Source organism: Agromyces protaetiae, from assembly GCF_030866785.1.
GTDB lineage: Bacteria > Actinomycetota > Actinomycetes > Actinomycetales > Microbacteriaceae > Agromyces > Agromyces silvae.
The window spans coordinates 2,051,406-2,162,510 of sequence record NZ_CP133018.1; the positions used below are offsets into that span (position 1 = coordinate 2,051,406).

Here is a 111,105-nt window from a genome sequence, read left to right on the forward strand (position 1 = left end):
CCGATGAGGGCGTCACCTGGACGCACGACGAACCCGTCGACGTCGACTTCGCCTGGCCGGCCGTGTACGGCCGCATCGTGGAGCATCGAGGAGACCTGCTGTGGCCGGTCTGGGGCAAGCTTCGGGAGGGTGAGCGCTGGCGCTCGGCGCTGCTCGCCTCGACCGACGGCGGCGACACCTGGGCGGTGCGCGGCACGATCGGGTACGACCCGGCTGCACGGCTCGTGGGGGAGTACGTCGACAGTGGCAACTCGGCACGCGGCGACGACGTCGAGGAGATCTTCGATCCGGAGTTCCGGCCGCACGACCCGACCGACGGGTTCACCGAGACGGCGGTCGTCGAGCTCGCGGACGGGCGGTTGCTGGCCGTCCTCCGCCAGCAGGGAGTCGGCGGCGACGCCACCCTCGCCTTCTTCCGCGCGGTCTCGGCCGACGGCGGTGCCACCTGGTCGGCGGTCGAGCGCATCGGCTTCAGCGGGATGTCACCCGATCTGCTCCGGTTCGCCGACGGCACGCTGCTGCTCGTGTCGCGCCGATGGGCGCCCGAGGGGTCGGACGTGCAACCCGGCGTCGAGGCCCGCATCGGCTCACCCGACGGGCTGACCTGGGGCGACCCGTGCCTGCTCGAGGACCCTCACGGAACGCGCCTCACCAGCGAGTACCAGTGCGGTTATCCCGCGATCGTGGCCGAGGGCGACGACGCTGCGCGCGTGTTCTTCTACAGCTTCCTGCCGGAGGGCGGCGGACGGTACGTGGCCTGGAACCTGCTCCGTCACGACGGTGAGGGCCCGGACGCAACCGCGGATCATAGCGACGTTTCAGCAGGTGGAACGCAAAGTTTACACAAATGAGACATGAACCCCTATCCATCGCCTGGGCGGCGAGCGAGTATTGGCTAATGGAACCCGTCATCCCATCTGGTGAGACACCCTCGGCGGGCTTCCGGACGGAGCAGCACCCGACCAGATCAAGAAAGGCATCGCAGTGAAAAGAACTCCAGCCTTCGCCCTCCTCGCCGGAGCGGCCGTGCTGTCGCTCGCGGCCTGCACGGCGCCCGACCCCGCAGCGACCGAAGACAGCTCACGTGACGTGAGCGTCCAGCTGTACAACGCCCCCTCCACGTTCAGCCCCCTCATTGCACAGGTCGCCGGCAACCAGCTGGTCCAATCGCTGCACTGGGACAGCCTCATCGCGGTGGACGACCAGGGCCAGTTCCAGCCCCGCCTCGCGGACGCCTGGGAGGTCAGCGCAGACGGCCTGACCTGGACCTTCGACCTGAAGGACGGCGTCACCTGGAGCGACGGCGAGCCGTTCACCTCCGAGGACGTGCTCTTCACCTTCAACCTGTACGCGAACCCCGGATCCGGATCGCAGAACGCGGGCGCGTTCGCCGACGTCGCCGGAGCCGCGGACGTCGCGTCCGGCGCCGCCGAGACCGTCTCGGGATTCAGCGCTCCCGACGACGACACCTTCGTGATGCAGCTCGTGCGACCGAACACCGCCAAGCTCATCGACATCGCCGAGCCGCTGTACTTCGTCCTGCCCGAGCACGTCTACAGCGAACTCCCGCTCGCCGAGCTCGCGACCAACCCGGCGTTCCGCGAGCCCGAGGTCGGCATCGGGCCGTACCTGTTCTCGTCGTGGCGGACCGATGAGGAAGTCGAGTTCGTCCCGAACCCGGAGTACCCGGGCGAGCTCGGCCTCGATCACGTCTACGCCAAGTTCATGGCCACCGACGCGGCGCAGGCACAGCTGCAGACCGGCGAGATCGACTTCTCGCAGGTCGCCGCGGCCGATGCGAGCCGGATCTCCGAGCTGCCCGGCGTCGTGTTCCACGACGTGGGCGGCCCCGGCATCATGGCCCTGCACAATGCGTGGGACTCGGCGAAGTTCTCCGACGTGCGCGTGCGTCAGGCGATCATGTACGGCATCGACCGTCAGGCGCTCGTCGACCAGGTGCTCGCCGGGTACGGCGAGGTGGTCGACACCATCATGCACGGCCCCGAGTGGGCCGTTCCGGACGGGCTCACCCACTACGAGCGCGACGTCGACAAGGCCAAGGCGCTGCTCGCCGAGGCCGGCTGGGATGCCTCGACCCCGGTCCGGCTCGAGATCGTGCCCGGGCCGAAGGACCGCGAGCAGGCGCTCACGATCATCGCCGGGCAGCTGCAGGAGATCGGCATGAACGCGCAGGTCACGCAGTACGACAACGGCACACTCGCCGACGCGATCGCGAACCGCGACTTCGACCTGCTGATCTCGGGCTACGGCCTGTTCAACGTCGACCCGGCCGCGGTCAACGTGCGGTTGACCTGCGAGAGCAACGCGCTGTCGCGCTACTGCAACCCCGCCTTGGACGAGCTGCTGATCGCCGGCATCTCGACGACCGACCAGGACGAGCGTGCCGCGGTCTACGCGGACGCGCAGACGATCATTAACGAGGAGCTGCCGATCTTCCCGCTCTACGTGCCGAACACCCTCGCGGGGACCAGCGAGCGGGTCCAGGGGTTCAAGCTGAACCCGCTGCCGACCCAGGCGTTCTGGAACATCGCCGAGTGGACCATCGGATGACGCCCGCCTGATCCGGCGGCCGGCGTCGCAGGCGTGCCTGCCCCGCGACGCCGGCCGTCCATCCCACCTCCCACGAATCGCTCCCACACGAAAGGGCTCATATGGCGGTGTTCCTCGCCAGGCGGCTGCTCATCTCCGTCGTCGTGCTCTTCGGCATCAGCGTCCTGCTGTTCTTCCTCGTGCGCACCATGCCCGGAGACCCGGCCGAGATGATGCTGAACCCCTTCGGCTTCGTCGGCGACCGCGAGGCCGCGCTGGCCGCGCTTCGCACGCAGCTCGGACTGGATCAGCCACTGCCCGTGCAATACCTGCGGTGGGTCGGCGAGCTGCTCCAGGGCAACCTCGGCTACTCCTACGTCGACGGCCGGCCGGTGGCCGAGATCCTCGTCGAACGGCTGGGCGGCACGCTCCGGCTCGTCGGGGTCGCACTGGCCATCGCACTCGTGGTCGGCATCACGCTCGGCGTCCTGGCCGCGCTGCGGCGGAACACCGGCACCGACTACGCGATCAGCTTCCTGAGCCTGATCATGATCTCGGTGCCCCCGTTCTTCGTCGCACTGGTCGGCATCTTCGTCTTCGGGCTCACCCTGCGCTGGCTGCCCACGGCCGGCATGAACTCGCCAGGCGGGGACGGCGGGTTCCTCGACTCGCTCTACTACCTCGCACTGCCCGCCTCGATCCTCGGGCTCATGCTCGCGGGGCCGTACGTGCGCTACGCCCGATCGAGCATGATCGAGACCCTCGGCCAGGACTACATCACGACCGCACGCTCGAAGGGCCTGAGCGGCCCGCGCGTCGTGGTCCGGCACGGGCTGCACAACGCGCTCATCCCGCTCATCACGGTCGTCGCACTGCAGATCCCGGTCCTCTTCGCGGGCGCCGTGATCATCGAGCAGCTGTTCTCCTGGCCCGGCGTCGGCCGAATGGCCCTCGATGCGATCCTCGCCAGGAACTATCCGATCCTGCTCGGGTTCGTCATGATGATCGCGGTCATCGTGCTCGTGTGCAATCTCATCGCAGACATCTCGTACGCCCTCGTCGACCCTCGGATCCGGCTGTGAGGTGCCAGCAATGATCGTCGAACTCGTCTCCACCCCGATCGTCCCCGAGGACACCCGCGTCGAAGTGAGCCCGCGCCGGCTCGCGTGGCGGCGCTTCCGCCGCCACCGGCTCGCCATGGCCGGCACGGTCGTGCTCGCCATCGTCGTGCTCGCGGCCGTCTTCGGGCCACTGCTGCTGCCGATCGACCCGAACGCGGTCGATCCGACCGCGATCCGTCAGCCACCGAGCGCCGAACACCTGCTCGGCACCGACTCGGCGGGACGCGACGTGCTCGCACGGCTCCTCGCGGGTGGACGCGTCTCGCTGCTCGTCGGCCTGACCGTGGCGCTCACGGCGACCGTGATCGGTCTCGTGCTCGGCGCGATCGCCGGCTTCTTCGGCGGTTGGATCGATGCCGTGCTCTCACGGATCACCGACGTCGTCCTGTCGTTCCCGACCCTGATCGTCGTCATCATCATCGTCGCCTTCACGGGCCCGAGCATCACGACCCTGATCCTGGCCGTCGGGCTCTTCGAGTGGCCGACCGCGTTCCGTATCGTGCGCGGCCTCGTGCTGAGCCTGCGCGACCAGGACTCGATCCGAGCCGTGCGCGGCCTGGGCGCGAGCACGGTGCGCATCCTCGTCAAGCACGTCGTGCCCGCCGTGGTCGCGCCGCTTACCGTCGTGGCCACGATCCTCGTCGCCCAGGCGATCCTGCTCGAGGCCGGACTCTCGTTCCTCGGCCTCGGTGTGCCGCCGCCCACGGCGAGCTGGGGCAACATGCTGAACGAGGCGCAGTCGTTCACGGTGCTGCAGACCATGCCGTGGCTGTGGATCCCGGCCGGCTGTGCGATCGCCATCACGGTGCTCGCCGTCAACTTCATCGGCGACGGACTCCGCGACGCCTCCGACCCGAGGAGCTCCCGATGAACCGCGCAGCCGAGTCTCCCGCGGTTGACCTGCTCCGCCCGGACGAGAGCACCGCCCTGCTCAGCGTGCAGGATCTGGTCACCGAGTTCCGCACCGAGGGCGGCAAGGTCCGCGGCGTCGACGGCGTCTCGTTCGACGTCCGGCCCGGCGAGTGCCTCGGCGTCGTCGGGGAGTCCGGCTCCGGCAAGAGCGTGACGATGATGTCGGCCCTCGGCCTGCTGCCCCGCTCGGCGACCGTGCGCGGGCGCGCCGTGTTCGACGGCGTCGACCTCGTCACCCGCACCGACCGTCAGCTCGCGGCGCTTCGCGGGAAGGACATCGGGGTGATCTTCCAGGATCCGATGACCGCGCTGAACCCCGTCATGACGGTCGGCGCGCAGATCGCCGAGACGATCCGCCGTCATCAGCCCGGGCTCGCCCGGTCGCAGGTCACCGCCCGCGTGCACGAGCTGCTCGCCGACGTCGGCATCGCCGACCCCGAATCACGTGCGCGCCAGTACCCGCACCAGTTCTCCGGCGGCATGCGGCAGCGCGTCATGATCGCGATCGCGATCGCGAACCGGCCGAAGCTCATCATCGCGGACGAGCCGACGACCGCGCTCGACGTCACGATCCAGGCGCAGATCCTCGACCTCCTCGTCCGCGTCCAGGGTGAGGTCGGCGCCTCCCTCGTGCTCATCACGCATGACCTCGGCGTGATCGCGGAGATGGCCGACCGGGTGGTCGTGATGTACGGCGGTCGTGTGGTCGAGACGGCGCCGGTCGACGCGATCTTCCACGACACGAGGCATCCGTACACGAAGGCGCTGCTGGCCAGCCTGCCGCGCATGGACGAGGATCAGGAGCGTCTCGCGGGGGTCTCGGCCGCCCGCCGCGCGGCGGCGGGCGCCGGCCCGCTCGTGCGGGTCGGGCCGGACCACTACGTGGCCGCCGAGCACGCCGGTGCACCGACGCCGCCCGACGGCGACGCGGCGACCGAGCCCGGCACCGATACCGAGGAGGTGGCCTGATGGCAGAGCGCGACCGGATCCTCGTGGTCGAGGACCTCGTGAAGGAGTACCCGGGGCGGCAACGCCTGGTCGGGCGCGAGCGCGGTGCGGTGAAAGCCGTCAAGGGCGTCTCGTTCGAGGTGGCGCGCGGCGAGACGCTCGCGATCGTCGGCGAGTCGGGGTCGGGCAAGACGACCGTCGCGAAGACCGTGATGGGCTTCGAGAAGCCGACCTCGGGGCGGATCGTGTTCGACGGCCGAGAGCTGCACGCGCTCGGCGCGCGCGAATGGCGGCCGCTGCGCCGAGAACTGCAGTTCGTCTTCCAGGACCCGTACGCCTCGCTGCCGGGGCGCATGCCGGTCGGCGAGATCGTCGCGGAGCCGCTCGTGGTCCACGGCATCGGCACGCGCGCCACGCGGACCGCCCGCGTACGCGAGCTGCTCGACCTCGTCGGGCTCGAACCGGCGTGGGCGTCGCGCTACCCGCACGAGTTCTCCGGTGGCCAGCGCCAGCGGGTCGGCATCGCCAGGGCGCTCGCGCTGCAACCGCGGCTGCTCATCCTCGACGAGCCGGTGTCGGCGCTCGACGTGTCGATCCAGGCCCAGGTCGTGAACCTGCTGTCCGACCTGCAGCGCGAGCTCGGCCTCAGCTATCTCTTCATCGCGCACGATCTCGCCGTCGTCAGGCACCTCGCGCAGCAGGTCGCGGTGATGCACCTGGGCGAGATCGTCGAGTACGGCCCGACGGCGCAGGTGTTCGCGGACCCGCGCCACGAGTACACGCGCACGCTGCTGCGCGCCGTGCCGGTCCCGGATCCGCGCCTGCGCCGACGCGGCGCGCCGCTGGCGGTGAGCGCCCCGTGAGCGCGGTCGAGCTCGGCGCACCCGGCATCTGGCGATACGCGGACCGGCTGCCCGCCGTCGACGCGGCCGACCGGGTCTCGCTCGGCGAGGGCGGCACGCCGCTCCTCGACGTGAGCGCGACGCTCGGTCGCGAGCTGGGCCTCGGCTCGCTCCGCCTGAAGGCCGAGGATCGCAACCCGACCGGCTCGTTCAAGGCGCGCATCGCTGCGGTCGCGGCGTCGCTCGTGCGCACCCATGGGCTGCACGGGCTCGTGGGCACCTCGTCCGGCAACGGCGGGGCGGCCGCGGCGGCGTACGCGGCCGCAGCCGGTCGCCGCGCGGTGCTCTTCACGCTCTCCGACACGCTGCCCGTGAAGATGCTCGAGATCACCGCGACGGGCGGCGTCGCATATCGGGTGCACGGGGTCGGCCACGATGCCGCCTCGACCCGCGCGGTCGCCGACGCGGTCGCGGCCGCCGCCGAGCGCGCGGCCTACTATCCGATGCTCACGGGCTACCACTATGCGCCCGAGGCGATGCGCGGTGTGGAGACGATCGCCTGGGAGGTGATCGACGACGGGGTGCGACCGACGGCGGTGTACGCGCCAGTCGGCGGCGGCGGGCTGCTGACCGGGCTGCACCGCGGGTTCGCCCGGGTCGGCGCCGGAGTCCGGCTCGTCGGGGTGCACCCCGCCGGCGCGACCGCGCTGCCGCTCGCACTCGAGGGGCGGCTCTCGGGAATGCCGGGTGCGGTCGAGACCGGCGTGTCCGGGCTGCAGATGGCGGTGCTCTACGACGCCGTCGGTGCGTCCACGGCCGTCGAGCAGAGCGGCGGGCACACGACCGCGGTCAGCGACGAGCGGATCCACGCGGCGCAGGCACGCCTTGCGCACGCGCACGGCCTGCTCGTCGAGCCAGCGGGCGCGACCGCCGTCGCGGGCGTCATCGCCGATGCGGAGTCGGGCCGGCTCGGTCCGGACGACGACGTCGTCGCCGTGCTGTCGGGCGCCGGATACAAGGACACCTCGGCGCTGCAGCGCCTCGCCACGTCAGCGGATGTCCCGATCATCGCGGCCACCGACGTGGGCGGCGTGCTCGCGCGACTGGGGGAGGAGCACGCATGAGCCCGGTCACGGTGCGACGACGGCTCACGGCGGCCAGCACGGCAGAGCCCGGCACGGCAGAGCCCGGCACATCTGGCGCCGGCACGGCAGAGCCCGGCACATCTGGCGCCGGCACCTCCGAGATCGGCGTCGACGTGTACGAACGCGCCGCCGCCGCGGCCGGCCCTCGGATCGTGGTGCTCGGCGGCGTGCACGGTGACGAGGTCGGTGGCATCGTGGCCGCCGGCCGGATCGCCACGGGCGACTGGCCGCTCGTGCGCGGCTCGCTCGTGGTCGTGCCCGTCGCGCACGAGGCCGCACACGCCGCCGACCGCCGGGAGTCGCCGCTCGACGACGGCAACCTGGCCCGGTCGTTCCCGGGCGACCCGGCTGGCACGCCGACCGAGCGACTCGCGAGGCTGCTGCTCGACGAGGTCATCGCCGGGGCCGACGTGCTCATCGACCTGCACACCTCGAACCCCGCGACGGACATGCCGCTCTTCGTCGGCTGCCTCGACGACGGGTCGGCGCACGGCGACGCCGCGGTGCGGCTTGCGGCGGGCTTCGGAATCGACCTCGTGTGGACGCATCCGTCGCTCGGGCCCGGCCGCACGCTCACGGTCGCGGCCGAACGCGGGATCCCCGCGCTCTACGTCGAGTCGCCGGTCGGCGGCGTGCTCGACGAGCGGTATCTGACCGCATACGTCGACGGGGTGCGCTCGGTGCTCGAGGCGCACGGCATGCTCAGCGCTGAGCGGGTCCGTCCGCAGCCCACGACCTGGCTGCACGGCGACGGCGACGTCGACGGATTCACCGCGGCGGGCGTCGACGGCCTGTTCGAGCGGGCCGTGGCGCTCCTCGACGAGGTGCGGACCGGGCAGCCGATCGGACGTATCCTCGGTGGCCCGGGGGAGATCCTCGAGGAGGTCCGCGCGCCGGCCACCGGGCTCGTCACGACCTTGCAACGCGCGGCTGCCGTCGCGCGCGGCCGGCCGCTCGTCGGCGTGACCCCTCGGAGGCCGACCCGGCTCGGCGTCCCCACTGACGAACACCTGCAGCACTCGAACACAAGGAGCACCCCATGACCGACGCCAACTATTCGATCCGGTCGGTGCAGCGCGTCTGCGACATCCTCGACCTGGTGCAGGCCCATCAGGACGGGCTGAGTCTCATGGACTTCGCGCAGGCGACCGAGCTGCCGAAGAGCTCGGTGTTCCGCTATCTGGCGACCCTCGAGAGCCGCGGCTACGTCGAGCGCACCGAGGCGGGCGACTACCGCATGGGCCTCGCGCTGAGCGGCGACCGCATCGAGACGCTCACGCGGCGGCTCACGCCGCAGCTCGTGCATCTGCGGGACACCCTCGGCGAGACGATCAACCTCGGCATGCTCGACGGCACCCGGATCGCGTACCTCGAGATCGTGGAGTCGCGCGCGTCGATCAGGAATGCGCCGAGGCCCGCCGAGCGCGAGTACCTGCACGCGACCGCACTGGGCAAGGCGCTCGCGGCCGAGCAGCCGGTCGACCTCGTGGAGTCGATCCTCCGGCAGGAGGGCATGCCGGCGCGCACCGTGAACACGATCACCACGGTCCCCGAGTACCTCGCGGAGCTCGACCGCGTGCGGGCGCAGGGCTACGCACTCGACAACGAGGAGAACGAGATCGGCGGGCGCTGCGTCGCCGTGGTCGTGCCCGGCACGACCATGCCGGTCGCCGTCAGCCTCTCCGCCCCGACCAGCCGTATGACCGTCGAGGCCGCGGGCGAGGTCGCCCGTGTCATCGCCGGCGTCATCGGGCGCGCGGCCGCGTTCGCCGACCGCGACGCCACTCTCACCACCTCCGAAGGAGCCCCCGCATGACCACCGTCCGTTCGTCCGCGCAGTCCGATCAGCTGAGGGAGCGCGCACTGCGGCTCACGCCGGGCGGTGTCCACTCCAACGTCCGGCTCGCGAGCCCCAAGGTGTTCTTCGCGCGCGGCAAAGGCGCCTGGATCTGGGACATCGACGGCAACGACTACGTCGACTACCTGCTCGGGCAGGGCCCGAACTTCCTCGGCCATGCACCGGACGACATCACGTCGGCGGTCACCGATGCGGTCGCGAACGGCATGGTCTTCGGCGCGCAGCACCCGCTCGAGGTCGAGGCCGGCGAGCGCTTCCTCGACGTGCTCGGCTGGGCCGATCAGGTCCGCTTCGGCGTCTCCGGAACCGAGTCGGTGCAGGGTGCGTTGCGGCTCGCGCGCGCCGTGACCGGGCGAGACAGGTTCGTGCGCTTCGAGGGGCACTACCACGGCTGGCTCGACAACGTGCTGCTCTCGGTCGAGGACCACCGCGCGGTGCCGGCGAGCGCCGGTCAGCTCGCGTCCCACCTCGACGACTCGATCCTGCTGCCATGGAACGACCCCGACGCGCTCGCGGCGACGCTCGCGGCCCGCTCCGGCGAGATCGCGGCCGTGATCATGGAGCCGATCATGTTCAACACCGGCGCGGTGCTGCCGCGGCCGGGCTACCTCGAGACGGTCCGTGAGCTGTGCGACCGGTACGGCATCGTGCTCATCTTCGACGAGGTCATCGCGGGCTTCCGCATCGGCCCGCAGGGTGCGAGCGGCCTCGTCGGCGTGACGCCTGACCTCGCGACCTACGGCAAGGCCGTCGCGGGCGGCTGGCCGGTCTCGGCGCTCGCGGGCCGGGCCGACCTGATGGCCCGCTTCGGTGACGGCAGCGTCAACCACTCGGGCACGTTCAACTCGTCGGTCATGGCCGCGGCGGCGGTCGCCGCGACGATGCGGCGCCTCACCGACGACCCGCCGTACGACCGGATCCGCGAGCACGGGCTCGCGCTCATGGAGGGCCTCACCGAGGCCGGACGCCGGCACGGCCTGCCGCTGCGAGTGCAGGGGCTGCCGATGGCGTTCCACGTCTCGCTCGGCGAGGACCCTGAGCCGTTCCAGGACTTCGCCGGCCTGCAGCGTCGCGACCTCGTCGGATACGCCGAGCTCGCGCGCCGCTTCGCCGATCACGGCGTGTGGGTGGCCGGGCGCGGCATCTGGTACGTGTCGGCCGCGCACGGTCCGGCCGAGCTCGACGAGACGCTGCGCCGGGTCGACGCGGCGCTCGCTGCCCGATGACCGAGCCACGTGTCGGCGTCGTCAGCGTCTGGCATGAGACGAACGGCTACTCGCGCCGCCTCGCGGCACTGGACGCCTGGCGCGACTATGAGCTGGCCGACGGGGATGCCGTGGCCGAGGCGCACCGGGGTACGCGGTCGGTGGTGGGCGGCTTCCTCGACGGGCTCGGCGAGCGTGCGGTCCCCGTCTTCGCCGCGGGCGCGTGGCCGAGCGGTCCGGCGCCCGCGGAGGTCTTCGACGCACTGCTCGACGGCCTCACGGCCGCGCTCTCCTCCGCCGGACGGCTCGACGCGATCGCCCTCAACCTGCATGGCGCCATGGTCGTGGACGGCACGGATGACGCGGAGTCGGCGATCGTCGAACGGATCCGATCGATCGTGGGCGACGTGCCGATCGCCGCGGTGCTCGACCTGCACGGCAACCCCTCGGTCGAGCTCGCGGCCGCCGTCGACGCCATCGTCGGCTACCGCACGTACCCGCACGTCGACATGTGGGAGTGCGGCCGCACGGCGGTCGAGCTCATCGACCGCATGCTCGCGGGCGAACGAGTCGTGACCACGATCGCGAAGCTGCCGCTGCTGACGGCGCCGCTCGCGCAGGCCACCGACGGCCCGCTCGGCGATGCGCTCGCGGCGTTCGAGGCCACGGCGTCCGACGCGGGAATCCTGAGGGCGTCGGTGTTCGCCGGATTCGCCTACCAGGACGTCGCGCGGGCCGGGTTCTCGGTCGTGGCGGTGAGCCGCGCCGACGACGCGGTCGCGGCGCGCGCCGCGACGGACGCTGCGGCGGCGGACCTTGCGCGGCGGCACGCGGCGGGCGCGTTCGAGATCGTGCGCCCGACGCCGGCCGATGCGGTCGCCACCGCGCTGGCGGCCGACGAGGTGCCGGTCGTGCTCGTCGACGTCGCGGACAACATCGGCGCCGGAAGTGCCGGGGACGGCACCGTGCTGCTCGCCGAGCTGCTCGCGGCCGACGCGACGGGTGCCGTCGTCGCGATCGCCGACCGCGAGGTCGCCGCACTCGCGCACGAGGCCGGGCACGGGGCCGAGCTCGACGTCCGGATCGGTGGCAAGGTCGACGACCTCCACGGCCCGGCCCTCGACGTCCGGGGCCGCGTCGCCCGCCTCACCGACGGCCGCTACACGACCACGGGATCCTGGGCGACCGGGCAGTCGTTCGACATGGGGCCGACCGCGGTGCTGGAGGCCGGTGGCGTCACGATCGTCGTCACGACCCACGCGACCCCGCCCTTCCATCGCGAGCATCTGACGTCGGCGGGTGTCGACCCGGCCGCCGCCCGGATCCTGGTCGCCAAGAGCGCCGTGGCCTGGCGCTCGGCGTACGGGGACGACGCGCGGACGGTCATCGAGGTCGACGCGCCCGGCGCATGCCCGATCGATCCGTGGAGCCTGCCGCGACGCACCCGGCCGGCGGGCACGCCGGCCGTGACGCCGCGCCTCGGCCGGCCGACGTCAACGCCACTCACCCCTGCACCTGACCTCGACCTCTTGGAGGGCTCACGATGATCGACCACTTCGGCGCACGGCCCGACCGCGTCCTCACGCCGGCGGTTCGCGCGGGCGACTGGCTGTACGTGTCGGGGCAGGCCTCGACCGATCCGGAGACGGGCGCGTTCGTCGCGGGCACGTTCGACGAGGAGTTCGCGCGGTCGGTCGCGAACCTCGACGCGGTGCTCGCGGAGGCGGGCGCGGGCCGCGAACACCTCGTGCGGCTCGGCGCGTTCGTGCGCGACGAGGCCGACCTGCCGCGCTACAACGAGCTCTATCTCGCCGAGTTCGCGCACCCGCGACCGGCGCGGACCACGACCCAGATGGGCTTCGCGTTCCTCCGGTTCGAGATCGAGGCCGTCGCCTACCTCGGCTGAGGCATCCGCCGACCGGCGCTGGCCTCGACGACGCGGGACGCGCGATCGAGGCCGGCCCAGCGGTCCGTGGTGCGGGTCAGGTCCAGGCGCGACGCTGCCGGTCCGCCCAGTACCGGTCCGGCGGCTCAGCGAACGCGGAACTCGTCGCCGCGTCGATGGGCGTCGGCCGTGCGTCGGCGTTGCGCCGCAGCTGGTCGGCGGTGACGGCGCCGCTCAGGACGATGCTCGCCCATGGCTGGGCCAATGCTGCGCCGATGGCGAGCTCGTCGAGCGCGTGGCCGGCGGCGGCGGCGAGTGCGGTGAGCCGGGGCTCGTCGTCGCCGGCGAGGCGTCCGTTCGCGAGGGCCTCTTTGACGACGACGACCCAGCCGGCGTCGTGCACCTCGGCGAGCGCGGGCGCCGCCGACGGTTCGAGCAGGTTCCAGGTCGTCTGCACGGCCGAGAACGGGCTGTCCGGCAGTCGGGCCGCCTGGCGGATGACGTCGGCCTGGCGCGGGCCGCTGGTGGAGAGGCCCACACGCACGCCGCGCTCCGCCAGCCGACGGAGCGCGTCCAGCAGTGCGGCGTCGCCGAGGGCGGGGCTGTCGGGGGTGACCGAGTGCACGAGGTACAGGTCGGGGCGGGTGCGCAGCGCCTGGATCGTCTCGGGCCACTGGGTCTCGAAGCTGTCGAGTCCGTGGTCCTTCCGCTCGTGCACGGACGCGTCCATGCGCCAGCCGCCGACGTACGCATAGCCCCATTTGGACCCGATGACGAGCTCGTCGCGCCGGCCGGGGTGCCTGGCGAGCCATGACCCGATGAACTCCTCGGCGTGTCCGTAGGAGCGTGCGGCGTCGAGGTACCGGACGCCGAGGTCCCAGGCGACGTCGATGAGCTCGTGTGCGCGGTCCCGGAGCTCGTGCACCGTCCGCGTGTCCGGGGCACCGAGATCGCGGGCACGGCCCGACGTGATGTAGGCCGGGCGGCCGATCGCGGCGAGTCCGAGGCCGAGCCGGGCCGGGCGGAAGGCGCCGTGGTCGCTCATGTGACGAGCGTAGCTGGCGGCGTGCCCGGCGGCACCGCGCGGATCGCCCGCGGATCGCGCGCGGGTCGCGCGCATCGCGCGGCCGGCGATCGGGCGGTCCCGCGTACGGTGGGAGGCCAGACGAGAGGATGCCGATGCCGAGCCGGTCCGTACACGCCGCCGCCGACCCGGCGGACGATCACTTCGCAGATCTTCGGGCGATGGTCGGCGCCGACCCCGAGAACGCGGCCATGGCCGCGCAGGGCTGGCAGCCGCTGTTCACGGGATCGCATCGAGCGCGGATCCTGCTGGTCGGCCAGGCTCCCGGCCGCCGTGCGCAGGAGACGAACACCCCGTGGAGCGATCCGAGCGGCGACCGGCTCGTGCGCTGGCTCGGCGTCACGCGCGAGATCTTCCACGATCCCGAGCAGTTCGCCATCCTGCCGATGGACTTCTACTATCCGGGCCGCGCCGGCTCCGGCGACGCACCGCCTCGGCGCGGGTTCGCGGCGAGGTGGCATCCGCTCGTCCTGGAACGCCTCGCCGAGACGCGCCTGACGATCCTCGTGGGCGGCTACGCGCAGCGGCACTACCTCGGCGACCGTGCGCGCGGCACGCTCACGGAGACCGTGCGCGCGTGGCGCGACTACCTGCCCGGGACCGTGCCGATCGTGCACCCGTCGGGCCTGAACGCGCGGTGGCACGCGGTCAACCCGTGGTTCGAGGCCGAGGTCGTGCCAGCGCTGCCCGCGTTGGTTCGGGGCGCACTCGAAGGGTGAGGGAGCCGGAGGGGGCTCCGGTGCGGTTCTGCAAGGGGCGGCTCGTGCCGCCGGAGCATCCTGAACCGTTTGCTGGCCGGGTCAGGCCGGTGCCTCGCCCTCCGCGTAGGCGGCGGCGAACTCGGCGCTCGGCGCGATCGGTTGGATCACGTCGAGCAGCACGCCGTCGGGCGCCTCGAGGATGACGTGTCGCTGGCCGAAGTCCTCGTCGCGCAGCGGAAGTCGCACGCGGTCCGGGTGCTCGCGCGTGAGCGCGGCGTGCACGGCGTCGACGTCGTCGACCTCGAGGTTGAGCAGCACGCCCTGCGGCGCGCGGCGGAAGCCCTCGGGGATCGTCTCGTGGCGGGCATCGAGGATCGCGAGCTCGAAGCGGTCGAGCCGGAGGCTCACGTACCAGTCGCTTTCATAGGTCGTCTCGAAGCCCAGGGCATCGCGGTAGAAGGCCGCGGCTGCGGCGACGTCGGTGGAGGTGATGACGGGGTAGAACCCGGTGACGTGCATGGCGCGCTCCTTTACGTACAATAAGTATCTATTACGCCACACTATACATACACACTGCACGTAAAGGAACCCGTATGCCCCGCGCCACCGCAGCCGCCGCCGCCGAGACCGCCCGCGTCGTGCTCGCCGCCGCCACCGAGCTGTTCGGCGCGAGGGGCTACGCCGACGTCTCGCTCGAGGACGTCGCCGAGGCCGCGGGCGTGACCCGAGGCGCCGTCTATCACCATTACGCGAACAAGCCGGGCCTGTTCCGCGCGGTCGCGGCCGGCTTGCAAGACGCGGTCGCCGGCTCGGTCGTCGCCGCGGCGGACGCGGCGAGCCACGGGAGGGCGACGGATGCCTCGGGCGACACGAACTCCGCCTTCGAGGAGTTGCGCGCCGGCAGTCACGCGTTCCTCGACGCGATCACCGCCGCACCGGCCGCACGCGTGCTGCTCGTCGATGCCCCCGCCGTCATCGGATGGGCCGAGTGGCGCGAGCTCGACGCGGCGAACTCCGCGCGCCATCTGCGCGAGGCGCTCGCGAGCCTCGGCACCCCCGACGATCTGCTCGACGCCCTCACGGCGCAGCTGTCCGGCGCCATGAACGAGGCCGCGCTCCAGCTCGCGGCGCGCCCGGCGGATGCCTCGGCCCGCGCCGCGGCGCACCGCGCCCTCGACCGGCTCCTCGAGGCCGCCGTCGCGTGACCTGCGCGTCATCGCAGCTCAGGAACTTCGACCTCCCAAGCGGCGTGTCGGCCGGCGACGCGCCGCAGCGGCGCGAGATCTTCCTGAGCAAGGAAATCGGCCCGAGGCATCCCCACCGCGTGATCGCCGTCCATTGCCGGCGCGGCGGCCGGGCGGTCTCGGCGCCGCCGCTCATCGAGTGCCGACTCCTCGAGGCCGCCGTCGCGTGACCTGTCCCGTGATCGCAGCTCAGGAATCCCTGCCGGTGACGCGGCGTGTCGGCCGGCGACGCGCCGCAGCAGCCCGGGATCTTCCTGAGCAAGGAGCGCTGCTGAACAGCGGAGCGGGCTCGGCCTCCGGGCGCGTTCGATCGCGGGAGGGACGGGTCAGCGCTCGGCGTCGCCGCCGAGGCGGCGGAACCGGTGGTTGCGGTAGAGCAGGGGCGGGGCTTCGTCGCCGATCGCGACGTCGAGCACCTCGGCGATCACGAGCGTGGAGCTGCCGACCGGCAGCCGGTGCAGCGCCCGGCAGCGGAGCACCGCCGGGGCATCCGCGAGCACCGGCTCGCCCGTCGCGAGCCGCGACCAGTTCTGTTCGGGCGTGAAGCGCGGCTCGCCCGAGCGCGCGAACGCGTGCGCGAGGCGCGCGTGGTGCTCGCCGAGGAAGTGCACCGCGAACGTCCTCGTCCCGAGAAGCGCGCCCGCGCTGCCGGTCGAGCGGGTGACCGAGAACGACAGCGCGGGCGGATCGACCGCCACCGACGCCACGCTCGAGGCCGTGAGGCCGACGGGCCCGGTCGCGGTCGCCGCCGTGATGAGCGCGACTCCGGCGGGATGCATCCGGAACGCGCGACGCATGCCCTCGCCGACGTGCGCGACGTGCGCGACGTGCTCGGTGTCGCTCACGCGTGCGCCGCCTGCGGCGGGAGCGCCGCGATCAGCGGGTGGTCCTTCGCGATCATGCCGACCTTCGCCGCGCCGCCGGGGGAGCCCAGGTCGTCGAAGAACTCGACGTTGGCGCGGTAGTAGTCGGCCCACTGCTCCGGGACGTCGTCTTCGTAGTAGATCGCCTCGACCGGGCACACCGGCTCGCAGGCCCCGCAGTCGACGCACTCGTCGGGGTGGATGTACAGCGAGCGCTCACCCTCGTAGATGCAGTCGACGGGGCACTCGTCGATGCAGGCACGGTCCTTCACATCGACGCAGGGCAGTGCGATCACATAGGTCACGGCGGGTCGGTTCCTCTCGGCGCGGTCTGGTGCGTGCGCGAGACTCCACCGTAAAACCTCAAGTACCGTTGAAGTCAAAACGAACGGAGGCCTTGTGGTTGATGCACTCGACGGGGTACCGGCGCCCGATGAGCTGTTGTCGATCGGGGAGATGAGTCGCCGCACCGGCGTCGCGGCGTCGGCACTGCGGTTCTACGAGGAACTGGGCCTTATCGCGGCCGTGCGCACCGGCGGAAATCAACGCCGGTACCCCCGGCACATGCTGCGTCGGGTGTCGCTCGTCACGGTCGCGAAGCGTCTGGGCATCCCGCTCGGCGACGTGCAGGAGGCGTTCGCCCACGTGCCGCTCGATCGCACGCCGACTCATGACGACTGGCAGCGGGCGTCGCGACGGTGGAAGCGGCGGCTCGAGGAGCGCCGGCGCGGCCTCGAGAAGCTCGAGCGCGAGCTCACCGGATGCATCGGCTGCGGATGTCTCTCCATGAAGGCCTGCGCGCTGCTCAACCCGGGAGATGCGCTCGGCGACGCGGGTGCCGGGCCACGCCGCCTGGAGACTGCGGGGGAGTAGGGTCGCTTCGTATGGCAGCAGTGGATCCCGACGAGCGTCGCGAGCAGCTCACGACCGCGCCGAAGGCCGCCGAGGCGGATGCGGCACCGCGGATCGAGGTGACGGACCGGGGCGACGGTGTGCAGCGCATCGATGTGGCCGACACAGCCGCGGTCCGACCCGGCGAGGCCGACGCGGAGGACTCGGGCGCGTCGACGACCGAGCCCTGATCGCATCGCCGATGACCACGCGGAGGGCGGTCGGCACGCCATCCGGCCCGTCCGGCCCGTCCGGCTCCGATCGTTCCAGCTGAGCCAAGGGCCAGTCCCAGCGCGAGCGCCGGAGCGTGATCGGCAGCAGATGCTCCGGCGGTGGTCGGCCATACTCGTCGCGCACGGCCTGAGAGGGCCGCCGATGCGCAGCAGCCCGCATCCCGAACGCAGGCTCCGGTGCTCTCGATGCTCAGATGCTGCCCCAGGATCCTGGAACGGGTTCGCGCTCGAAGGAGACGAACATGCCAGAAGTGCCGGAGTCGCCCGCGGCGCGAGTGCTGGAGTGCGGCGATGTTTGGCGTGTCGTCTCATTCGAACGTATGTTCGACTCGTGGTCACGTGGCATCCGATACTGGCGGCGGAGGAGCCGTCCGCCGGCCGCTGGGAGCTGCGCGACCAGTACGGACGCTGCTACGGCGTCGTGCGCATCCTGCGGCACGGTGCGGAGGTGGGCTATCGCGCCGACGACGCCGGCGGCGAGTTGATCGGGTACTTCACCACGCTGCGCGCGGCGTGCGGTCAGGTGCACGCGCGCTTCGTGCGCGCTCATGGCCCGGCGCCGTTTCAGGGGTATCCGGATTTCCGCGCGTAGCGCCGGCGCGCGGGCGTGGGGTCGGGGTCGGGGTCGCGGGGTCGGGGTCGTCCTTCAGGTGCGGTGATGGGTTGGTGCTGGCCCAGCGAGTCGAGGCGCGCGCCGTCCGCGAGGTGTCGAGCCGGATGATCCGCTCGCCGCGATCGTGACGGCCATGATCGAGACGACGCGCCCTGCGTGACCGTCTCCACGGGGACTCGCTCACGGCGGCGGTCACCGCGGCTCTCCTCGACGGCGAGGAGCCTGTGGCTGCAGTGGAGCTGGGCGCGGCGGCCGCCGCACTGAACGTGACGCGGCACAGACCCGGCTCGGGTGATGGCGAGGCGATCGGCTGCCTCCGGCGGGAGGGTCAGGATCGAGCCGGTGCGCGCCAGGCCGGTTGCCCACGGGGTCGCCGGTCGAATGGGTGGCGAGCCTGCGGGGGTGCACCGCCCACTCGGCGATCGCCCGCGAACCGCCGACGTGCCGTGTCGTGTCGTGGGGCCGGAGTCCGCACGCAGGTTCCTGCCCACGTCGAGCACTGACGGCAGGGCGCGGAGATCGCCTTCCGCCGCAAGCGGGCTGCGACGATCTGCCGGCCGCGGGTGCCGGGTGGGGAGATCTTGCGGGACCGGGTGCAGTGCGGCGCGCAGACCTGAGTTGAGTGGGTGACCGACCTCGGGGCCGGTCGCGCGAGCCGCTGGTGAACGGCGCTGATACGTGAGGGGAGGGTGGGCACAGGGCCTCGGCATCGCGATGTCGGTGGGTGCGTGGATACTACTCGACATGAAGAACTCGTCCCTCGATCGGCTCCAGGCCGGGCTCGGCGCGCTCGCGGAGACCTGGGCCGGGGGCCTGCCCGCGCTCGGTGCTGACGCGGTCGGTGCTGATGCCGTGGGTGACGAGTTCGAGGCGTTGAGCGGACCGGGTCTGGTCCGGGTGGTCGAAGAGGTGGCGGGGCTGCGGCGTTCGCTGGACGCGGTGCTCGCGCGCGCCGCAGACGAGGTCGCGAAGCGGTCCGCGCCCGGGTTCGGCGCCGACGGGCTCGCGAAACAGCACGGGTACGCGTCGCCCGCACGGCTGGTCGCCGCGGCGACCGGTGGTGCGCCGGCTGAGGCGTCCCGGTTGCTGGCCGTGGGCGAGGCGACCCGGGCGCGTGCATCGTTCACGGGCGAGCTGCTCCCGGCGAAGTTCGCCGCGGTGCGCCGCGCGCTCGATGACGGCGCGCTGAGCGTGGATGCGGCGGCCGCGATCACGGGCATGCTGCGCCGGGTCGAGGTCCGCGCCGAGGCGAGCCTGCTCGAACCGTACGAGCAGAAACTGGTCGAGTTCGCAGACGGGCAACCGTTCTCGCTCATCCAGCGCGCAGTCAAGGCCGCCGAGGCGCGGCTCGACGAAGACGGTGCCCAGCCGGCCGATGAACGCATGTTCGCCGAGCGTGCGCTGACGCTCCACGAAGACGGCCACGGCATGTTCCAGCTCCGCGGACGGCTCGACCCCGTCACCGCGGCACCGATCAAGGCCGCACTCGACGCGCTCGTCAGCGACGCACTCGCCCGACGCCGCTCTCACGAGCCCGGCACGACCGGGCTCGACGGCGCAGCCGGGCTCGACGGGGCGAGCGGTGCGAGCGGGCTCGACGGCACGACCGGTACGACCGGGCTCGACGGCACGAGCGATGCGACCGGGCTCGACGGGCCGGGTGGTGCGACCGGCGGGCCGGTCGTGCCGGATCAACGATCGATCCCGCAACTCCAGGCCGACGCCCTCGCCGAACTCGCCAAGCACGCGCTCGGCTGCACGGCCGCGCCCGGCACCGCACCCAAGACCACCATCGTCGTGCGGATGAGCCTCGACGCACTCCGCACCGGCACCGGGCTCGCCGAGATCGACGGCATCGACAAACCCATCGCCGCGGCCACCGCCCGCAAACTCGCCGCCGACGCCGAGCTGATTCCCATCGTGCTCGGCGCCGACAGCGCCCCGCTCGACCTCGGTCGCGCGACCCGCCTATTCACGAAACCACAACGCATCGCGCTCATGGAACGCGACGGCGGATGCGCCTGCTGCGGCGCGAACATCACCTACGCCGAAGCCCACCACATCCAATGGTGGGCCAGAGACCACGGCCGCACCGACCTCGCAAACGGCGTCATGCTCTGCACCAGCTGCCACCACCGCATCCACGACCAAGGCTGGCGCATCCACACCGACGGACCCCGAATCTGGTTCATCCCACCACCACACATCGACCCATCCCAACACCCCCGACTCGGCGGCCGAGCCCGATTCGACCCCACCTCGCCGGCCTGGTCAGCGCGCGCAGCACGTCCGCCCGCCACACCAGAGACGGCCGCGGCGTGAACCCTGACGTGTGAGTATGTGGCGCCCGCGACACTCGCGCTCACCACGCCCCGCGGCGAGGACCGTGCACGGCGCGAGGGTGGTGCGCGGCGCGAGGGCGGCGGGCGTCGCGAGGGCGGCGGGCGTTGCGAGGGTCGTGCGCGGCGCGAGGGCGGTGCGCGGCGCGAGGGCGGTGCGCGGCGCGAGGGCGGCGGGCGGCGCGAGGGCGGTGCGCGGCGCGAGGGCGGCGCGCAGCGCGAGGGCGGTGCGCGGCGCGAGGGCGGCGGGCGGCGCGAGGGTGGTGCGCGGCGCGAGGGCGGCGGGCGGCGCGAGGGCGGCGGGCGTTGCGAGGGTGATGCGCGGCGCGAGGGCGGTGCGCGGCGCGAGGGTGGTGCGCGGCGCGAGGGCGGCGGGCGGCGCGAGGGCGGCGGGCGTTGCAAGGGTGATGCGCGGCGCGAGGGTGGTGCGCGGCGCGAGGGCGGCGGGCGGCGCGAGGGCGGCGGGCGTTGCAAGGGTGATGCGCGGCGCGAGGGCGCTACGCATCTCGAGGGGGTTGCGCGGCGCGAGGGTGGTGCGCGGCGCGAGGGCGCTACGCATCTCGAGGGGGTTGCGCGGCGCGAGGGTGGTGCGCGGCGCGAGGGCGGTGCGCGGCGCGAGGGTGGTGCGCGGCGCGAGGGCGGTGAGCGTTGCAAGGGTGATGCGCGGCACGACGGCGGTGAGCGTTGCGAGGGTGATGCGCGGCGCGAGGGCGGTGCGCGGCGCGAGGGCGGGGCGACGGCCGCGTGGTCCGTGGACATGCGATGGCCGTCGCCGGGCACGATGGTGCCGGCGACGGCCGGGGGTGCGCCATCAGCCTGCGCGCGACGGCGCCTGCTGGCTGCGGCGAACGGGCTACTGCGTCACGGCCTGGTCGCGCTTCGGCAGCGTCCAGCCCGGGCGCACGAAGTGGCACGTGTAGCCCCACGGCATGCGCTCGAGGTAGTCCTGGTGCTCGGGCTCGGCCTCCCAGAACGGTCCAGACGGCTCGATCGTCGTGACCACGTCGCCCGGCCAGATACCCGAGGCCTCGACGTCGGCGATCGTGTCGCGCGCGATCGCCTCCTGCTCGGGCGTCGTCGGGAAGATCGCCGAACGGTAGCTGGTGCCGACGTCGTTGCCCTGTCGGTTCAGCGTCGTCGGGTCGTGGATCTGGAAGAAGAACTCGAGCAGCTCGCGATAGCTCGTCTTCGCCGGGTCGAAGACGATCTCGATCGCCTCCGCGTGACCCGGGTGGTTGCGATAGGTCGCGTACTCGTTCTGCCCACCGGTGTAGCCGACACGTGTGTCGACGATCCCGGTCCGCTTGCGGATGAGATCCTCCATGCCCCAGAAACATCCGCCCGCGAGGACGGCGGTCTCGGTGCCCGGAATGCTCGTGACGGTACCTGGCGTGGTCATGATGCGTGCTCCTCGTCGGTGTGCTCGGGTGTCGCGGTCTGGTCGGGTGTCGCGGTCTGGTCGGGTGTCGCGGGCGTGTGACCGAAGCGAGCGAGGTACTCGCCGTACCCCTCCGCCTCGAGTCGGTCGACGGGCACGAACCGCAACGCCGCGGAGTTGATGCAGTAGCGCAGCCCGCCGTCGTCGACGGGCCCGTCGTCGAACACGTGCCCGAGGTGGCTGTCGGCGCCCGCCGATCGCACCTCGACGCGCTTCATGAAGAAGCCGCGGTCGACGCGCTCACGCACGGTCGCCTCGTCGATGGGCCGGGTGAAGCTCGGCCAGCCCGACCGGCTGTCGTACTTGTCGGTCGAGCTGAACAGCGGCTGACCCGAGACGACGTCGACGTAGATGCCCGGTTCCTTGCTGTCCCAGTACTGATTGCGGAACGCGGGCTCGGTCGCGTCATCCTGGGTGACCTTGCGCTGCAGCGGAGTGAGGCGGGCGAGCGCCTCTGGAGTCTTGCGGTACTCGTGTGACACGGTTCCTCCATCTCGACGCCGCCGGCTGCGGCGTCACAGAGAAGAACAGGCGCGGCGGGCGAACTGTTCCGCGGAGGGGACCGGTCCAGCTGTCGGTTTGCTGTGAGCGCGTCGTGTGCGACGTGAACCCGTCGTAGGACAGACTTGACCCGGCCGCGATGCTCGGCCACCTCGACACGACGCACCGAGACAGGGGAGATGCGTGGAGCTGCTCATCGTGGGCGTGCTGGGCTTGCTGGGCATCGCCGCAGCGACGGCGATCGGACCGCGGCTCCGGGTCGCGGCACCGCTGCTGCTCGTGATCGTCGGTGTGCTCGTGAGCTTCCTGCCGTTCGTCCCCGACGTCCAGATCGACCCGGAGTGGATCCTCGCAGGGGTGCTCCCGCCGCTGCTGTACTCCGCGTCGGTGGCGATGCCGTCGATGGAGTTCCGGCGGGAGTTCAGCGCCATCGGCGGGTTCTCGGTCCTCCTCGTGGTGTTGAGCGCCGTCGTCCTCGGCTTCGTGTTCGCCGCGCTCATCCCCGGCCTCGGTCTCGCCGCCGGCATCGCCCTCGGGGCGATCGTGAGCCCGACCGACGCGGTCGCGACCTCGATCGTCAAGCGCCTCGGCGTCTCGCCGCGCATCGTCACGGTGCTCGAGGGCGAGAGCCTCCTGAACGATGCGACCGCGCTCGTGCTGCTCCGGTCGGCGATCGCCGCGACCGCCGCCTCGGTGACGTTCTGGGACGTCGCCGGGGACTTCCTCTTCGCCGTGGCGGTCGCGCTCGTGTTCGGTTACGTCGTCGGGAAGGTGAACCTCTGGATCCGTTCGAGGGTCACCGACGCGACCGTGAACACCGTCATCTCGCTCGCCGTGCCGTTCGTCGCGAGCGTGCCGGCCGATGCGCTCGGCGCGTCCGGGCTCGTCGCGGCCGTCGTCGCGGGGCTCATCACCGGCCGCGGCGCCATCCGGAACCTCACCCCGCAGCATCGACAATCCGATGTGCAGACCTGGCGGACCGTCGAGCTCATCCTCGAGGGAGCCGTGTTCCTGCTCATGGGGCTCGAGATGTCCGCGCTCCTGCACGAGCTCACGAACGAGCAGCTCGGCATCCACCACGGCATCGGGCTCGCACTCGTCGCGGTGACGTTGATCCTGCTCGTCCGAGCGGCCTATGTGTTCCCCACGCTCGCCGTCTTCGCCGCACGGACCCGTCGGGCGGCCGCGCTCAGGCCGAGGCTCACGGCGGCGCAGCAGCGTCTCGACGATCACGACCTCGCCGAGCTCGCCGAGGAGGTCGCCGACCGGGAGGTCGAACGGCGGGCCAGCACGCGCCGCCACATGCCGAGCGATGCGCGCATCGCACGGCTGCGCACCCAGCTGCGGCGGAAGGTCGCCGACCTCGACTACTTCCTCGCGGTGCCGCTCGGCTGGCGCGAGGGCACCGTCATCGTCTGGGCGGGCATGCGCGGCGCCGTCACGCTCGCCGCGGCGCAGACCCTGCCCGAGGACACGCCCGTCCGCTCCCTGCTCGTCATCACGGCGTTCTTCGTCGCGGCCTTCTCCCTGATCGGCCAGGGCGGCACGCTGCCGTGGCTCGTGCGTGTCGTCAAGCCGGCCGGGGTCGACCACGAGGCGATGGCCGGCGAACGCGCCGAGATCCGGCAGCTCATGCGAAGCGTGGCCGAAGACGTCGTGCGGCGCCGACGGGCACCGGCTGAGCCAGTGGCGAACGCCGACGAGGCGGCCGCCCGCGAGGCGCACGCCGAAGGCGCCATCGCAGAGGACGCCGTCGAGCGCGTCGAACGCGAGGCATCCGCGCTCGAGCGCCGGCCGGCGGAGGAGGAGTTCCGTCGCCTTCGGCTCGAGATCATCGCGGCGCAGCGCGCGGCGCTCCTGGAGGCGCGCGACGACGGCATCTTCAGTTCGGAGGTGCTCGGCCGCATGCTCGAGACCCTCGACGCCGACCAGATCAGCATGGAGCTTCGCGCCGACGGCGACCACTCGACCTGACGGCGGCCTCGGTGGGAACACGCCCTGCACAGAATGCATGCGAGCACATCAATTTTGATGAGATTCCCAGGTGACGCGGAGGGGTCGCGGAGCAAACCCGTGCAAACTGGCGGCTTCGTGTCGGTGGTCCCCCGCCGAGCGTGACCCTGAATTCGCGTTCCGCACCCCGGAACCGTCGATCCCTGAAGACGAACGTCGTGACCCCGCCCGCTGCCCGGCGCACCGCCGTGCACGAGCCATGTGAACTATATGCAGAACCAGACTCCTTCCTCTGAGAACTCCACATCCGTCATCACCGTCGAGTCGGCCACGGCCGAGCCCGCCACTCGTTCCGGCCGCCGCGCAGCCCAGCGCGCCCAGCGCGAGGGCGCGTCCAAGCGCCGAGGTCCCTTGCTCGTCGCGGGCGCGATCGTCGCCGTCGGCGCGCTGACCGGCACCGGCTTCGCCGTGCAGTCGGCGGTGGGCGCGCAGAACGAGCGGATCGCCCACACGAGCGCGCTGGTGGCCGCGGCGAATCCCGACCGCCAGCAGGCCGAGAGCCACAGCATGATCCTCGATGCGCGTGCCGCGAAGGTCGCCGAGGACACGCTCTCGGTCGCCACCGACACCATTGCGGCCGCGAGCGGCAAGACCGACGCGGCCGCGCTCTCGTCCTCGGTCGCCTCGCTCGGCGAGTACAAGCGACTCGACGCCGGCCGGGTGTTCTCGCTCGCCAAGGAGACGTCGGCGCACGCCGAGGCCGTCAAGGGTCAGATCGCCGAGTTCGACCGGGTCGCGGCCGAGCAGGCCGCCGCCGAGGCGGCCGCGAAAGCCGCCGCCGAGGCCGAGGCCGCCGCCAAGGCAGCCGCCGAGCGAGCGGCCGCGACGCCCTCGGCTCCGGCCGCGCCGGCGAACCCGAGCGGCGCCCAGGCGATCGCCCGCGACCTGATGGCGGCCCAGTACGGCTGGGGTGAGGACCAGTTCGCGTGCCTCGTGGCGCTGTGGAGCAAGGAGTCCGGCTGGAACGTCAGCGCCGAGAACCGCAGCAGCGGCGCGTACGGCATCCCGCAGGCGCTGCCCGGCAGCAAGATGGCCTCCGCGGGCGCCGACTGGCAGACCAACCCCGCCACCCAGATCACGTGGGGCCTCGGCTACATCGCCGGTCGCTACGGCACGCCGTGCGGCGCCTGGAACACCTCGCAGAGCCAGGGCTGGTACTAGCCCGACGCGGACCTGATGCTTCGCGAAGCGCGCGGTGTGTGTCAAGCACCCGCGCGCTTCGTGTGTGCTCGTTAACCTGGTCCGATGGCAGAGGATGCGCCGAACGCGACCCACTCCCCGTCGAAGGCCGATGACCGGCCCGGTCTGGTCGAGCGGGTCAAGCGACTCGTCGCATGGGTGCTGAGCACGAAGCCGGCGCGCGCCTTCCTGCTCTATCAGGAACGCCACGGCGCGATGCTCGCCGACAGCGTCACCTACCGGACGCTGTTCTCGGTCTTCGCCGGCGTGTTCCTCGGGTTCGCGGTCGCCGGACTCTGGCTCGCCGGCAACCGTGACGCAATGGACGCGCTGGTCCAGACGGTCGACAACGCCATTCCGGGCCTGATCGGCGAGAACGCGCTCATCGACCCCGACGACCTCGTGCAGCCGCTCACGTTCAGCATCGCGGGCGTCATCGCGATCGTCGGGCTCGTCGGCGCCGCGATCGGCGCGGTCGGCTCGCTGAGCACGGCGTACCGTGAGCTCGCCGGGCTGCCGAACGATGAGACGTTCTTCGTGTGGGTGCTGTTGCGCAACCTGGCGATCGCGATCGGCTTCGGCGCACTGCTGGGTGTGGCGGCCGCAGTGACCTTCGCGGGCACCAGCGCCCTCGGCACCGTGTTCGACTGGCTGGGCATCGCCGAGCGCAGCACGCTCGCCGACGTCGGGACGAGGACCGTCACGGTCCTCGTGACGTTCGCCATCGACACGGTTGCGGTCGCGGGCCTCTTCCGGTTGCTCTCCGGGGTGAAGCCGTCGGCGCGTGCCCTCTGGGTCGGGGCGATCATCGGCGGAATCGGGCTCACGGTCCTGCAGGTGCTCTCCGGCCTGTTCATCGGCGGCGCGTCGAACAACCCCTTGCTCGCCTCGGTCGGGTCGATCGTGGCACTGCTGATCTGGTTCAACTTCTCCGCGCAGGTGATCCTCATCTCGGGCGCGTACATCGTCACGAGCGTCGACGAGGAGCGGGATCGCGTCGCCGAGCGATATGGCGCACGGTCGATGGCGCTCCGGCGACTCAAGCGTGCCGAGCACCGGGCGCACGCCGCAGCCGAGGAGGTGCAGGCGGCGAAGGCCGCCGTCGATCGGGAGGCCGGGCGGTGAGCATGGTCCTCGACACCGTGCGGCGCCTCATTGCGCCGCTCACGCGGACGCGGCTGTTCAGGAGGATCGGCCCGGTACTGCTGCCGCCCGTCGAGCGCGTGCTCGCCCGGCTCTCGGGCGGTCGGGTCCAACTCAGCGGCCTCCTGGTGCCGTCGCTGGTGCTGCACACCGTCGGCGCCAGATCCGGCGAGCCGCGCGACACCTTCCTGATGTACACGCCCGACGGCGAGGGCCGGGCCATCGTCGCCGGGACGAGCTTCGCGCAGGAGCGGCATCCGGCCTGGACCTACAACCTGATGGCCCATCCTGACGCGGCGATCACCGTGCGCGGCCGCCGGCTCGCGGTGCGTGCGACGCGCATCCCCGACGACGCGCGCGACGCGGCCTGGGCGCGGATCGAACGGCAGTGGCCCGGGTACCGCGGCTACGAGCGCGACTCGGGGCGAACGGTCCGGCTCTTCCTCCTGCAGCCGGTGCGCGCCGACTGAACCGGCGATGCCGGGGGACACGAGAGACCGGCGGTTCCGCCAGAGCGGAACCGCCGGGTGTGAGAGGTCGCGGGTGAGGGCGCTCAGTTGGGGACGGAGCCGCCGGGCTCCTCCTCACCCAGGTCGACGACCTCGATGACCTCGACGTCATCGCCCTCTTCGAGCGCCTCCTCGACCTCCTCGTACTCTTCGGTCGGCAGTTCGGCATCGAGCGGCAGATCCGAATCCGTGTACTCGCCCTCGGGGCGCAGCGGGTCGCTCATGGTTCTCCCATCGGTCCACGCGGTCGGGCCGGCGGATGCCGGTCCCACGCGCGACGCTACTCGCGCGCGCCCGCCGCTCCAAGGGGTTGACGCTCCTCATCGCGGCGCCCCCTCGGGGCTCATCCGCCGTACGCGGCACCGACCTTCTCGAGCGCGGCGACGATCCGTCGGAGGCTCGTGCTCTCGGCCATCGTGCGCCGGTAGGCCACCCGCACCTCCCGGACCTGGCTGCGGTCCGCGAGCGGCCGTGCGACGGCGCCGTCCGGCAGGGGCGGCCGGCCGAGACGTGGCACGAGCGCGATCGCGGCGCCGGCTGCCGCGAGCTCGACCAGCGAGGCGAAGTCGGGGTCCTCGGCCACGATGCGCGGCAGCGCGCCAAGGTCGGCGAAGATGCGCTGCAACGCCTCGTGGCAGATCGCCCCGCGCGGGGTGCTCGCCCACGCCTCGCCCACCAGATCGGCGCGTTCGATCGTCTCGTGCGCCGCCAGCGGATGCGTCGCGGGCAACACGACATCGGCCTCGTCCCAGCAGAGGTGCCCGGTGACGACGTGCGCCGGCGCCACGAGCGGCACCGAGTTCCAGTTGTGCACGACCGCGAGGTCGACTCGGCCGTCCGCGACGAGATCCATGGCCGCGAACGGGTCGACGCTGGTGATCGTCAACGGCACGTCGAGCCGCTCATCCCCGGCGCCGACGAGCGGGGCGAGCAGGCCCCTGGTGGCGGTCGAGAACGAGGCCACGCGCAGCGGCGCGACCGCGCGCGACGCGGTCGCCATGGTCGTCAGACGTTCGAGCCCATCGAGGAGTCCCGCGCCGTCGGCGACCAGCATGCGTCCCCGCTCGGTGAGGAGCACCCCGCGACCGCGACGTTCGAGCAGCGCGGTCCCCAGCTCGCGCTCGAGCTTCTTCACCTGCTGCGAGACGGCCGAAGGCGTATAGCCGAGTCGGTCGGCGGCCGCGACCACTGATCCGCCGCGCTCGACGGCGACGAGCGCGCGGAGGCCCTGCAGATCAATCATGTAGCAATCGTACGTGGTCGAGCGAAGAAACCGGTGCTAGTGCTGCATGATATGGCGCGCCATGCTGAGCAGATGGCCCTGAAGCATGTCGTCCTCGCGGTGCTGGTCGCCGTGGTCTGGGGCATCAACTTCGTCGCGATCGATCTCGGCCTCAGGGACACCCCGCCCCTCGTGCTCGTCGCGCTCCGGTTCGCGCTCGTGGCCGTTCCGCTGATCTTCTTCGTCCGGAGACCAGCGGTGCCCTGGCGCACCATCGTGGGCGTCGGCCTCTTCGTGAGCGCCGGTCAGTTCGGCCTGCTGTTCACGGCCATGCACCTCGGACTGCCCGCCGGGCTCGCGGCGGTGGTGCTCCAGTGCCAGATGATCTTCACGCTCGTGGTCGCGGCGGTCGCGCTCCGCGAACGGCCGACAGGCCGCCAGATCGCCGGGGCGACGATCGGGTTCGCCGGGCTCGGCATGGTCGCGCTCGGGCGACTCGAGGGCGCCGAAGGTGCCGCCGCGCTGCTTCCGCTGCTGATCTGCGTGGCGGCGGGACTCAGCTGGGGCATCGGCAACGTCGTCGCGCGTTCCGCCGGCCCGTCCAACGGGTTCGGCATGGTCGTCTGGTCGGCGGCCGTGGTGCCCGCGCCGATCCTCGCGCTCAGCCTGCTGCTCGACGGCCCGGCGGCCGTGGGGGAGGCACTCACCACCATCGGCTGGCCGACCGTGCTGAGCCTCGCATACACGGTCGTGCTCGCGTCGCTGTTCGGCTACACCGTCTGGTACTCGCTGCTCGGCCGATACCCGGCGGCCCTCGTCGCACCGTTCGCGCTGCTCGCGCCACCCGTCGGGCTGCTCTCGGCGGCGATCGTGCTCGGCGAGCGACCGAACCCGCTCGAGCTCGGAGGCAGTGCACTGCTCGTCGGCGGGGTCGCGCTCGGACAGCTCACGCGCCGTGCGCGAGGCATCCGTCCGGCGGGCCTGGCCGACGCGCCGGACGAGCGGATATCCTCGCCGCATGTGCCGGAACATCCACGTCCTCCACAACTTCGAGCCGGCGGCCACCGATGACGAGGTGCACGCCGCCGCACTGCAATTCGTCCGCAAGGTGAGCGGCTCGACGAAACCCTCGAAGGCGAACGCCGAGGTGTTCGACCGGGCGGTCGCCGAGATCGCGCACATCACGCGACACCTGCTCGACGACCTCGTCACCACCGCGCCCCCGAAGGACCGCGACGCCGAGGCGACGAAAGCGCGCGCTCGCGCCGCGAAGCGCTACGAGGCGCAGCGCATCGGCGAGGCGGCGCTCGCGGCTCGCGAGCAGGCCGTCAGCGCCTGACCGGGTTCGGAGTGCGAGCCGCGCCACGCGCGGCGGCGCCACGCGGCTGTGTCGTACACGGCCGCTCGACGCCCGGCCGCGCCACACACGGGGCTGCTCCACGCGGCGGCCGCCCTCCCGCAGGTCGGTGGCCTGCGGTAACGTCACGGGCATGCCCGCATCGGCCGTCACCCTCACCGTCCCAGGCCCACACGGCGACCGCAGCGTGCGCATCTCCAGCCCGACGCGCGAGATCTGGCCGGAAGCGGGCATCACGAAGCTCGAGCTCGCGGAGTACCTGATGGCCGTCGGCGAGGCGTTCGTCGCCGCGAACGGCGATCGTCCGATCTCATTGCAACGCTTCCCCGCGGGTGTCGAGGGCGAGCAGTTCTATTCGAAGAACCCGCCGAAGGGCGCACCCGACTGGGTGCGAGCGGTGCCTGTGACCTATCCGAGCGGGCGCTCCCACCCGCAGCTGGTCATCGATGAGCCGGCGGCCGCCGTCTGGGCGGCGCAGATGAACACCGTCGTCTTCCACCCGTGGGCCTCGCGCGCCGGCAGCTCCGACTTCCCCGATCAGTTGCGCATCGACCTCGACCCGCAGCCCGGCACGGGGTTCGCCGAGGCCGTCGAGCCGGCATTCACCCTCCGCGAGATCCTCGACGAGGCCGGCCTCACGGCGTTCGTGAAGACCTCGGGCAACCGCGGCATCCACGTCTTCGCGCCCATCGAGCCGCAGCACGAGTTCCTCGACGTGCGGCACGCCGTCATCGCCGCCGCCCGCGAGCTCGAACGACGCATGCCCGAGCAGGTGACGACCGCGTGGTGGAAAGAGGAGCGCGGCGAGCGGCTCTTCGTCGACTTCAACCAGGCGAACCGCGATCGCACGATGGCGGGCGCCTACAGTCCGCGTGCCCTGCCATGGGCATCGGTGTCGTGCCCGCTCGAGTGGTCCGAACTCGCGTCCGCCGACCCGCGCGAGCTCACGATCCGCACGGTTCCTGACCGTCTGGCGGAGCGGGGCGACCCGTGGGCCGCCATGCACGATCATCCGGGGCGTATCGATGTGCTGCTCGACTGGTGGCAGCGAGACCTGGCCGACGGGCTCGGCGAGCTGCCGTTCCCACCCGATTTCCCGAAGATGCCGGGCGAGCCCACCCGGGTGCAACCGAGCCGGGCCAAGCAGCGCGACTGAGCGCCGGGGCGCACACCCCCACATCGCCGTCTCGTGGACGAGGCGGCCTCGCCGTCAGACGAGCGAGTTCGCCCGATGGGGCTTCGGCATGCCGTGCACCTGTCGGTGCAACGACTCCATACGACCGTCGAGCTCGGACGCGGTGCGCGCCGCGTCGGTGAGCTGGTCGAGGAGCGCCTGCGGCACCTGCCGGTCGTACTTGTAGTAGATCTTGTGCTCGAGGCTCGCCCAGAAGTCCATGGCGATGGTGCGGATCTGCACCTCTACCGGCACGGGGTGGGCGCCGGTCGAGAGGAACACGGGCACCTCGACGATGGCGTGCAGACTCTGGTAGCCGTTGGGCTTCGGCGTCGCGATGTAGTCCTTCACCTGCAGCACCCGGATGTCGGGCTGCGCGGTGAGCAGCTCGAAGATGCGGTACGCGTCGGAGACGAAGCTGCAGGTGACCCGGACCCCTGCGATGTCGGTGATGGTCTCGCCGATGGCGTCGAAGCTCGACGCGACGCCCTTGCGTTCCATCTTCGCGACGACGCTCTCGAGGCTCTTCAGCCGGCTCGAGATGTGCTCGATGGGGTTGTAGTCGTGCGCCTGGTTGAACTCCTCGCGCAGGATGGTGAGCTTCGTGATGACCTCGTCCATGCCGAACTTGTAGCGCATCAGGAACCGCTCGGTCTCGTCGCGGAGCGCGCGCATCTCGCTGAGCGCCTCCTCGTCGAGCGTGTCGAGCGTCTGCTGGGCGCGGGCCGTGAGCATCGTCGACGTCGCGAGGCGGGTCCGTGGGGGTGGGGAGCCGTCGGGGGGAGTCACGTGCTCCAACGTAGGACGCGAACCTCAGGATCAGCTTTGATCGCGCCACGCGCATGGCATCATTCAGCCATGACGGACACATCGACTCCTCCCGTGCTGCAGCTCCGCGTCGTCGTCGAGACCGAGGACTTCGACGCCGCGGTCGCGTTCTACCGGGACGCGCTCGGCATGCCAGAGTTCTTCGCGTTCGCCGACGGCGATGGCGCCGACGACGACCGGGTCGCGATTCTCGACGCGGGCCGCGCGACCCTCGAGCTCGCAAGCCCGGGCCACAAACGCGCCATCGACGCGATCGAGGCCGACGGCCGGGAGAGCCCCCGGATCCGCCTCGCCTTCGAGGTCACGGACGCGACGGGCACGACCCGGCGGCTCGCCGACGTCGGTGCGCGGGTCGTCGCGGAGCCGGTCGAGACCCCGTGGCGCTCCCTGAACTCACGCCTGGACGCGCCGGGCGATCTGCAGATCACGCTGTTCGAGGAGCTCCTCGACAGTCACGAGCGCGCGGCGCTCGAGGGCTTCGACACGGATGCCTCGCGCACGCGGGATCCCGGTGCCTGAACAGTCGGCGTGCACAGGCGGCTGTGCCCGGCGGGTCAGACGGCGGTGAGGTAGGTCCAGCGACCGCCCTCGCGGCGGAACCGGCTGCGTTCGGCGAGCAGCCCGGGCCCGTCGGCGTCGCGGTACCGCGCCACGAACTCGACGATGCCCTCGGCGTCGTCCTCGCCGCCGGCCACGGTGTCGGCGATGTGCAGCGATCGCCACTGCGTCGCGGCGTCGAGCGTCAGCGCGGGGGGTCGTGTCGACGGATGCCACGTGGCGAGCAGGTACCCCGTTTCGCCCAACGCGAACGCGGTGAAGCGTGAGCGCATCAGGCGGGCCGCCGTGGGCGCGGGCTCGCGCCCGCTCAACAGCGGTCCGCAACAGGTGCCGAATGCGTCGCCACTCCGGCAGGGACAGGGTGCGTCGGCGGCCGGCGGTGCGCTGTGAGGGAGCGACGAGGGCGGGCCGACCGGCGCGGATTCCCGAGGAGACGCAGGCATCCCTCGAGTATGACCGAGCCGGTCGTGACCGAGTCGATCCATATATGCGCAGTCATGGATTGCCCAGGGAAAGCCGAGGACTCGTCCAGGACCGTGGGGCAAGCTGTCGGCTTTGTGCGTCCGCGCCCCGGCGGACGCGTCCCTGAACCCGGCACGGCTCGACCGGCCATGCCACGAGACCTCACGAGCCACGAAACCGATGCGCATAGAGAACCACACCACGAACCAGACGAACGCCGCGAACCCCACGCACTCGACCCCGACCGGCACGCCGGCCGGCCACGGCCTCCCCACCCGCCGGAGCCTGCGCCCCCGACGCACCAAGCGGAACAGCCTCATCGCCGCCGGCGCGATCGCCGCGGCGGGCCTGATCGCAGGCACCGGCTTCACGGTGACCTCCGCGGTCGACGCCCAGCAGCGCGTCGACGCGACCGCAGCGGTGACCCAGGCCACCGGGCTCCACAAGGACCAGCTCGGCGCCTACTCGGTCGTCGCGCAGGCGAAGGCGATCAGCACCGCCAAGGACACCATCCAGGCCGCCGAGGCGACGCTCGTCGCGGCCGACGGCAAGGTCGACGCGTCCGGGTTGCAGGCGTCGGTCGCGTCCCTCGGCGACTACGAGCGCCTGCCGATCGACTCACTCGTGACCCTGACGCGGGAGACGCAGGCCAAGACGCAGCAGACGGCGGCGGCCGCCGCCGAGTTCGAGCGCGCCCAGCAGGAGCAGGCGCGCATCGCGGCCGAGACGCTCGCACAGGCGAACACACCCGAGGGCGCCAAGGCGTTCGCGCGGGAGCTCGCCGCATCGCAGTACGGCTGGGGCGGCGACCAGTACACGTGCCTCGTGAACCTGTGGCAGAAGGAATCCGGCTGGAACTACCAGGCCATGAACGCCTCCAGCGGCGCCACCGGCATCCCGCAGTCGCTGCCCGGATCCAAGATGGCGACCGCCGGCGCCGACTGGCAGACGAGCGCCGCGACCCAGATCCGTTGGGGTCTCGAGTACATCGCGCGAGGGTACGGCACGCCCTGCTCGGCGTGGTCGCACTCGCAGTCTGTGAACTGGTACTGAGCGACGGCTCCGCGGCGCGCCGCACGGCGCCTTGACCACCCCCCGAACGCGGCACACAATGGTGTGTCCGATCCAGGGAGGGTGAGCCATGTCAGACCCACAGGTCCGACCGAACGCCGCGAACGACGACACCACCGTGTTGTTCGAGACGCTGCAGGAACCACCGGCGACGGAGACGACCGCGCGACCGGCGCCTCCCGTCGCGCACGCGGCTGCCGAACGCCGCCCAGCGGGGCGCGTCGAATGGAGCCGCGACCTGCGCTTCATGCTCGTCGTGCTCGCCGCGATCGTCGTGCTCTTCCTCGCGTTCGCGCTGCTCATCGCGTTCAGCCCGACCGGCGCGGCGATCAGCGCGCTGGCCGTGATCGCGGCCCCGATCGCGACCATGGTCGCGGCGTACTACGGCATCAGCCTCGCCCTGCGGCAGGTTCGCGACGCCAATCACGCCGCCGAAGCCGCCGAGAACCGGGCCCGTGCGGCCGAGGCGTCCGCGCGTGAGTCGGACGCGTGGGCGGCGCAGATGGAATCCGGTCTGCGCGTGTCGGTGTCGAAGCTCAGGGGCCTCGGTCAGGACACGCGCGACGTGGAGCGCGCCGCGGGCACGCCCGACGAGTTCTTCTGAGTCGCCCCGAGCACTCGCTTCGCCGGTCGGAGACCGAGCGCCGGTGAGCGTATCGAGCCCACCGGCGCGCGGCTTACAGCTCCGCGAGCAGTGAGACCGGACGCTCGACGCACCGCGCCACGAACGTGAGGAACGCCGCCGCCTCGGCGCCGTCGCACACGCGGTGGTCGAACGACAACGTCAGCTCGGTGACCGTCCGCACCGCGAGTGCTCCGTCGACGACCCATGGCCGCTCGATCAACCGCCCGACACCCAGCATCGCGGCTTCGGGATGGTTCAGGATCGCCGCCGAACCGTCGACCCCGAGTGCCCCGTAGTTGTTGAGCGTGAACGTGCCCCGGCGCAGCGCCTCGGGCGGAAAGGTGCCCGTCGACGCCTGCGCCGCGCGTTCGGCGATCGCATCGCGCAGCCCGCGCATGGCCATCGCCTGTGCGCCGTGGACGACCGGCACCATGAGGCCGCGGCCGGTCTGGGTCGCGATGCCGAGATTGACGGCGCCGTGCAGCACCAGCTCGCGCCGTTCGGCGTCGAAGCTCGCGTTCAGCCGCGGATGCCGTGCGAGCCCGGCCACCGCGAACCGCGCGATGAGCGCGGTCACCCCGAACCGCTCACCGGTCGCCTGCTCGAGCTGACGCCGGGCCGCGAGCAGCTCCGTCGCGTCGACGTCGAGCCAGACGGTCGCGTCGGGGATCTCACGTCGCGAGCGCTCGAAGTGGGCGGCGGCGGTCAGCGCGTGGCGGTCGAGCGGCACGCGCTGATCGCCGTCCTCGGCCGGCGGGATCGCCACCGCCGAGCGCTTCGCCTCGGTCGGAGACACCGCTGCGCCGCGCTCGGGCGGAGCGTGCTGCTCGAGCTCGGCGATGGCGTGCTCGACGTCGCGGCGCAGCACGAGATGGTCGGGACCGCTGCCGAGCAACCGGCTCGCGTCGAACCCGTGCTCGCGCGCCAGCCGGCGCACGATGGGCGACAACACGGGGGAGCGGCGGCCGGAGTCGAGCAGCGCGGCAGGGGCGCTCGGCCCGGCGGTCGCGGGGGCGGGTGCATCCGTCATCCCCTCCGCGTCCGTTCGCCGCCCGAAACGTCCCGCGATTCGACGCGGTCGGGCGACCGGCGTGGAGCTGCGGGTGCCGTATCCGATGAGTACGGCGCCCGACTCCTCATCCGAGACATCCGTCCCGCCCGCGGCATCCGCGCCGCCGGACCCGCCCGCACCGTCCGCCGGCTCCGCCAGCGTCAGCAGCACATCGCCCGCGTGCAGCACCTGGCCGACCTCGCCGCCGAGCGCCTGCACGACGCCCGCGAACGGCGACGGCAGCTGCACCACCGACTTCGCGGACTCGAGCTCCACGACCGGCTGATCCACGGCGACGGCGTCGCCCGGGCCGACGAGCCAGCCCACCACCTCGGCCTCGGTGAGGCCCTCGCCGAGGTCGGGCATCGTGAACGAGCGGCTCATGCCGGGTCCCACTCCCAGGTCGCGATCGCGGCCAGCACCCGGTCGGGCGTCGGCAGGAAGTGCTCCTCGAGCATCGGTGGCGGATACGGCAGATCGAACCCCGTGATCCGCAGGATCGGCGCCGCGAGCCAGTGGAAGTTCCGCTCGGTGACCCGGGCCGCGACCTCGGCGCCGTACCCGCCGAACTGCGCGGCCTCGTGGATCACCGCCGCGCGCGAGGTCTTCCGCACCGACGCCGACACGGTCTCGTCGTCGAACGGCGAGAGGCTCCGCAGGTCGATCACCTCGACCGACAGGCCTTCCGCCTCGCCGGCCTCGGCCGCCTCGAGCGCGGTACGCACGGTGGGTCCGTAGGCGATGAGCGTCACATCGGCGCCCTCGCGCACGACCTTCGCGCGGCTCATCGACTCGGTGTGGACGGGCAGCGCGAGGTCGGCCTTCGACCAGTACCGGCTCTTCGGCTCCATGAAGATCACGGGATCGTCGACCTCGATCGCCTCACGCAGCATGGAGTACGCGTCAGCGGGATTCGAGGGCGTCACGACGGTCAGGCCGGGCGTGGCCGCCCAGTAGGCCTCGGACGAGTCGGAATGGTGCTCGACGCCGCCGATCGCACCCGCGCACGGGATGCGGATGACCATCGGCAGGCTCACCCGGCCCTGCGTGCGATTGCGCATCTTGGCCACGTGCGAGACCACCTGCTCGAACGCGGGGTAGGCGAACGCGTCGAACTGCATCTCGATCACGGGTCGCAGGCCGTTCATGGCCATGCCGACGGCGGTGCCGACGATGCCGGCCTCGGCCAGCGGGGCGTCCCAGACGCGGCTCGCGCCGAAGGCGGCCTCGAGCCCGTCGGTCACGCGGAACACACCACCGAGCGCGGCGACGTCCTCGCCGTAGACGACGACACGCTCGTCGTCGGCCATCGCATCGCGGAGCGCCCGGTTCAGGGCGCCGGCCATCGTGGTCGAGACGGCGGATGCCTCGGCGGCGGCGGGTCCGCCGGGGGTCGCGGTGTGCACGGCCGTCACGAGGCGACCGCCTCGTGGTGGGCTTCGGCATCGGCGAGCTCCGCGGCGAGTGCGGCGCGCTGCTCGGCGAGCGCCGCGCGCGGGACGGCGTAGACATGATCGAAGAGCGCGAGCGGGTCGATCGCCGGGGCCTCGCCCAGCGCCTCGCGCGTCGTGGCCGCGAGCGTCTCGGCGGCGGCGGCGATCTCGGCGCTGATCGCGCCGTCGAGCACGCCCTCGGAGACGAGGTACTTCTCGAGCCGCTCGATCGGGTCGCGCCGGGTCCAGTGCTCGACCTCGCGTGATTCGCGGTAGCGCGTGGGGTCGTCGGAGTTCGTGTGCGGCTCGATGCGGTAGGTGAGGCCCTCGATCAGCGTCGGGCCGCCCCCGGCACGGGCGAGCTCGACCGCGGCACGGGTCACCGCGTGCATCGCGGCGACGTCGTTGCCGTCCACGTGGTGGCCCGGCATGCCGTACCCGACGGCTTTGTCGGCGAGCGTGGCGGCGTGGCTCTGCTTCGCGACCGGGGTGCTGATCGCGAACTGGTTGTTCTGCACGACGAAGACGGTCGGCGTCTGCCAGACGGCTGCGAAGTTGAACGCCTCGTGCGCGTCGCCCTCACTCGTCGCGCCGTCGCCGAGGAAGACCAGCGTGACGGTCGGCTCGCCCTTGAGCCGTGCGGCGTGCGCGAAACCGACGGCGTGCAGCGCCTGCGTCGCGAGCGGCGTCGCCTGCACCGACGTGCGGTACCGGTACTGGTCGAACCCGTTGTGCCATTCGCCGCGGAACGAGGTGAGCAGCGCCGCCGGGTCGATGCCGCGGGTGAGCAGCGCGATGCTGTCGCGATAGGTGGGGAACAGCCAGTCGTCGTCGGCGAGTGCGGCGACGGCGCCGATCTCGCAGGCCTCCTGGCCGTAGGCCGAGGGATACGTCGCGAGCCGGCCCTGCTTCGTCAGCGCCGTCACCTGACGGTCGAACCGGCGGGCGACGACCATCTTCCGGTACAGCTCGAGCAGCGTGTCGTGCCCGGGCAGCGCGAAGCCCCCGGTCTCGGGGGCCGGGGCGGCATGACCTGCGTGGTCGAGCAGGCGGATCGGGGTCGCCGTCGGGAGCGTGCGGCGGTCATGATGCTCGACGTTGAGGCTCATGCCTTCATCGTGGATGAGCTCGGCCGTCTGGGGGAGGCGTGCGACGCAAGCGTGAACGAACGGCTCCGGACGGACCGACGGCGAGCCGCTCGTCCGCCGGCAGCAGGCTCGCACGCGCCAGATGTCCGGAGGGTCAGGTCGGTCAGGTCCGCCAGATGTCCAGCGTCTGGGCGGGCGGCTGCCCGGCCAGCTCCGAGAGGATGAGGTGCGAGCGCGTCGACACGACGCCGGGCAGATCATGGATGTCGCGGAGGATCGCCTGGCCCAGTTGTTCGTGGTCGGGCGCGCTGACCGTCAGGATCAGGTCGATGTCGCCCGAGACCGCCTGCACCTTCTCCACGAACGGGAGGGTCGCGAGCCGGTGTGCGATCTCCTCCCATGGCACATCGCCGATCCGTACGACGACGAGGGCCGAGATGCTGAGCCCGATCGCCTTCCGGTCGATCTGGGCGCCGAACCCCGTGATCACCCCGCGCTGCTGGAGATGCAGCAGGCGATTGTGCGCGGCGGTCCGCGAGATGTGGACGCGCTCGGCCAGCGTCCGTACCGAGAGCCGGCCGTCGCGGCTCAGCTCGGCGACGATCCGGCGGTCGATCGGATCGAGCGGTTCCCCCCGATGCGGATGGTCGGTCATCATCGTCCTCGCATTCCGATCACAGCGTAGCGGCTCGCCCCGCCCGGTGCCCCGCTCGACGCAGGACCGGACACCGCCGCCGGAGCTCGTTCAGTACCAATTGACGCGCTCGGAGTGCGCCCACGCGCCACACGGCGCGCCGTAGCGACCCGAGATGTAGGAGAGGCCCCACTCGATCTGGGTCGCCGCGTTGGTGCGCCAGTCGGCGCCGGCCGCCGCCATCTTGCTCCCCGGGAGCGACTGGGGGATGCCGTAGGCGCCGCTCGAGCGGTTGTACGCGTCGGCGCGCCAGTTCGACTCGCGTTCCCACAGCTTGAGCAGGCACTGATACTCGCCGTCGCCCCAGCCGTACCGCGCGACGGCGGATCGGGCGTAGGCCTTCGCGCCGGCCGGGTCCACGATGACCCCCGCAGGCGGCGGCGCGGTGCCCGTGTCGCCGCCCGGCGTGCCGGCGGCCTCGCGTGCGGCACGCTCACGTTCGGCCGCCTCGGCCGCCGCCTGCTCGGCCCCGCGGACCTGACGCTCCAGGTCGACCGAGCGGTCTCGCAGACTCGCGAGCTGGGCGTAGAGCGTGTCGAGCGACGTCTGCTGCGCGGTGAGCTCGCGTTCGGCGGCCTCGTGCGCGGCCCGCGCCTCGCCGGCCCGCGCCTCAGCCTCGCCCGCGAGCCGGTCGCGTTCGGTCGAGGCGAGCTCGGCCTGCTGCCGAAGCGAGTTCGCATCGGCACGGGCCACCTCGGCGCGCTGCGCATCGGCCGTGTACAGGTCGGTGAGCCGGGAGACGCGGCTGAGCCCCACGAGCAGATCGTCCCCGCCGGTCTCGCCCTGCTCGAAGAAGAGTCTGAGCGTGGTGTCCGCTCCGCCGGTGCGGGCCAGGAGCGCCGCCGAGTAGCCGAAGCGCTGCGCCGAGAGCTCCGCCTGTTCGGCCGCGGTGTCGGCGGCGAGACTCAGCGTGCCCGCGCGGACGGCGGCCGCCGTCCGCGCGGCCTCGGCGGTGGCCGCGACGGATGCGGCGGCGACGGCGGCGTCGCCGAGTCGGCCGGTCTCGACCTCGAGGCCGCCGATCAGCGTGTCGATGCGTGCCGCCTCGGCCTCACGAGTCGACACATCGCGCTTGGCGGCGTTGACGTCGTCCCAGGTCGGCAGATCGTCGGCGGCGGCCGGGGCGACGGGGGCGAGCACGACGAGCGGCAGCAGCACCGCAGCCACGGACAGCCGGGCGGCGACTCGCCGCACGGAACACCACGCCATGGAACGTGCGGCGGCGCTCGACGAACCCGTTCGGGCACGGAGCATCCGTCGTCGTCCGACCACCGGCACTCTCCTTCCCGAGCGCCGCGAGTCTACCCAGGGAGCACCCGGCTGGCGGGCGGACACGCAGCGTACACTCGACCCTCGTGCATCTGCGGCGGATTCTCGGGGCCGTGGTGGTGCTCGCGGCGCTCGCGACCTCGACGGGGTGCGCGGCACCCCGCGACGGCGGTGCGGCGAGCCCGCGGCCATCGCAGCCCTCACCGTCTGCGATCCCGACGCCGTCGGTCGATCCCGTCGCCTCGTGGGTCTCCGACCGGATGGCCGGCCTGACGCTCGAGCAGAAGGCCGCGGCGTTGCTCATGCTGCACGCGCCCGGTGTCGACCCCGCCCCGCTCAGGGCGCTCGCGGAACAGGGCGTGTCCGGACTCATCCTGATGGGCGACAACATCCCGGCGGGGCCGGCCGAGCTGCTCGCACTGACCGACGCCGTGCAGGTCGACCCTGAAGCGCGCGTGCTGATCGGCATCGACGAAGAGGGCGGCGACGTCCAGCGCCTGCCGTGGGACGACGCCGCCGGCGCGTTCACGTTGCGGCAGCAGCCGCCGGAGGCGACGCAAGCCGCGTTCGCCCGGCGCGGCGACCTGCTCGCGCAGGTCGGCGTCGACGTGAACTTCGGCATCGTGGCGGACGTCACGGCCGACCCCGGTTCGTTCATCAGCGGGCGCGTGCTCGGCGCCGACCCGGCCGCAGCGGCCGCGCGGGTCGCGGCCGCGGTCGTCGGCGAGGGCGACCAGGTCGGTTCGACCCTCAAGCACTTCCCCGGGCACGGCGCGGCGCCCGGTGACTCGCACACCTCGGTGCCGGAGGCTCCGCTCACGCTCGACGAGTGGCGTGCAGGCGCCGCACCGCCATTCGCGGCCGGCATCGATGCGGGCGCCGACCTCGTGATGACGGGGCACCTGGTCTACCCGGCCGTCGACCCCGCACCGGCCTCGCTCTCGCCCGAGTGGCACCGCATCCTCCGCGACGAGCTGGGGTTCGACGGGGTCACGGTCTCCGACGACCTGCTCATGCTGCAGCACAACGGCATGCCCGAGTTCGCGGACCCGAACGAGAACGCGATCCGCGCGATCGGGGCCGGCACCGATCTGCTGCTGTACGTGCTGCCGGCCGACCCCGCCGAGTTCGGCATCTCGGTGCCGGGCCTCACGACCGCCATCGCGGATGCGGTGCGCACCGGCCGGATCCCCGAGGCCCGGCTCGACGACGCGGTCGCGCGTGTGCTGACGCTCCGACACCTCGCGGCCGGCTGACCTTCGCGTCTGAGAACTTCCGAAACTCGGGAATACCACCGGCTTATTCATGCGTTTGCATCTTCGTGGCCAGCCGGCCGCACGACCTACGTACCACGCAAACAGGAGTGACCTGAGCATGACCACCACCGCCTCGACCATCGAGATCCCCGGCTACCGCGTCGGCACCTGGACCATCGACCCCACGCACAGCGAGGTCGGCTTCCAGATCCGCCACCTCATGATCAGCAAGGTCAAGGGCAAGTTCGAACGCTTCGACGCGACGTTCATCACGACCGAGAACCCGCTCGACTCGAGCGTGACGGCGTCGGCCGAGGTCGCCTCGGTGAACACGAACGAGCCGAACCGCGACGGCCACCTCCGCACGGGCGACTTCTTCGAGGCGGAGACGTACCCGACGATCGACTTCGTCTCGACCGGCGTCCGCGTCGAGGACGGCGACTTCAAGGTCGACGGCGACCTGACCATCCGCGGCATCACCAAGCCCGTGACCTTCGACTTCGAGTTCGGTGGCTTCGGCGGCGACCCCTACGGCAACTACAAGGGCGGCGCGACGGCCAAGACCGTCATCAACCGCGAGGACTTCGGCCTCACCTACAACGCGGCCCTCGAGACCGGCGGCGTGCTCCTCGGCGAGAAGGTCACCATCACGCTCGAGCTTCAGGCGGCGCTCCAGCAGTAAGCGCTGCGAACCAGATTCCGCGGGATCAGGCGGCATCGACCGGATGCCTCGGACGGGGCGGTCGCGCGAGGGCGCGGCCGCCCCGTTCTTGCAACCTGTCGATGCACTCCTGGGGGAGCGATTGCCGCCGCCTCCGCACTCGCCCGGCCTGACCGGCCCTTCGTCGGCCGCGAACGAGCCCCATGAGATCAGGACGGGCGAGGTGCTCGATCGGTACAGATCATCGTGCACTGCACGAAGTGAAAGTGACCCCGCGGAGTATACTAGTCGGCATGATCACCGCGTTGGTTTCCACAGTTCTGGTCGGTGCTGCACTTGTGGGCGGAGCGACACCTGCACCTTCGTCAGCCGGCGAGTTTCGCGACGCGGAGGCGGACGTCCTCGTCTTCTCGAAGCCGGTCGACCTTCCGCACTATTGGGCGTCCGCATCCTTCGAGCGCCTGTCGTGCCCACCCGAGGCGCCGTACCTCAATGAGTCGGTGCGCTACTTCGACCGCCCGACCTTCCCGAACGGCGTCGAACTCCGCGCCGTCGGCGGCGGTGTCGACGCCGCGACGCTCACCACGTACCAGGTAGGGGGCGGCAAGACGCGGGTCACCGGGCTCTTGGCGACCACGGCGACGAGCTGGACGCTGCAGCCGCGGAAGGCGCAGATCGTGCTGCACTGCACGGACATATTCTGATATTCTCCCGGAATGACGTACCTATTCCTCGCCGGAGCCATGACGGCGACCGCACTGTTCTCAAGCTTCGCCCCCGGGGGGCTGTCGTCGGCGGACCCGAGTGAGAGTACGGAGGTCACCGTCGAGGCCGATGTCAAGACCATGCCGCACTTCTGGTCGTCGACCTCGTTCGGGGAGCTGAAATGCCCGGCCTATGCGCCGCGCCTCGTCGATCATCATTACTCCGACGGCGTGCCGCCGGGCGTCGAGGTTCGCACGTTCGGCGGGGACGGGATCCATGTGTTCTCGGCGTCCCTGCCCGACTTCGGGAACTACGGCAGGAACTTCGGCATCGCCTTCGCGACGGTGACGAACTGGGCCGTCCCGAGCGCGGAGCGTTCGGTGCAGCTTGTGGCTCACTGCACCGTCGACTGAGTCGGGTGCCGGCGGCTCTCCCGATGTATTCTGATATCCTCGTATCATGATGAGTTTGCTACTGGCCGGAGCTGTCACCATGACCGTTCTCGGCTCGGGCCTGACCGCCATGGGCGAAGAGGTCGAGCCGATGCAGTCGACGGCCGTGACCGTCACGTCCGATGTGAAGACCATGCCGCACTTCTGGTCGTCGACGTCATTCGGCGAGCTGATGTGCCCCGATTACGCGCCGTTCCTCGAGGATCGCCACTACTCCGACGGGCTGCCGCGGGGCGTTGCGGCCCGCACGTTCGGTGGTGACGGGGTGCACGTGTCATCGGTGACCAAGTTTCACCGCGGCAGGGAGATCGGCATCGCCTACGCCACAGTGACGAACTGGGCCGTCCCGAGCGCGGAACGCACCGTGCAGCTCGTGGCGCACTGCGTCTCGAACTGACGCAGCGCTCGCGCGCGGGCCGGCTCAGCCGGATCGCACCTCGGCGAGCGGCACGCCTCGGAAGCGGCTCCAGTCGGCGAGCGGGCGGCGGAATGCGCGAGCGTCGAGATCGGTCTCGAACCCGTCCAGCGTCACGGTCGCGCCGCGCCGGGCGTCGCGGCGACGCCAGAGGCCGACCACCCGGCCGGCGTCGACGAGAATCGCCTGGAACACGCCGTTCCCGCCGGGCACCACACGCCCCGCGTACCCGGGGTCGCAGACGGGCGACCGGTCTGCGTACCCGAGGAAGTACTCGTCGAACGCCGGAAGCGCGAACCGGCCTGACGCGCGCGGCGCGGTGCTGCTCGCGCCCTCGACGTCGGCGGTGTCGACTGCGCACAGTCGCTCGTCGTCGAAGGCGGTCAGGGCGTCACCGGCCGCCGCGACCGCGGTCCGCACGTCGGTGAGGGTGAGCCCCGACCACCACGCGGCGTCGCGCACCGTGGCCGGCCCGTGGCCGCGGAAGTAGGACGTGATGAGCGTCGCGAGTGCCTCGTCCCGCTCGCGTCGCGGGCTCGCGGGCAGCCAGTCCTCGACCAGCACGAACCGTTGATCTCTGCCCTCGGCGGGACCGAGGCAGATGACGGCGTCGAGTGCGAGCCATGCCAGCAGGTGGTAGCCGCGCTGCCCACCGGTCGCGATGCCCGCGGCCTCCCATGCGGCCTGTAGCTGGTCGCGGGTACGAGGACCCAATGCGAGTTCGCGCTCCGCGATGTGACGGGCGAGACCCGCGACGTCATCGTCGAGCTCGAGCTCACGCCGCCTCCGCGCGTCCTTCTGATGAATCCTCGGCCCGGTGAGCGCGAGCACCTCGCGGAGCCGCTCGGCGGCCATGATGTGCAAGGTGCCGCGGAGCGGCCACGTACGCACGATCCGCCGCGCGGCGAACGCGGCGTCGACGTCGGCCTCGACCGACCCCGGCACGCGCACGCCAAGCGCCCACCGCGCGGCACCGAAGTCTTGCGCCTGCATCGCGCCAATCCGTTCGACCGCCGCGACGATCGAGGGCATGCCGGTGTGCAGCCCGTGCGACCGCAGCCGCTCGGCGCGCACCCGCGCATCGGTGGCTCGTGCGCTCATGTGGCGAGTCTGCCAGCGCCCGCCGACACCGCCCGCCCAAACTCACTGCGCCATGAGCATCGAGCCGGCATCGATGGATGCTGATATCCTGTATGCATGTTCAGTACACTGCTCTCCGGGCTCATGACCACGACAGTACTTCTTGCAGGGGTGACGCCCGCGGATACGCCGGAGAAACCGATCGACATCAGCGCGGCAGCGGTGACCGTCGAGGCTGATGTGAAGACCATGCCGCACTTCTGGGCGTCGACCTCGTTCGGCGAGCTGAAGTGCCCCGGTCACGCGCCGTTCCTCGAGGATCGCAAGTACGCCAACGGCGTTCCTCCTGGCCTCGAGGTCCGTACGTTCGGCGGCGACGGGGTGCGCGTGGCGTCGGTGACCAAATACCACTCGGTCCAGCGCGGCAGGCCGATCGGCATCGCCTACGCCACGGTGACGAACTGGGCCGTCCCGACCACCGAACGCACGGTGCAGCTCGTGGCGCACTGCGTCTCGAGCTGACGCAGCGCTCGCGCGCAATGCGGGCCTCCGAAGGTCGGAGTGGCGCGTAGGGTTGCGGCAGACGCGATAGACTGAGCGGCTGTGCCCATCGGGCGCATGCTCATTCCTGAACCGTCTCCGGAGGATTCACCGTGCTCGCCGTCCACGACCTCGAGATCCGTGTGGGCGCCCGCGTGCTCATGGCGGGGGTGAACTTCCGGGTGTCGCCCGGCGACAAGATCGGACTCGTGGGCCGCAATGGCGCGGGCAAGACCACGCTCACCAAGACGCTCGCCGGAGAGACCCTGCCGACCGACGGCAAGATCGATCGTTCGGGCGAGATCGGCTATCTGCCGCAGGACCCGCGCTCGGGTGACCCTGAGATGCTCGCGCGGACGCGCATCCTCGACGCGCGCGGGCTCGGCTCGCTCGTTCTGGGCATGCACGAGGCCTCGCAGCTCATGGGCTCAGACGATGCATCCGTCGCCGAGAAGGCGATGAAGCGCTACGGCACCCTGACCGACCGCTTCACCGCACTCGGCGGCTACGCCGCCGAAGCCGAAGCGGCATCGATCGCGTCGAACCTGAACCTTCCCGACCGTATCCTCGACCAGCCGCTGAAGACCCTCTCGGGCGGGCAACGCCGGCGTATCGAGCTCGCGCGCATCCTGTTCTCCGACGCCGAGACCATGATCCTCGACGAGCCGACGAACCACCTCGACGCGGACTCGGTCGTGTGGCTTCGCGAGTTCCTGAAGGCGTACAAGGGCGGCGTGATCGTGATCAGCCACGACGTCGTGCTGGTCGGCGAGGTCGTGAACCGCGTGTTCTACCTGGACGCGAACCGGTCGGTCATCGACATCTACAACATGGGCTGGAAGCACTACCAGCGCCAGCGCGCCGCCGACGAGGAGCGCCGCAAGAAGGAGCGCAGCAACGCCGAGAAGAAGGCGGGCGCGCTCCAGCTGCAGGCCGCCCGGTTCGGTGCCAAGGCATCGAAGGCCGCCGCCGCCCACCAGATGGTCGCGCGCGCCGAGAAGCTGCTCGCGGGCCTCGAAGAGGTGCGCGCGGTCGACCGCGTGGCGAAGCTCCGCTTCCCGACGCCCGCGCCCTGCGGGCGCACCCCGATCACCGCGAACGACCTGTCGAAGAGTTACGGGTCGCTCGAGATCTTCACCGCCGTGGACCTCGCGATCGATCGCGGCTCGAAGGTCGTCATCATCGGGCTCAACGGTGCGGGCAAGACCACCCTGCTGCGCATCCTCGCCGGCGTCGACGCACCCGACACGGGAGTGGTCGAGGCCGGCCACGGGCTGCGCGTCGGCTACTACGCGCAGGAGCACGAGACCATCGACGTCGCGCGCAGCGTGCTGCAGAACATGGTGAGCTCGTCGCCGAATCTCACCGAGACCGAGGCGCGCAAGGTGCTCGGCTCGTTCCTGTTCACCGGCGATGACGTGCACAAGCCGGCCGGCGTGCTCTCGGGCGGCGAGAAGACCCGCCTCGCGCTGGCCATGATCGTCGTGTCAGGGGCGAATGTGCTGCTGCTCGACGAGCCGACGAACAACCTCGACCCCGCGAGCCGCGCTGAGATCCTCGATGCGCTCGCGCACTACGAGGGCTCGGTCGTGCTCGTGAGCCACGACCCGGGCGCCGTCGAGGCGCTGAACCCCGAGCGCGTGCTCATCATGCCCGACGGCACGGAAGACCACTGGAGCGCCGACTACCAGGAGCTCATCGAGCTCGCCTGATCCGCCGAGTGATGCCGAAACGGCTCGAATGATGCCGATTCGGGCCGTCAGTCCGCCCGTTTCGGTATCACTCGATGCCGTGACGGGCCGTGCGATCGTCGAGTGAGCGCTGGTCGAGGATGGCGTCCTCGATGTCGGCGTCGGTGCGCTCCTTGGGGGTGCGCTTCGGCTTGGAGGCGCGGTCGCGGTCGGTCGCGGTTCCGGATGCCTCGGCCAGCGCCTTGCGCTCCTGGTTCGCCGCCCAGCCGAGGCCGATGAAGGCGAGCAGCGCGAACACGTACCACTGCAGGGCGTATGAGAGGTGCGGACCCTCGTCGCGCACGGGCCGGGCGGCGGCGAGCGGCGGCTCGGCGGCGTCGGCCGGGTCCTGTACCTGCACCCCGTACGCGCCGGTGTAGCTGGGTTCGCCGACCCGGCCCGCGAGCTCGTCGAGGTCGATGGTCGCGAGTTCGCGGCCCGAAGCCGTACGGCCCGCGATCGTGCCCTCGCCGGCCTTCAGGCGCGCGGTCACGTCGACCTGCCCGGACGGCGGCGCGGCGTACTCGCTGGGCCGGCCGTCGGGAGCCTGCGCGATCCAGCCGCGGTTCACGAAGAACACCGTGCCGTCGTCGAGCCGGAAGGGCGTCACGACCTCGAAGCCCGAGCTGCCCTCGAACGGCCGGTTGCGGATCACCACCTCGTCGTCCTCGAGGTATTCGCCGGTCAGGGCGACGACCCGCCAGCGCGCGTCAGGATCGAACGCGGCCGGGTCGGGCAGCGCCTCGGCCACGGGCACCGGGTCCGCATCATAGTTCGCGTCGATGCGGGCGACCTCGGTGAGCGCCTCGGTTCGGCGGTTGAGTTGCCAGCTGCCGAGCGCACTGCAGGCGATCGCGAACACGATCACGAGCGCGAGATAGCCCGCCCACCTGGGGGAGCGGAGGAACGACCATCGGCTCATGCACCGACCTCGCCTTCGACGGGGAATGGGTGAACCGTGAGTGGGAAGGATCGCGACTCGAGGAAGCCGCGGAGGAACTCGACGTGCTCGTCGCAGGCCAGCCAGGTCTTGCGCCGAAGCTCGTCGTGGATGCGCGGATTGCGCCAGTCGATCCGCCACGCAGCCGGCAGTCGGCAGCCGGCGCGCGAACAGGTGTCCGCCTCGGGGACGGTGCCGGGGAGTCCGATCATCGATCGCCCTCTGCCGGCGACGGGGCGGACGCCGAGCCGGCGTCGCCGTCGTCGTCGGCTCCCGACGAGGCATCCGGACTCGACCCAGACGAGGCATCCGGACCCGACCCAGACGAGGCATCCGGACTCGCCTCGGGCGACGCATCGGGGCCCGAGCCCGCCTGCGCCTCCGGCGCGCCCTCGACCGGCGAGTCGCCGGGGGTCTCGGCCGCCTCGAGCCGCGCAACCGGCTCGATCGACCCGGGCCGCTCGACGACGCCCTGCTCGCCCCCGCCCACGTTCGCGAGCACGACCGCGATGTACGGAAGGAAGATCGCACCGGCGGCGCACACCACGAGCCACCAGCCCTGCACGAAGAGCATCAGGAAGATGCAGAGCACACGGATCGACATCGCGATCGTGTACTTGATCATGCGCGCCCGCCGCTCCGCATCGGGAGAAGGTGGCAGCGTCGTGACGGTGTGCTGCTTCATCGTGGTCGCCGCGGGATGTTCGGCGCTCCTCACCCTCAAGCCTACGCTCGTGTCGACCGATCGGCGGCCCCGACCGCTCCGACTACACTGGGACGGGCCGCGCGGGAGTGCGCAGGCCCACGACCGACGAACGGCGAAGAGAGTGGAGCCCTCCCGATGACGACGAGCCGGACCGTTCTGGTCACCGGAGGCAACCGGGGCATCGGGTACGCGATCGCCGAGGAGTTCCTCGCGCACGGCCATCGCGTCGCCGTCACCGCCCGCTCCGGCGAGGGTCCGGCGGGCTCGCTCACGGTCCGCGCCGACGTCACCGACGCCGAGTCGATCGACCGGGCGTTCTCCGAGGTCGAAGCCGCACTCGGCCCCGTCGAGGTCGTGGTCGCGAACGCCGGCATCACGCGTGACACGCTGCTCCTGCGCATGAGCGAGGAGGAGTTCGAGACCGTCGTCGACACGAACCTCACCGGCGCGTTCCGCGTCGTCAAGCGCGCGTCGAAGGGCATGCTCAAGGCCAGGTTCGGTCGCGTCGTGCTCATCTCGAGCGTCGTGGGGCTGTTCGGCTCGGCCGGCCAGGTGAACTACTCGGCCTCCAAGGCGGGGCTCGTCGGCATGGCGCGCTCGCTCACCCGCGAGCTCGGCGCCCGCGGCATCACCGCCAACGTCGTCGCGCCCGGGTTCATCCGCACCGACATGACCGATGAGCTGAGCGAGGCGCAGCAGGAGCAGTATCGCTCGTCGATCCCGGCCGGGCGCTTCGCCGAGCCCACCGAGGTCGCCAAGACGGTCGTCTGGCTCGCGAGCGACGACGCCGGATACATCTCGGGCGCCGTCATCCCCGTCGACGGCGGCCTCGGCATGGGGCACTGACGCCCACGAGCGTTCCACCCGGCATCGCGCGGTTGTATATCAGCATGTGATCTGGTTGGGTCGTCCCATGCTGCATGACGGGGCCGCCGCACCGCGCCCTCGAGGCGACCTGCGGCGGGTGGTCGCCGCATCCTCGATCGGGAACGCGCTGGAGTGGTTCGACTACGCCGCGTATGGGCTGCTGGCGACGACGCTCGCCAAGGTCTTCTTCCCCGACGAGCTGCCCGCCGCGGCGCTGCTCTCCACGCTCGCGGTGTTCGGCGTGGCGTTCATCGCCCGGCCGATCTCGGCCTTCGTGTTCGGGCGGATCGCCGACCGGCACGGCAGGAAGCCCGTCCTCGTGCTGACGGTGCTGCTCATGTCGGTCGCGACGCTCGCGATCGCGGTGCTGCCCGGCTACGACGTGATCGGCGTGGCAGCTCCCGTGCTGCTGCTCGTCATCCGGCTGCTCCAGGGGGTGGCGGTGGGTGCCGAGTGGGGTTCGGCGGCCGCGTTCCTCACCGAGAGCGTGCCCGAAGCGGCCCGCGGCCGGCTGACGAGCGTCCTCGGCTCGACGGCCGCGCTCGGGCCGCTCGTCGCATCGACGCTCATCGCGAGCCTCGCCGCACTGTCCAGCGACGCGTTCATGCTCGAGTGGGGGTGGCGGGTCCCGTTCCTCGTCGGTGGCGCGATCGGGCTCGCAGGGCTGGCGCTTCGGATCGGCGTGCCCGAGAGTCCGGCGTTCGCGGCGGACCAGGCCGACGCAGCCCGGTCCGCGGGGGCCGGCATCGCCCGCCGAGACCGTGCCGAGCGTGCGCGGCGCGCGCTCCTGCTCGCGGCGCTGGCCGCGTACTGGGCGGTGATCTACTACGTCGTGCTGACCTACGTGCCGACGTACGTGCAGGCGCACGGGCGCCTCGACCAGAGCGAAGCGCTGTTCGCGAGCTCGGCCGGGCTGGTCGTCCTCGTGGTCGCGATCCCGGTGGCCGGCCGGCTGTCCGATCGGTGGGGGAGGCGACGGCTCGCGATCGTGTCGGCCGCGGTGTCGGCCCTGGCCACGGTGCCGCTCGCGGTGCTGCTCTCGGGCGCATCGTTCTGGCCGGTGGTCGCGGCACTCATGGTGTGGAACGTCAGCCTCGCGATCAACGGCGCGATCGCGCCGGCGCTCGCGTCAGGGCTGTTCCCGCCCCGGGTGCGCACCACCTGGATCGCGACGACATACGCCACGTCGGTCGCGGTGTTCGGCGGTACGACACCATACGTGTCGGAGTGGTTGGTGCAGGCCACGGGCGATCCGACGGCGTTCGCGTGGTGGCTGGTGCTGTTCTCAGCCGTGGGCCTCATCGCCGGCGTGCTCGTCCCGCGGCGCGAGCTCACCGCCGACCCGGGCGCCGGCACGCGCCAGCCGGCCGGCTGACCGGCGTCAGCCGCGCAGGCCCGCGAGCGTCAGCACCGGCGTGAGGTCCGGCCGATCGATCGCCACGTCGGCCTGGGCGCGCACGATCGGCTTCGCGCAGAACGCGACGCCGAGGGCCGCACGGCCGAGCATGCGCAGATCGTTCGCGCCATCGCCCACGGCGACCGTCCGTTCGAGCGGAATGCCGCTCGCGATCGCCCATTCGACGAGCGCCTCGGCCTTCGCCTCGGCGTCGATCACGGGCCCGTCGACCGCACCCGTGAACCGGCCGTCGGCGACGGCCAACCGGTTCGCCCGGCAGAAGTCCAGTCCGAGCCGCTCCGCGAGCGGATCGAGCAGCTCATGGAAGCCGCCCGAGACGACGCCGACGCGGCCACCGACCGCGTGTACGCCGGCGATGAGCGCCTCGATGCCGGGAGTGGGCGTCATCCGCTCGCGGACCCGGGGAAGCACCGTCACCTCGACCCCCGCGAGCGTCGCGACCCGCTCCCGCAGGCTCGCGGCGAAGTCGAGCTCACCGCGCATCGCGCGCTCGGTGACGGCTGCGACGTGGGCGAGCGATCCCGCCTCCTCGGCGAGCAGCTCGATCGCCTCTTCGCGGATGAGCGTCGAATCGGCATCCAGCACGACGAGCGGGCCGCGTGCGCGGCCCGTTGCACCGGCGATCACGCGCGGGCCTGGACGCGCGAGCCCTTGCCCACGACGGTGATGCCGGAGTCGGTCACGATGAACCCGCGCGACAGGTCTTCCGCCCGGTCGACGCCGATACGCGCACCCGCTTCGACGACGACCTCTTTGTCGAGGATCGCGCGCCGCACGGTGGCACCGGCGTCGATGCGCGCACGGTCGAAGAGGATCGAATCGGCCACATGCGCCCCCGACCCGACCACGGCCCACGGACCGAGCACGCTGCGCTCGACGTGGGCACCCGAGATGACCGAGCCGAGCGAGACGATCGAGTCGATGACCGTGCCCAGCGTCCCGCGCGCGTCGCGCGTGAACTTGGCGGGCGGCGAGTTCAGCTGCTGGCTGAAGATCGGCCAGGAGCGGTTGTAGAGGTTGAACACGGGCAGCACCGAGATCAGGTCTTGATGGGCCTCGAAGAACGAGTCGATGGTGCCCACGTCGCGCCAGTAGAACCGGTCGCGGTCGGTCGACCCCGGGACCTCGTTGCGCTGCAGGTCGTACACGCCCGCGGTGCCCTGCTCGACGAACCACGGGATGATGTCGCCGCCCATGTCGTGGCTCGAACTCGTGCGTTCTCCATCGCGAAGCACCGCGTCGATGAGCGCGTCGGCGTCGAACACGTAGTTGCCCATCGAGGCGAACACCTCGTGCGGCGAGTCAGGCAGGCCCTCGGGCTCGGCAGGCTTCTCGAGGAAGCGCTGGATACGGTCGGGGCGAGCGCCGTCGACCTCGATGACGCCGAACTGATTCGCGAGCGAGATGGGCTGACGGATGGCCGCGACGGTCGCCGATGCCCCGGACTCGACGTGCGCGTCGATCATCTGGCTGAAGTCCATGCGGTACACATGGTCGGCGCCCACGACGACGATCAGGTCGGGTTGCTCGTCGTAGATGAGGTTGAGGCTCTGCAGGATCGCATCGGCCGAACCCGAGAACCAGCGCTTGCCGAGACGCTGCTGGGCGGGCACCGACGCGACGTAGGAGTTCAGGAGCCCCGACAGCCGCCAGGTCTGCGACACGTGCCGGTCGAGTGAGTGCGACTTGTACTGTGTGAGCACCACGATCTGCCGCAGCCCCGAGTTCACGAGGTTCGAGAGCGCGAAGTCGATGAGGCGGTACTGACCGGCGAACGGCACCGCGGGCTTGGCGCGATCCTCGGTGAGAGGCATGAGCCGCTTGCCCTCGCCACCGGCGAGGACGATGCCGAAGACCTTGCGCGCAACCATGTGCCAACTGTAGCCAGCTGAACGGCCCCTGTGTGGGCCTTGCGAGATACGACGCAACCCCGCATGCGCGCGACGCAACCCCGCATGCGCGCGCGGCGCAAGCCCGCCAGCGGTGCGGCGGGCTGCGCTACGTTGACAGCATGCGCGTCGACGTCCTCACCCGTGAGTATCCACCGGAGGTGTACGGCGGAGCCGGCGTGCACGTCGCCGAGCTCGTGCGCGCCCTCCGGCGCGAGATCGACGTCGCCGTGCGCTGCTTCGGCGCTCCGCGCAGCGAGCCCGGCACGTTCGCGTATGCGACGCCCGCGGGCCTCGCCGGGGCGAACGCGGCGATCGCGACGCTCGGCACCGACCTCGAGATCGCGGCGGATGTCTCGGGCGCCGACCTCGTGCACTCGCACACGTGGTACGCGAACTTCGCCGGTTTCACCGCGAAGCGCCTGCACGGGGTCCCGCACGTGGTCACGGCGCACAGCCTCGAGCCGCTCAGGCCGTGGAAGGCCGAGCAGCTGGGCGGCGGCTACCGCATCTCGTCGTGGGCCGAGCGCACGGCGTTCGAGGACGCCGACGCCGTCATCGCCGTGAGTGACGGCATGCGCAGAGACATCCTGCGCGCCTACCCGGCCATCGATCCCGCGCGCGTGCAGGTCGTCTACAACGGCATCGACCTCGCGGACTGGGTTCCCGTCGACGACCCGGCCACGGTCCGCTCGCTGGGCGTCGACCCCGAGCGCCCGTCGGTCGTGTTCGTCGGCCGCATCACCCGGCAGAAGGGCCTGCCGTACCTGTTGCGGGCGGCACGCCGCCTGCCCGCCGAGGTGCAGCTCGTGCTCTGCGCCGGTGCGCCGGACACGCCCGAGATCATGGCCGAAGTGACCGCGCTCGTCGACGAGTTGCGCGCCGAGCGCGAGGGCGTCGTCTGGATCGACCGCCATCTGCCTCGGGCCGAGCTCACCGCGCTGCTGACCGCTGCGACGACGTTCGTCTGCCCGTCGGTCTATGAGCCGCTCGGCATCGTCAACCTCGAGGCCATGGCCTGCGGCGCCGCCGTCGTCGGTACCGCGACGGGCGGCATTCCCGAGGTGGTCGAGGATGGCGTCACCGGCGTGCTCGTCCCCATCGAGCAGGCCGACGACGGCACGGGGACCCCGCTCGATCCCGAGCGCTTCGTCGCCGACCTCGCCGAAGCACTCACGCGCGTCGTGAGCGACCCTGCGCGCGCCGCCGAGATGGGGGCCGCCGGGCGGCGACGCGCCGAGGAGCTGTTCGCATGGGATGCGATCGCGGCGCGCACGCTCGAGGTGTACCGCGGCGTCCTGGCGCGGTGACCGCGCGGCGTCCCATAGCATTGAACGCATGGCGAGCACGGTTCTGCAGTTCCGCGATGTGTCGGTGGTCCGCGATGGCAACACGATCCTCGATGGGGTGAACTGGACCGTCGACTCCGATCAACGCTGGGTCATTCTGGGGCCGAACGGCGCGGGCAAGACCACGCTGCTGCAGATCGCCGCCGCCGCGATGCACCCGACGAAGGGCACGGCCGAGGTGCTCCAGGAGGCACTCGGCAAGGTCGACGTCTTCGAGCTCCGCCCCATGATCGGCTTCGCGTCCACCGCGATGGCGCGCCGCATCCCGCGGACCGAGACCGTGGTCGACACCGTGCTCACGGCGGCGTACTCGGTGACTGGCCGCTGGAACGAGGAGTACGAGGAGGTCGACCTCCGTCGCGCTCGTCGCGTGCTCGGTGAGTGGGGCCTCGAGGGCTTCGCCGACCGCCGGTTCGGCAGCCTCTCCGACGGGGAGCAGAAGCGCGTGCAGATCGCTCGGTCGGTCATGACCGACCCCGAGCTGCTGCTGCTCGACGAGCCGGCCGCGAGCCTCGATCTCGGCGCCCGCGAAGAGCTCGTCGGATTGCTGGGCGGGTATGCCTCGTCGTCCTCGTCGCCCGCGATCGTCATGGTGACGCACCATGTCGAGGAGATCCCTCAGGGCTTCACGCACGCGCTGCTCCTCGACCACGGCCGGATCGTGTCGGCCGGCCCGCTCGCCGAGGCGCTCACCGAGGAGACGCTGACCGAGACCTTCAGCATGCCGATCGAGCTCACCGAGGCGAACGGCCGCTACGCGGCCCGGGCCGCGGCCGCGTGAGTCCCTTCGCACTGGTTTCTGCTAGACTTGCTAGCTGGCCCGAGAGGCTTCAGCTTTCCTGCGCCGTCTTGGCGTCGCGCAGGGCGCCCATCCGCACCGATCGATCAAGGAAGTCCTCATGAAGACCGACATCCACCCCGAGTACAACGCCGTCGTCTTCCGCGACCTCGCCTCGGGCGCCACGTTCCTCACGCGCTCGACCACCACGAGCGACAAGACCATCGAGCTCGACGGCGTGACCTACCCCGTCATCGACGTCGAGATCTCGAGCGAGTCGCACCCGTTCTACACGGGCAAGCAGCGCATCATGGACTCCGCCGGTCGCGTCGAGAAGTTCAACAAGCGCTTCAAGGGCTTCGGCGGCTGACACTGCCGTAAGGAAGGGCGGGCGACGTGAGTCGCCCGCCCTTTTGACGTTCTCCCGAGGTTTTTGACGTTCTCCCGAGGTGTGGCATCTCACCGGCGTTCGGCATTTTGGTATACTAGAGACATGAAACGTCGGTGCCTTCCACGTCATCTCGTCTTCGTGCTCACTGCAGCGACCGCCGTCGGGCTGCTCGCGGCCGGCGCCGGGCCGGTGAGCGCCGACGCCGGCACTCCCGAACTCATCGTCGGCTGGGGGTCGAACAACGTCCGGCCCGACCCGGGCCGGGGCACGCTAGACGTGCCGGCCGGGCGAGCGCAGGGCTTCCAGCAGCTCGCCGGCGGCTCCTATCACGGACTCGCGCTCTCGGCCGGCGAGGTGCTCGCTTGGGGGAGCAACAACCGAAAGCAGACGGACGTGCCGGAGACGGCGAAGAGCGGGGTGTTGGCGATCGCTGCAGGCAACCTCACGAGCTTTGCGCTGAAGGACGGCGGCGTGATCGGGTGGGGTGATGCCGGGAGCCTCGCGCTGCCCATCCCGGACACGGTGAAGTCGGGCGTGACCGCGGTGGCGGCAGCAGAGGATGCCGCCTTCGCGCTCAAGAACGGTGAGGTCATCGGGTGGGGAGGGAGTGCGTGCAACACGCTCGAGATCCCCAATGACGCGCGTTCGGGCGTCCAGGCCATCTCGGCCAGGGGCTGCACCGTGTTGACGCTCAAGAACGGCTGGGTCACCGCGTGGGGCAGCGAGCCGAGCGTGCGTGCCGTGCCGGTGGAGGCCAGATCCGGTGTGACCGCCATCGCCGACGGCAACAGCTGGGGCATGGCCCTGAAGAACGGCTCCGTGATCGTCTGGGGCGATGTCGGCGATGGACGGGCGAATATCCCGGCCGAGGCGAGGTCTGGTCGCGTGACCCGCATCGCGGCGGGGAAGTACTTCGCAATGGCTCTGGTCGATGGCAAGCCGATCGTATGGGGGAACAATTCATACGGCCAGCACGCCGTCGCGCCCGATGCCGCGAGCGAGGTCACGGCGATCGGTGCCACGAGTGACGCCGCCTTCGCGGTGACCACGCCCCTGAAGATCTCCACGCCGCAGCCGGTGGCGGTTGGCGTGTCCTCGAGCGAGCAGTTGCACCTGGTCCCCGGGACCAGGGTCGTCGACACGAGCGGCCTGCCAGATGGGCTGACCCTGAGCGAGCACGCACTGCTCTCCGGCACGCCCGCCGAGGGGACCGCGGGCACACACACGGTGACCGTGAATGTCGAGAACGGCCAGGCAGCCACCCAGCGGACGTTCACGCTCAAGGTGAACCCGGAACCGCTGGGGATCTCCGCGCCGCTACCGGTCCGCGTCGGCGAGGCGGTGCACCAGCAGCTCCGACTTTCGTTCGGGGCCACGGTGTACAGCGTCGACAGGCTGTCCGGAAGCCTCGACCTCAGTTCGACCGGGCTGCTGAAGGGCACCGTGCATGCCGGCAGCGAGGGCGTGCACCCGTTGACCGTTCAGCTCGCGAACGGCACGGAGCGCGCGCAGCGGACCATCATGCTCGAGGTACTGCCGGCCGAGCGGTAGTGGTTTCACCACACCTCGGCGGGGAGTCCTGTCGCACGCGTCACGTGCGGCGTCAGCGGACGGGCCAAAGGCCCGACGTGGTGAACTCGGGCTCGCCGTTCGCGCGGCGCCAGGACTGGTAGCTCTCGGCCTGGTCGCGGCACCAGCCGACCTGGCGGGCGTGCAGGTCGGCGATCGCGGCCGACGCGACCTCGGGGAACGCCCGCACGATCGCCTGCGCGACCCGCCCCGCGGCGACGGCGTCGGCACCGGCATCGTGCGCGTCGGTCAGCTCGACACCGTAGTGCGCGCACGCAGCCGTGAGCGTGCGCTTGCCACGCCGGTACCGGTCGACGGCCTTGTCGATCACGAGCGGATCGATCACCGGTCCGGGGCCCGGCAAAGGGTCGTGTCCGTAACGCTCGGCCTCGCGTGCGAGCACGGACAGGTCATAGCTGGCGTTGTACGCGACGATCGGCAGGCCACGGCACGCGGCATCGTGGAGCGCCGCGATGATCTCCGCGACCGCCTGCGCTGCCGGGGCGCCCTCGGCACGCGCCCGCTCGGTCGTGACGCCGTGGATGAGCGACGCCGCCGTCGGGATCTCGACTCCGGGGTCGACGAGCCATTCGCGCCGCTCGAGGACCTCGCCGGACCGCCCGATGACGCCGACATGCGCGGTGACGATGCGGCAGGTATCGATGTCGATCCCGGTCGTCTCGAGGTCGAACACGGCGAGCCGGTCGGCCCAGTGCACATTGGCACCGGGCACATTGGCACCGGGCACATTGGCACCGGACGCATCGGCACCGGGCGCATTGGCACCGGACGCATCGGCGACCAGCGCGAGCGGCCGGTCGAAGCCGGTCGGCACAGCGTCGGTCGGCACAGCGTCGGTCGGCACAGCGTCGGCGGGCACCGTGTCGGGACGCTCGGACGTTGCCGGCGCGAGCTCGGGCCAGTCGTCGTCGGACCAGAGGGCGGTGGACTCCTGCATGCCCGCCACTGTATGAGGGGCCACCGTCACCGCGCGGCCAGGCACGCCGGGAATGCGGAGGGCGCCACCGTAGACTTGACCCGATGACCCGCAATCCGTACGCCGCCGATCTCGCGCGCATCCCGGTGCGCGCGCACCGCACGCAGGTGCTCGGCACCGAGACGGCGTGGTGGGAGTACGGCGACCCGGTCGACTCGGCCGCGCCGGTGCTGGTCCTCGTGCACGGCTTCCGCGGCGACCACCACGGGCTCGAGCCGGTCGTGGCGAGCCTGCCGGGATTCCGTGTCGTGTCTCCCGACCTCCCGGGCTTCGGTGGCTCCGCCCCGCTCGCCGATCGCGCGCACGACATCGACGGCTACGCCGCCTGGCTGGCTGCGTTCATCGCAGCGACCGGCATCTCCGCGCCGTACACACTGCTCGGCCACTCGTTCGGGTCGATCATCGCCTCCGCCGCGGTGGCTGCAGGTCTCCGGCCCGACCGGCTGGTCCTCGTGAACCCGATCGGCGCGCCCGCCCTGGAGGGTCCCCGGGGGCTCATGACCCGACTCGCGATCTTCTACTACTGGGCGAGCGCGAAGCTTCCGGCGCGCGCCGGGTTCGCGCTGCTCAAGAACCGGGCGATCGTGCGCGTCATGAGCATCACGATGGCGAAGACCCGAGAGAAGGCGCTCCGACGGTTCATCCATGACCAGCACGACCGCTACTTCTCGGTGTTCGCCGACCGCGACACGCTGCTCGAGGCGTTCCGCGCCTCGGTGAGCCACGACGTGAGCGAGTACGCCGCCGGCATCCCCGTGCCGGCGCTGCTCGTCGCCGCCGATCGAGACGACATCACGCCGATCGAGGCGGAGCGAGCGCTGGTTCGGCGCTTCCCCGATGCACGGCTGGCCGAGATCGAAGGCGTCGGGCACTTGATCCATTACGAGAAGCCTGTCGAGGCTGCCGAGTGCATCCGCGGGTTCGTCGGTGTGGAGTCCCCCGGGGCGGAGGCTGCGCGGTGAAGCTCGTCGTCGATTGCCGCTACACGCGTATCGGGCAGCACGACGGCATCAGCCGGTTCACGGCGGGCATCGTGCGGGAGCTCGGGGCGAGGCATCCGCTCACCATGCTCATCAGCGACCGCCGGCAGCTCGAGCTGCTTCCCGACCTGCCGTGGCAGCTCGCGACGTCGCCGACGAGCATTCGCGAGCCGCTCGTGGCTAGGCAGGTGCGCAAGCTCCGGCCCGACGTGGTCTTCTCGCCCATGCAGACCATGGGCTCCTGGGGTCGCGACTATGCGCTGCTGCTGACCCTCCACGACCTCATCTACTACGAACACCGCACGCCGCCGCACAACCTTCCGGCGCCCGTGCGGCTGCTCTGGCGGCTGTACCATCTCGCGTGGTGGCCGCAGCGTCTGCTGCTGAACCGCGCCGACGCTGTCGTCACCGTCTCCGAGACCACGGCGGGGCTCATCCGCGAGCACCACCTGACGAAGCGGCCGGTCACCGTCGTGCCGAACGCCGCCGACGAGCTGCCGGTGCCGCCGCTGCCGCGTGAGCGCCCGTCGCGCAACCGGCTCGTGTACATGGGCTCGTACATGCCGTACAAGAACGTCGACACGCTTGTGCGCGCGGCCGCCATGCTGCCCGACCACGAGCTCCACCTGCTCAGCCGCATCAGCACCGAGGAGCGCGCACGATTGACGCGCCTCGCCCCCGAGGCGCGGCTGGTCTTCCACGACGGTGTCACGGATGCGGCGTACGCCGACCTGCTCGCCGACGCCACCGCGCTCGTGCACGCGAGCCGAGCCGAGGGCTTCGGCATCCCGCTCGTCGAGGCGATGCGCGTGGGTACGCCGGTCGTCGTCAACGACACGCCGATCTTCCGGGAGATCGGCGGTGACGCCGCGCTCTACTTCGACGGCGACGACGCCGATTCGCTCGTCCGCGCGCTCGGCCGGCTCGAGGAACCGGGGGAGTGGACGCGCCGTTCGGCGACTTCGCTCGAGCGCGCGAGCGCCTACACCTGGGCGGCCTCGGCCGAGCGCCTGCTCGAACTCATCCGGGAGACCGCAGCGTCACGCCCGGCGCGCCGGGCGTGACCGGGGTGTGCGCCGCTCGCGGCGGGCTCAGCCGAGCGCGGCCGCCATCGCGGTGAGCGTCTCGCTGGTGCCCGCGTCGAGCTTGACCGCGGCGCGGCCGTCGCCCTTGGTGACGCCGCGGTTGACCACGATGATCGGGAGGTGGCGCCGCCGCGCCTGTTCGATCAGCCGGATCCCCGAGTTCACGACGAGCGAGGACCCGGCGACGAGCAGCACGTCGGCGCCCGCCACGATCGACCTGGCGGACTCGAAGGTCTCACCGGGCACGAACTCGCCGAAGAACACCACGTCGGGCTTCAGCGTGCCGCCGCACACGGTGCAGTCGGGGATGCGCATGGCGTCGACGTCGTCGACCTCGACGTCGCCGTCGGGCGCCGGCCGGATCGCCTCCCGGAGATCGATGCCGGGATTCAGCGCCTCGAGCCGGTCGGCGATCGCCTGCCGCGCGTAGTACTGGCCGCACGCGAGGCACACGACCCGGTCCATGGCGCCGTGCAGCTCGACGACGTGCGCCGTGCCCGCGCGGCGGTGCAGTCCGTCGACGTTCTGGGTCACGAGCCCGGATACGACGCCCGCGGCCTCCAGCTCGGCGAGCGCACGGTGGCCGGGGTTGGGCTGCGCGGCGCCGAAATGGCGCCAGCCGAGATGGCTGCCCGCCCAGTAGCGCTTCCGCGCCTGCTCGGACGCCAGGAAGGTCTGGAAGGTCATCGGCGACCGGCGCGGCGCGCCCTCGCCGCGGTAGTCGGGGATGCCCGAGTCGGTGCTCACCCCGGCACCGGTCAGCACCGCCACCCGAGCGCCGCGCATGAGGGCGATCGCCTCGTCGAGCTGCTCGCTCGCGAGGGCGTCTGCGACGAGGTTCGTCAACGCCGTTCCTTCCGCCTGTCCGTCGAGTGTAAACGCGCCGGTTTACCGGATTGTTTCCGCGCCTGGCAGGCTGGACGCCGGAGGACACCGAATGCGCATCGAACGAGTCGCCGACGCGGCATCCGACCGGGTCGCCGACTACGCGGCGCTGACGGATGTCTCGCTGCGAACCGCCACCGAGGCCGAACGCGGACTGTACATCGCCGAGTCGGCCAAGGTCATCGCGCGCGCGGTCCGGGCCGGGCACCGGCCGCGGTCGGTGCTCATGGAGGAGAAGTGGCTCGCAGGGCTCGAGCCTGTGCTCGCCCCGTTCGACATCCCGGTGCATCTCGCCGATGCCGAGCAGCTCGAGGCCATCACCGGCTACCGCGTGCACCGCGGCGCGCTCGCGGCCTTCGAACGCCCGGCGTTGCCCGATCCGGCCGAACTGCTCGAGGGCGCGCGCCGGGTCGTGGTGCTTGAGGACATCGTCGACCACACCAACGTGGGTGCGATCTTCCGCAGCGTCGCGGCGCTCGGGGCCGATGCGGTGCTCGTGAGCCCGCGCTGCGCCGACCCGCTGTACCGGCGGAGCGTGAAGGTCAGCATGGGCACGGTGTTCCAGGTGCCGTGGACGCGCATCGGGGAGTGGGACGAGGCGGCGGCACAGTTCGCCGCGCACGGGTTCACGACCGCCGCGCTCGCCCTCGCCGAGGACGCGGTGTCACTGCGGCGGCTGGCCGCGGACCCGCCCGAACGACTCGCGCTGGTGTTCGGCACCGAGGGCGACGGGCTCAGCCGGCATGCGCTGCACGCGGCCGACCTGACCGTGACGATCCCCATGGCACACGGCGTCGACTCGCTCAACGTGGCGGCCACCGCGGCGGTCGTGCTCTACGCGCTCGGCGACGACATCTAGGCTCGTTCGTGATGTCGCACCAGATCGCTCCCGCTCCGACCGCCGCAGGCCCAGACTCGTCCGGGTCCGCCCATCGCGGCAGCGGAGCCGACGCCGAACGACGTCGCATGTACCGCCGACGCCGACTCGTCGTGTTCGGCGCGCTCGCGCTCGTCCTCGCGCTGCTGATCGGTGGCGTCACGTACGTCTCGAACGCGCTGGGCACCCCGGTTCCCGCCGTCGCGGCCGCGACGACCGTCCCCGCGCCCGTTGCGCAGCCACCGCAGCCGCTCGCCCTGCCCGGGTTCGGCGAGTATGCGGTCGGCGCGGTCGGCTTCGACGGTGTGCTCGCGGCGAGCGAGGCGCAGGCGCCCATGCCGATCGCGAGCATCGCCAAGGTCGTGACCGCACTCGTCGTCCTCGGCGCGCATCCGGTCGCGGCAGGGGAGGGCGGCCCGGCGATCGCCTACACCGACGCCGACGTCGACATCTACTGGGACATGGTGGCGCAGAACGGCTCCGTCGCACCGGTCGCCGCGGGCACCTCGCTCAGCCTGACCCAGAGCCTCGAGGCCATGCTGCTGCCCTCGGGCAACAACTACGCGATCTCGATCGCGAACTGGGCGTTCGGCTCGGAGGGCGCGTACGTCGAGGCCGCGAACGCGTGGCTCGCCGAGCACGGGTTCACCGAGACCACGATCGCCGACGCGAGCGGGCTCTCGCTCGCGAACGTCGCGACCCCCGGCGACCTCGTGCGGCTCGGCCAGCTCGCGCTCACCGAACCGGCGCTCGCCGGCATCGTCGCGCAGCAGGCCGTCGACCTGCCGGGCGTCGGCCGCGTCGAGAACTCGAACAAGCTGCTCGGCAGCCACGGCGTCGACGGCATCAAGACCGGCACGACCGACGACGCCGCGAACCTGCTCTTCTCGGCCGACTATGCGGTCGGCGACTCGACCGTGACGGTGGTCGGGGTGATGCTCGGCGCCGACACGCACGCGCAGCTGCGCGAGGCGATCGCGGCGCTGCTCGACAGCGTCGCGCCGGGGTTCCACGAGGTCACGGCGCTCGAGGCCGGCGTCGACCTTGCGCGGTACTCGACCGCCTGGGGCGACGTCGCATCCGCGCGGACCGCCGACGGAGCATCCGTCGTCGTCTGGAGCGACACGCCCGTCGAGGTCTCGGTCGAGGCCGAGCCGGTCACGACCGCCGATGCGGGCGCTCAGGTGGGCGTCGCGACCGTCCGTGCCGGCGCGCAGACGATCGAGGTCCCGCTCGAGCTCGACGCGCCGATCGACGACCCCGGCGCCTGGTGGCGCCTCACGAACCCGGGCGCGCTGGCCGCGACTCAGCCGGCGGGCTGAGAGCCGCCGACGCCGTCGACGGCGTCCTCCGTCGCCACCCGGTACGGACCGGCGGCGGGGCGCTTGGCTCGAATCCGATCGCCGGACGACTGGTGGCGGATGCGTCGGAGCACCCACGGCACGAGGTACTCACGCGCCCACGCGAGGTCCTCCTCGCGCGCCTGACGCCAGGTCGTCCCGGGCAGCGGTTCGGGCTTCATCGGCTCGAGGTCGTTCTCGACGTTGAGGGCGTCGAGCACCATGCGCGCCACCGTGTGATGGCCGAGGGCGTTCAGATGCAGCCGGTCGGGCGCCCAGAAGCGCTGGTCCTGGATGTCGGTCAGCGCCCACTGGTCGGCGACGATGCAATCGAACTTCGCGGCGATCGCGCGGAGGTTCTCGTTGTAGATCGCGACCTTGCCCCGGATGCCGCGGAACACCGGTGAGAAGCCGACATCGACGCCGGTGAAGATCACGATCGTCGCCCGGTCCCGCGAGAGCCGCTCGATCGCGTACTCGAAGCGCGCGGAGATCTCGTCGGGGTCGGTGCCCGGCCGGATCACGTCGTTGCCGCCCGCCGAGATCGTGATCAGGTCGGGGTGGAGCTCGAGCGCGGGCTCCAGCTGCTCGTCGATGATCTGCTGGATGAGCTTGCCGCGGACCGCGAGGTTCGCATAGGCGAAGTCGTCGCTCGACTGCGAGAGCACCTCGGCGACGCGGTCGGCCCACCCGCGATGGCCGCCGGGCACGCTCGGCTCAGGGTCGCCGATGCCCTCGGTGAAGGAGTCTCCGATGGCGACGTAGCGGGACCAGGGGTGCTGCTGAGTGACCATGCCTCCCATTCTGCACACCCGATGCGAGCGTGGTCGGTGGCGTCGACTACAGTGCTGGCAGTGAGCAGTGCGAACCCGATCCCGTCCGGCCAGCTGCCGGGGTCCGGCCAGCTGCCGGGTACGTCGGCCGCCGAGCACCTGTCGCCCGCGTTTCCGGATCGCGCACCCTGGGGTACCGCCAACAAGCTGCGCGCCTGGCAGGCCGAGGCGCTCGAGCAGTACCTCGAGGCGATGCCGCGCGACTTTCTCGCCGCGGCGACGCCCGGCGCCGGCAAGACGACGTTCGCGCTGCGCATCGCCGCCGAGCTGCGGCACCGGCGCGTCGTCGACCGCATCACGGTCGTCGCGCCCACCGACCACCTGAAGAAGCAGTGGGCCGACGCGGCTGCGCGTGCGGGCATCCGGCTCGACCCCGGGTTCCGCAATGCGCACGGCCGGTCGGCACGGCACTACCACGGCGTCGCGGTGACCTACGCGCAGGTGGCCATGCGCCCCGCGCTGCACCGCGAGCTCACGCTGTCCGGTCGCACGCTCGTCATCCTCGACGAGGTGCACCACGGCGGCGACACGCTGTCCTGGGGCGACGCGATCCGCGAGGCGTTCGAGCACGCCGAGAAGCGGCTCTCGCTCACCGGCACGCCGTTCCGCAGCGACACGGCGCCGATCCCGTTCGTGCACTACGAGCCCGACGCCCAGGGCATCCGGGTCTCGAGCACCGACTACAACTACGGCTACGGCCGTGCCCTCGCCGACGGCGTCGTCCGGCCGGTGCTGTTCATGGTGTACGCGGGGCACATGCGCTGGCGCACGAAGGCCGGCGACGAGATGGAGGCCCGGCTCGGTGAGGACAACACCAAAGACATCACGAGCTCGGCGTGGCGGACCGCCCTCGAGCCGAGCGGGGAGTGGATCCCGGCCGTGCTCCAGGCGGCGAACCGCAGACTGACCGAGGTCAGGCAGTCGATCCCCGACGCGGGCGGGCTCGTGCTGGCGACCGACCAGACCGTCGCCCGGGCCTACGCCGAGATCCTCGAGGGGCTCTGCGGCGAGAAGGTCACCGTCGTGCTCTCCGACGACAGCGAGGCGAGCGGTCGCATCGAGGAGTTCTCGGCCGGCACCAGCCGGTGGATGGTCGCGGTCCGCATGGTGTCCGAGGGCGTCGACGTGCCGCGGCTCGCGGTCGGGGTCTACGCGACGAGCTCGGCGACCCCGCTATTCTTCGCTCAGGCCATCGGCCGCTTCGTGCGCGCACGGCGCCGCGGCGAGACGGCGTCGGTCTTCCTGCCGAACGTGCCGGTGCTCATGGCGCTCGCGGGCGAGCTCGAGCGCGAGCGCGACCACGCGCTCGACCGGCGCAGCGAGGGCGACGAGGACCCGGGGCTCGACGACGGGTTGCTCGAGGCGGCGAACCGCGAGGAGAAGGGCTCGGACGAGGCCGGCGAGTTCACCTGGCAGGCGGTCGCGTCCGATGCCTCGTTCGACCGGGTGCTCTACGACGGCACGGAGTTCGGCACCCTCGCCGAGCCCGGCAGCGACGAGGAGTTCGACTTCATCGGGCTCCCCGGGCTGCTCGAGCCGGAACAGGTCAGCGAGCTGCTGCGGCATCGGCAGGCGCGACAGGCCCGCCGTGCGAGCGATCGGCGCAAGCACGCGGTCGACGAACCCGGGCAGGCCGAGCCGGTGGCGCTGTACCGCACGTTGAAGGAGCAGCGTTCGCTGTTGAACAGCCTCGTCGGGCTCTGGGCGAGGCAGACGGGTGAGCCGCACTCGCAGGTGCACGGTGAGCTGCGCCGCATCTGCGGCGGGCCGCCCGTGGCGCAGGCCACGGTCACGCAGCTGCAGGCCCGCATCGAGTTCCTCAGGCGCAAGCTCGGGAGCCGCTGACGCGGCGAGGTGTCTGCGAATCTGAGGGCTGCTCGGTATTCCGGTGCACGTGATTTGCTCGTATACTGACATCTCGTGGAGCGGGCGTGCCTCGAGGCACGGTGCTCAGACGCGAGGAGGCCGTCATGCGAAGCCGACGAGGAACGCACACCCTGGTCGGCCTGGCAGCGGTCGGCGTCGTCCTGGTCGGGCTGGCGCCGGCCGGGTTCGCGGCCCTGGCCGTGAGCTCGCCGGCCCTGGCGGCCGAGCAGTCCGTGCTCGAGAACCCGCCGGTGGCCGGCGCCGGCGTCTGCCCCGAGCTCGGCGGCGTCATCGGCCAGTCGTTCACGCTGCAGGAGCCAGGTGCCCTGTCGTCATACGGCTTCTGGGTCGCCGCGGCCGACACGCCGGCCGGTGAGACGCTCACCGCGACGGTTTCGGTCGGGTGGTGGATCGAGGGCGGCCTGCGGCCGTTCGTGGAGCAGGACGTGTCGTTCACCGTTCCTGCGGAGCCCGCACTGACGACGCTGACCCCGGTCACGCCCATCCCGCTCCTGCCGAACACGATGTTCGCGATCGTGGTCGATCTCCACGGCGTGAACGCGTGCCCCGTGACGTTCTCGCCGGGAGCGGACTACGGAGGCGGGTTCGCGGTGCTCGGCAGCCAGCAGGCCGAGGGCGACCTCGCGTTCCAGTTCGGGCTGAGCCCGGTCGACCAGGAGCCGGGGCCCGGGCCGTATGTTCCGCCGGGCTTCATCGGCAGTGCGCCGCCCGGCACGGTCGGCGTGCCCTACGCGTATCAGTTCAGGCTCGTGGGCAGCAACGACCCGACCATACAGGGGCAGGATCTGATGGTCCCGGGTCTGCAGCTCGACGCCGACGGACTCCTCTCGGGCACGCCGACCCAGGCGGGCACGTTCGTCAGCGAGGTGCACGTGACCGACGGAACCCTCACGAACGCACGCGACATCGTGATCACGATCGCAGCGGCGCCACCACCCGGGGCAGCTCCGCCGGTCGCGGCACCGCCGGTCGCGGCACCGGCACCACCAGCGCCGGTGCCGGCCTCGCCAGCCACGCGAACCATCCCGGCCACCGGGGTCGAGCCGGTGCCGGCGACCGCCGTCGCGGCGGCGGCCCTGCTCGCGGGCGCCGTGCTCGCCGCCGGTGCAGCGCTCGGCAGGCGGGGGCATGCTGGGAGGCGCGACCTGGGCTGAGGCCCGCGGCGTTTTGCGCGCGTGTGTCGGCGGTGCGAGGATTCGACGTATCCGAGGCACCGATATGGAGGCGATCTTCCGTGGCGCAGCACCCTGAGCTCGATCGTGTGGACCGAGCACTGCTCACGGCGCTGTCGTCGAACGCGCGCGCGTCAGGTGCGGCGCTCGCGGCGGAGATCGGCGTCGCCGAGTCGACCGTGTCGCTCCGGCTCCGCCGGCTGCAGAGCCTCGGCACCATCCGCGGGTACCAGATCGACGTCGACCTCGCGTCCGTGGGGGTGTCGCTGCAGGCGCTCATCGCCGTGCGGCTCGTCAAGCACGACCGCTCGGAGATCGACGCGTTCCGCAACGTGGTGCCCCATCTGCCGGGCGTGCTCGGCGTGTTCCACATGGCAGGCGCCGACGACTACCTCCTGCATGTGGCCGCACGTGACGCCGTCGAGCTGCGGGAGTTCGTGCTCACGCACCTCACGGGGCATCCGGCGGTCGCCCACACCGAGACCAATCTCATCTTCGAGTACGCCACCGGCGACGGCTGGCACCAGCTCATCGGCTGACGCCCGGCTCGCCTGCGGTGCCGCGGATCCTCCGCCTCCGCGCCACTTCGTGTCGCGCTGCGCCAGCAGTGATGGCGCGGAGGCGACCGAACTGGCGCGGAGGCGGGTCCACCTGCTCGTGGCAGCGATTTCGGGGGCGCGAAATGCTGCGGGTGGTCCGCGCGCGCCTGCGTCGTTCCGCGGTTCGGGGATCCGAAATGCTGCCAATGCCACGCCGCAGCGGGTGCGGGTGACCCGCGCCTCGCTATCGTGGCGATGGCCGTTCGCGGCCGGCACGTGACGGGGCGGGCGTCGCTGTGGCAACCCGGTGCGCCCGTACGGACCGAGAGGGCAGCATGACCGACCGCGCGTCGACCCCCACGCCGACGAACGCCGACCGCACGAGATGGCGGCGGTACCTCGCCGATGAACGAGCCGAGGGCGCCGTCTACCGCGAGCTCGCGGCGCGCAAGCAGGGCGAGGAGCGTGAGATCCTGCTCGCGCTCGCCGCCGCCGAGGGGCGGCACGAGGCGCACTGGCTCACGCTGCTCGGTGGCGACGACTCCCGCCTGCCGCGCGCCGACCTGCGCACCCGGATGCTGGCGACGCTGGCTCGACGCTTCGGCTCGATCTTCGTGCTCGCGCTCGCGCAGCGAGCCGAGGCGCGTTCGCCGTACGCGACCGACCCGTACGCGACGCCCGCCATGGCCGCCGACGAGCGGATTCACGGCGAGGTCGTGCGCGGGCTCGCGGCCCGCGGCCGCCGGCGGCTCGCCGGCACCTTCCGTGCGGCCGTGTTCGGCGCGAACGACGGTCTCGTGTCGAACCTCGCGCTCGTACTCGGCATCGGCGCGACGGGTGTGCCTGCCCCCGTCGTGCTCTTCACCGGCCTCGCGGGCCTGCTCGCGGGCGCGCTGTCGATGGGCGCGGGGGAGTACGTGTCGGTCCGCTCCCAACGCGAGCTGCTCGAGGCATCCGCTCCTGATCCGGTCGCGCGCGAGTCGCTCTCCGACCTCGATCTGGACGCGAACGAGCTCGCGCTCGTCTACCGGGCGCGCGGCATGGAGGAGGACGAGGCGGTGGAGCAGGCCGCGCTCGTGCTCGCTCGCGTGCAGGCCGCGGGCGCGGCACCGGTCTCGACCGATGCGATTCCGGCGCTCGCGCACGACGACGAAGCCGTCGGCACCGGCCTCTCGGCCGCGATCTCGAGCTTCCTGTTCTTCGCCTCGGGCGCACTGATTCCGGTGCTGCCGTGGATCTTCGGCATGACCGGCCTCGGTGCGATCCTGCTCGCCACGAGCCTCGTGAGCGTGGCGCTCCTGATCACCGGCGCCACCGTCGGCGTCCTCTCGGGTGCGTCGCCGCTCAAGCGCGCCCTGCGCCAGCTGGCCATCGGCCTCGGCGCCGCCGCGGTCACCTACGTGCTCGGCCTCGCCTTCGGCACCACGATCGGCTAGGCGCCGCGTCAGCGGACGCAGTGCATGACGAACGTCACGGTCTGGGCGGGCCCGGCGTGGGTCGAGATCGTGCTGAGCCCGCTCCCGACGCCGATCTTCTCGCCGAAGATGTTGTCGTCTTTCCGCACCGGATAGATGTCGGCGTCGAAGTTCCAGCCGTGGGAGATCTCCAGGCCCGTGGGGACGCGCAAGCTGTCGTAGTAGCGCTTCGGCGAGAGGTACATGCCGTCGGGGCAGGTCTGCTTCTCGACCGGCTGCCAGAGCTCCCACATGTGCAATTCCTGGTCCCAGGTGACGGTGGCGCGGTCTTCTGTGGTTCCCTCGAACGCGACGTCGACCGATGCGGTGTCGGCCGGGTCCGGACCATTCGTCTCCGCGTTGGCCGGCATGGCCTGCGCGAGGCCGCCAAGCACGAGCACCGTTCCGGCGGCCACGGCGAGTGCGGGGCGCCGGGACCGGCGGGGGGTATGTGAACAGGTGGGTGCAGTGAGCTTCGTCATGTATTGCAGTATACAAATGTCCGGCGCGCTGACAAGGCCCGGAGCGGCACTAGCCCGCGGGCGCCGTGACGAAGTCGATGAGCTCCTCGACCCGGCCGAGCAGTGCGGGCTCGAGGTCGCCGTAGCCGCGCACGCGGCCGAGGATGTGCTGCCAGGCGCGCGCGATGTCGGCCTGTTCGGCGTGCGGCCAGCCGAACGCCTCGCAGACACCGTGCTTCCACTCGGTGCCGCGCGGGATCACGGGCCAGGCCTCCTTGCCGAGGCGCGCGGGCTTCACGCCCTGCCAGACGTCGATGAACGGATGCCCCACGACGAGCACGTGTGCGCCGTGCGGTCCGCGCGCGACCTGGTCGGCCATGCGCTGTTCCTTCGACCCGGGCACGAGGTGGTCGACGAGCACGCCTGCGCGCCGCCCGCGCCCGGGCCGGAACTCCGCGAGCACGTCGGGCAGCTTGTCGACGCCCTCGAGATACTCGACGACGACACCTTCGACACGCAGATCGGCGCCCCAGATCTTCTCGACGAGCTCGGCGTCGTGCCGGCCCTCGACGAAGATCCGGCTCGGCAGCGCGACCTTCGCGGGAGCGGCGTCGGCCACGAACGACCCCGATGCGGTGCGCAGCCGCCCGGCGGGCGCCGCAGCGGGCTTCTGCCGCACCAGCTGCACGGCCTCGCCGTCGATCAGGAACCCGTGCCCGAGCGGAAACTGGCGGCGCCTGCCGAACCGGTCCTCGAGCACGACATTGCCCTGCTCGACGCCGACGACCGCACCGCAGAACCCGTCACTCGCGAGCTCGACCACGAGATCGCGCGACACCGGCACCTCGGGGATCACCTTGCGGCCACGAGCGCGCCAGTCGCCCGAGAGCACATCGTTGCCGTAACGGTCGGGTCCTGAGTCGAATGGTGCGGGCACCGGACGAGGCTAACGGAAGTCGCGCGAGCGGTGCGGCGCCGACACGGTGAGCGACTCGAACCGGTCGGCGACGACGTTCACGACGCCGTCCGTGCTGCGTTCGAGGACGCCCCGCACGATCATCGCCGGCGCCTCGCGCGCGACCCGGCGGTACCGATTCCACACGCCGACGCTCGCGATGATGTTCACGGTCCCCGACTCGTCCTCGACGTTCAGGAACGTGATGCCCGACGCGGTCGCCGGCCGCTGCCGGTGCGTGACCACGCCGCCGACCTCGATGCGCCGCCCCGACTCGGTCTCGCGCAGCCGGTCGACGCGGATCACGCCCCGCTCGTCGAGCCGGTCGCGAATGTGCCGGATGGGGTGGTCGTCGGGCGAGATGCCCGTCGCCCACAGGTCGTACACGACCTGCTCGGTGTCGGTGAGCAGGGGGAGCAGCGGCGGCTGCACGACCACGACCGAGCCCGGCAGGTACTCGGGCCGGTCCTGTGCGGCCTCGCCCGCGAGCCACAGCGCACGGCGCCGGTCGAGCCCGAAGGACGCGAACGCACCCGCGGCCGAGAGCGCCTCGAGCTCGGCGGTCTCGAGCCCGACCCGGCGCGCGACATCGGGCATGTCGCGGTACGGCCCGCCCCGGTCGCGTTCGACGACGATGCGCTCGGCGAGCGCGGTGCCGATCGAGCTCACGTCGGCGAGCCCGAGCCGCACGGCGTAGGCGCCGTCGCGGCGGTGCTCGGCCGAACGGTCGGGCGCGTCGCGCTCGAAGTCCGGCACCGGCGGCTGTACGCGATCGGTGCATCCGTCGAGCCCGGTCGGGCCGGGCAGGCGACGGCGATGCGCGGATGCCTCGGCCGAGGCATCCGCTGCCCCGGCGCCCGGCCCATTCGAGCCGGATGCTCCGCCCGAGGCATCCGCTTCACCCAGCGCGAGCGCCTCGAGCGAGGCATCGACCCCCGAGAGCTGGATGTCGGGCCGGCGCACCTCGACGCCGTGCCGTCTCGCGTCGGCTGTGAGCGTCTGCGGCGAGTAGAAGCCCATGGGCTGCGCGCGCAGCAGCGCAGCGAGGAACGCCGCCGGGTAGTGCAGCTTCAGCCACGAGCTCGCATAGACGAGCAGCCCGAAGCTCAGCGAGTGGCTCTCGGCGAAGCCGAAGTTCGCGAACGCCTGGATCTTCGCGTAGATCGTGTCGGCGGTCTCGTCGTCGATGCCGTTCTCGGCCATGCCCGCGTAGAGCCGCTCCTTGAGCGACTCGATGCGCTCGACGCCGCGCTTCGAGCCCATCGCCCGGCGCAGCAGGTCGGCGTCGGCCGCGCTGCAATTGCCCACGGCCACGGCCATCTGCATGAGCTGCTCCTGGAACAGCGGCACGCCGAGGGTGCGCTCCAGCACGGGCACGAGCTTCGGGTGCAGGTAGGTCACGGGCTCTTCGCCCGTGCGGCGCCGGATGTACGGATGCACCGCGCCGCCCTGCACCGGACCGGGCCGGATGAGCGCGATCTCGACGACCAGGTCGTAGAACCGGCGCGGCCTCAGCCGGGGGAGCGTGCCCATCTGGGCGCGGCTCTCGACCTGGAACACGCCGATCGAGTCGGCACGGCACAGCATGTCGTAGACCGCGGCCTCCTCCTTGGGGATGGTCGCCAGCTCCCACTCCTCACTGGTCGTGTCGCGGATGAGGTCGAACGTGTACTGCAGCGCCGCGAGCATGCCGAGCCCGAGCAGGTCGAACTTCACGAGCCCCATCCACGCGCAGTCGTCCTTGTCCCACTGGAGGACCGTTCTGTTCTCCATGCGGGCATGTTCGATGGGCACGACCTCGCCCACGGGCCGGTCGGTGAGCACCATGCCGCCCGAGTGGATGCCGAGATGTCGCGGGAAGGTGAGCACCTGCTCGGCGAGCTCGACGACCTCGGCGGGGATGTCGTGGTCGTCGGTCTCGACGACCGACCCCCAGCGTTCGACCTGGCGCGACCACGCGTCCTGCTGCCCGGTCGAGTAGCCGAGCGCCTTGGCCATGTCGCGCACCGCCACCTTGGGCCGGTAGCTGATCACGTTCGCGACCTGTGCGGCGTTCTGCCGGCCGTACTTCGCGTAGACGTACTGGATGATCTCCTCGCGCCGGTCGGAGTCGAAGTCGACGTCGATGTCGGGCTCCTCGTCGCGGAGTGCGGACAGGAACCGCTCGAACGGCAGCCGGTAGTAGATCGAGTCGACCGCGGTGATCCGCAGCACGTAGCAGACCGCCGAGTTCGCGGCGGAGCCACGGCCCTGACACAGGATGCCGCGGCTGCGGGCCTCGCGCACGAGGTCGTACACGATCAGGAAATAGCCCGGGAAGTCCTTCTGCTCGATGACGTCGAGCTCCTGTTGCAGGCGCTCGCGCACGTCGTCGGGCACACCCGGATAGAGCTCGTCGGCGCCGCGCCACACGAGCTCGCGCAGCCAGCTCATGGGCGTGTGCCCCTCGGGCACCTGCTGCCTCGGCAACTTGGGCCGGGCGCTGCGCAGCGTGAACCCGAGCTCCTCGGCGAGTGTCACGGTGTGCGCGACCGCGCCCGGGTAGCGCGCGAAGCGCGCGGCCATCTCGGCGCCCGAACGCAGATGCAGGCCGTCGGAGGCCGGCAGCCAGCCATCGAGCTCATCGAGGCTGCGCCTGGCTCGCACGGCCGCGAGCGCGTGCGCGAGCCGGTGCTCGGGCGGGGTCGCGTAGTGCACGGCGTTCGAGGCGATGAGGCGCACCCCCGCGCGGGCCGCGAGCGCGGCCAGTTCGTCGTTGGCCGGCTGGTCGCCCGGGTGCCCATGATCGAAGAGCTCGACGACGACCTGGTCCCGCCCGAACAGCGCGACCAGCCGGTCGAGCTCGCGCCACGCGGCATCCGGCCCGCCCTCCGCGAGCGCCCGGCGCACCGTGCCCTTGCGGCACCCGGTCGGGATCACCCACTCGCCGCCGGCACGAGCCGCGAGCTCCTCGAGGTCGTAGACCGGGCGGCCCTTCTCACCACCCGCGAGCTGTCCGGCGGTGATGGCCGCGGCCAGCCGGTGATAGCCCTCTTCACGGCGCGCGAGCACGAGCACGTGGTCGCCCTCGGGGTCGGCCTCGCCCATCTGCGGCCCGCTGAGCCCGAGCGAGAGCTCGGCACCGAACACGGTCGCAAGGGAGGGGAACGCCTCGGCGGCCTCGGCGAAGCGCACCAGCCCATAGAACCCGTCGTGGTCGGTGATCGCGAGCCCGGAGAGTCCGAGCCGGTGCGCCTCCTCGACGAGCTGCTCGGGCGTCGAGGCGCCGTCGAGGAAGCTGAACGCCGAGTGCGCGTGCAGCTCGGCATACGGCACGACCGGGCCGGCCGGCGTCTCGAGTCCCTCCGACGGCCGGTACGGGTGGCGTTTGCGGCTCCACGCCGGGCTGTCGCCGCCGTCGGCGATGAGGCCGGCACTTCCAGGGACCAGGCTGGCGCCGCCGCCGCCCCGGCCGTCTGGGCGGCGCCGGTCGGAGAGCTTGCGTTCGAGCTCGGACCAGGGGATCTCGGGGTTGTTCCAGCCCATGTGTCAGCTCCCGGCCGTGTCAGCGCCCGGCGATCTCAGTCCGGTCATCAGTCGTACCTCGCCTCGGCCTGCCAGCCGTCGTCGTCGTGGACGAGCAGCCAGGCGCAGCCGTCGGCGTCGACGATCTGGAAGCGGTGCACGCGTCTCGCGCGTTCGGCGTCCCACCAGCGTTCGACGATGGGCCATGGGCCGGCCCAGGCCCGAATCGGTCGCGGTCGGCCGTTCAGCGCGGCGGCCGAGAATTTCACGGGCGGCGCGGGCAGATTGCCCCGCGCGTCGATCGAGACGGATGCCCCGGCGTCATCCACGAGCGTCACGGGAGGCCGCTCGCGGAAGACGCTGGCTGGTGCGAGAGTGGGCAGGCTCCCGGGCCACGGTGCGGCAGCGGGAGCGGGCGCGGGGTCGCCCCAAGGCACGAGCACCTGCCGGTCGGCGAGCAGCCGCCCACCGACGACGGCGGGCGTCGCGACGGCTTCGTGGCCGAGCATGCTCTGCACCCGGGTGAGCCCGTGGTGCACACGCTCGTCGGGCCCGCCGCCCCAGAGTCCGTCCTCGTGGTTGCCGGTGGAGTCGACGCGCTCCGGCACGACCCGAACACGCACGATCGGCGAGGCGAGGCCCGCTTCGGCGCTGCTCGCGCCCTGCAGCTGCCAGCGGATCCGGTCGATCACATCGGCCGCCGTGAACCACCGGGGATGCAGCCATTCGCGGCTCGAATGCCCGCCGCGTTCGTCGTCGAGGTCGACCCGGATCGCGGTGCACACCAGCCGGGTGGCGCGCATCCGGTCGATGAACTCGTCGGCGCGCACACGGAACGCGAACGCGAGCTGGTCGACGCGGTCGAGCGGCGGCTCGAACTCCTGCTCGACCGCGAAGTCGGGCGGTGGCGTGCGCGGGTCGACGCGCGTCGCCTCCCGGCCCGCGGCGAGATCGTGCGCGAACGCCCCGGCCGCGCCGAACCGGCGGCGCACGTCGGCGACGGGCAGCGCGGCGAACTCGCCGAGCGTCCGCACGCCGAGCCGGTTCAGCAGGGTCGCGGTACGCGGGTCGACGACGAGCCGCACGGGGAGCGGCGCCAGGAACGCGGCGGATGCCTCGGGCGGCACGATCCCGATGACGGCGTCGCGCGTGCTGCGCGCCGCCTGCTCGGCGGCGAAGGGGCCGTCGGAGACGCCGACGCGCGCGTGCGGCACGTCCGCCGTGGCCGCGGTCTCGAGCAGCGCACGGGCGGCGGACTCCTCACCGCCGTAGTAGCGCACCGGCCCTCGCGCGCGCATCGCGATCGTGCCGGGGCGGACCAGCTGCACGCCGGGCACCGCCTCCTCGATGAGCCGGACGACGGGCTCGAAGGCGCGCGCATCGAGTGCGGCGTCGTAGGGCAGCACGGTCAGTGCGGGGGAGCGCAGCTGCGCCTCGCGGAGCTTGAGCCCGCGGGTCACGCCGTCGCGGCGGGCCGTGGCCGAGCACGCGAAGACGGCTCCGCCGTCGGTGAGGACCACCGCGGCGCCGTCGTCGAGGCCGTGCTCGCGGATCGCCGCGAACACCGGCCAGTCGGGGCACCAGAGCACGATGGTACGCATCTCAGCCCGCTCTGCGGAAGTCGACGTGCGCGACCTCGCCCGCCGAGGCGAGGTCGGCGGCGGGCGCCGCGGGTCGTTCGGCCGGTGCGCGGTCGGGGGCGACCGAGGCGCCACGCGACAGGTCGGGGAGCCGCAGCCTCGCGTGCGCCGGGCGGCCGAGACCGCCGCGGCCGGCGGTACGGACGACCACCTCGCGTTCGGTGAGCGCTCCGTGGCCCAGCTCGAGTCCGCTCCAGCCGCTCTCGCCGACCTCGAGCACCGTGTCGGCGCCAGGCCACTCGCCCGCGGCGATGAGCACGCCGCCGCGCTGTCTGAGCCGCGCGGTGAACCGCGACGTCTCGGCGGGGGAGAGCCGGCCGATGGGCTGGACGGCCACCACCGGGATCACATCGGCGAGCGCGGCCGTGACCGTGAGCCACTGCCGGCCGGGATCCGGGACCAGCACGAGCCGTTCGAGCGCGATGCCGAATCGCGCGGCGGCCTCGACGCCGAAGTCGGGCAGGCCGACGACCGCGGTCCAACGGCCGGCCGCCGATGGCCCGGCGAGCAAGGACATGAGCAGGCTGGTCGAGCCGACGGCCTGCACCACCGTGCCCTCGCGGAGGCTCCTGCCGGGCAGCACCGCGGCGAGGGCGGGGTGGGTCGGGACGGACTTCGCGTCGAGCTTGCGCGCCTCCATGCCGCGGATGCGCGACTGCAGCTCGCCGACCCGGTCGAACCGGGTGTCGGGGGACGCAGCCGCTACAAGACTCACCAGTACATCTTCGAACATACGTTCGAATACGGCAACCCGGAGGAGGACGCTCGGCCGCCGGCAACAGTCGAGCTTACGCACGACATGTCGCTTGCGTAGCGGCTCCGATCGGCGACGAACGGGGCGTACCAGGCTGCGCCCAGCACGTACTAGGCGAGGGCTGCCAAGGTGACGGCCGGCCGATTCAGATGAGCGAACGCAGTGAGCATGGAGACTCCCGTCAGGCTCGCTTCGAGCGCATCGCTTTGAGCTGCTTCTTCGAGGAATCAGCGGCAAAGGATCGGTATTCGTCGGAGCCGAGCGGCACGAGAGCAATCCGGCCGTCGTCGTCGTGATGGATGCCCCAGCCGTACCGCTTACCCAGCGGAGAGGCTCGCATGCAGGCCTGGTCTTTGGCGAAGAACGCCTCCCGCGCGGCGGTGCGATCCTCGAAGGGTATGGATTGGCGGGTCGCATACACCTCAAACAGCACATCGTCGCTGGTGAACTCGTAAGGATGTGCTGAGATGAGCGCGTACTGCAACGCCGCCACGGTCAGAGCCTTGCCGCTGACAGGCGGTGCACTCGCCGTCTCGACCGGGCAGTCGTCTGCAACCTGGATGAAAGTGCCGGTGTAGTTCGTGCTTCCCACATCTCCAATTTCGCCCGAGTGGGCGAGCCCGCAATAGCAAAAAAGCGACAGCTTGGCGAGGCCGCCTGGGAGGATGGTGGCCGTGACCGTCAGCCGTGATGCGCGTGAGCGCTCGATCACCGACTCAGAGCGATCCGGTGTGCTCTATCCGGATCGGCTGGCACGATATGCCGCGAGTTGGATCGCACCCGATCCGGCCGTGTCGGCGGTGGTCGATCAGTACTGGCATGTCTCGTGGGCACTGGATGAGGGCGAACGGTTGGATCAGCCGATCATCGACTTGCCCGCGGTGAACGTGACCGTCGAGGAGGGCGATGTGCCTGCACCGCTTGTGGTCACCGGGGTGCATGGTCGTGCGTGGCGACGCATCATCCAGGGCACCGGGCAGGTATTCGCGATCCGGCTACGGCCGGCAGGGCTGGCTGTGCTCAGCGATCTCGCCCCGCCGCACGTGGCCGATGCCACAGTACCGCTCACCGCCATGCTCGACTCTCGCCTGCATACGCTCATGCGCACCATCGCCGCCGGTTCCGACCCCGGCGAACGCGCACGAGCGGCAGACCGCGCGATCGCAGGCGTTCTTATGAAGCACGCACCGACACCGGCGGGATTGCTCGCGAACGAGGTGTTGGACGAGTTGCGGGATCGCATCCACCGGAGAATCGGCCCGACGCTTGCTGAGCGTTTCGCGCGGAGCGAGCGGACTATTCAGCGCGCCTGCATCGACACGCTGGGGCATGGGCCGAAGTGGTTGAGCCGTCGTATCCGCCTCCAGGAAGTCGCCCTCACCCTGGCTACCCGGCCCGATGACGATCTCGCGGCTATCGCTGCAGATCTTGGCTACACCGATCAGTCTCACCTCACACGCGATCTCCGAGCTGCCACCGGCATCACCCCCGATGCCTATCGCCGAGCCCTCCACGACTTGACGACCTGATCCCAGGCTCCTACGCGGCCGACCTGATCAGACATCAGCTCTGTTGTCCTCTGAACCCCAATAGCCCCGGGCTGGCCCACGCCGTGACCGGAAACACGAAAGGCCGGGTCGTGATCGACCCGGCCTTTCGACAACGCGTGCGCGAGGGGGGACTTGAACCCCCACGCCCGTTAGGGCACTAGCACCTCAAGCTAGCGCGTCTGCCATTTCCGCCACCCGCGCGTTGTCTCGGCCCGTGATCGCTCAGCGGGCCGTAGAAGACATTAGCACGGTTTGCGAGAGCCATTTCACCACTGCGGGACGCCCGACAGCGGCCCTGGACGCGCACGATAGCGTGGAGCACATGGCCGAGGCATCCGTCACCGAGACCCCCGCGATCGAGCTGTCCGAGACCGCGATCATCGCACGCGATCTCATCCGTCTCGACACCGTGAACTTCGGCGAGGGGCGCTCAAATGGCGAGCGCGAGGCCGCCGAGTATGTCGAGGCGCGGCTGCGCACGCTCGGTCTGGCGCCCGAGCTCTTCGAATCCGCCCCCGGCCGAGCGAGCGTGGTCGCACGCGTGCCCGGCCGGAACCCCGAGAAGCCCGCGCTGGTGCTGCACGGGCACCTCGACGTCGTCCCCGCCGACCCGCGAAAATGGACCGTCGACCCGTTCGGCGGCGAGATCAAGGACGGCATGCTCTGGGGTCGCGGCGCCGTCGACATGAAGGACATGGACGCCATGATCCTGACCGCGCTCGGCGACGTGCTCGACGGCGGCGGCCAGCCCGAGCGTGACCTCGTCGTGGCGTTCTTCGCCGACGAGGAGGCCGGCGGTCAGTTCGGCGCGAGCTGGCTCGTCGACACGCACCCCGAACTCTTCGCCGGCGCGACCGAGGCGATCAGCGAGGTCGGCGGGTACTCGATCGAGGTCGGCGGGCAACGCGCGTACCTGCTGCAGACGGGGGAGAAGTCCCTGCTCTGGATCCGGCTCGTGGCGCACGGTGTCGCCGCGCACGGCTCCCGGCTCATCCGAGAGAACGCCATCACTCGGCTCGCCGCCGCGATCGCGCGGCTCGGCGAGCGCGAGTGGCCGCTGCGGCTCACCGACACGACCGAGGAGCTGCTCGGCGAGATCGCGCGGGTGCTCGGCGTGGATCCGGCAGAGACGGCACCCGACGAGCTGGCCCTCGCGGCCGGCTCCGCCTCCGGATTCATCACCGCGACGCTGCGCACCACGGCCAATCCCACCGGGCTCACCGCCGGGTACAAGCACAATGTGATCCCCGACCGGGCCGAGGCGCTCGTCGACATCCGCACGCTGCCAGGCGAAGAGGACGCGGTGCTCGCCGAGGTGCAGCGCCTCGTCGGCGACGACATCGAGATCGAGATCGTGCACCGCGACGTCGGCCTCGAGTCGCCCACGTCCGGCCCGCTCGTCGACGCCGTGCGCCGCTCGCTGCAGGCCCACGATCCGGGCGCACCGGTCTTCCCGTACCTGCTCTCGGGCGGCACCGACAACAAGTCGCTCAGCCGCCTCGGCATCCGCGGGTACGGCTTCGCGCCGTTGCGCCTGCCGAGCGACCTCGACTTCCCGGCGCTCTTCCACGGGGTTGACGAGCGTGTGCCGCTCGACGCGCTAACCTTCGGTAGTCGGGTCCTTCGGGATCTGCTTCGCGACTACTGACCCACGAACCAGCAGACCAGAGCAGGTCTCATTCCGTGCACCTCGTTCCCGCAGCCGCCTGCGGGGCGGAAGGAGGACCCTCACGTGCTCGAAGCGCTCATCCTCGGCCTCGTCCAGGGCCTGACGGAGTTCCTGCCGATCTCGTCGAGCGCGCACCTGCGCATCCTCGGCGAGTTCCTGCCGGGCGCGCAGGACCCGGGTGCGGCGTTCACCGCGATCACCCAGATCGGCACCGAAGCGGCCGTCGTGGTGTTCTTCTGGCGCGACATCGTGCGGATCGTCTCGCACTGGTTCGGGTCGTTCACGGGCCGCGTGCCCCGGAACGATCCAGACGCGCGCATGGGATGGCTGATCATCGTCGGCTCGGTGCCGATCGTCGTGCTCGGGCTGCTGTTCCAGGACGAGATCGAGACCACGTTCCGGTCGCTCTGGATCGTCGCGACCATGCTCATCGTCTTCGGCATCATCCTCGGCCTCGCCGACTGGGCCGGCAGCAAGGTCCGCAAGCTCGACCAGCTGACGGTCGGCCACGGCGTCGTGTTCGGCTTCGCGCAGGCACTCGCTCTGATCCCCGGCGTCTCCCGGTCGGGCGGCACGATCACCGCCGGCCTGCTGATGGGCTACGAGCGTCCCGCTGCGGCCCGCTACGCCTTCCTGCTCGCCATCCCCGCGGTGTTCGGCTCCGGCTTCTACCAGGTGTTCAAGAGCATCGGCGAGCCGTCGGTCTACGGCCCGATCGAGACCGCGGCCGCGACGCTCGTCGCCTTCGTGGTCGGCCTGGTCGTGATCGCGTTCTTCATGAACTACATCTCGAAGCGCAGCTTCCTGCCGTTCGTGATCTACCGGATCGTGCTCGGCGGCGTCATCATGTGGCTGCTCGCGGCGGGCGTCATCCAGCCCTGACGACGACGGCCGGGCTTCGTCAGCTGTCGCGCGGGCGCCAGGGCTCGTCGCCGCCCCGACCGTCGCCGCCACGACCGTCGGCGCGACCGCCGTCGCCGCGCCGGCGCAGGTAGCGCTCGAACTCCAGCGCGATGGCGTCGCCGCTCGCCTCGGGGGCGTCGACCGCGTCGCGGGCCTGCTCGAGCTGGGCGATGTATCCCGCCATGTCCTCGTCGTCCGACGCGAGCGCATCGACGCCGGCTTCCCAGGCCTGTGCGTCGGCCTCGAGCGTGCCGCGGGGGATCGAGAGGCCCGTCAGCTCCTCGAGCTTGCCGAGCAGCGCGATCACCGCCTTCGGTGACGGCGCGTTGTGCACGTAGTGCGGGACCGAGACCCAGAGCGACACCGTCGGCAGCCCCGCACGCTCAGCCTGGTCGGCGAGCACGGTGAGCACCCCGACCGGTCCCTCATACCCCGGACGGTCGACGCCGAGCACGTCGCGGACATCGGAGTTCTCGCTCGAGGCGAAGACGATCAGCGGTCGGGTGTGCGGGGCGTCGGCGAGCATGGCCCCCAGGAACACGACGCCCTCGACGTCGGCCGCGAGCGCGGCGTCGACGAGCTCCGCCGCGAACGCCTTCCAGCTGCGCGCGGGCTCAGCGCCGATCAGCACGTGCAGTTTCTCGCTGCCGAGCCCCAGGTCGCTCTCGGGGCGCCCTGCGGCACTCGCGTCCGGCCCGAGCAGCGTGGCGCCCGGCCAGGCGAGCTCGCGCGTGCCGTCTTCGCCGGTCACGATCGTCGGCCGGTTGAACTGGTAGTCGTAGTAGAGCTCGGGGTCGACGGCGGCGTACTCGACGAGCTGCAGCTGTTCGGCGAGCAGTCGTGCCGCGCTCGAGGCGGCCTCGCCCGCGTCGTTCCATCCTTCGAAGGCGACGATGAGGAGCCTTCGGTTGCCGAACACGGTGGGATGTTGCACGAGTCGTCGTCTCGCTTCCCGCCCCGGAGCCTCCGGGGTCTCATTTTCCAGAATAGGCGCTGCCCGTAGACTAGCCCGTTGTGACTTCGCCCCTGCCCGCCGCCGCCCTCTGGGACATGGACGGCACGCTCGTCGATACCGAACCGTACTGGATGGCCGCGGAGGTCGAGCTCTTCGCCTCGTTCGGCCTCACCTGGACCCATGAGGACGGGCTGCAGGTCATCGGCCTGGGCCTCTGGGAGTCGGCTGAGCTGTTCCGCCGGCACGGCGTCGACCTCGAGCCGGACGCCATCGTGAACCGCCTGACCGACCGGGTCCGGGAGCTCGTGGCCGAGCGCGGCGTGCCCTGGCGCCCTGGCGCGAGGGAGCTCCTGAACGCGCTGCGCGAGGCCTCGGTGCCGTCAGCGCTCGTGACGATGTCCGTGCGCCGGATGGCCGAGGACATCGTCGCCGCGATCCCGTTCGACGCATTCGACCTGATCGTCCCCGGCGACGAGGTGACCGAGCCGAAGCCCCATCCTGAGCCGTACCTGCGCGCCGCGGAGCTGCTCGGCGTCGACATCGCCGACTGCGTCGCGTTCGAGGACTCGCGCGCCGGCGTCACCTCGGCCGCAGCTTCGGGCGCCGTCACGATCGGACTGCCGAACCTCCAGGACCTCTCGGGCACGGCGGCCGATCTGCTCTGGGACGGGCTCGAGGGCCGCACGGCCGGCGACGTCGCCGACGCGGTCGCGCAGGTGCGCCGCGGTGCGGGCCGCAACCTCGGCCGGGCGACGGATGTCCCGGCGGGTGCCATGACGGATGCCTCGAAGGAGACCTCGTGACCGACACGCAGTCATTCGGCGGACGAGGCGAGCGCAGCGGGCCGTTCCGGGCGGGCGATCGCGTGCAATTGACGGGCCCGAAGGGCCGGATGCACACGATCGCCATCGAACCGGGCAAGGTCTTCCACTCGCACAAGGGCACCCTCCCGCACGACGATCTGATCGGCCTGCCCGACGGCTCCGTGGTCACCAACCAGGTCGGCGTGGAGTACCTCGCGCTGCGGCCGCTGCTGAGCGACTTCGTGATGTCGATGCCACGCGGCGCGGCGATCGTCTACCCGAAGGACGCGGCGCAGATCCTCGCGCACGCCGATATCTTCCCCGGCGCCACGGTGGTCGAGGCGGGCGTCGGCTCGGGGGCGCTCTCGCTCTGGCTGCTGCGCGCGATCGGCCCGCAGGGCCGGCTGATGTCGTTCGAGCGGCGCGAGGAGTTCGCCGACGTCGCGCGCGGCAACGTCGAGACGTTCCACGGTGCGCTGCCCGAGAACTGGTCGATCACGCTCGGCGACCTGGCGGAGGCGTTGCCCGAGACCGCCGCCGAGGCATCCGCCGACCGGGTCGTGCTCGACATGCTCGCGCCGTGGGAGGTGCTCGGCGCCGTCACCGATGCGCTCAAGCCCGGTGGCGTGCTGCTCTGCTACGTCGCGACGGTGACGCAACTGTCGCGGGTCGCCGAGGCGATCCGGGCGACCGGCGCGTACACCGAGCCGGCGGCCAACGAGACCATGGTGCGCGGATGGCACGTGCAAGGGCTCGCCGTCCGTCCCGATCACCGCATGATCGCGCACACCGGCTTCCTGCTGACCGCGCGACGGTTGGCACCAGGCACCGTGCTGCCCGAGCTCAAACGTCGTCCGTCGAAGACCGAGTTCAGCGATGAGGACGTCGAGGCGTGGACGCCGGGCGCACTCGGCGAACGCGCCGTGAGCGCCAAGATCCTGCGAAAGCGGGTCCGCGCCGCGAACACCGCCGCGTCGCTCGCTCGAGAGTCCGACTCCGACCCCGAGCCCGCTGCCGACGAGGCGCCGGGCGAACCCCGGTAGGCTTTCATCGCCCGTTCCACCCCTCCCGGAGCCGCCGGCCGAAGGCCGCTCCCACCGAAGAAACGAGGATCAGTGCGCTCGTCACTCGCGCTCATCGCCGCCGCCGGCGTCGCCGTCATCGCGCTCGCAGGCTGTGCGAGCGCCTCGGCCCCAGCCGCGACCCCCGGAGACTCGTCGTCGGCGGTCACTGTACGTGGCGAGTTCGGCGAGATGCCGCGCGTGTCGTTCCCGACGCCGCTCAGCCCGGCCGAGACGCAATGCACCGAGGTCATCGAGGGCGAAGGCGACTACCTCCAAGAGGGTCAGGTGGCTGAGGTCGGTCTCGCATACTTCAGCGGTGCGTCGGGCGAGCTCGCGATCGCGAGCGGGTTCGGCGCGTCGGAACAGGTGCTCCTGCCGTACGTCCCGAACACACCGGAGGCGTTCAACGTCGCACTCGGGTGCGCACGCGAGGGATCGCGCGTCGTGGTGGTCGCACCCGCAGAGGCGGCGTTCGGCGAGCAGGGCAACCCGAGCGTCGGCATCCAGCCCGGCGACAGTGTGGTGGTCGTCATGGACGTCGCACGCGCCTTCCCGGGTCGCGCCGATGGCGCTGTCGCCCTGTCCCGCGACGGCTTCCCGGCGGTCGTGCTCGCCCCGAACGGACAGCCGGGGGTCACCGTGCCGAACGCGGACCCGCCCGCCTCGACGCAGACCGAGGTGCTCAAGCGCGGCAGCGGCGAGACCGTCGAGAGCGGGGACCAGCTGCTCGTGCAGTACACGGCGGTGAACTGGGCGAGCGGCGAGGTCACTCAATCGAGCTGGGAGAGCGGCACGCCGGGCCTGTTCGTGGTCTCCGAAGACGGGAGCGCGCAGGCGCCGCCCGGACTCTCCGAGGAGCTCATCGGTCAGACCGTCGGCTCGCAGGTCGGCGTGATCGTGGTGCCCGAAGACGGCTCCGACGTGATCTTCTACGTCATCGACATCCTGGGCGTGGCCTGAACGCTCGACGGTGCGCGGCGCGCGTCGACCGCCCGGTGCGTCGCGCCCGCCGAGCACTATGATCGCTGCTGTGGACGGGGAAGAAGCGGTGCGCCGTGCGCCGCAGGTGGCGGCGGTCGACCGCCAGTTCAGCCTGGTCCTCGCATTGCTCGCGACGGAGTCCGGACTGCTGAAGAGCGAGATCCTGTCCACCGTGCGCGGGTACGCGGAGAAGTACGTCGAGCCGGGTTCGAACACCAACCTCGAACGGCAGTTCGAGCGCGACAAGGATGCCATCCGTGATCGCGGCATCCCTCTGGAGACGATCGAGTCGCCCGACCGGCCAGGCGACAACCAATCGCTGCGCTATCGGATTCCGAAGGGCCGGTACGAGCTGCCCGACACCGTGCGGTTCACGCCGGACGAGGTCGCGCTCCTGGGTCTCGCGGCTGAGGTCTGGCGGGAGGCCTCACTCTCAGAGGACTCGCAGCGCGCGCTGACGAAGCTCCGCGCGCTCGGCATCGAGCCGCGCGAGCCGGTGATCGGCTACGCCCCGCGGCTGCGCGTGCGCGATGCCGCGTTCGAACCGCTCCGTCGAGCCCTCGACCGGCGGCAGACCGTGCGATTCCGGTACTTCAAGCCGGGTTCGGCGGAGCCGCGACTGCGCACTGTCGATCCGCTCGCGGTCGTGTTCCACGAGGGCCGCTGGCATCTCCACGCGTACGACCACGGGGTGGATGCGCCTCGGACGTTCCTGCTCTCACGGATCACCGGACCCGTCGACCCCGTCGCGGGCGCGACCTTCGACGCCGCCGAGCCCGGCGTGCAGGACCGCATCCTCGCCGAGCTCGACGCGCTCAGACAGCGGAACATCGCGGACCTCGCGGTCAGTGCCGGCAGCGACGCCGAGGTCCGGCTGGGCCGTCGTGCCGTCGAACGCGATGAGGACGCGGGCGTGATCCGCCTGCACTACACCGACGCCGCGGTCTTCGCCGACGAGCTGGCGGGCTATGGCCCCGAGGTGCGCGTGCTCGCGCCCGCGACGCTCACCGCCGCGGTGCGCGAGCGGCTCGGCCGCGTGTACGCCGCGCACCGCGACGACACGGGTGCCGCCGGCGATGGGAGCGGGGACTGATGGCTCAGCAGAAGGGCCGGACGGCGCCCGATCAGCTCGTCTTCCTGCTGTCGCTGGTCCCGTACCTCCTCGAGCAGCGCGTCGTCGACGTCCCGACCGCCGCCCAGCACTTCGGCGTCACGGAACGCGAGCTCCGCGACGCCGTTCGGCTCATCGCGACCTCGGGGCTTCCCGGCGCGACCGGCACCTACCAACCGAACGACCTGTTCGACATCGACTGGGACGCGTTCGACGACGACGACGTGATCGTCATCGTGCACCACGTCGCGATCGACGATGCGCCGCGGCTCTCAGCTCGTGAAGCGGCGGCGCTGATCGCGGGCCTCCAGTACCTGTCGGCGCTGCCCGAGAACGCGGGAAGCACGCAGCTGCCCGCGCTGCTCGCAAAACTCACCGCCGGCGCGTCGGCCGAGCCGACCCGGCTCGCCGTCGCCGAGACCGCGGCCGACGAGACACTCGCGCTCGCCCGGCGCGCGGTCACCGAAGGGCGGCAGCTCGAGTTCGACTACCGCAACGCGATCGGCGAACGCGGCCGACGCACCGTCGACCCGCTCCGCATCGCGTCGCTGGGCGCCGATTGGTACCTCCAGGCCTATTGCCACACCCGTGAGGACGTCAGGAACTTCCGGGTCGACCGGATGAGCGCACTGCTCGTCAGCGATCTGCCGATCGGCGACCACTCCGGTCACGAGTTCTCGGAAGCGCTCTTCCACGGCTCGGATACGGATCTCGACGTCGTCGTCGACGTGGTCCCCGACGCACTCCCGCTCATCGCCGATTATCTCGCCGACGCCAGCGCCGACGAGGTCGAAGGCCGCTCCCGGGTGACCCTCCGACTCGCGCACTACCACGGGCTCAAGCGGCTCGTGGCGGGACTGCCCGGCCTCGTGACCGTCGTCGCCCCGGCCGAGGCGCGCGCCGTCGTCGCCGAATGGGCGGCGGCCGGTCTGGCGGCCTCGGCCGAGGCATCCGGAGCCTGAACGCTCGCGACCCGCATCCGAGCCGGTAGACTGACCCGAACAGACGTTTTTCGGCGAGCATTGGACGAACCCCATGTGGCAAGGCTTCACCGGTTGGCATGCGCTGATCATCCTCGTGGTCATCCTGCTGCTGTTCGGTGCGCCGAAGCTCCCCGCGCTCGCGCGGAGCCTCGGCCAGTCGATGAAGATCCTGAAGAGCGAGGTCCGGTCGGACAAGGCCGACGCCGACACCGTCGACGACGACGGTGACACGCCCCGCGCGAATCGCTCGGCCGACGTGCCGTCGGCCGACGCGCACCCGAAGAAGGCCGCCGGCGGCACGGACTCCGGCACCGTATCCTGACGCCCGTGACCACCGTGAAAGGTCGCGGTGCGCGCAATCGTGAGCGACGGATGTCGCTTGCCGCGCACCTCATCGAGCTGCGCCGGCGGCTGTTCGTCTCGGCGATCGCGGTGGTGGTCGGTGGCGTCGTCGGCTGGCTGCTCACCGACTGGTTCGTGTGGGACGCGATCCAGGACCCGGTCCAGCGCGTCGCGGAAGCGCGTGCGGCCGACGGCCTCGACATCGAGACGGCGCTCACCTTCCCGACGATCGCGAGCGCGTTCGACCTCCGGCTGCAGATCGCCTTCACGATCGGCATCGTCGTCTCGGCGCCGGTGTGGCTCTACCAGATCTTCGCCTTCCTCGTGCCGGGCCTGAACACCCGTGAGCGCCGGTTCACGCTGGGGTTCTTCCTGTCCGCCATTCCACTGTTCTTCGCCGGCTGCGCCGCGGGCTGGTTCGTCCTGCCGAACATCGTCAAGCTGCTCACGAGCTTCGTGCCCGACGGCTCGATGTCGCTGCTGACCGCGCGCGAGTACATCGACTTCGTGCTGAAGCTCGTGCTCGCGATCGGTATCGCCTTCGTCGTGCCCGCCTTCATCGTGCTGCTGAACTTCGCCGGGGTGCTGAGCGCTGCGGGCATCATCAAGGCCTGGCGGATCGCGATCCTCGTGATCGTGCTGTTCACGGCGTTCGCGACACCGTCGGCCGACGTCGTCTCGATGTTTCTGCTCGCGATCCCGATGATCGGGCTCTACTTCGCGGCGTGGTTCATCGCGCATCTGCACGATCGGCGTGTCGAGCGCAGGCAGCGTGAGGAGTTCGGCACGGCGATCTAGTCGGGCGTGCTTGTCTAGGCTTGACGCATGAGCCTTTCCCCGGCCGAACGGTACGCGCTTTCCCGACAGCAGCGACGGCAGCCGAGGCTGGGGGAGTTCGCCGCGGAGCAGCGCTTCGACCTCGACCCCTTCCAGCGCGCCGCGTGCGCGGCGCTCGATGAGGGCCGGAGCGTCCTCGTCGCCGCACCCACCGGTGCGGGCAAGACCGTCGTGGCCGAGTTCGCCGTCTTTCTCGCCATGGCGGGCGACCGCGAGAAGGTGTTCTACACGACGCCGATCAAGGCGCTCTCGAACCAGAAGTATCAGGAGTTCGCCGACCGCTGGGGCGCCGACCAGGTGGGGCTGCTGACCGGCGACACGAACGTGAACTCCGGCGCGCGCATCGTGGTCATGACGACCGAGGTGCTGCGCAACATGCTCTACGCCGACTCGCCGCTGCTCGACCGGCTCGCCTACGTCGTCATGGACGAGGTGCACTACCTGGCCGACCGCTTCCGCGGCGCGGTCTGGGAAGAGGTCATCATCCACCTCCCCGAACGCGTGAGGCTGGTCTCGCTGAGCGCCACGGTGTCCAATGCCGAGGAGTTCGGCGACTGGTTGCAGGCGGTCCGCGGCGACACCGACGTGATCGTCTCCGAGGAACGGCCGGTGCCGCTCGAGCAGCACGTCCTCGTGCGGCAGAAGATGGTCGACCTGTTCGACTCGAGCGGTCAGGCCGCCACGCACCGGGTGAACCCCGAGCTGCAGCAGCTCGCGCGCGCGGGCGGGCGGTCGATCGGCACGAGGTCGCAGCGCGGACGCCGCGGCGGCGACCGCGGCCGCTTCCACCAGCCGAGCCAGGGCAGCCGCCTCGATCGTCCCGAGGTCGTGGCGATGCTGCAGGCGAAGCATCTGCTGCCCGCCATCGTGTTCATCTTCTCGCGCGCGGGGTGCGACCAGGCGGTGCGGCAGGTCCTCCGCAGCGGCATCCGGCTGACCGACACGGCCGAACGTGAGGAGATCCGCCAGGTCGTCGAAGCGCGCGCCCGGATGCTCCGCGACGAAGACCTGGCCGTCCTCGGCTACTGGGAGTGGCTCGAGGGGCTCGAGCGCGGCGTGGCCGCGCACCACGCCGGCATGCTGCCGGCCTTCAAAGAGATCGTCGAGGAGCTCTTCCAGGCCAAGCTCGTCAAGGTCGTCTTCGCGACCGAGACGCTCGCACTCGGCGTGAACATGCCCGCGCGTTCGGTCGTGCTCGAGAAGCTCGAGAAGTTCAACGGCGAGGCGCGCGTGCCGATCACGCCGGGGGAGTACACGCAGCTCACCGGCCGCGCGGGCCGGCGCGGCATCGACGTCGAGGGTCACTCGGTCATCCAGTGGGTCGACGGCCTCGACCCCGAGGCCGTCGCCTCACTCGCCTCTCGGCGCAGCTATCCGCTCAACTCGAGCTTCAAGCCCACCTACAACATGGCGGTGAACCTCGTCGACCAGTTCGGCCGGGAGCGGACGCGACAGATCCTCGAGCTCTCGTTCGCCCAGTTCCAGGCCGACCGCGCCGTCGTCGACCTCGCCCGCACCCTGCGCAAGCAGGAGGAATCCATGGCCGGCTACGAGCAGGCCATGCAGTGCCACCTGGGCGACTTCGGCGAGTATGCGGCGCTCCGGAGGCGGATCGCCGAGCTCGAGCGGCAGGCCGCGAAGGGCAACCCGACCCACGCGCAGCGCGAGAAGATCCAGCGCGAGATCGCGTCGGTGCGCAAGGCCATGCGCGCCCACCCGTGCCACGGCTGCGCCGAACGCGAGGCCCACGCGCGCTGGGCCGAGCGGTGGTGGCGGCTGAAGCGTGAGCACGACCAGCTGCAGTCGCAGATCCACAGTCGCACCGGCCAGGTGGCCAAGCGCTTCGACCGGGTGAGCGACGTGCTCCGCGAGCTCGGCTACCTCGAACGCGACCGGAACGGTGAGCTGGTCTCCACGTCGGCCGGCCGGATCCTGAAACGCATCTACGGCGAACGCGACCTGCTCGTGGCGGAGTGCCTGCGCCGCGGCCTCTGGGACGGCCTGGACTCCGCGGGCATCGCGGCGATGGCGGCCGCGCTCGTCTACGAGCCTCGCCGCGACGACCGCGGCGTCGAGTTCCAGTTGCCGAAGGGACTGTTCCGCGGTGCGCTCGACCGCACCGGCGACGTGTGGGCGACGCTCGACGATCTCGAACGCGACCACCGGCTCGCGGGCAGCGAGCCCCCGTCGCCCGCGCTCTCGCAGGCGATGTGGCTGTGGGCGCGCGGCGCAAGCCTCGGCACCGTGCTCGAGTCGATCGAGCTCGCCGCCGGCGACTTCGTACGGCTGACGAAGCAGGTCATCGACTTGCTCGACCAGATCTCGATCGTCGCTGAGGCCGAGCTGGGCGCGACGGCACGCGCCGCCATCGACGCCGTGCGTCGCGGCGTCGTCGCCGACGGCGCGCCGGCCTGAGCGGGCGCGCCGTCGTGGTCGGATGCCTCGCCGGGCTCGCTTAGGCTGATCATCATGCCCGACCGTCCGCGCCCGCTGCTGCCGTGGTGGGCCGCGATCCCGGTCGCCGCCGGTGGCGGCGTGGTCTACGACCTCGGGTTCCCGGAGGCCGGGATCTGGCCGTTCGCGTTCGCTGGCATCGCGCTCGCACTGCTCTCGCTCATCGGCCGCTCGGCCGGCGGCGCGCTCCTGGTCGGTTTCGTGTTCGGTGCGACCTTCTACCTGTTGCACGTCGACTGGACGAGCCGGTACCTCGGCCCGGTGCCATGGCTCGCGCTGTCGCTGCTCGAGGCGGCGTTCGTGGCGGTCGGCGCCCTGGCGATCGCCCTCGCGTACCGGTGGGTTCCCCGCGCCTGGCCGAGCACGTGGGTGCGGCTCGCCGCGCTCCCGGCGATCGTCGCGGGGCTGTGGGTCGCGCGGGAGGTCGCGATCGGCACCGTTCCGTACGGCGGGTTCCCCTGGGCACGCGCCGCACACAGCCAGGCGCTCAGCCCGTTCGCCGAGGTGGTGTCCTGGATCGGCCAGACCGGGCTCAGCGCCGTGATGGTCTTCATCGTCGCGGCGGCGATCGAATGGGTGAGGCTCCGCGGCTGGCGGGATCTGCGCACCCTCCTTCCCGCGGTACTGGCGACGGTGATCGCCGTCGCGCTGCCCGCCTGGCCGACGACGGCGTCCGGAGAGCTTCGCGTCGCGAGCGTGCAGGGCAATGGGCCTGCGGGGTACTTCGACGCGCGCGAGCGCGGCGACATCCTTGCGAGCCAGCTCGAGGCGACGCGGCCCATCCTCGACGAGCCGGGCATCGACGTGCTCGTCTGGCCCGAAGGCTCGGTCGACATCGACCCCATGCGCGACCGGGCCACGGCTCAGGTGCTCGACGATCTCTCGGCAGCGATCGACGGACCGGTGATCGTGAACACCGTCACCACGACGGGCGAGGGCGACGACGCGCGGTTCTTCAACACGTCCTTGAACTGGGTCGCGGGGGAGGGGGCGGTCCAGGAGTACTCCAAGCGGCACCCGGTGCCATTCGGCGAGTACATCCCCGACCGCGACTTCTACATGTTCTTCGCGCCCGACCTGATCTCGCTCGTGCAGCGCGGCTACTCGGCCGGCACGCAACCGCCCGTGTTCGACGTGGGCCCGACCCTCGCCGGCCTCGCGATCTGCTTCGACGTGATCTACGACGACGTCATCTGGGAGGGCGCGCGCGACGGCGCGGAGGTCTACTTCCTGCAGACGAACAACGCCGACTTCCGCGGCACCGATGAGAACCTGCAGCAGCTCGCGATCGCACGGCTTCGCGCGATCGAGACTGGCCGCTCGGTCGTGAACATCTCCACGGTCGGCACGAGCCAGGTGATGACCGCGGACGGCGAGACGATCGACGCGCTCCCGGCTGACGAGCCGGGGGCCATGGTGACGGATGTCCCGCTCCGCACGGGACTCACGCCAGCCGTCGTGCTCGGCTCGTGGATCCCCGGCACCATCACGACGCTCGCGCTCGTGACGCTCATCGCGGCGGGTGTGCTCGCGCGGCGTCGCCACGATCCCGTGACGGCACCCGGACATGCAGAACGCCGGTCCGTGGGGGACGAACCGGCGTCTGAGTAGAACGGGTGCGGAGGGTCAGGCGCTCTTCTGCTGACCGCGACGTGCGCGGAGCCACTGGAGCCGCTCTTCGAGCAGTTCCTCCAGCTCGGCACGGGTACGGCGCTCGAGCAGCATGTCCCAGTGTGTACGGGCGACCTTCTCACCCGACCGGTCGATCTCGACCGGCCTGGAGTCGACGAGCAGCGTGGCGGCATGACCGCAGAACCGGCACTCCCAGCTGTCGGGAAGCTCGGCCTCGGTCGAGAACGTCATCACCGTGTCGCGGCTGCAGTGCTCACAACGGTAGGTGTATTCCGCACGGTCGGCGAACACCACCCCGTCTTCGCTCTGCAAGCTCTGCGAACCGATACGCATGCCCCGAAGGCTCCGGTCTGCCATGGCGTCTCCTCTCGATCGTCTCTAGGTATAAACGATCAAGCTGGGCATTCCCTTTCCGGGCCCTGGACTTTTCCGGGGGATTCTCAGATTCGCTCACGAACCACGGCCACGGCGAGGTCGCATCGATCCGTCACGAGCCCATCGACGCCGAGATCGAGGAGCCGGCGCATCGTGGCCGGATCGTTCACGGTCCACGCGTGCACCTCGGCGCCAGCCGCGTGCACCGCGCGCACGAGACGGCCGGTGACGACCCGGGTCGGGGCCTGAAGCGCGCGGGCGCCTGCGAGCGCCGCGCGCATCGCGCGCCGGCTCGGCGTGAGCGCGGCGAGCAGTACACGCGCGACCCCGTTGCGCCCTGGCGAGGTCGCGACGCCCGGGAGCTCGCGCGCGAGGCGCAGGCGACGCTGCTCGGAGAAGCTCGCGAGCAGCACCCGGTCGATCGCCCCGGCCCGGCGGATCGCCTCGACCGTCGCGGGCACCGCCTCGTCGACCTTCACGTCGATGTTGAACCGCTCGCGGGGAAAGGCGTCGAGCGCGTCCGCGAGCGAGACGAACCCTGCACCACCGAGATCGAGGCCGATCAGATCCGACAGGTCTGAGCCGGCGATCTCGCCGATCCGACCGTCGGCGGAGACGAACGTCGCATCGTGCGCGAGCACCGCGACGCCGTCACGGGTGAGCCGCACATCGGTCTCGAGGTAGCCCGCGCCCGCGTCGAGGGCGGCCTGGAACGCCGGCACCGTGTTCTCGGGGACGTTCGTCGCGAGTCCGCGGTGCGCGAGGACGCGGGGGAGGGCGAGGTCGAAATACCCGGAGCCCACGGCCCGGTCAGGCCGTGCCGGCCGGACGCTCCGGTTCGCCGGTCGCAGCCGGCGCGCCCGGCGTGAAAGCCTTGCCGATGCCCTTCAGTGCCTCGGTCAACTCGCTCGGCACGATCCAGAGCTTGTTCGCCGAGCCCTGCGCGAGCTCCGGCAGCGTCTGCAGGTACTGGTAGGCGAGCAGCTTCGGGTCCGCGTCGCCCTCATGGATGGCACGGAACACGGTCTGGATCGCCTCGGCCTCACCCTGGGCACGCAGCACCGCCGCCTTCGCATCGCCCTCGGCACTGAGGATCGCCGCCTGCCGCGACCCCTCGGCCTCGAGGATCGCCGATTGCTTGGTGCCCTCGGCGGTGAGGATCGCCGCGCGACGGTCGCGCTCGGCGCGCATCTGCTTCTCCATCGAGTCCTGGATCGAGATGGGCGGGTCGATCGCCTTGAGCTCGACCCGGCCGACCCGGATACCCCACTTGCCGGTGGCCTCGTCGAGGACGATGCGCAGCTGGCCGTTGATGTTGTCACGGCTCGTGAGGGCCTCTTCGAGGTTCAGGCCACCCACCACGTTTCGAAGCGTCGTCGTCGTGAGCTGCTCGACCGCGCCGAGGTAGTTCGCGATCTCGTACGTCGCGGCCCGGGCGTCGGTGACCTGGAAGTAGACGACGGTGTCGATGGAGACCACGAGGTTGTCCTCGGTGATCACGGGCTGCGGCGGGAACGACACCACCTGTTCGCGCATGTCCACGAGCGGTCGCAGCCGGTCGATGAACGGGACCAGCACGTTCAGGCCCGGCGAGAGCGTCTTGTGGTAGCGCCCGAGCCGCTCGACCACGCCCGAGTAGGCCTGCGGGATGATCCGGATCGCCTTCGCGAGCGTGACGATCACGAAGATCAGGATCGCCAGCAACACGACCCAGAGGATGATGGTGGGGACGTCGATCACTACTGAGCGCTCCTCTCAACCGGCACGACGACCGCCGTCGCACCGTCGATGCCCGTGACGAGGATCTTCTCGCCCACCGGGACATCCGTCTGGTCGGTGATGGGGGACAGTCGCGCCGTCCAGATGTCACCGTTCTGCAGGCGAACCTGGCCGCCGACGCTCGTGATCGTGCGCAGCACCTGACCGTCGGCGCCGATCAGCGCGTCGATGTTGCTGAGGGCCGTGTCGCCCCCGCGCCTGAGTCTTCGCAACAGCGCCGGCCGGAGCGCGAGGATCAGCGCGACCGCGACCACCGCGGCGATGCCGAACTGCACGTACCAGGGAATCCCGAACAGGCCGGACACCAGCCCGGCGACACTGCCGAGGGCGAGCATGAGGAAGGTCATCTCGAGGGTGAAGATCTCGATCGTCGCGAAGACGAGGATCAGCACCAGCCAGGCGATCCAGGCGTACTGAGTGAGCACATCCACAATCCGACTCCTTCGCACCGCTCACCTCGAACCTATCAGGGCGTCCGCAGCCGGGGGAGGGCGGGGAGTCCGACCGGGGCGATTGATAGGGTCGGGTGCGAACCGCCGCTGCCGCGGCCGCAATCGATGTGAACGAGGAGCTTCCACGTGCCCAACCCCCTCGCCCCTGGCTCGCTCGAGGGTCGAGTCGCCCTTGTGACCGGCTCGTCCCGGGGCATCGGCGCCGACACCGCCCGCTACCTCGCCGAGGCGGGTGCCGCGGTCGTCATCAACTACCGGAGCAAGGCGCCACGCGCCGAGAAGATCGTCGCCGAGATCACCGCCGGCGGTGGCCGCGCGATCGCGGTCGGCGCCGATCTCACCGATCCCGAGTCGGTCGCGACGATGTTCGAGCGCGCGGAGACCGAGCTCGGAAAGATCGACCTGCTCGTCCTCAACGCGTCGGGCGGCATGGAGACCGGCCTCGGCGAGGACTATGCGATGCGCCTGAACCGCGATGCGCAGGTCAACGTCGTCGAGGGTGCCCTGCCGCACCTGGCCGACGGAGCGCGCATCGTGTTCGTGACGAGCCACCAGGCGCACTTCATCCGCACGACGCCGACCATGCCCGAGTACGAGCCGGTGGCGCTGTCCAAGCGGGCCGGCGAAGACGCGCTCCGCGAGAAGCTCCCCGAGCTGAACGACGCGGGGCTCTCGTTCGTCGTCGTCTCCGGCGACATGATCGAGGGAACCATCACGGCGACGCTGCTCGAGCGGGCGAACCCGGGCGCCATCGAGGCCCGCAAGCAGGACGCGGGCCGCCTGTACAACGTGTCGGAGTTCGCCGCGGAGGTCGCATCGGCCGCGGTCGATCCGGTGCCGGCCGACCACACGCGCTACGTCGGCGACGTGACGGGCTTCCGGCCGGTCTCGCTCGACTGAGCGGGGGAGTCGCTCTGACGACACGAGGCCGGCCGGGGCATCCGCCCCGGCCGGCCTCGTGTCGTCCCGACGACTACGCGCGTGCGGCGTGACGTCCGAAGGTGAATGCGCGGATGATCTGCAGGATGCCGAGCACGATCAGCGCGATGCCCGCGACCCAGAACAGCACGACCGCGCCCCAGAGCGGCGAGAAGAGCAGCACCACGCCGGCGATCACACTGATGATGCCGAAGAAGATCGCCCAACCGCGTGACCCGGCGTCGCCGGACTGCACCAGGGCGACGACGCCCTCCACGATCCAGAGGATTCCGACGAACACGCCGAGGAAGATACCCAGGATGATCGCGGACTCGCTCGGGTTCGCCAGCGTGACGACGCCTCCCACGATGAACAGCAGGCCGAGGACGATGTCGAGCGCCCGGGTTCCGCCCGAGATCCCCTTCGAGAAGATGCCGAGACCGAGGTAGGCGATGCCTGCGACGATGAAGTAGATGCCGAGCAGGAAGGCCAGGGCGATCGCCGAGTCCTTCGGCCAGAAGGTGATGAGGATGCCGACGATCAGCGACACGGCACCTGAGATGCCGAGTGTCGCGCGCACGGTGTTGATCGCGGACTTCGGCAGGCCCTCCGCATCGAGCGAGAACGAGGCGAAGACCGATCCGGACTGCGGTGTGGACATGAGCGTGGGTTTCCCTTCGGGAGACGAGGTCCGTCTGGGTCAGGGTAGGGCCGCGCCGAGTCTGGATGTCGAATGTGAACCCGCGAGTCGCGACACGCGTCATGCGTCGATGAGGTAACGCGATCTGGTGCCGCCTGCCATCCGGCCCCTACGATGACCGCCATGCGAAGCGCAAGGGTGAAGGGGCTTGTCTGTGCCGGGGCGCTCGTCGTGATCGCGGCGACGACGGCGTGCACCGGGCCGAACGCGACGTCTCCGACCGAGGGAGCTCCGGCCACTGGCGCTCCGACGGCGGACGCTTGGGACCCCGGCGACATTCCCGACCCTTCGGACCTCGTCCGGCTCCCGCCCGCGCAACGCGGCGATTGTCCGGTCGATCCCGCGGAGCCAGGTCTCGTGACCCTCGTCGTCACCTCCGACGACGACACGACCCCGATCGAGATCACCTTCCCGGTCTTCCGTGGCGACGGCACTCAGCAGGTGCGCCGGATGACCCAGCCGGGCCCGGTCGTCACGGTCGTGCAGGCCGACTGCACGGACGGCGTGACCGACGGCCCATGGGGATTCGTCGCGGAGGCCGCATCGGGGTCGCTCGCGTGCGCACTCTTCTTCGGCGGCAAGCTCGTCGCGAGCGACAGCGCGTCCGCAGAAGGTGGATCGGAGAGCGGCGTGCGGGCGGACTGCACGGGGCATCCCGGTATGTAAACAACGGTGTGAATCGTCCGTTTAGCGACCTGTGTCGATTCGCTGCCGCGGCGCTCGGGCGAAGCGCCCATCGACGTATGCTCGCCGCCCTGCAACCACCTCAGCAGCTGAAGCTCTCGCCACGCAGTGGTGAAGTGGAGGCGATGGCGCGTGTGCAGCATCGGCTGCCGTGCAGCGCCACGATCGGACGCACACCCGCACCTCCGATAATGCACATTATGTCGGCTTGTTGCTTCGGAAGTCCCCGATTTGCAGAGGATCTGCAGAGATGGCCATCCGCGAGCACCCACCGGGTGAAGTTCGGTTCCAGGGCGCGGACCAGCCCGTCTTCGCGCTTCTGGCGAGCGGTCGGGCGGCTCAGAACCCCTAGACGGCTCAGAATCTCCAGACAACCCAGCGGCCACACACGAAGTTGGTCGCGGATAGCCGCATCAATGCTGCGGTCAGCGCGTATCACTCACCGCGTGTGACCCACTGCGGCTGGCACGCGCACGCCCGAGCGTTCGGGGTGCGCCGAGGCTCCTTCACACTTGCCCCCTGCAAAGGAGCCTCGGCTTCGCCCCGCGAACGAGACGAGGTGTTGATCCCGCGGGGTCCTGAAGGAAGCCCCGCAGGAATATATTACCACACCGTTCTCGTGAGCTGCAACCAACCTCGACGCCCGCCGCACGGGTGAGCGACCCGGCTCGCTCATGCACCGAGTCGAACCCCGCCATGCACCCAGGAGGCGAGCGATCGCCGGGCATGCTCCGCCCCCTCCCCCGCGAGCGCGCGAACCACCCCGGCATGGAGCGCGCCGTGCGCTTCTGGCGTGTGGGTCAAGCTCGGCTCGGCGAGCCGAAGACGATAGGAGGCCGCCGTCGCGCCGAGGCGGATGCTGTAGCTCGCACTTGCCTCGCGCAGCGCCTGGAAGAACGCGAAATGCTCGGCGAAGGCATCTTTCCCCGCCTGTACGAGGCGACGGAAGGCTTCGCGAATCGCATGGAGGAACTCGAGCAGTCCGTCTGGAAGCGCCGTGTGCAACGCCGAGATCAGCGCATGGTGCAGCGACGCCCAGTCCCGGGCTTCGCGATCGGCCGCCTCCGGCGTGAACGAGCGCAGTCGGGTGTACCGCGCAGGCGCGACGTCGAGGAGGCCGAGGCCGTCGAGCCGCTGAATCGCCTCGCGCACCGGCGTGCGCGAGACGCCGAGCTCGACCGCCCACTCACGATCGTGCACGGCCGCGCCGGCGACCAGGCTACCGTCCACGATCGACTCCAACATGGCACGGAACACTTGATCGGCCACGCTCGACGGCGTCTGACCAGGCTCGAATCGGCCGGCGAAGTTGTTGACGATCACGCCACTCTCCCTGAACACTCAGCGAACACCAACCCCGTTTCGAGTATTGCAGTATATTCGCTTGAAGGCACGCTTTCACCCCTCGATTCGTCGTTCACGCGGCATCCTCGGCGGCGGCGATCATCGGTCACGCGATCGATTCGCGATGTATGCGTCATTGCAGTATACTGTCATCATGCGACACAGATTCTTGCGGCCGGTCGTCACCCTCACGCTGGCGGTCGGCGCACCCCTCATGCTGCTGAGCGGCTGCACGACCGACCCGCCCGTCCAACCGCCGGGCAGCGCCACCGTCGGAGAGGCGACGAGCTGCCCCGGGGAGTTTCTGCACTCCCTCGCCAATCAGCGCACGGCCGCCGGCGCCGGGGTCGAAGTGACCGAAGATGCAGAGGCCGTCGAGTTCGATGAGTTCGACGATGACGGGCTCGCGTGCATCGCCAAACTGACCGGCAACCGGACTCTGCCCTCGGGCGCCCCCGAGCCGGCCGAGTTCGTCGCCCTATTCGAGGGCGACCGTGCAGAGTCCATCACGACCCAGGTCGAAGATCTCGGATTCTCACCCTCTGAGCGCGGCATCTGGCGCCGCGACGGAGAGCTGCTGAGTATCCGGACTGAAGCCGCTCCGCGCCTCGGCATCGAAGGCGACGCCACGTTCACCCTGGTGTCGGTGATGGACTCCGAGGAACTCGCGGATATCCGCGTTCCTCGTTAGCGCCTGCTCTTGGCTCCGGGAATCAGGATCAGCCGCAGGTGATCGAGCGCCTTGTGCGCGGCCTTCAGGTCGGATGCGGTCAGCGCGTCGAGGAGCAGCTCCTGCCCCTTGGAAAGGGTTTCGATGTCCACCCAGTCCGGCAGCGTGACACTTCCGAGACGGATGACGTGCTGCACCGACTCGATCGTGCGGTACAACGGCTGATTCGTCGTGAGTGTCGACAACGAGGTGAAGAACTCGAAGTTCTCCAGGGCGACCTTTCGCGCATCGCCGGATTTGACGGCGTTGCGGAAGGCGGTGGCGTGCTGCTTCATCTGACGCAGCGTCTTCGCCGGCACCTTCGCGTCGATCTCATCGACGAGGGCGCGCATGAGTGCGCCCCACACGATGGTGTAATCGCGAACGGTCTCGGGCGAGATCACCGCGACGCGCGTGAACCGATTCGGCTCGGCTTCGACCACGCCGAGCGTCCGCAGCTTCTGGAGCGCTTCGCGCACGGGAGTGCGCGAGATGCCGAGTTCGCGGGCGAGCGCAACATCATTGATGCGCTCACCAGGCTCGAACCGGCCGGCGTGGATGGCGGCGAGGAGCTCGTTGTACAGATTCTCGCCGACGGTCTGGCGAGACGTCGAAATGCTGATCTCTCGGGCGACAGCTGCTGCAGTATCCATACGGACAAATATAGCGGTCGTCAGTACGTGGTATCCCCGAATCGCCGCAATCTTCCTCACATTGTTACGCACATCGCAGCACGGAGGCCAACACCGCACTCCCCCGGACCACCAGGGGCAAGAAAATAACCAAACGGATTGTTCGGGTTGGCATGCCCCGCTTCCTCTCACTACCTACGCTGCGGCGGAGACCACAGCGATGAGGAGGAACACATCCATGAACGCCACTCTGCAGCGCGCCCAGCTCCCGCAAGTCCCGGGCGCCGAGCATGTACGCGCCACGCTCACACCCATCCTGTGGTCGATCGCCGACGGGACCCTGCGCGCCGGCGACGAGGTTCGGGCGCCGGTGCTGGCCGCCCGGCTTCGCCTGGGCATCCCAGACGTCGAGGATGCGATCCCGCGTCTCGCGCATCTCGGGCTCATCCAGCTCCCTGACAAGGAGTACGACGAGGACTACGACGAGGAAGACGCGGAAGACGACGACGAGCCGGCCGTGATGACGAGCTTCAGTCGCGAGCAGGCCATACGTGAGGTGCGCGGCTGGGCCGAGGTGCACCTTGCGATGATCAGCACGGCGTCACGGCTACGCGGCGCGAAATTGCGACGAATGCAACGCGTGCGGGACGCCTACGCCGAGCGTGTCGCCGCGGGGGCGCCCTACGCAGCACTCAACCTCGTCTTCTTCGGGATCCTCTACGAGGTGACGCCGAACTTCGGATTCCGTCTCGCGACGACCTCGGCGGCCTACCGCCTCCGGTTGAGCGAGGACGTGCTCCCGCAGGACCCCCGGAAGACCACCGAGCTCCACGACGCGCTCCTGGCCGCACTCAGGTCGGATGATGTGATGTTCGGTGCCGAGCTCGCCATTCGGACGTGGAGCGGCGCCTTGACCGGGAAACCCCTCGGTTGGTGAGCTGATTCCGGGTTCACCCCTCGGTTGGTGAGCTGATTCCGGGTGCTCACGAGGGCGCGGAGAGCTGGAGCTGCGGCACGTGCTCGGGTGTGGGTCGCCGATCGATCATCGCGCGGCCCCTCGCGCGACCACGGCCCATTCGCGGGTGAGTGACTCCCGCCCGACCAACCCGATTCGCGCCGTCGCGATGGACCGCTCACCCTGGCGGATCGAGAAGACGTTCACTTCGGTGGCGGGATCCCAGCTCAGATCGAGCTCGAGCGGGGCGTCACGGTCCGCCCGGTCCCCGAAGCTCATCTCGACGAGATTGACCTGACCGTTCGGGGCACGAAGCCGGATGGCCGACAACACCGTGTCGGCCAGGCTCTCCGGAGAGACGTCGCCCGGGTCGGGCGCCGCGCGCGTCGGCAGCAGCCGGCCGTCGATGCGACCGGCGACGATCGGGCGACCGCCGGCCACCAGCGTGCAGCTCCATGTCGTGTGCGGCCGCTCGCCAGGTGCCGGTTCGCCGACCGAGGTCTCGACGAGGAGTTCGCACCAGATCGCACCGAGCGCAGGGATCATCGGCGGAAGCCCGTGCCACTCAAGCGTGAAGGACTGGAGCACGAAGCGCCACTCCCCTGGAGCGTCTTCGGCCCCCAGCGTCACGAGGGCGACGCCGAGGCGACAGACCTCGAGTACGACGGCACTCGACAGCTCCAATCCGACCGGCCCCGCCCTCCCATGGATCGCGGGCACGCAGAGGTCGGCTCGCAGTGAGTCGACGCCCGTCCGCTCCCAGTCCGCCAGCAGCACGTCGCCCCCGAACGCCCCGCATCCAGAGTCCAACTCCATAACGCCATCTCCCCGCATCCAGTTCACCATATGTTAATACTCTGGAGCCGCGCCCGGGCCACTGCATGATGTTGCATACGCGGGGATTCGGCGTGCTCCTCGACGCGGCCACGATGCCCTGCCACAATGGGATCGCTATCATGATGAATCCTCACTGAACGCGACGGCTGATGAGCGAGCACCACGATCCGAATCGCCGCCCGGCGGCCTCCGCGGCCCGCACCCCGGCCGAAGCCGGCGTGCCCGCCTCAGCCACCACACCGTGGTTCTCCCGGCGCGTGGTCGCGTGGGCCTTCTGGGACTGGGGGTCGGCGGCCTTCAATGCGGTCGTCACGACGTTCGTCTTCACGATCTATCTCACCAGCCCGGCCTTCGGGCCAGAGAACACGGTCGAGCCGCAACTAGCCTGGGCGCTCGCGTTCGCCGGACTCGCGGTCGCACTGTTCGCGCCGATCTCGGGGCAGCGTGGCGACCTCACGGGCCATCGCAAGCGCTGGCTCGCCGTCAACACCGCACTCGTGGTCGCGCTCATGCTCGCGATGTACTTCGTCGAGCCCGCTCCCGAATTCCTGCCGCTCGGCATCGCGCTGGTCGCCGTGGGCAGCGTCTGCTTCGAGTTCGCGAGCGTCAACTACAACGCCATGCTGGCGCAGGTCTCGACGCCGGCCACCGTCGGCAAGGTCTCCGGCTTCGGGTGGGGCATGGGCTACGTGGGCGGCATCGCCCTGCTCGTCCTCCTCTACCTCGGACTCATCCAGCCGGCGGTCGGCCTCTTCGGCGTCAGCAGCGAGCACGGGCTCGATGTGCGGGTCGCCATGCTCATCGCCGGCCTCTGGTTCGGGGTCTTCGCCATTCCAGTGCTGCTCGCCGTGCCGAAGAATCCGGCGGGCGCAGGACCGCGTGCGGCCCGGCACCGAGTCGGCATCCTCGGCTCGTACGCGCGTCTCGGTCGCGATGTCGCGCACCTCTGGCGAACACAGCGCAACACGGTCCGGTTCCTCATCGCCAGCGCGGTCTACCGAGACGGGCTTGCGAGTGCGTTCACCTTCGGCGGCGTACTCGCATCCACCGTGTTCGGATTCTCGCCGGGCGAGGTGATCGTCTTCGCAGTCGTCTCGAACATCGTCGCCGGTGCCTCCACCATCGCGGTCGGCGCCCTCGACGACCGCCTCGGCGCCAGGCTGATCATCCTCGCGTCGCTCGCCGGGCTCATCGTCAGCGGACTCGTCATGTTCGTCTTCCACGACGCCGGCAAGCCGGCATTCTGGTTCGCGGGACTCGCGATCAGCCTGTTCGTCGGGCCTGCGCAATCGGCCAGTCGGAGCTTCCTCACCCGGCTCATCCCCGACGGGCACGAGGGCGAGCTCTTCGGCCTGTACGCCACGACGGGGCGCGCCGTCAGCTTCCTCGCACCAGCCGCGTTCGCGACCGCCGTCACCGTCGGCGGCGCACCGCACTACGGCATCATCGGCATCGTGCTCGTCGTCGCCATCGGGTTCGGCCTGATGTTCCTCGTGCGATCTCCTGCTGTGGAGTGATCGGCGCGCCGACACGAATCCGGTACGATGCTATCCATGCATATCACCATCTCGATGGCAGGCTCGGCCGGCCGATGAGCAGCACCGATCTGCGCGTGCAGGACTCCCGTTCGCCGGGCGCCGATCGCTCCGCGCACGCGAGCCCGGCGATGGTTCCGTCACGTCAGTCCGCTGAGGATGCGTTCTGGGCGAGCCTGCCCGCCACACTCACCACCGCGTCCCTCGCCCGCACCCTTCGCATCAATGAAGACACCACCTTGCGACGGTTGGCCGAAGGGCGCATCCCGGGGTACCGGCTCACGAGTTCCTCGTGGCTGGTCTTCCGCGACGAGCTGCGTGCGCACCTCAATGCGTGCAGCAACCGACTCCCGCGGCACACGGCAGCGCCCGATGTGCTGGCCGAATACGCGGACGTCCTCGGCTACCGCGACCTCATGCTCCTCCTCGGCAAGAGCAAGCCGACGATCTACGCCTGGTTGCAGGCGGGCACGATTCCGGGCTACTTCCTCGACGGGCGTTGGCTCGTCTATCGCCACGAGCTGCGTGCTGCGCTCGATGAGGTGCGCAACGGGCCGCGCGTCTCCGCATGACCGCCCTGCCGGTCACCCGCGCGGCGTCCATCCCGGCGGCACCGGACCGGTGATTGCGGCTCGCTCCGCATCGGCGTCCGCCGACCACCCCTGAGCGACGTCGGTCGCATCGAACCCGCCGCGCGCCACGCGAAAGCCGACATCCTCGTGAGACATCCGGGGCGCTCCACCGCGGCGTGTCGATGCTCTGACGCTCCAGGCGTCATCCGCGAAGCCCCCACCTCGGAAGACGCGATAGGCGTCGTATCGCGCCGGGTCCAGATGGTCCCAGCACCATTCCCACACATTGCCGAGTGTGTCGAACAGCCCATTCAGGTTCGGCAGCTTCATCCCGACGTCCTGCGGCGCGGTCACCCCGTCTGCGCTCGTCCACGCGACGTCGGCGAGAAGCCCGTAATGCGGACCGGTCGATCCGGCGCGGGAGGCGAACTCCCACTCCGCCTCGGTCGGCAATCGGAACCCGTCAGCATCGACGTGCCAGGTGACGTCTTCGCCGTCGAAGGTGTACGCCGGCTCGAGCCCCTCCCATTCGGATGCCGCGTTGCAGAAGCGGATCGCTCGAAGCCAGCTGACGTTCGTCGCGGGACGGTGGGGGTGGATCGCCCCCGGCCGCTCCCCCAGCAGCTCTGCGAGTTGCTCCTGGGTCAGGGCGAATACCCCGATCTCGAACGCCTCGAGCTCGACGCTCCACCGGATCTTCCGGCGCGCGTCGTGCAGCGTGACGGTTCCGGCCTCGATTCGCGCCATCTCGATGTCGGTCACCGGAGCAGTCTCGCAGACGCGGGCCGCGGCTCCGGGCGGCCACGACAGTGAGCCGGAGCTGCGCCGACGACTGGGCACCACGGGTTCGGAGCCGGGCGTCGAGCACCCCGCTCCGCATCCTCGTCACGCCTCGCCGCGCTCCTGTCGCTCCCGGTACCGCTCGAGCCGCCGGCCCTCGGCCGGCATGCCGAGCTCGTTGTACGGACCCTCGACGTCGTGCTCCGGCAGCCGGTCGCTGGTCGGGCAGATGAGGATCACATTGCCCGAGTGCTCGGCGAACCGGTGCTCGTACATCGGATGACCGCACACCGGGCACGGCGCGTCGTCCGACGGCGCCGGCGGCGGGCCTTCCCCGGCGGGGCCGGGCGGTGATTCGAAGACGGGCGTCAGCGCCCGGTCGACCCGGTCGAAGAAGTGGGTGAACGCGTTGCCGTCGGTTCGGCGGCTCGCCTCGTCGCGTGCCATGGCTGGATGTTACGCCCGGCGCGCGCCGCTCGCCACCATCCGTGCGTCAGGTCTCGCCGAACCCGGACTCGGCGAGGTCGGCGATCGCCTCGACGGCGGCCTCACCGGTCGGATCGTCGGACGCGACCTCGATCTGAGCGCCGGCGTTGAGTCCGAGGGCCATGATCGCGAGCAGGCTCCTCGCATCGACGCCGTTCACAGTGACCCGCTGCGGGAACTTCGAGGCGAGCTTCACCAGCTCCGCCGCCGGCCTGGCGTGCAGGCCGTCCGCATTCACGAGCGTGACGGTGCGCCGGAGCGCCGGCCTGCCGCCCTCTCGGTCGGACGCCTCGTCCGAGACGCCACCCGAGACCCCCGCCTGCGGCGCGGCGTCCCCCACAGCCGCGCCACCGGCCGCCGACCTCGCCGCAGCCACGACCTCGTCGAGCGGCGCGCCCGACTCGGCCGCGACCGCGGCGGCCACCCCGCCCTCGACGAGCGGCGCGTCGACGAGGCGCACCCGCTCGCGCTGCGCATCGTCGAGGAACTCCAGCGCGGTCTCGGCCGTGAGGATCGCGGAACCCAGATCGCACAGCACGACCGCTCCGGCGCCGGCGTCGGCGTCGGCGATCGCGGCGCTGACCCGATCGAAGCTCGTGCCGATGCGGCCGTCGTCGGTGCCGCCGGCGGCGGCGAGTACCGCCGTCGGCGCCATCTGCCGCGCCAGGTCGACGAGCCCGCGCGCGATCGACTCCGAGTGGGAGACGAAGACGACGCCCACCTTCTCCGCAGTCTCAGCCACCGGCGACCCCCGCCGCCTCGGCTGCCGCCCTCAGCAGGTAGGCGGACGACTGGGCGCCAGGATCGCGATGCCCCGCCGAACGCTCACCGAGATAGCTCGCGCGTCCCTTGCGCGCGACGAGCGGTTCGGTGGCCACGGCGCCGGCCGCCGCAGCGTCGGCAGCGGCCGCGAGCACGTCGGCGGGCGTCGAGCCACCGGCCGCCGCGGCATCCGCCGCCTCCACCGCGGGGGTCCAGGCGTCGACCATCGTCTTGTCGCCGGACTCCGCCTTGCCGCGCGCGACGATCCCGTCGCGCGCAGCGGTGAGCAACGCGGCGATGGCGGCGGCGTCGAGCTCGGTCTCGCCGGCGATCGCGGTCGAGGCGCGCAGGTAGGCCGTCCCGTACAGCGGACCCGCGGCGCCGCCGACCGTCGAGATCAGCGTGGTGGCGACGAGCTTCAGCACGTCGGCCGGGGTCGTATCGTCGGCGACGTCGTCGAGCTTGGCGAGGACCGCGGTGAACCCGCGGTCGAGGTTCTCGCCGTGGTCGCCGTCGCCGATCTCACGGTCGAGGGTGATCAGTTCGACGCGGTGCTCGTCGACGACTGCGGCACTGCGGCGTACCCAGTCGAGCGCCCACGCGGTTCCCAGCGCACCTCCGGCCGGCATCAGCGGCCCCACCTGAGCGCCGGGGTGTGGACCGGTGCGTCCCAGAGCTGGGTCAGCTCGTCGTCGAGCTTCAGGAGGGTGATCGAGATGCCCTGCATCTCGAGCGAGGTGATGTAGTTGCCGACGAGGGAGCGACTGACCTCGATGCCGAGCTCCCCGAGCCGTTCTGCGGCCCGTCGGTACGCGATGTAGAGCTCGATCTGCGGCGTGCCGCCCATGCCGTTGACGAAGAGCAGCACGCGGTCGCCCGAGCCGAACGGCAGATCTTCGATCACCGGTGCGAGCATCCGGTCGACGAGTGCGTCGGCCGGTTCGAGCTTGATGCGCTCCCGCCCGGGCTCACCGTGGATGCCGATACCGATCTCGACCTCGTCGTCGGCGAGCGTGAAGCTCGGCTCGCCGGCGTGCGGCACGGTGCAGGGCGTGAGCGCGAGTCCCATCGACCGGGCGTTGGCGTTCACGCGCTCGGCGACCGAGGCCACCTGGTCGAGCGTGTCACCGCGTTCGGCCGCCGCGCCGGCGATCTTCTCGACGAGCACCGTTCCGGCGACCCCTCGGCGTCCCGCGGTGTAGAGCGAATCCTTGACCGCGACGTCGTCGTTCGTGACCACGGCGCGGACCTCGATGCCGTCGGCGGCGGCCAGGTCGGCCGCGGTCTCGAAATTGAGCACGTCGCCCGTGTAGTTCTTCACGATGTGCAGCACGCCCGCTCCCCCATCGACGGCCTTGGTGGCCGCCAGGATCGGGTCGGGGGTCGGCGAGGTGAAGACCGCGCCGGGCACGGCGGCGTCGAGCATGCCGTAGCCGACGTAGCCGGCGTGCAGCGGTTCGTGCCCGCTGCCACCGCCGCTGACGAGCCCGACCTTGCCGCTCACCGGCGCATCCGCCCGCACGACGAAGATGGGGTCGGTCTCCACTCGGACGAGATCCGCGTGCGCGATGGCGAAGCCGGCAACCGACTCGTCCACCACCCGCTTCGGATCGTTGATGATCTTCTTCACGGGGCATCCCTTCGCTCGGCTGGCCGTGGCGGCGCCTCAGTGCGCCGGCCCGGTGCAGCGTCCACCGCCAACCTACGCCCGGGAGACACCTCGAGGTAAGGGGCAGGGCGTCTCAGATCCTCGCGTTCGGTGCGGATGCGCGTACTCAGGTGAGACGGAGTTGGGCGTGGCTGTTCCCAGCGGATGCCCAGCTGAGTATGGTGGGCGGTATCTCGCTATGGTGGGAGACCCCATGGCTCAATGGAGAGGATGGAACCCTCGTGGAATTGAACCTCGGCCTCATTTTCCTATCGGAGCTGGTCGGCACCGCGATGCTGGTGCTGCTCGGCTGCGGCGTGGTCGCCAACGTCGCGCTCATTCGGAACAAAGGGTTCGGCGGCGGGTTCCTGATGGTGAACTTCGGCTGGGGCCTCGCGGTCTTCGCCGGTGTGATCGTGTCGTACGCGTCCGGGGCGCACATCAACCCGGCCGTGACGCTCGGCCTGGCCGTCAACCTGCTCGGTAAGGGCGAGACCGAGTTCCAGCCCGGCATCCCGATCGACTTCCTGTCGATCATCACCTACATCGGCGCACAGCTGATCGGTGCGATCATCGGTGCGGTCATCGCGTGGCTGGCCTACAAGCAGCACTTCGACGAGGAGCCCGAGCCCGCGAACAAGCTCGGCGTCTTCTCCACCGGCCCTGCCATCCGCTCCTACGGCTGGAACCTCGTGACCGAGATCATCGGCACCTTCGTGCTGGTGTTCGTCATCCTCGGGTTCAGCTACGGCGGGACGCCCGCCGAGCTCGGCGCACTGCCGGTCGCCCTCCTGGTGGTCGGTATCGGTGCCTCCCTCGGTGGCCCGACCGGGTACGCCATCAACCCGGCTCGTGACCTCGGCCCACGCATCGCGCACGCCATCCTCCCGATCAGGGGCAAGGGCGGGAGCGACTGGTCGTACTCATGGGTTCCCATCGTCGGTCCGATCATCGGCGGCCTCATCGCCGGCTGGGCGGCGCTCGTACTGCTCCCGGTACTCGGCTGAGCGAAAGGGCGGGGCTTCACGGCCCCGCCCTTCTTCATTCGGCAACGCCCCCGTAGGTTGTTAACAGCACACACCGGCGCCGAGCCGTTCGTGGACGGCTCGCGTCGGCACGAATGAGAGGAAGTCATGGCCGACTACATCCTGGCGATCGACCAGGGCACCACAAGCTCGCGCGCGATCATCTTCGACAAGAAGGGGTCGATCGTCGCGTCCGGTCAACTCGAACACGAGCAGATCTTCCCGAGGGCCGGGTGGGTCGAGCACGATCCGCTCGAGATCTGGAACAACACCAGGCAGGTGATCGGTGAAGCGCTCGGCAAGGCCGACCTGACCCGCCACGACATCGCCGCGGTGGGCATCACCAACCAGCGCGAGACGGCCGTCGTGTGGGACAAGAACACCGGCCAGCCCGTCTACAACGCCATCGTCTGGCAGGACACGCGCACCCAGCCGATCGTCGACCGGCTCGCGGCCGACGGCGGCGTCGAGCGGTTCAAGGACACCGTGGGGCTCCCGCTGGCGACCTACTTCTCCGGCACCAAGATCGTGTGGATCCTCGAGAACGTCGAGGGTGCGCGCGAGAAGGCCGAGGCCGGTGACCTGCTGTTCGGCACGACCGACAGCTGGGTGCTCTGGAACCTCACCGGCGGCACCGACGGCGGCGTGCACGCGACCGATGTCACCAATGCCAGCCGCACGCTCTTCATGGATCTCGAGACGCTCGAGTGGCGCGACGACATCCTCGACGTCTTCGGCGTGCCTCGGTCGATGATGCCCGACATCAGGTCCTCGTCGGAGGTCTACGGCAACGTGGAGTCCTCGAGCCTGCTGCGTGAGGTGCCGGTCGCCGGCATCCTCGGCGACCAGCAGGCGGCGACCTTCGGTCAGGCCGCATTCGACCAGGGCGAGTCGAAGAACACCTACGGCACCGGCAACTTCCTCATCTTCAACACCGACACCGAGATCATCCACTCGAAGAACGGCCTGCTGACCACGCTCGGCTACAAGCTGGGCGACGCTCCGGCGCACTACGCGCTCGAGGGGTCGATCGCGGTCACGGGCTCGCTCATCCAGTGGCTGCGCGACAACCTCGGCCTCATCTCGAGTGCGCCCGAGGTCGAGGAGCTCGCCAAGACGGTGGAGGACAACGGCGGCGCGTACTTCGTGCCGGCCTTCTCCGGGCTCTTCGCGCCCTACTGGCGGCCCGATGCACGCGGCGCGCTGGTCGGCCTCACCCGCTACGTGAACAAGGGCCACATCGCCCGTGCAGCGCTCGAGGCGACCGCCTTCCAGACCCGGGAGGTCCTCGAAGCCGTGAACGCCGACTCGGGCGTCGATCTCACCGAGCTCAAAGTCGACGGCGGCATGATCGCGAACAACACCCTCATGCAGTTCCAGGCCGACATCCTCGGCGTCCCGGTCGTCCGGCCGGTCGTCGCGGAGACCACGGCGCTCGGCGCGGCTTACGCGGCCGGCCTCGCGGTCGGCTTCTGGTCCGGTCTCGACGAGCTGCGCGCGAACTGGCAGGAGGACCGCCGCTGGGAGCCGCAGATGGACGCCGACGAGCGCGATCGCCAGATCCGACTCTGGAAGAAGGCGGTCACGAAGACCTTCGACTGGGTCGACGAGGACGTCAGCTGACCTGGTCGAGCTGAGATCAGCGGATGCCTCGTGCCGAGCTCGGCACGAGGCATCCGCTCGTCACGCGGCCTGTGTGGCCGCGACCCACTCGTCGAGCTTGCGGGCCGCGGCGCCCGAGTCGATGGCCTGCGCGGCGACCGCGAGCTGATCGCGGAAGCGCTCGAGGATGGTCCGCTGGAACTGCGAGGGGTCCTTCGCGAGATCGAACGCGACCAGGCCGGCGGCGGCATTCAGCAGGACGATGTCGCGGACCGGGCCCTCGCCGCCCGCGAGGACCTCGTGCACGATCGCCGCGTTGTGCGCGGCATCGCCGCCCTGCAGGTCTTCGATCGACGCGCGGCGGATGCCGAGGTCGCGCGGGTCGAGATCGTGCTCCTTGACCGTGCCTCCTGACACCTCCCAGATGTGGCTGTGCCCGGTCGTGGTCAACTCGTCGAGGCCGTCGTCGCCGCGGAAGACGAGAGCCGTCGCCCCGCGCGTCTGGAACACGCCCACCATCAGCGGGACGCGGTCGAGGTGCGCGACGCCGACCGCCGAGGCTTCGGGCCGAGCGGGATTGCACAGCGGACCGAGGAAGTTGAAGACCGTCGGCACGCCGAGCTCGGCGCGCACCGGGCCGGCGTTCGCGAAGCCGGGGTGGAATGCCGCCGCGAAGGCGAAGCTGATGCCCGTTCGTTCGAACACCTCGGCGACACGCTCGGGCGAGAGCGTGAGGTCGACGCCGAGCGCACGCAGGACGTCCGATGAACCCGACGACGAGCTCGCCGCCTTGTTGCCGTGCTTCAGCACGGGGACTCCGGTCGCGGCGGCGACCACGGACGCCATCGTCGACACGTTCACCGTGCCGAACCGGTCGCCGCCGGTGCCGACGATGTCGAGCGCCATGGCGTCGACCGCGAGCGGCAGGGCGTGGTCGAGGATCGCGTCGCGGAAGCCGACGATCTCGTCGACGGTCTCGCCCTTGAGCCTCAGGGCGACGAGGAATCCGGCGAGCTGGGCCGGCGTCGCCCGCCCGGTCATGACCTGCTCCATGCTCCACGCGGCGTCCGACACGCTGAGGTCCTCGCCGCTCATCAGCGACGTCAGAATGGCGGGCCAGGTGGGGTGCGAGCTCATGCGAATGATCCTATCCGCCGTATTCACGGTGGATTCCCGGCCCCGCCACAGGCCGCTCGCGGCTCGTCCTCGGCGTCGCGACCGACACGGGATCGGCCGATGACGAAAACTCACCCGCCGAATCGGCCATAATGGATGATTGTGACGAGCACCTCATTGACTTCTCAGGCCAGCGCGCCGCTGATCAAGCGTCCGAATACCGTCGCCGTCGGCACGATCGTCTGGCTGGGCAGCGAGGTCATGTTCTTCGCGGGCCTCTTCGCGATCTACTTCACGCTGCGGGCCACCTCGCCCGAGCTGTGGGACTTCGAGGCGGGCCGGTTGAACTTCCCGTTCGCACTCGGGAACACGCTCATCCTGGTGGCATCCAGCTTCACCTGCCAGTTCGGCGTGTTCGCCGCTGAGCGGATGCAGCCGTACATGACCGGCAAGTGGTACCAGGTCGGCAAGTGGGGCATGGTCGAGTGGTTCTTCCTCACCTTCGCCATGGGCTCGGTCTTCGTCGCCGGCCAGATCTGGGAGTACGCCCAGCTCGTCCACGAGGGCATCGCGATCGACTCGAACGCATACGGCTCGGCCTTCTACCTCACGACGGGCTTCCACGGTCTGCACGTGACCGGTGGTCTGATCGCCTTCCTCCTCGTCATCGGCCGTGTCTTCGCCGTCAAGCGCTTCGGACACCGTGAGGCCACGAGTGCGATCGTCGTGTCGTACTACTGGCACTTCGTCGAT

117 protein-coding genes, 1 tRNA gene and 1 pseudogene (2 of these 119 running past the window's edge) are annotated in these 111,105 nt (G+C 71.0%); 71 read left to right on the forward strand and 48 right to left on the reverse strand.

Annotation, left to right across the window (positions count from 1 at the left end):
• The 12 genes from QU602_RS09455 to QU602_RS09510 all read left to right on the forward strand — a co-directional run.
• A protein-coding gene (locus QU602_RS09455) for a sialidase family protein (protein ID WP_308800040.1) crosses the window boundary here: on the forward strand, positions 1-851 show its 3' portion. 352 nt of this gene lie to the left of the window's left edge; only the last 851 of its 1,203 coding nucleotides appear in the window; the start codon falls outside the window, past its left edge; the stop codon is at positions 849-851.
• 133 nt (positions 852-984) lie between these two features.
• Positions 985-2,571 (forward strand): ABC transporter substrate-binding protein, encoded by a 1,587-nt coding sequence (locus tag QU602_RS09460; RefSeq protein WP_308800041.1) that lies wholly within the window; start codon positions 985-987, stop codon positions 2,569-2,571.
• Positions 2,572-2,678: 107 nt separating this feature from the next.
• Entirely contained in the window at positions 2,679-3,632 is a 954-nt protein-coding gene (locus tag QU602_RS09465; protein WP_308800043.1) for an ABC transporter permease, read from the forward strand.
• A gap of 10 nt (positions 3,633-3,642) precedes the next feature.
• On the forward strand, positions 3,643-4,542 hold the full coding sequence (opp4C, locus tag QU602_RS09470; protein ID WP_308800044.1) for an oligopeptide ABC transporter permease: 900 nt from the start codon (positions 3,643-3,645) through the stop codon (positions 4,540-4,542).
• On the forward strand, positions 4,539-5,552 hold the full coding sequence (locus QU602_RS09475) for an ABC transporter ATP-binding protein (protein WP_308800046.1): 1,014 nt from the start codon (positions 4,539-4,541) through the stop codon (positions 5,550-5,552). The genes opp4C and QU602_RS09475 overlap by 4 nt, the downstream gene beginning before the upstream one ends.
• Positions 5,552-6,394, forward strand: a complete 843-nt coding sequence (locus QU602_RS09480) for an ABC transporter ATP-binding protein (protein WP_308800047.1) — start codon at positions 5,552-5,554, stop codon at positions 6,392-6,394. The genes QU602_RS09475 and QU602_RS09480 overlap by 1 nt, the downstream gene beginning before the upstream one ends.
• Positions 6,391-7,497, forward strand: a complete 1,107-nt coding sequence (locus QU602_RS09485; protein WP_308800048.1) for a pyridoxal-phosphate dependent enzyme — start codon at positions 6,391-6,393, stop codon at positions 7,495-7,497. The genes QU602_RS09480 and QU602_RS09485 overlap by 4 nt, the downstream gene beginning before the upstream one ends.
• Positions 7,494-8,561 carry a succinylglutamate desuccinylase/aspartoacylase family protein gene (locus QU602_RS09490; protein WP_308800049.1) on the forward strand — a complete coding sequence of 356 codons (1,068 nt, stop codon included), beginning with the start codon at positions 7,494-7,496 and terminating at the stop codon, positions 8,559-8,561. Before QU602_RS09485 ends, QU602_RS09490 begins: the two co-directional genes overlap by 4 nt.
• Entirely contained in the window at positions 8,558-9,334 is a 777-nt protein-coding gene (locus QU602_RS09495; protein WP_308800050.1) for an IclR family transcriptional regulator, read from the forward strand. The genes QU602_RS09490 and QU602_RS09495 overlap by 4 nt, the downstream gene beginning before the upstream one ends.
• Positions 9,331-10,602: an aspartate aminotransferase family protein gene (locus tag QU602_RS09500; RefSeq protein ID WP_308800051.1), complete on the forward strand. Its 1,272-nt coding sequence runs from the start codon at positions 9,331-9,333 to the stop codon at positions 10,600-10,602. The genes QU602_RS09495 and QU602_RS09500 overlap by 4 nt, the downstream gene beginning before the upstream one ends.
• Positions 10,599-12,128, forward strand: a complete 1,530-nt coding sequence (locus tag QU602_RS09505) for a M81 family metallopeptidase (protein ID WP_308800052.1) — start codon at positions 10,599-10,601, stop codon at positions 12,126-12,128. The genes QU602_RS09500 and QU602_RS09505 overlap by 4 nt, the downstream gene beginning before the upstream one ends.
• Entirely contained in the window at positions 12,125-12,487 is a 363-nt protein-coding gene (locus tag QU602_RS09510; RefSeq protein ID WP_308800053.1) for a RidA family protein, read from the forward strand. The genes QU602_RS09505 and QU602_RS09510 overlap by 4 nt, the downstream gene beginning before the upstream one ends.
• 76 nt (positions 12,488-12,563) lie before the next feature.
• Here QU602_RS09510 and QU602_RS09515 read toward each other — a convergent pair whose 3' ends face one another.
• Positions 12,564-13,511 (reverse strand): aldo/keto reductase, encoded by a 948-nt coding sequence (locus QU602_RS09515; RefSeq protein WP_308800054.1) that lies wholly within the window; start codon positions 13,509-13,511, stop codon positions 12,564-12,566.
• A 134-nt stretch (positions 13,512-13,645) separates the two neighbouring features.
• On the opposite strand from QU602_RS09515, the gene QU602_RS09520 reads away from it, so the two are divergent.
• On the forward strand, positions 13,646-14,269 hold the full coding sequence (locus QU602_RS09520; RefSeq protein WP_308800055.1) for a uracil-DNA glycosylase family protein: 624 nt from the start codon (positions 13,646-13,648) through the stop codon (positions 14,267-14,269).
• 81 nt (positions 14,270-14,350) lie between these two features.
• Here QU602_RS09520 and QU602_RS09525 read toward each other — a convergent pair whose 3' ends face one another.
• Positions 14,351-14,770, reverse strand: a complete 420-nt coding sequence (locus QU602_RS09525; protein WP_308800057.1) for a VOC family protein — start codon at positions 14,768-14,770, stop codon at positions 14,351-14,353.
• A 74-nt stretch (positions 14,771-14,844) separates the two neighbouring features.
• Between QU602_RS09525 and QU602_RS09530 the strand changes: the two genes are divergently transcribed.
• Positions 14,845-15,456: a TetR/AcrR family transcriptional regulator gene (locus QU602_RS09530; RefSeq protein WP_308800058.1), complete on the forward strand. Its 612-nt coding sequence runs from the start codon at positions 14,845-14,847 to the stop codon at positions 15,454-15,456.
• A complete protein-coding gene (locus QU602_RS09535; RefSeq protein WP_308800059.1) occupies positions 15,453-15,665 on the forward strand; it encodes a hypothetical protein in 213 nt (70 codons plus the stop codon). The genes QU602_RS09530 and QU602_RS09535 overlap by 4 nt, the downstream gene beginning before the upstream one ends.
• Positions 15,666-15,821: 156 nt before the next feature.
• On the opposite strand, the gene QU602_RS09540 is transcribed toward QU602_RS09535, so the two are convergent.
• Both QU602_RS09540 and fdxA read right to left on the reverse strand, forming a co-directional pair.
• The gene (locus QU602_RS09540) at positions 15,822-16,292 is read right to left on the reverse strand and encodes a flavin reductase family protein (RefSeq protein WP_308800138.1); all 471 of its coding nucleotides are present in this window, start codon (positions 16,290-16,292) and stop codon (positions 15,822-15,824) included.
• A gap of 44 nt (positions 16,293-16,336) precedes the next feature.
• A complete protein-coding gene (fdxA, locus tag QU602_RS09545) occupies positions 16,337-16,663 on the reverse strand; it encodes a ferredoxin (RefSeq protein WP_308800060.1) in 327 nt (108 codons plus the stop codon).
• A 151-nt stretch (positions 16,664-16,814) separates the two neighbouring features.
• Here fdxA and soxR point away from each other — a divergent pair, with 151 nt between their 5' ends.
• From soxR to QU602_RS09565, 4 genes are all read left to right on the forward strand, one after another.
• Positions 16,815-17,231 carry a redox-sensitive transcriptional activator SoxR gene (gene soxR, locus QU602_RS09550; RefSeq protein WP_373692927.1) on the forward strand — a complete coding sequence of 139 codons (417 nt, stop codon included), beginning with the start codon at positions 16,815-16,817 and terminating at the stop codon, positions 17,229-17,231.
• 11 nt (positions 17,232-17,242) lie between these two features.
• Positions 17,243-17,440: a hypothetical protein gene (locus QU602_RS09555; protein ID WP_308800063.1), complete on the forward strand. Its 198-nt coding sequence runs from the start codon at positions 17,243-17,245 to the stop codon at positions 17,438-17,440.
• A 373-nt stretch (positions 17,441-17,813) separates the two neighbouring features.
• Entirely contained in the window at positions 17,814-18,074 is a 261-nt protein-coding gene (locus tag QU602_RS09560) for a hypothetical protein (RefSeq protein ID WP_308800064.1), read from the forward strand.
• A gap of 765 nt (positions 18,075-18,839) precedes the next feature.
• Positions 18,840-20,417 (forward strand): DUF222 domain-containing protein, encoded by a 1,578-nt coding sequence (locus QU602_RS09565; protein ID WP_308800065.1) that lies wholly within the window; start codon positions 18,840-18,842, stop codon positions 20,415-20,417.
• On the opposite strand, the gene QU602_RS09570 is transcribed toward QU602_RS09565, so the two are convergent.
• The 3 genes from QU602_RS09570 to msrB form a co-directional block, all read right to left on the reverse strand.
• Positions 20,367-21,104: a hypothetical protein gene (locus QU602_RS09570; RefSeq protein ID WP_308800066.1), complete on the reverse strand. Its 738-nt coding sequence runs from the start codon at positions 21,102-21,104 to the stop codon at positions 20,367-20,369. The genes QU602_RS09565 and QU602_RS09570 overlap by 51 nt on opposite strands.
• 183 nt (positions 21,105-21,287) lie before the next feature.
• A complete protein-coding gene (msrA, locus tag QU602_RS09575; protein WP_308800067.1) occupies positions 21,288-21,833 on the reverse strand; it encodes a peptide-methionine (S)-S-oxide reductase MsrA in 546 nt (181 codons plus the stop codon).
• Positions 21,830-22,354, reverse strand: a complete 525-nt coding sequence (msrB, locus tag QU602_RS09580) for a peptide-methionine (R)-S-oxide reductase MsrB (protein ID WP_308800068.1) — start codon at positions 22,352-22,354, stop codon at positions 21,830-21,832. Before msrB ends, msrA begins: the two co-directional genes overlap by 4 nt.
• Before the next feature lie 202 nt (positions 22,355-22,556).
• On the opposite strand from msrB, the gene QU602_RS09585 reads away from it, so the two are divergent.
• The 4 genes from QU602_RS09585 to QU602_RS09600 all read left to right on the forward strand — a co-directional run bounded on the left by QU602_RS09585 (position 22,557) and on the right by QU602_RS09600 (position 27,178).
• Positions 22,557-24,347, forward strand: coding sequence for a cation:proton antiporter (locus QU602_RS09585; RefSeq protein ID WP_308800069.1), 1,791 nt, complete (start codon positions 22,557-22,559; stop codon positions 24,345-24,347).
• Positions 24,348-24,596: 249 nt separating this feature from the next.
• Positions 24,597-25,547, forward strand: a complete 951-nt coding sequence (locus QU602_RS09590) for an aggregation-promoting factor C-terminal-like domain-containing protein (protein ID WP_308800070.1) — start codon at positions 24,597-24,599, stop codon at positions 25,545-25,547.
• Between the two features lie 84 nt (positions 25,548-25,631).
• Positions 25,632-26,690 (forward strand): YihY/virulence factor BrkB family protein, encoded by a 1,059-nt coding sequence (locus QU602_RS09595; RefSeq protein WP_308800072.1) that lies wholly within the window; start codon positions 25,632-25,634, stop codon positions 26,688-26,690.
• 2 nt (positions 26,691-26,692) lie between these two features.
• Complete coding sequence (locus QU602_RS09600) at positions 26,693-27,178, forward strand: nitroreductase family deazaflavin-dependent oxidoreductase (protein WP_308800073.1); 486 nt, start codon at positions 26,693-26,695, stop codon at positions 27,176-27,178.
• A gap of 83 nt (positions 27,179-27,261) precedes the next feature.
• On the opposite strand, the gene QU602_RS09605 is transcribed toward QU602_RS09600, so the two are convergent.
• Positions 27,262-27,441 carry a hypothetical protein gene (locus QU602_RS09605; protein WP_308800074.1) on the reverse strand — a complete coding sequence of 60 codons (180 nt, stop codon included), beginning with the start codon at positions 27,439-27,441 and terminating at the stop codon, positions 27,262-27,264.
• 119 nt (positions 27,442-27,560) lie between these two features.
• Positions 27,561-28,460 carry a LysR family transcriptional regulator gene (locus QU602_RS09610; protein ID WP_308800075.1) on the reverse strand — a complete coding sequence of 300 codons (900 nt, stop codon included), beginning with the start codon at positions 28,458-28,460 and terminating at the stop codon, positions 27,561-27,563.
• A 72-nt stretch (positions 28,461-28,532) separates the two neighbouring features.
• Between QU602_RS09610 and QU602_RS09615 the strand changes: the two genes are divergently transcribed.
• The 3 genes from QU602_RS09615 (at position 28,533) to ligD (ending at position 30,952) form a co-directional block, all read left to right on the forward strand.
• Positions 28,533-29,510, forward strand: coding sequence for an EamA family transporter (locus tag QU602_RS09615; RefSeq protein ID WP_308800076.1), 978 nt, complete (start codon positions 28,533-28,535; stop codon positions 29,508-29,510).
• Positions 29,458-29,778, forward strand: coding sequence for a DUF2277 domain-containing protein (locus QU602_RS09620; protein WP_308800077.1), 321 nt, complete (start codon positions 29,458-29,460; stop codon positions 29,776-29,778). Before QU602_RS09615 ends, QU602_RS09620 begins: the two co-directional genes overlap by 53 nt.
• Positions 29,779-29,929: 151 nt before the next feature.
• Positions 29,930-30,952 carry a non-homologous end-joining DNA ligase gene (gene ligD, locus QU602_RS09625; RefSeq protein WP_308800078.1) on the forward strand — a complete coding sequence of 341 codons (1,023 nt, stop codon included), beginning with the start codon at positions 29,930-29,932 and terminating at the stop codon, positions 30,950-30,952.
• A 54-nt stretch (positions 30,953-31,006) separates the two neighbouring features.
• Here ligD and QU602_RS09630 read toward each other — a convergent pair whose 3' ends face one another.
• Entirely contained in the window at positions 31,007-31,705 is a 699-nt protein-coding gene (locus QU602_RS09630; protein WP_308800139.1) for a GTP pyrophosphokinase, read from the reverse strand.
• A 123-nt stretch (positions 31,706-31,828) separates the two neighbouring features.
• On the opposite strand from QU602_RS09630, the gene QU602_RS09635 reads away from it, so the two are divergent.
• The gene (locus QU602_RS09635) at positions 31,829-32,317 is read left to right on the forward strand and encodes a VOC family protein (RefSeq protein WP_308800079.1); all 489 of its coding nucleotides are present in this window, start codon (positions 31,829-31,831) and stop codon (positions 32,315-32,317) included.
• A 35-nt stretch (positions 32,318-32,352) separates the two neighbouring features.
• Here QU602_RS09635 and QU602_RS19115 read toward each other — a convergent pair whose 3' ends face one another.
• Positions 32,353-32,628 (reverse strand): YchJ family protein, encoded by a 276-nt coding sequence (locus QU602_RS19115; RefSeq protein WP_373692928.1) that lies wholly within the window; start codon positions 32,626-32,628, stop codon positions 32,353-32,355.
• 63 nt (positions 32,629-32,691) lie between these two features.
• A pseudogene (locus QU602_RS19120) lies at positions 32,692-33,006 on the reverse strand (hypothetical protein); the annotation flags it as partial.
• Here QU602_RS19120 and QU602_RS09645 point away from each other — a divergent pair.
• Both QU602_RS09645 and QU602_RS09650 read left to right on the forward strand, forming a co-directional pair.
• Entirely contained in the window at positions 32,999-33,871 is an 873-nt protein-coding gene (locus QU602_RS09645; protein WP_308800081.1) for an aggregation-promoting factor C-terminal-like domain-containing protein, read from the forward strand. The pseudogene QU602_RS19120 and the gene QU602_RS09645 overlap by 8 nt on opposite strands.
• Before the next feature lie 88 nt (positions 33,872-33,959).
• The gene (locus QU602_RS09650) at positions 33,960-34,493 is read left to right on the forward strand and encodes a hypothetical protein (protein ID WP_308800083.1); all 534 of its coding nucleotides are present in this window, start codon (positions 33,960-33,962) and stop codon (positions 34,491-34,493) included.
• A 73-nt stretch (positions 34,494-34,566) separates the two neighbouring features.
• On the opposite strand, the gene QU602_RS09655 is transcribed toward QU602_RS09650, so the two are convergent.
• The 5 genes from QU602_RS09655 to QU602_RS09675 form a co-directional block, all read right to left on the reverse strand.
• A complete protein-coding gene (locus tag QU602_RS09655) occupies positions 34,567-35,949 on the reverse strand; it encodes a dihydrolipoamide acetyltransferase family protein (protein ID WP_308800084.1) in 1,383 nt (460 codons plus the stop codon).
• On the reverse strand, positions 35,946-36,980 hold the full coding sequence (locus QU602_RS09660; RefSeq protein ID WP_373692912.1) for an alpha-ketoacid dehydrogenase subunit beta: 1,035 nt from the start codon (positions 36,978-36,980) through the stop codon (positions 35,946-35,948). The genes QU602_RS09655 and QU602_RS09660 overlap by 4 nt, the downstream gene beginning before the upstream one ends.
• Positions 36,977-38,107, reverse strand: coding sequence for a pyruvate dehydrogenase (acetyl-transferring) E1 component subunit alpha (gene pdhA / locus QU602_RS09665; protein WP_308800085.1), 1,131 nt, complete (start codon positions 38,105-38,107; stop codon positions 36,977-36,979). The genes QU602_RS09660 and pdhA overlap by 4 nt, the downstream gene beginning before the upstream one ends.
• Positions 38,108-38,249: 142 nt before the next feature.
• Positions 38,250-38,741: an Lrp/AsnC family transcriptional regulator gene (locus QU602_RS09670; protein WP_308800086.1), complete on the reverse strand. Its 492-nt coding sequence runs from the start codon at positions 38,739-38,741 to the stop codon at positions 38,250-38,252.
• 90 nt (positions 38,742-38,831) lie between these two features.
• Entirely contained in the window at positions 38,832-40,052 is a 1,221-nt protein-coding gene (locus QU602_RS09675; protein ID WP_308800087.1) for an aggregation-promoting factor C-terminal-like domain-containing protein, read from the reverse strand.
• 83 nt (positions 40,053-40,135) lie between these two features.
• Here QU602_RS09675 and QU602_RS09680 point away from each other — a divergent pair, with 83 nt between their 5' ends.
• The 5 genes from QU602_RS09680 (at position 40,136) to QU602_RS09700 (ending at position 43,520) form a co-directional block, all read left to right on the forward strand.
• Positions 40,136-41,305 (forward strand): glycoside hydrolase family 3 N-terminal domain-containing protein, encoded by a 1,170-nt coding sequence (locus tag QU602_RS09680; RefSeq protein WP_308796227.1) that lies wholly within the window; start codon positions 40,136-40,138, stop codon positions 41,303-41,305.
• Positions 41,306-41,423: 118 nt separating this feature from the next.
• A complete protein-coding gene (locus QU602_RS09685) occupies positions 41,424-41,987 on the forward strand; it encodes a YceI family protein (protein WP_308796228.1) in 564 nt (187 codons plus the stop codon).
• 272 nt (positions 41,988-42,259) lie between these two features.
• Positions 42,260-42,670 (forward strand): hypothetical protein, encoded by a 411-nt coding sequence (locus QU602_RS09690; protein WP_308796229.1) that lies wholly within the window; start codon positions 42,260-42,262, stop codon positions 42,668-42,670.
• 12 nt (positions 42,671-42,682) lie between these two features.
• Entirely contained in the window at positions 42,683-43,084 is a 402-nt protein-coding gene (locus tag QU602_RS09695; protein WP_308796231.1) for a hypothetical protein, read from the forward strand.
• Between the two features lie 46 nt (positions 43,085-43,130).
• Positions 43,131-43,520, forward strand: coding sequence for a hypothetical protein (locus QU602_RS09700; protein ID WP_308796232.1), 390 nt, complete (start codon positions 43,131-43,133; stop codon positions 43,518-43,520).
• Positions 43,521-43,544: 24 nt separating this feature from the next.
• On the opposite strand, the gene QU602_RS09705 is transcribed toward QU602_RS09700, so the two are convergent.
• The gene (locus tag QU602_RS09705; protein WP_308796233.1) at positions 43,545-44,639 is read right to left on the reverse strand and encodes a winged helix DNA-binding domain-containing protein; all 1,095 of its coding nucleotides are present in this window, start codon (positions 44,637-44,639) and stop codon (positions 43,545-43,547) included.
• Positions 44,640-44,735: 96 nt separating this feature from the next.
• Between QU602_RS09705 and QU602_RS09710 the strand changes: the two genes are divergently transcribed.
• Both QU602_RS09710 and QU602_RS09715 read left to right on the forward strand, forming a co-directional pair.
• Positions 44,736-45,140, forward strand: coding sequence for a hypothetical protein (locus QU602_RS09710; protein ID WP_308796234.1), 405 nt, complete (start codon positions 44,736-44,738; stop codon positions 45,138-45,140).
• Positions 45,141-45,271: 131 nt separating this feature from the next.
• Positions 45,272-46,870 carry an ABC-F family ATP-binding cassette domain-containing protein gene (locus tag QU602_RS09715; RefSeq protein WP_308796235.1) on the forward strand — a complete coding sequence of 533 codons (1,599 nt, stop codon included), beginning with the start codon at positions 45,272-45,274 and terminating at the stop codon, positions 46,868-46,870.
• A gap of 67 nt (positions 46,871-46,937) precedes the next feature.
• Here the strand turns inward: QU602_RS09715 and QU602_RS09720 are convergent, their stop codons facing one another.
• The 3 genes from QU602_RS09720 to QU602_RS09730 are packed head-to-tail and all read right to left on the reverse strand — an operon-like array spanning position 46,938 to position 48,546.
• Entirely contained in the window at positions 46,938-47,810 is an 873-nt protein-coding gene (locus tag QU602_RS09720; protein ID WP_308796236.1) for an SURF1 family cytochrome oxidase biogenesis protein, read from the reverse strand.
• Complete coding sequence (locus QU602_RS09725; RefSeq protein WP_308796237.1) at positions 47,807-48,040, reverse strand: hypothetical protein; 234 nt, start codon at positions 48,038-48,040, stop codon at positions 47,807-47,809. The genes QU602_RS09720 and QU602_RS09725 overlap by 4 nt, the downstream gene beginning before the upstream one ends.
• Positions 48,037-48,546: a DUF3099 domain-containing protein gene (locus tag QU602_RS09730; protein WP_308796238.1), complete on the reverse strand. Its 510-nt coding sequence runs from the start codon at positions 48,544-48,546 to the stop codon at positions 48,037-48,039. Before QU602_RS09730 ends, QU602_RS09725 begins: the two co-directional genes overlap by 4 nt.
• A gap of 123 nt (positions 48,547-48,669) precedes the next feature.
• Here QU602_RS09730 and QU602_RS09735 point away from each other — a divergent pair, with 123 nt between their 5' ends.
• A complete protein-coding gene (locus tag QU602_RS09735) occupies positions 48,670-49,380 on the forward strand; it encodes a beta-ketoacyl-ACP reductase (RefSeq protein ID WP_308796239.1) in 711 nt (236 codons plus the stop codon).
• 67 nt (positions 49,381-49,447) lie between these two features.
• A complete protein-coding gene (locus tag QU602_RS09740) occupies positions 49,448-50,776 on the forward strand; it encodes an MFS transporter (protein WP_308796240.1) in 1,329 nt (442 codons plus the stop codon).
• A 6-nt stretch (positions 50,777-50,782) separates the two neighbouring features.
• On the opposite strand, the gene serB is transcribed toward QU602_RS09740, so the two are convergent.
• The gene (gene serB / locus QU602_RS09745; protein WP_308796241.1) at positions 50,783-51,445 is read right to left on the reverse strand and encodes a phosphoserine phosphatase SerB; all 663 of its coding nucleotides are present in this window, start codon (positions 51,443-51,445) and stop codon (positions 50,783-50,785) included.
• Positions 51,442-52,689: a glucose-1-phosphate adenylyltransferase gene (glgC, locus tag QU602_RS09750; protein ID WP_308796242.1), complete on the reverse strand. Its 1,248-nt coding sequence runs from the start codon at positions 52,687-52,689 to the stop codon at positions 51,442-51,444. The genes serB and glgC overlap by 4 nt, the downstream gene beginning before the upstream one ends.
• A 140-nt stretch (positions 52,690-52,829) precedes the next feature.
• Here glgC and glgA point away from each other — a divergent pair, with 140 nt between their 5' ends.
• From glgA to QU602_RS09770, 4 genes are all read left to right on the forward strand, one after another.
• Positions 52,830-54,017 carry a glycogen synthase gene (gene glgA / locus QU602_RS09755; RefSeq protein WP_308796243.1) on the forward strand — a complete coding sequence of 396 codons (1,188 nt, stop codon included), beginning with the start codon at positions 52,830-52,832 and terminating at the stop codon, positions 54,015-54,017.
• A 28-nt stretch (positions 54,018-54,045) separates the two neighbouring features.
• Complete coding sequence (locus QU602_RS09760; protein WP_308796244.1) at positions 54,046-54,837, forward strand: ABC transporter ATP-binding protein; 792 nt, start codon at positions 54,046-54,048, stop codon at positions 54,835-54,837.
• Positions 54,838-54,955: 118 nt separating this feature from the next.
• Entirely contained in the window at positions 54,956-55,204 is a 249-nt protein-coding gene (locus tag QU602_RS09765) for a type B 50S ribosomal protein L31 (protein WP_308796245.1), read from the forward strand.
• A 123-nt stretch (positions 55,205-55,327) separates the two neighbouring features.
• Positions 55,328-56,776 carry a putative Ig domain-containing protein gene (locus QU602_RS09770; protein WP_308796246.1) on the forward strand — a complete coding sequence of 483 codons (1,449 nt, stop codon included), beginning with the start codon at positions 55,328-55,330 and terminating at the stop codon, positions 56,774-56,776.
• A gap of 52 nt (positions 56,777-56,828) precedes the next feature.
• On the opposite strand, the gene QU602_RS09775 is transcribed toward QU602_RS09770, so the two are convergent.
• Positions 56,829-57,752 carry an exonuclease domain-containing protein gene (locus QU602_RS09775; RefSeq protein WP_308796248.1) on the reverse strand — a complete coding sequence of 308 codons (924 nt, stop codon included), beginning with the start codon at positions 57,750-57,752 and terminating at the stop codon, positions 56,829-56,831.
• An 83-nt stretch (positions 57,753-57,835) separates the two neighbouring features.
• Between QU602_RS09775 and QU602_RS09780 the strand changes: the two genes are divergently transcribed.
• Together QU602_RS09780 and QU602_RS09785 are read left to right on the forward strand one after the other, a co-directional pair.
• Complete coding sequence (locus QU602_RS09780; protein WP_308796249.1) at positions 57,836-58,753, forward strand: alpha/beta fold hydrolase; 918 nt, start codon at positions 57,836-57,838, stop codon at positions 58,751-58,753.
• On the forward strand, positions 58,750-59,835 hold the full coding sequence (locus tag QU602_RS09785) for a glycosyltransferase family 4 protein (protein ID WP_308796250.1): 1,086 nt from the start codon (positions 58,750-58,752) through the stop codon (positions 59,833-59,835). Before QU602_RS09780 ends, QU602_RS09785 begins: the two co-directional genes overlap by 4 nt.
• 27 nt (positions 59,836-59,862) lie before the next feature.
• On the opposite strand, the gene QU602_RS09790 is transcribed toward QU602_RS09785, so the two are convergent.
• On the reverse strand, positions 59,863-60,642 hold the full coding sequence (locus QU602_RS09790) for an NAD-dependent protein deacetylase (protein ID WP_308800143.1): 780 nt from the start codon (positions 60,640-60,642) through the stop codon (positions 59,863-59,865).
• A gap of 151 nt (positions 60,643-60,793) precedes the next feature.
• Between QU602_RS09790 and QU602_RS09795 the strand changes: the two genes are divergently transcribed.
• Positions 60,794-61,600: a TrmH family RNA methyltransferase gene (locus tag QU602_RS09795; RefSeq protein WP_308796251.1), complete on the forward strand. Its 807-nt coding sequence runs from the start codon at positions 60,794-60,796 to the stop codon at positions 61,598-61,600.
• An 11-nt stretch (positions 61,601-61,611) separates the two neighbouring features.
• Positions 61,612-62,940, forward strand: a complete 1,329-nt coding sequence (locus tag QU602_RS09800; protein WP_308796252.1) for a D-alanyl-D-alanine carboxypeptidase family protein — start codon at positions 61,612-61,614, stop codon at positions 62,938-62,940.
• On the opposite strand, the gene QU602_RS09805 is transcribed toward QU602_RS09800, so the two are convergent.
• Positions 62,925-63,752 carry an SGNH/GDSL hydrolase family protein gene (locus tag QU602_RS09805; RefSeq protein ID WP_308796253.1) on the reverse strand — a complete coding sequence of 276 codons (828 nt, stop codon included), beginning with the start codon at positions 63,750-63,752 and terminating at the stop codon, positions 62,925-62,927. The two genes, QU602_RS09800 and QU602_RS09805, sit on opposite strands and share 16 nt — an antisense overlap.
• Positions 63,753-63,773: 21 nt before the next feature.
• Between QU602_RS09805 and QU602_RS09810 the strand changes: the two genes are divergently transcribed.
• From QU602_RS09810 to QU602_RS09825, 4 genes are all read left to right on the forward strand, one after another.
• A complete protein-coding gene (locus QU602_RS09810) occupies positions 63,774-65,636 on the forward strand; it encodes a DEAD/DEAH box helicase (protein WP_373692797.1) in 1,863 nt (620 codons plus the stop codon).
• Positions 65,637-65,761: 125 nt separating this feature from the next.
• On the forward strand, positions 65,762-66,832 hold the full coding sequence (locus tag QU602_RS09815) for a hypothetical protein (protein ID WP_308796254.1): 1,071 nt from the start codon (positions 65,762-65,764) through the stop codon (positions 66,830-66,832).
• Positions 66,833-66,912: 80 nt separating this feature from the next.
• A complete protein-coding gene (locus QU602_RS09820) occupies positions 66,913-67,389 on the forward strand; it encodes an Lrp/AsnC family transcriptional regulator (protein ID WP_308796255.1) in 477 nt (158 codons plus the stop codon).
• Positions 67,390-67,724: 335 nt separating this feature from the next.
• On the forward strand, positions 67,725-68,825 hold the full coding sequence (locus QU602_RS09825) for a VIT1/CCC1 transporter family protein (protein ID WP_308796256.1): 1,101 nt from the start codon (positions 67,725-67,727) through the stop codon (positions 68,823-68,825).
• Between the two features lie 8 nt (positions 68,826-68,833).
• Here QU602_RS09825 and QU602_RS09830 read toward each other — a convergent pair whose 3' ends face one another.
• The 6 genes from QU602_RS09830 to QU602_RS09855 form a co-directional block, all read right to left on the reverse strand.
• The gene (locus tag QU602_RS09830; RefSeq protein WP_308796257.1) at positions 68,834-69,325 is read right to left on the reverse strand and encodes a hypothetical protein; all 492 of its coding nucleotides are present in this window, start codon (positions 69,323-69,325) and stop codon (positions 68,834-68,836) included.
• Positions 69,326-69,374: 49 nt separating this feature from the next.
• A complete protein-coding gene (locus QU602_RS09835) occupies positions 69,375-70,241 on the reverse strand; it encodes a DUF3097 domain-containing protein (protein WP_308796259.1) in 867 nt (288 codons plus the stop codon).
• 9 nt (positions 70,242-70,250) lie between these two features.
• On the reverse strand, positions 70,251-73,784 hold the full coding sequence (locus QU602_RS09840) for an error-prone DNA polymerase (protein WP_308796260.1): 3,534 nt from the start codon (positions 73,782-73,784) through the stop codon (positions 70,251-70,253).
• Between the two features lie 47 nt (positions 73,785-73,831).
• Positions 73,832-75,364, reverse strand: coding sequence for a DNA polymerase Y family protein (locus tag QU602_RS09845; protein WP_308796261.1), 1,533 nt, complete (start codon positions 75,362-75,364; stop codon positions 73,832-73,834).
• A 1-nt stretch (position 75,365) separates the two neighbouring features.
• On the reverse strand, positions 75,366-76,118 hold the full coding sequence (locus QU602_RS09850; RefSeq protein WP_308796262.1) for a hypothetical protein: 753 nt from the start codon (positions 76,116-76,118) through the stop codon (positions 75,366-75,368).
• Positions 76,119-76,338: 220 nt separating this feature from the next.
• Entirely contained in the window at positions 76,339-76,749 is a 411-nt protein-coding gene (locus QU602_RS09855; RefSeq protein ID WP_308796263.1) for a DUF6157 family protein, read from the reverse strand.
• An 82-nt stretch (positions 76,750-76,831) separates the two neighbouring features.
• Between QU602_RS09855 and QU602_RS09860 the strand changes: the two genes are divergently transcribed.
• A complete protein-coding gene (locus tag QU602_RS09860) occupies positions 76,832-77,686 on the forward strand; it encodes a helix-turn-helix domain-containing protein (RefSeq protein ID WP_308796264.1) in 855 nt (284 codons plus the stop codon).
• Positions 77,687-77,824: 138 nt separating this feature from the next.
• Here QU602_RS09860 and QU602_RS09865 read toward each other — a convergent pair.
• A tRNA-Leu gene (locus tag QU602_RS09865) sits at positions 77,825-77,908 on the reverse strand.
• 121 nt (positions 77,909-78,029) lie between these two features.
• Here QU602_RS09865 and QU602_RS09870 point away from each other — a divergent pair.
• Both QU602_RS09870 and QU602_RS09875 read left to right on the forward strand, forming a co-directional pair.
• The gene (locus QU602_RS09870) at positions 78,030-79,355 is read left to right on the forward strand and encodes a M20/M25/M40 family metallo-hydrolase (protein ID WP_308796265.1); all 1,326 of its coding nucleotides are present in this window, start codon (positions 78,030-78,032) and stop codon (positions 79,353-79,355) included.
• An 84-nt stretch (positions 79,356-79,439) separates the two neighbouring features.
• Positions 79,440-80,258 carry an undecaprenyl-diphosphate phosphatase gene (locus tag QU602_RS09875; RefSeq protein ID WP_308796266.1) on the forward strand — a complete coding sequence of 273 codons (819 nt, stop codon included), beginning with the start codon at positions 79,440-79,442 and terminating at the stop codon, positions 80,256-80,258.
• A gap of 19 nt (positions 80,259-80,277) precedes the next feature.
• On the opposite strand, the gene QU602_RS09880 is transcribed toward QU602_RS09875, so the two are convergent.
• Complete coding sequence (locus QU602_RS09880; RefSeq protein WP_308796267.1) at positions 80,278-81,213, reverse strand: proteasome assembly chaperone family protein; 936 nt, start codon at positions 81,211-81,213, stop codon at positions 80,278-80,280.
• 80 nt (positions 81,214-81,293) lie between these two features.
• Here QU602_RS09880 and QU602_RS09885 point away from each other — a divergent pair, with 80 nt between their 5' ends.
• The 9 genes from QU602_RS09885 to lnt all read left to right on the forward strand — a co-directional run bounded on the left by QU602_RS09885 (position 81,294) and on the right by lnt (position 91,420).
• Positions 81,294-82,037, forward strand: a complete 744-nt coding sequence (locus QU602_RS09885) for an HAD family hydrolase (RefSeq protein WP_308796268.1) — start codon at positions 81,294-81,296, stop codon at positions 82,035-82,037.
• Positions 82,034-83,080, forward strand: a complete 1,047-nt coding sequence (locus QU602_RS09890) for a tRNA (adenine-N1)-methyltransferase (RefSeq protein ID WP_308796270.1) — start codon at positions 82,034-82,036, stop codon at positions 83,078-83,080. Before QU602_RS09885 ends, QU602_RS09890 begins: the two co-directional genes overlap by 4 nt.
• Positions 83,081-83,152: 72 nt before the next feature.
• Positions 83,153-84,061, forward strand: coding sequence for an FKBP-type peptidyl-prolyl cis-trans isomerase (locus QU602_RS09895; RefSeq protein WP_308796271.1), 909 nt, complete (start codon positions 83,153-83,155; stop codon positions 84,059-84,061).
• 70 nt (positions 84,062-84,131) lie between these two features.
• Positions 84,132-85,175: a helix-turn-helix transcriptional regulator gene (locus QU602_RS09900; RefSeq protein ID WP_308796272.1), complete on the forward strand. Its 1,044-nt coding sequence runs from the start codon at positions 84,132-84,134 to the stop codon at positions 85,173-85,175.
• Complete coding sequence (locus QU602_RS09905) at positions 85,175-86,155, forward strand: helix-turn-helix transcriptional regulator (RefSeq protein WP_308796273.1); 981 nt, start codon at positions 85,175-85,177, stop codon at positions 86,153-86,155. The genes QU602_RS09900 and QU602_RS09905 overlap by 1 nt, the downstream gene beginning before the upstream one ends.
• Before the next feature lie 73 nt (positions 86,156-86,228).
• Positions 86,229-86,498, forward strand: a complete 270-nt coding sequence (gene tatA / locus QU602_RS09910) for a twin-arginine translocase TatA/TatE family subunit (RefSeq protein ID WP_308796274.1) — start codon at positions 86,229-86,231, stop codon at positions 86,496-86,498.
• 5 nt (positions 86,499-86,503) lie between these two features.
• Entirely contained in the window at positions 86,504-87,316 is an 813-nt protein-coding gene (tatC, locus tag QU602_RS09915) for a twin-arginine translocase subunit TatC (RefSeq protein ID WP_308796275.1), read from the forward strand.
• A 27-nt stretch (positions 87,317-87,343) separates the two neighbouring features.
• Positions 87,344-89,770 (forward strand): DEAD/DEAH box helicase, encoded by a 2,427-nt coding sequence (locus tag QU602_RS09920; protein ID WP_308796276.1) that lies wholly within the window; start codon positions 87,344-87,346, stop codon positions 89,768-89,770.
• Between the two features lie 54 nt (positions 89,771-89,824).
• Entirely contained in the window at positions 89,825-91,420 is a 1,596-nt protein-coding gene (lnt, locus tag QU602_RS09925) for an apolipoprotein N-acyltransferase (RefSeq protein ID WP_308796277.1), read from the forward strand.
• Between the two features lie 15 nt (positions 91,421-91,435).
• On the opposite strand, the gene QU602_RS09930 is transcribed toward lnt, so the two are convergent.
• From QU602_RS09930 to QU602_RS09945, 4 genes are all read right to left on the reverse strand, one after another.
• Positions 91,436-91,798: an RNA polymerase-binding protein RbpA gene (locus QU602_RS09930; RefSeq protein ID WP_308796279.1), complete on the reverse strand. Its 363-nt coding sequence runs from the start codon at positions 91,796-91,798 to the stop codon at positions 91,436-91,438.
• Positions 91,799-91,881: 83 nt separating this feature from the next.
• Positions 91,882-92,619: a glycerophosphodiester phosphodiesterase family protein gene (locus tag QU602_RS09935; RefSeq protein WP_308796280.1), complete on the reverse strand. Its 738-nt coding sequence runs from the start codon at positions 92,617-92,619 to the stop codon at positions 91,882-91,884.
• A gap of 7 nt (positions 92,620-92,626) precedes the next feature.
• On the reverse strand, positions 92,627-93,556 hold the full coding sequence (locus QU602_RS09940; RefSeq protein ID WP_308796281.1) for an SPFH domain-containing protein: 930 nt from the start codon (positions 93,554-93,556) through the stop codon (positions 92,627-92,629).
• Positions 93,556-94,026: an NfeD family protein gene (locus tag QU602_RS09945; RefSeq protein ID WP_308796282.1), complete on the reverse strand. Its 471-nt coding sequence runs from the start codon at positions 94,024-94,026 to the stop codon at positions 93,556-93,558. Before QU602_RS09945 ends, QU602_RS09940 begins: the two co-directional genes overlap by 1 nt.
• Before the next feature lie 147 nt (positions 94,027-94,173).
• On the opposite strand from QU602_RS09945, the gene QU602_RS09950 reads away from it, so the two are divergent.
• Positions 94,174-94,947, forward strand: coding sequence for an SDR family oxidoreductase (locus tag QU602_RS09950; protein WP_308796283.1), 774 nt, complete (start codon positions 94,174-94,176; stop codon positions 94,945-94,947).
• A 73-nt stretch (positions 94,948-95,020) separates the two neighbouring features.
• Here QU602_RS09950 and QU602_RS09955 read toward each other — a convergent pair whose 3' ends face one another.
• Positions 95,021-95,626, reverse strand: a complete 606-nt coding sequence (locus tag QU602_RS09955) for an HdeD family acid-resistance protein (protein WP_308796284.1) — start codon at positions 95,624-95,626, stop codon at positions 95,021-95,023.
• Positions 95,627-96,022: 396 nt separating this feature from the next.
• On the opposite strand from QU602_RS09955, the gene QU602_RS09960 reads away from it, so the two are divergent.
• On the forward strand, positions 96,023-96,331 hold the full coding sequence (locus QU602_RS09960) for a hypothetical protein (RefSeq protein WP_308796285.1): 309 nt from the start codon (positions 96,023-96,025) through the stop codon (positions 96,329-96,331).
• Between the two features lie 690 nt (positions 96,332-97,021).
• On the opposite strand, the gene QU602_RS09965 is transcribed toward QU602_RS09960, so the two are convergent.
• Entirely contained in the window at positions 97,022-97,672 is a 651-nt protein-coding gene (locus tag QU602_RS09965; protein WP_308796286.1) for a GntR family transcriptional regulator, read from the reverse strand.
• Between the two features lie 61 nt (positions 97,673-97,733).
• Between QU602_RS09965 and QU602_RS09970 the strand changes: the two genes are divergently transcribed.
• Positions 97,734-98,384: a hypothetical protein gene (locus QU602_RS09970; protein WP_308796287.1), complete on the forward strand. Its 651-nt coding sequence runs from the start codon at positions 97,734-97,736 to the stop codon at positions 98,382-98,384.
• Here QU602_RS09970 and QU602_RS09975 read toward each other — a convergent pair.
• Complete coding sequence (locus QU602_RS09975) at positions 98,381-99,115, reverse strand: GntR family transcriptional regulator (RefSeq protein ID WP_308796288.1); 735 nt, start codon at positions 99,113-99,115, stop codon at positions 98,381-98,383. The two genes, QU602_RS09970 and QU602_RS09975, sit on opposite strands and share 4 nt — an antisense overlap.
• A gap of 157 nt (positions 99,116-99,272) precedes the next feature.
• On the opposite strand from QU602_RS09975, the gene QU602_RS09980 reads away from it, so the two are divergent.
• Entirely contained in the window at positions 99,273-99,971 is a 699-nt protein-coding gene (locus QU602_RS09980; RefSeq protein ID WP_308796289.1) for an FCD domain-containing protein, read from the forward strand.
• Positions 99,972-100,076: 105 nt separating this feature from the next.
• On the opposite strand, the gene QU602_RS09985 is transcribed toward QU602_RS09980, so the two are convergent.
• Positions 100,077-100,805, reverse strand: a complete 729-nt coding sequence (locus QU602_RS09985; RefSeq protein ID WP_308796291.1) for a hypothetical protein — start codon at positions 100,803-100,805, stop codon at positions 100,077-100,079.
• 170 nt (positions 100,806-100,975) lie between these two features.
• Here QU602_RS09985 and QU602_RS09990 point away from each other — a divergent pair, with 170 nt between their 5' ends.
• Both QU602_RS09990 and QU602_RS09995 read left to right on the forward strand, forming a co-directional pair.
• A complete protein-coding gene (locus tag QU602_RS09990; protein ID WP_308796293.1) occupies positions 100,976-102,343 on the forward strand; it encodes an MFS transporter in 1,368 nt (455 codons plus the stop codon).
• Between the two features lie 74 nt (positions 102,344-102,417).
• A complete protein-coding gene (locus QU602_RS09995; protein WP_308796294.1) occupies positions 102,418-102,933 on the forward strand; it encodes a helix-turn-helix domain-containing protein in 516 nt (171 codons plus the stop codon).
• Positions 102,934-102,945: 12 nt separating this feature from the next.
• Here QU602_RS09995 and QU602_RS10000 read toward each other — a convergent pair whose 3' ends face one another.
• The 5 genes from QU602_RS10000 to dhaK form a co-directional block, all read right to left on the reverse strand.
• Entirely contained in the window at positions 102,946-103,695 is a 750-nt protein-coding gene (locus QU602_RS10000; RefSeq protein ID WP_308796295.1) for a formylglycine-generating enzyme family protein, read from the reverse strand.
• Positions 103,696-103,818: 123 nt separating this feature from the next.
• The gene (locus QU602_RS10005; protein ID WP_308796296.1) at positions 103,819-104,160 is read right to left on the reverse strand and encodes a hypothetical protein; all 342 of its coding nucleotides are present in this window, start codon (positions 104,158-104,160) and stop codon (positions 103,819-103,821) included.
• 46 nt (positions 104,161-104,206) lie between these two features.
• Positions 104,207-104,941 carry a dihydroxyacetone kinase phosphoryl donor subunit DhaM gene (dhaM, locus tag QU602_RS10010; RefSeq protein WP_308796297.1) on the reverse strand — a complete coding sequence of 245 codons (735 nt, stop codon included), beginning with the start codon at positions 104,939-104,941 and terminating at the stop codon, positions 104,207-104,209.
• A complete protein-coding gene (gene dhaL / locus QU602_RS10015) occupies positions 104,934-105,590 on the reverse strand; it encodes a dihydroxyacetone kinase subunit DhaL (RefSeq protein ID WP_308796298.1) in 657 nt (218 codons plus the stop codon). Before dhaL ends, dhaM begins: the two co-directional genes overlap by 8 nt.
• Entirely contained in the window at positions 105,590-106,591 is a 1,002-nt protein-coding gene (gene dhaK, locus QU602_RS10020) for a dihydroxyacetone kinase subunit DhaK (protein WP_308796299.1), read from the reverse strand. The genes dhaL and dhaK overlap by 1 nt, the downstream gene beginning before the upstream one ends.
• A gap of 311 nt (positions 106,592-106,902) precedes the next feature.
• Between dhaK and QU602_RS10025 the strand changes: the two genes are divergently transcribed.
• Both QU602_RS10025 and glpK read left to right on the forward strand, forming a co-directional pair.
• Positions 106,903-107,616 (forward strand): MIP/aquaporin family protein, encoded by a 714-nt coding sequence (locus QU602_RS10025; protein ID WP_373692929.1) that lies wholly within the window; start codon positions 106,903-106,905, stop codon positions 107,614-107,616.
• 126 nt (positions 107,617-107,742) lie between these two features.
• Complete coding sequence (gene glpK, locus QU602_RS10030; RefSeq protein WP_308796300.1) at positions 107,743-109,257, forward strand: glycerol kinase GlpK; 1,515 nt, start codon at positions 107,743-107,745, stop codon at positions 109,255-109,257.
• Positions 109,258-109,317: 60 nt separating this feature from the next.
• Here the strand turns inward: glpK and trpD are convergent, their stop codons facing one another.
• Entirely contained in the window at positions 109,318-110,373 is a 1,056-nt protein-coding gene (gene trpD / locus QU602_RS10035; RefSeq protein WP_308796301.1) for an anthranilate phosphoribosyltransferase, read from the reverse strand.
• 135 nt (positions 110,374-110,508) lie between these two features.
• Here trpD and ctaE point away from each other — a divergent pair, with 135 nt between their 5' ends.
• Positions 110,509-111,105: the 5' portion of an aa3-type cytochrome oxidase subunit III gene (gene ctaE, locus QU602_RS10040; protein WP_308796303.1), read on the forward strand. The gene runs 45 nt beyond the window's last position; the window shows 597 of its 642 coding nt (coding positions 1-597); it begins with the start codon at positions 110,509-110,511; the stop codon falls past the right edge of the window.

Excerpts from the sequence above, each read along its gene's own strand:
- opp4C (WP_308800044.1), top strand. The coding sequence starts at position 3,643 with ATGATCGTCGAACTCGTCTCCACCCCGATCGTCCCCGAGGACACCCGC.
- QU602_RS09475 (WP_308800046.1), top strand. The coding sequence starts at position 4,539 with ATGAACCGCGCAGCCGAGTCTCCCGCGGTTGACCTGCTCCGCCCGGAC.
- QU602_RS09480 (WP_308800047.1), top strand. The coding sequence starts at position 5,552 with ATGGCAGAGCGCGACCGGATCCTCGTGGTCGAGGACCTCGTGAAGGAG.
- QU602_RS09490 (WP_308800049.1), top strand. The coding sequence starts at position 7,494 with ATGAGCCCGGTCACGGTGCGACGACGGCTCACGGCGGCCAGCACGGCA.
- QU602_RS09495 (WP_308800050.1), top strand. The coding sequence starts at position 8,558 with ATGACCGACGCCAACTATTCGATCCGGTCGGTGCAGCGCGTCTGCGAC.
- QU602_RS09500 (WP_308800051.1), top strand. The coding sequence starts at position 9,331 with ATGACCACCGTCCGTTCGTCCGCGCAGTCCGATCAGCTGAGGGAGCGC.
- QU602_RS09505 (WP_308800052.1), top strand. The coding sequence starts at position 10,599 with ATGACCGAGCCACGTGTCGGCGTCGTCAGCGTCTGGCATGAGACGAAC.
- QU602_RS09510 (WP_308800053.1), top strand. The coding sequence starts at position 12,125 with ATGATCGACCACTTCGGCGCACGGCCCGACCGCGTCCTCACGCCGGCG.
- QU602_RS09515 (WP_308800054.1), bottom strand. The coding sequence starts at position 13,511 with ATGAGCGACCACGGCGCCTTCCGCCCGGCCCGGCTCGGCCTCGGACTC.
- QU602_RS09520 (WP_308800055.1), top strand. The coding sequence starts at position 13,646 with ATGCCGAGCCGGTCCGTACACGCCGCCGCCGACCCGGCGGACGATCAC.
- QU602_RS09525 (WP_308800057.1), bottom strand. The coding sequence starts at position 14,770 with ATGCACGTCACCGGGTTCTACCCCGTCATCACCTCCACCGACGTCGCC.
- QU602_RS09530 (WP_308800058.1), top strand. The coding sequence starts at position 14,845 with ATGCCCCGCGCCACCGCAGCCGCCGCCGCCGAGACCGCCCGCGTCGTG.
- QU602_RS09540 (WP_308800138.1), bottom strand. The coding sequence starts at position 16,292 with ATGCGTCGCGCGTTCCGGATGCATCCCGCCGGAGTCGCGCTCATCACG.
- soxR (WP_373692927.1), top strand. The coding sequence starts at position 16,815 with ATGAGTCGCCGCACCGGCGTCGCGGCGTCGGCACTGCGGTTCTACGAG.
- QU602_RS09555 (WP_308800063.1), top strand. The coding sequence starts at position 17,243 with ATGGCAGCAGTGGATCCCGACGAGCGTCGCGAGCAGCTCACGACCGCG.
- QU602_RS09565 (WP_308800065.1), top strand. The coding sequence starts at position 18,840 with ATGAAGAACTCGTCCCTCGATCGGCTCCAGGCCGGGCTCGGCGCGCTC.
- msrA (WP_308800067.1), bottom strand. The coding sequence starts at position 21,833 with ATGACCACGCCAGGTACCGTCACGAGCATTCCGGGCACCGAGACCGCC.
- QU602_RS09590 (WP_308800070.1), top strand. The coding sequence starts at position 24,597 with ATGCAGAACCAGACTCCTTCCTCTGAGAACTCCACATCCGTCATCACC.
- QU602_RS09595 (WP_308800072.1), top strand. The coding sequence starts at position 25,632 with ATGGCAGAGGATGCGCCGAACGCGACCCACTCCCCGTCGAAGGCCGAT.
- QU602_RS09600 (WP_308800073.1), top strand. The coding sequence starts at position 26,693 with ATGGTCCTCGACACCGTGCGGCGCCTCATTGCGCCGCTCACGCGGACG.
- QU602_RS09605 (WP_308800074.1), bottom strand. The coding sequence starts at position 27,441 with ATGAGCGACCCGCTGCGCCCCGAGGGCGAGTACACGGATTCGGATCTG.
- QU602_RS09610 (WP_308800075.1), bottom strand. The coding sequence starts at position 28,460 with ATGATTGATCTGCAGGGCCTCCGCGCGCTCGTCGCCGTCGAGCGCGGC.
- QU602_RS09615 (WP_308800076.1), top strand. The coding sequence starts at position 28,533 with ATGGCCCTGAAGCATGTCGTCCTCGCGGTGCTGGTCGCCGTGGTCTGG.
- QU602_RS09620 (WP_308800077.1), top strand. The coding sequence starts at position 29,458 with ATGTGCCGGAACATCCACGTCCTCCACAACTTCGAGCCGGCGGCCACC.
- ligD (WP_308800078.1), top strand. The coding sequence starts at position 29,930 with ATGCCCGCATCGGCCGTCACCCTCACCGTCCCAGGCCCACACGGCGAC.
- QU602_RS09630 (WP_308800139.1), bottom strand. The coding sequence starts at position 31,705 with ATGCTCACGGCCCGCGCCCAGCAGACGCTCGACACGCTCGACGAGGAG.
- QU602_RS09635 (WP_308800079.1), top strand. The coding sequence starts at position 31,829 with ATGACGGACACATCGACTCCTCCCGTGCTGCAGCTCCGCGTCGTCGTC.
- QU602_RS19115 (WP_373692928.1), bottom strand. The coding sequence starts at position 32,628 with ATGCGCTCACGCTTCACCGCGTTCGCGTTGGGCGAAACGGGGTACCTG.
- QU602_RS09645 (WP_308800081.1), top strand. The coding sequence starts at position 32,999 with ATGCGCATAGAGAACCACACCACGAACCAGACGAACGCCGCGAACCCC.
- QU602_RS09650 (WP_308800083.1), top strand. The coding sequence starts at position 33,960 with ATGTCAGACCCACAGGTCCGACCGAACGCCGCGAACGACGACACCACC.
- QU602_RS09655 (WP_308800084.1), bottom strand. The coding sequence starts at position 35,949 with ATGAGCCGCTCGTTCACGATGCCCGACCTCGGCGAGGGCCTCACCGAG.
- pdhA (WP_308800085.1), bottom strand. The coding sequence starts at position 38,107 with ATGAGCCTCAACGTCGAGCATCATGACCGCCGCACGCTCCCGACGGCG.
- QU602_RS09670 (WP_308800086.1), bottom strand. The coding sequence starts at position 38,741 with ATGACCGACCATCCGCATCGGGGGGAACCGCTCGATCCGATCGACCGC.
- QU602_RS09685 (WP_308796228.1), top strand. The coding sequence starts at position 41,424 with ATGACCACCACCGCCTCGACCATCGAGATCCCCGGCTACCGCGTCGGC.
- QU602_RS09690 (WP_308796229.1), top strand. The coding sequence starts at position 42,260 with ATGATCACCGCGTTGGTTTCCACAGTTCTGGTCGGTGCTGCACTTGTG.
- QU602_RS09695 (WP_308796231.1), top strand. The coding sequence starts at position 42,683 with ATGACGTACCTATTCCTCGCCGGAGCCATGACGGCGACCGCACTGTTC.
- QU602_RS09700 (WP_308796232.1), top strand. The coding sequence starts at position 43,131 with ATGATGAGTTTGCTACTGGCCGGAGCTGTCACCATGACCGTTCTCGGC.
- QU602_RS09705 (WP_308796233.1), bottom strand. The coding sequence starts at position 44,639 with ATGAGCGCACGAGCCACCGATGCGCGGGTGCGCGCCGAGCGGCTGCGG.
- QU602_RS09710 (WP_308796234.1), top strand. The coding sequence starts at position 44,736 with ATGTTCAGTACACTGCTCTCCGGGCTCATGACCACGACAGTACTTCTT.
- QU602_RS09720 (WP_308796236.1), bottom strand. The coding sequence starts at position 47,810 with ATGAGCCGATGGTCGTTCCTCCGCTCCCCCAGGTGGGCGGGCTATCTC.
- QU602_RS09725 (WP_308796237.1), bottom strand. The coding sequence starts at position 48,040 with ATGATCGGACTCCCCGGCACCGTCCCCGAGGCGGACACCTGTTCGCGC.
- QU602_RS09735 (WP_308796239.1), top strand. The coding sequence starts at position 48,670 with ATGACGACGAGCCGGACCGTTCTGGTCACCGGAGGCAACCGGGGCATC.
- QU602_RS09740 (WP_308796240.1), top strand. The coding sequence starts at position 49,448 with ATGCTGCATGACGGGGCCGCCGCACCGCGCCCTCGAGGCGACCTGCGG.
- glgC (WP_308796242.1), bottom strand. The coding sequence starts at position 52,689 with ATGGTTGCGCGCAAGGTCTTCGGCATCGTCCTCGCCGGTGGCGAGGGC.
- glgA (WP_308796243.1), top strand. The coding sequence starts at position 52,830 with ATGCGCGTCGACGTCCTCACCCGTGAGTATCCACCGGAGGTGTACGGC.
- QU602_RS09760 (WP_308796244.1), top strand. The coding sequence starts at position 54,046 with ATGGCGAGCACGGTTCTGCAGTTCCGCGATGTGTCGGTGGTCCGCGAT.
- QU602_RS09765 (WP_308796245.1), top strand. The coding sequence starts at position 54,956 with ATGAAGACCGACATCCACCCCGAGTACAACGCCGTCGTCTTCCGCGAC.
- QU602_RS09770 (WP_308796246.1), top strand. The coding sequence starts at position 55,328 with ATGAAACGTCGGTGCCTTCCACGTCATCTCGTCTTCGTGCTCACTGCA.
- QU602_RS09775 (WP_308796248.1), bottom strand. The coding sequence starts at position 57,752 with ATGCAGGAGTCCACCGCCCTCTGGTCCGACGACGACTGGCCCGAGCTC.
- QU602_RS09780 (WP_308796249.1), top strand. The coding sequence starts at position 57,836 with ATGACCCGCAATCCGTACGCCGCCGATCTCGCGCGCATCCCGGTGCGC.
- QU602_RS09790 (WP_308800143.1), bottom strand. The coding sequence starts at position 60,642 with ATGCGCGGCGCTCGGGTGGCGGTGCTGACCGGTGCCGGGGTGAGCACC.
- QU602_RS09795 (WP_308796251.1), top strand. The coding sequence starts at position 60,794 with ATGCGCATCGAACGAGTCGCCGACGCGGCATCCGACCGGGTCGCCGAC.
- QU602_RS09800 (WP_308796252.1), top strand. The coding sequence starts at position 61,612 with ATGTCGCACCAGATCGCTCCCGCTCCGACCGCCGCAGGCCCAGACTCG.
- QU602_RS09805 (WP_308796253.1), bottom strand. The coding sequence starts at position 63,752 with ATGGTCACTCAGCAGCACCCCTGGTCCCGCTACGTCGCCATCGGAGAC.
- QU602_RS09810 (WP_373692797.1), top strand. The coding sequence starts at position 63,774 with ATGCGAGCGTGGTCGGTGGCGTCGACTACAGTGCTGGCAGTGAGCAGT.
- QU602_RS09815 (WP_308796254.1), top strand. The coding sequence starts at position 65,762 with ATGCGAAGCCGACGAGGAACGCACACCCTGGTCGGCCTGGCAGCGGTC.
- QU602_RS09825 (WP_308796256.1), top strand. The coding sequence starts at position 67,725 with ATGACCGACCGCGCGTCGACCCCCACGCCGACGAACGCCGACCGCACG.
- QU602_RS09830 (WP_308796257.1), bottom strand. The coding sequence starts at position 69,325 with ATGACGAAGCTCACTGCACCCACCTGTTCACATACCCCCCGCCGGTCC.
- QU602_RS09840 (WP_308796260.1), bottom strand. The coding sequence starts at position 73,784 with ATGGGCTGGAACAACCCCGAGATCCCCTGGTCCGAGCTCGAACGCAAG.
- QU602_RS09845 (WP_308796261.1), bottom strand. The coding sequence starts at position 75,364 with ATGCGTACCATCGTGCTCTGGTGCCCCGACTGGCCGGTGTTCGCGGCG.
- QU602_RS09870 (WP_308796265.1), top strand. The coding sequence starts at position 78,030 with ATGGCCGAGGCATCCGTCACCGAGACCCCCGCGATCGAGCTGTCCGAG.
- QU602_RS09905 (WP_308796273.1), top strand. The coding sequence starts at position 85,175 with ATGGCTCAGCAGAAGGGCCGGACGGCGCCCGATCAGCTCGTCTTCCTG.
- tatA (WP_308796274.1), top strand. The coding sequence starts at position 86,229 with ATGTGGCAAGGCTTCACCGGTTGGCATGCGCTGATCATCCTCGTGGTC.
- QU602_RS09920 (WP_308796276.1), top strand. The coding sequence starts at position 87,344 with ATGAGCCTTTCCCCGGCCGAACGGTACGCGCTTTCCCGACAGCAGCGA.
- lnt (WP_308796277.1), top strand. The coding sequence starts at position 89,825 with ATGCCCGACCGTCCGCGCCCGCTGCTGCCGTGGTGGGCCGCGATCCCG.
- QU602_RS09930 (WP_308796279.1), bottom strand. The coding sequence starts at position 91,798 with ATGGCAGACCGGAGCCTTCGGGGCATGCGTATCGGTTCGCAGAGCTTG.
- QU602_RS09955 (WP_308796284.1), bottom strand. The coding sequence starts at position 95,626 with ATGTCCACACCGCAGTCCGGATCGGTCTTCGCCTCGTTCTCGCTCGAT.
- QU602_RS09980 (WP_308796289.1), top strand. The coding sequence starts at position 99,273 with ATGAACGCCACTCTGCAGCGCGCCCAGCTCCCGCAAGTCCCGGGCGCC.
- QU602_RS09985 (WP_308796291.1), bottom strand. The coding sequence starts at position 100,805 with ATGGAGTTGGACTCTGGATGCGGGGCGTTCGGGGGCGACGTGCTGCTG.
- QU602_RS09990 (WP_308796293.1), top strand. The coding sequence starts at position 100,976 with ATGAGCGAGCACCACGATCCGAATCGCCGCCCGGCGGCCTCCGCGGCC.
- QU602_RS09995 (WP_308796294.1), top strand. The coding sequence starts at position 102,418 with ATGAGCAGCACCGATCTGCGCGTGCAGGACTCCCGTTCGCCGGGCGCC.
- QU602_RS10005 (WP_308796296.1), bottom strand. The coding sequence starts at position 104,160 with ATGGCACGCGACGAGGCGAGCCGCCGAACCGACGGCAACGCGTTCACC.
- dhaL (WP_308796298.1), bottom strand. The coding sequence starts at position 105,590 with ATGCCGGCCGGAGGTGCGCTGGGAACCGCGTGGGCGCTCGACTGGGTA.
- QU602_RS10025 (WP_373692929.1), top strand. The coding sequence starts at position 106,903 with ATGCTGGTGCTGCTCGGCTGCGGCGTGGTCGCCAACGTCGCGCTCATT.
- glpK (WP_308796300.1), top strand. The coding sequence starts at position 107,743 with ATGGCCGACTACATCCTGGCGATCGACCAGGGCACCACAAGCTCGCGC.
- trpD (WP_308796301.1), bottom strand. The coding sequence starts at position 110,373 with ATGAGCTCGCACCCCACCTGGCCCGCCATTCTGACGTCGCTGATGAGC.